Annotated in this window: 108 protein-coding genes and 2 pseudogenes (2 of these 110 only partly in view); 60 read left to right on the forward strand and 50 right to left on the reverse strand. The window is 66.8% G+C overall.

Annotated features, from left to right (window positions below; all coding sequences use genetic code 11):
* The 4 genes in view from H6844_00780 to H6844_00795 are tightly spaced (at most 51 nt apart) and all read right to left on the reverse strand, a layout consistent with a single transcriptional unit that may run on beyond the window.
* Positions 1–60 carry the 5' end (the start) of a hypothetical protein gene (locus H6844_00780; protein MCB9927940.1) on the reverse strand. Its footprint begins 387 nt before the window's first position, so only the first 60 of its 447 coding nucleotides appear in the window; it begins with the start codon at positions 58–60; the stop codon falls past the left edge of the window.
* Positions 61–103: 43 nt separating this feature from the next.
* Positions 104–733, reverse strand: coding sequence for a glutathione S-transferase family protein (locus tag H6844_00785; GenBank protein MCB9927941.1), 630 nt, complete (start codon positions 731–733; stop codon positions 104–106).
* Positions 734–784: 51 nt separating this feature from the next.
* The gene (locus H6844_00790; protein MCB9927942.1) at positions 785–1888 is read right to left on the reverse strand and encodes an MltA domain-containing protein; all 1104 of its coding nucleotides are present in this window, start codon (positions 1886–1888) and stop codon (positions 785–787) included.
* Between the two features lie 16 nt (positions 1889–1904).
* Positions 1905–2585, reverse strand: a complete 681-nt coding sequence (locus H6844_00795) for a Tim44 domain-containing protein (GenBank protein ID MCB9927943.1) — start codon at positions 2583–2585, stop codon at positions 1905–1907.
* Positions 2586–2736: 151 nt separating this feature from the next.
* On the opposite strand from H6844_00795, the gene H6844_00800 reads away from it, so the two are divergent.
* A complete protein-coding gene (locus tag H6844_00800) occupies positions 2737–3291 on the forward strand; it encodes an FxsA family protein (protein MCB9927944.1) in 555 nt (184 codons plus the stop codon).
* Positions 3292–3398: 107 nt separating this feature from the next.
* A complete protein-coding gene (gene secB, locus H6844_00805) occupies positions 3399–3911 on the forward strand; it encodes a protein-export chaperone SecB (protein ID MCB9927945.1) in 513 nt (170 codons plus the stop codon).
* A 218-nt stretch (positions 3912–4129) separates the two neighbouring features.
* Here secB and dnaQ read toward each other — a convergent pair whose 3' ends face one another.
* Genes dnaQ through H6844_00830 form a run of 5 tightly spaced genes read right to left on the reverse strand, consistent with a single transcriptional unit; the run spans position 4130 to position 7759 of the window.
* Complete coding sequence (gene dnaQ, locus H6844_00810; protein MCB9927946.1) at positions 4130–4861, reverse strand: DNA polymerase III subunit epsilon; 732 nt, start codon at positions 4859–4861, stop codon at positions 4130–4132.
* A gap of 24 nt (positions 4862–4885) precedes the next feature.
* The gene (gene coaE, locus H6844_00815) at positions 4886–5443 is read right to left on the reverse strand and encodes a dephospho-CoA kinase (protein MCB9927947.1); all 558 of its coding nucleotides are present in this window, start codon (positions 5441–5443) and stop codon (positions 4886–4888) included.
* Between the two features lie 41 nt (positions 5444–5484).
* Positions 5485–6330: a shikimate dehydrogenase gene (locus H6844_00820; protein MCB9927948.1), complete on the reverse strand. Its 846-nt coding sequence runs from the start codon at positions 6328–6330 to the stop codon at positions 5485–5487.
* Positions 6327–6920 carry a Maf family protein gene (locus H6844_00825; GenBank protein MCB9927949.1) on the reverse strand — a complete coding sequence of 198 codons (594 nt, stop codon included), beginning with the start codon at positions 6918–6920 and terminating at the stop codon, positions 6327–6329. The genes H6844_00820 and H6844_00825 overlap by 4 nt, the downstream gene beginning before the upstream one ends.
* The gene (locus tag H6844_00830) at positions 6917–7759 is read right to left on the reverse strand and encodes a kinase/pyrophosphorylase (protein ID MCB9927950.1); all 843 of its coding nucleotides are present in this window, start codon (positions 7757–7759) and stop codon (positions 6917–6919) included. Before H6844_00830 ends, H6844_00825 begins: the two co-directional genes overlap by 4 nt.
* Before the next feature lie 434 nt (positions 7760–8193).
* On the opposite strand from H6844_00830, the gene H6844_00835 reads away from it, so the two are divergent.
* The 4 genes from H6844_00835 to H6844_00850 all read left to right on the forward strand — a co-directional run bounded on the left by H6844_00835 (position 8194) and on the right by H6844_00850 (position 11781).
* Positions 8194–9276: a uroporphyrinogen decarboxylase gene (locus tag H6844_00835; GenBank protein ID MCB9927951.1), complete on the forward strand. Its 1083-nt coding sequence runs from the start codon at positions 8194–8196 to the stop codon at positions 9274–9276.
* Between the two features lies 1 nt (position 9277).
* Positions 9278–9727 (forward strand): protoporphyrinogen oxidase HemJ, encoded by a 450-nt coding sequence (gene hemJ / locus H6844_00840; GenBank protein ID MCB9927952.1) that lies wholly within the window; start codon positions 9278–9280, stop codon positions 9725–9727.
* Positions 9728–9966: 239 nt separating this feature from the next.
* Positions 9967–11223 (forward strand): transcription termination factor Rho, encoded by a 1257-nt coding sequence (gene rho / locus H6844_00845; GenBank protein ID MCB9927953.1) that lies wholly within the window; start codon positions 9967–9969, stop codon positions 11221–11223.
* Between the two features lie 174 nt (positions 11224–11397).
* Positions 11398–11781, forward strand: coding sequence for a DUF1232 domain-containing protein (locus tag H6844_00850; protein ID MCB9927954.1), 384 nt, complete (start codon positions 11398–11400; stop codon positions 11779–11781).
* Positions 11782–11872: 91 nt separating this feature from the next.
* Here H6844_00850 and H6844_00855 read toward each other — a convergent pair whose 3' ends face one another.
* Entirely contained in the window at positions 11873–12574 is a 702-nt protein-coding gene (locus H6844_00855) for a dienelactone hydrolase family protein (GenBank protein ID MCB9927955.1), read from the reverse strand.
* A 96-nt stretch (positions 12575–12670) separates the two neighbouring features.
* Here H6844_00855 and H6844_00860 point away from each other — a divergent pair, with 96 nt between their 5' ends.
* The 9 genes from H6844_00860 (at position 12671) to H6844_00900 (ending at position 21869) form a co-directional block, all read left to right on the forward strand.
* Complete coding sequence (locus tag H6844_00860; GenBank protein ID MCB9927956.1) at positions 12671–13399, forward strand: NIPSNAP family protein; 729 nt, start codon at positions 12671–12673, stop codon at positions 13397–13399.
* A gap of 379 nt (positions 13400–13778) precedes the next feature.
* Positions 13779–14498: a hypothetical protein gene (locus H6844_00865; GenBank protein MCB9927957.1), complete on the forward strand. Its 720-nt coding sequence runs from the start codon at positions 13779–13781 to the stop codon at positions 14496–14498.
* A gap of 78 nt (positions 14499–14576) precedes the next feature.
* Positions 14577–15923 carry a tRNA uridine-5-carboxymethylaminomethyl(34) synthesis GTPase MnmE gene (gene mnmE, locus H6844_00870; GenBank protein ID MCB9927958.1) on the forward strand — a complete coding sequence of 449 codons (1347 nt, stop codon included), beginning with the start codon at positions 14577–14579 and terminating at the stop codon, positions 15921–15923.
* A gap of 69 nt (positions 15924–15992) precedes the next feature.
* Complete coding sequence (gene mnmG, locus H6844_00875) at positions 15993–17855, forward strand: tRNA uridine-5-carboxymethylaminomethyl(34) synthesis enzyme MnmG (protein MCB9927959.1); 1863 nt, start codon at positions 15993–15995, stop codon at positions 17853–17855.
* A gap of 41 nt (positions 17856–17896) precedes the next feature.
* Positions 17897–18517: a 16S rRNA (guanine(527)-N(7))-methyltransferase RsmG gene (gene rsmG, locus H6844_00880; GenBank protein ID MCB9927960.1), complete on the forward strand. Its 621-nt coding sequence runs from the start codon at positions 17897–17899 to the stop codon at positions 18515–18517.
* Between the two features lies 1 nt (position 18518).
* On the forward strand, positions 18519–19319 hold the full coding sequence (locus H6844_00885) for a ParA family protein (GenBank protein ID MCB9927961.1): 801 nt from the start codon (positions 18519–18521) through the stop codon (positions 19317–19319).
* Complete coding sequence (locus H6844_00890; protein ID MCB9927962.1) at positions 19319–20236, forward strand: ParB/RepB/Spo0J family partition protein; 918 nt, start codon at positions 19319–19321, stop codon at positions 20234–20236. The genes H6844_00885 and H6844_00890 overlap by 1 nt, the downstream gene beginning before the upstream one ends.
* 47 nt (positions 20237–20283) lie before the next feature.
* Positions 20284–21294, forward strand: coding sequence for an NAD(P)/FAD-dependent oxidoreductase (locus H6844_00895; protein MCB9927963.1), 1011 nt, complete (start codon positions 20284–20286; stop codon positions 21292–21294).
* A 140-nt stretch (positions 21295–21434) separates the two neighbouring features.
* A complete protein-coding gene (locus H6844_00900; protein MCB9927964.1) occupies positions 21435–21869 on the forward strand; it encodes a CBS domain-containing protein in 435 nt (144 codons plus the stop codon).
* A gap of 102 nt (positions 21870–21971) precedes the next feature.
* Here H6844_00900 and H6844_00905 read toward each other — a convergent pair whose 3' ends face one another.
* From H6844_00905 to H6844_00925, 5 genes are all read right to left on the reverse strand, one after another.
* The gene (locus H6844_00905) at positions 21972–22328 is read right to left on the reverse strand and encodes a hypothetical protein (GenBank protein ID MCB9927965.1); all 357 of its coding nucleotides are present in this window, start codon (positions 22326–22328) and stop codon (positions 21972–21974) included.
* Between the two features lie 114 nt (positions 22329–22442).
* Positions 22443–23258 (reverse strand): phytanoyl-CoA dioxygenase family protein, encoded by an 816-nt coding sequence (locus tag H6844_00910; GenBank protein MCB9927966.1) that lies wholly within the window; start codon positions 23256–23258, stop codon positions 22443–22445.
* 22 nt (positions 23259–23280) lie between these two features.
* The gene (locus H6844_00915; GenBank protein MCB9927967.1) at positions 23281–24426 is read right to left on the reverse strand and encodes a CoA transferase; all 1146 of its coding nucleotides are present in this window, start codon (positions 24424–24426) and stop codon (positions 23281–23283) included.
* Between the two features lies 1 nt (position 24427).
* Positions 24428–25618 carry a CoA transferase gene (locus H6844_00920; GenBank protein ID MCB9927968.1) on the reverse strand — a complete coding sequence of 397 codons (1191 nt, stop codon included), beginning with the start codon at positions 25616–25618 and terminating at the stop codon, positions 24428–24430.
* Positions 25615–26835, reverse strand: a complete 1221-nt coding sequence (locus H6844_00925) for a CoA transferase (protein ID MCB9927969.1) — start codon at positions 26833–26835, stop codon at positions 25615–25617. The genes H6844_00920 and H6844_00925 overlap by 4 nt, the downstream gene beginning before the upstream one ends.
* 192 nt (positions 26836–27027) lie before the next feature.
* Here H6844_00925 and H6844_00930 point away from each other — a divergent pair, with 192 nt between their 5' ends.
* Positions 27028–28830, forward strand: coding sequence for a HAMP domain-containing protein (locus tag H6844_00930; GenBank protein MCB9927970.1), 1803 nt, complete (start codon positions 27028–27030; stop codon positions 28828–28830).
* Between the two features lie 121 nt (positions 28831–28951).
* The gene (locus tag H6844_00935; protein MCB9927971.1) at positions 28952–30109 is read left to right on the forward strand and encodes an acyl-CoA/acyl-ACP dehydrogenase; all 1158 of its coding nucleotides are present in this window, start codon (positions 28952–28954) and stop codon (positions 30107–30109) included.
* Between the two features lie 166 nt (positions 30110–30275).
* Here the strand turns inward: H6844_00935 and H6844_00940 are convergent, their stop codons facing one another.
* Positions 30276–31868 (reverse strand): GMC family oxidoreductase N-terminal domain-containing protein, encoded by a 1593-nt coding sequence (locus tag H6844_00940; protein ID MCB9927972.1) that lies wholly within the window; start codon positions 31866–31868, stop codon positions 30276–30278.
* Between the two features lie 188 nt (positions 31869–32056).
* Here H6844_00940 and H6844_00945 point away from each other — a divergent pair, with 188 nt between their 5' ends.
* Positions 32057–33037, forward strand: a complete 981-nt coding sequence (locus H6844_00945; GenBank protein MCB9927973.1) for a glutaminase — start codon at positions 32057–32059, stop codon at positions 33035–33037.
* 41 nt (positions 33038–33078) lie between these two features.
* Here H6844_00945 and H6844_00950 read toward each other — a convergent pair whose 3' ends face one another.
* Positions 33079–33861, reverse strand: coding sequence for a hypothetical protein (locus H6844_00950; GenBank protein MCB9927974.1), 783 nt, complete (start codon positions 33859–33861; stop codon positions 33079–33081).
* A gap of 160 nt (positions 33862–34021) precedes the next feature.
* Here H6844_00950 and H6844_00955 point away from each other — a divergent pair, with 160 nt between their 5' ends.
* From H6844_00955 to H6844_00965, 3 genes are all read left to right on the forward strand, one after another.
* Positions 34022–35245 carry an MFS transporter gene (locus tag H6844_00955; GenBank protein MCB9927975.1) on the forward strand — a complete coding sequence of 408 codons (1224 nt, stop codon included), beginning with the start codon at positions 34022–34024 and terminating at the stop codon, positions 35243–35245.
* Positions 35246–35326: 81 nt separating this feature from the next.
* Positions 35327–36874 carry a Pyoverdin chromophore biosynthetic protein pvcC gene (locus H6844_00960; protein ID MCB9927976.1) on the forward strand — a complete coding sequence of 516 codons (1548 nt, stop codon included), beginning with the start codon at positions 35327–35329 and terminating at the stop codon, positions 36872–36874.
* A 140-nt stretch (positions 36875–37014) separates the two neighbouring features.
* Positions 37015–37500 carry a bacterioferritin gene (locus tag H6844_00965; GenBank protein ID MCB9927977.1) on the forward strand — a complete coding sequence of 162 codons (486 nt, stop codon included), beginning with the start codon at positions 37015–37017 and terminating at the stop codon, positions 37498–37500.
* Between the two features lie 177 nt (positions 37501–37677).
* On the opposite strand, the gene H6844_00970 is transcribed toward H6844_00965, so the two are convergent.
* From H6844_00970 to H6844_00980, 3 genes are all read right to left on the reverse strand, one after another.
* Complete coding sequence (locus H6844_00970; GenBank protein MCB9927978.1) at positions 37678–38616, reverse strand: NAD(P)-dependent oxidoreductase; 939 nt, start codon at positions 38614–38616, stop codon at positions 37678–37680.
* 73 nt (positions 38617–38689) lie between these two features.
* Positions 38690–40069 (reverse strand): NAD(P)/FAD-dependent oxidoreductase, encoded by a 1380-nt coding sequence (locus H6844_00975; protein ID MCB9927979.1) that lies wholly within the window; start codon positions 40067–40069, stop codon positions 38690–38692.
* 22 nt (positions 40070–40091) lie between these two features.
* Positions 40092–40850, reverse strand: coding sequence for a TVP38/TMEM64 family protein (locus H6844_00980; GenBank protein MCB9927980.1), 759 nt, complete (start codon positions 40848–40850; stop codon positions 40092–40094).
* A gap of 228 nt (positions 40851–41078) precedes the next feature.
* On the opposite strand from H6844_00980, the gene sthA reads away from it, so the two are divergent.
* Entirely contained in the window at positions 41079–42482 is a 1404-nt protein-coding gene (gene sthA / locus H6844_00985) for a Si-specific NAD(P)(+) transhydrogenase (GenBank protein MCB9927981.1), read from the forward strand.
* Between the two features lie 79 nt (positions 42483–42561).
* Entirely contained in the window at positions 42562–43575 is a 1014-nt protein-coding gene (meaB, locus tag H6844_00990) for a methylmalonyl Co-A mutase-associated GTPase MeaB (protein ID MCB9927982.1), read from the forward strand.
* Between the two features lie 281 nt (positions 43576–43856).
* Here meaB and H6844_00995 read toward each other — a convergent pair whose 3' ends face one another.
* The 6 genes from H6844_00995 to H6844_01020 form a co-directional block, all read right to left on the reverse strand.
* On the reverse strand, positions 43857–45038 hold the full coding sequence (locus tag H6844_00995; protein ID MCB9927983.1) for a VWA domain-containing protein: 1182 nt from the start codon (positions 45036–45038) through the stop codon (positions 43857–43859).
* A gap of 170 nt (positions 45039–45208) precedes the next feature.
* Complete coding sequence (locus tag H6844_01000; GenBank protein MCB9927984.1) at positions 45209–46060, reverse strand: MoxR family ATPase; 852 nt, start codon at positions 46058–46060, stop codon at positions 45209–45211.
* A 106-nt stretch (positions 46061–46166) separates the two neighbouring features.
* Entirely contained in the window at positions 46167–46580 is a 414-nt protein-coding gene (locus H6844_01005) for a PaaI family thioesterase (protein MCB9927985.1), read from the reverse strand.
* Positions 46581–46585: 5 nt separating this feature from the next.
* Positions 46586–47542: a MoxR family ATPase gene (locus H6844_01010; protein MCB9927986.1), complete on the reverse strand. Its 957-nt coding sequence runs from the start codon at positions 47540–47542 to the stop codon at positions 46586–46588.
* 132 nt (positions 47543–47674) lie between these two features.
* Positions 47675–49075, reverse strand: a complete 1401-nt coding sequence (locus H6844_01015) for a CoA transferase (protein ID MCB9927987.1) — start codon at positions 49073–49075, stop codon at positions 47675–47677.
* A 103-nt stretch (positions 49076–49178) separates the two neighbouring features.
* Positions 49179–49577: a lipocalin-like domain-containing protein gene (locus H6844_01020; protein MCB9927988.1), complete on the reverse strand. Its 399-nt coding sequence runs from the start codon at positions 49575–49577 to the stop codon at positions 49179–49181.
* A gap of 110 nt (positions 49578–49687) precedes the next feature.
* On the opposite strand from H6844_01020, the gene H6844_01025 reads away from it, so the two are divergent.
* The gene (locus H6844_01025) at positions 49688–50488 is read left to right on the forward strand and encodes a hypothetical protein (protein MCB9927989.1); all 801 of its coding nucleotides are present in this window, start codon (positions 49688–49690) and stop codon (positions 50486–50488) included.
* Between the two features lie 144 nt (positions 50489–50632).
* On the forward strand, positions 50633–51715 hold the full coding sequence (gene rutA, locus H6844_01030) for a pyrimidine utilization protein A (GenBank protein MCB9927990.1): 1083 nt from the start codon (positions 50633–50635) through the stop codon (positions 51713–51715).
* Positions 51716–51924: 209 nt separating this feature from the next.
* On the opposite strand, the gene H6844_01035 is transcribed toward rutA, so the two are convergent.
* Positions 51925–52296, reverse strand: coding sequence for a nuclear transport factor 2 family protein (locus H6844_01035; GenBank protein ID MCB9927991.1), 372 nt, complete (start codon positions 52294–52296; stop codon positions 51925–51927).
* A 138-nt stretch (positions 52297–52434) separates the two neighbouring features.
* Between H6844_01035 and H6844_01040 the strand changes: the two genes are divergently transcribed.
* A complete protein-coding gene (locus H6844_01040) occupies positions 52435–53391 on the forward strand; it encodes a TIGR03619 family F420-dependent LLM class oxidoreductase (protein MCB9927992.1) in 957 nt (318 codons plus the stop codon).
* A gap of 220 nt (positions 53392–53611) precedes the next feature.
* Here H6844_01040 and H6844_01045 read toward each other — a convergent pair whose 3' ends face one another.
* Positions 53612–55255, reverse strand: coding sequence for an acyl--CoA ligase (locus H6844_01045; GenBank protein MCB9927993.1), 1644 nt, complete (start codon positions 55253–55255; stop codon positions 53612–53614).
* 216 nt (positions 55256–55471) lie between these two features.
* On the opposite strand from H6844_01045, the gene H6844_01050 reads away from it, so the two are divergent.
* The 7 genes from H6844_01050 to H6844_01080 all read left to right on the forward strand — a co-directional run bounded on the left by H6844_01050 (position 55472) and on the right by H6844_01080 (position 62481).
* On the forward strand, positions 55472–56287 hold the full coding sequence (locus H6844_01050) for an NAD(P)-dependent oxidoreductase (protein ID MCB9927994.1): 816 nt from the start codon (positions 55472–55474) through the stop codon (positions 56285–56287).
* Between the two features lie 90 nt (positions 56288–56377).
* Positions 56378–57127, forward strand: coding sequence for an alpha/beta hydrolase (locus H6844_01055; GenBank protein ID MCB9927995.1), 750 nt, complete (start codon positions 56378–56380; stop codon positions 57125–57127).
* Positions 57128–57291: 164 nt separating this feature from the next.
* Complete coding sequence (locus H6844_01060) at positions 57292–59007, forward strand: ubiquinone-dependent pyruvate dehydrogenase (protein MCB9927996.1); 1716 nt, start codon at positions 57292–57294, stop codon at positions 59005–59007.
* 114 nt (positions 59008–59121) lie between these two features.
* Complete coding sequence (locus tag H6844_01065) at positions 59122–60018, forward strand: LLM class F420-dependent oxidoreductase (protein ID MCB9927997.1); 897 nt, start codon at positions 59122–59124, stop codon at positions 60016–60018.
* A gap of 221 nt (positions 60019–60239) precedes the next feature.
* Positions 60240–61109, forward strand: a complete 870-nt coding sequence (locus H6844_01070; protein ID MCB9927998.1) for an LLM class F420-dependent oxidoreductase — start codon at positions 60240–60242, stop codon at positions 61107–61109.
* Between the two features lie 14 nt (positions 61110–61123).
* Complete coding sequence (locus H6844_01075) at positions 61124–62107, forward strand: 2-dehydropantoate 2-reductase (GenBank protein ID MCB9927999.1); 984 nt, start codon at positions 61124–61126, stop codon at positions 62105–62107.
* Positions 62108–62244: 137 nt separating this feature from the next.
* Positions 62245–62481: a hypothetical protein gene (locus H6844_01080; GenBank protein ID MCB9928000.1), complete on the forward strand. Its 237-nt coding sequence runs from the start codon at positions 62245–62247 to the stop codon at positions 62479–62481.
* Between the two features lie 52 nt (positions 62482–62533).
* Here the strand turns inward: H6844_01080 and gatB are convergent, their stop codons facing one another.
* From gatB to gatC, 4 genes are read right to left on the reverse strand one after another with little or no spacing between them, the layout of a single operon-like run.
* Positions 62534–64006 carry an Asp-tRNA(Asn)/Glu-tRNA(Gln) amidotransferase subunit GatB gene (gatB, locus tag H6844_01085; GenBank protein MCB9928001.1) on the reverse strand — a complete coding sequence of 491 codons (1473 nt, stop codon included), beginning with the start codon at positions 64004–64006 and terminating at the stop codon, positions 62534–62536.
* Positions 64007–64061: 55 nt separating this feature from the next.
* Positions 64062–64880 (reverse strand): hypothetical protein, encoded by an 819-nt coding sequence (locus tag H6844_01090; GenBank protein ID MCB9928002.1) that lies wholly within the window; start codon positions 64878–64880, stop codon positions 64062–64064.
* A 12-nt stretch (positions 64881–64892) separates the two neighbouring features.
* Positions 64893–66368 (reverse strand): Asp-tRNA(Asn)/Glu-tRNA(Gln) amidotransferase subunit GatA, encoded by a 1476-nt coding sequence (gene gatA, locus H6844_01095; protein MCB9928003.1) that lies wholly within the window; start codon positions 66366–66368, stop codon positions 64893–64895.
* Positions 66368–66655: an Asp-tRNA(Asn)/Glu-tRNA(Gln) amidotransferase subunit GatC gene (gatC, locus tag H6844_01100; GenBank protein ID MCB9928004.1), complete on the reverse strand. Its 288-nt coding sequence runs from the start codon at positions 66653–66655 to the stop codon at positions 66368–66370. The genes gatA and gatC overlap by 1 nt, the downstream gene beginning before the upstream one ends.
* Between gatC and ruvX the strand changes: the two genes are divergently transcribed.
* From ruvX to rpmG, 12 genes are all read left to right on the forward strand, one after another.
* Complete coding sequence (ruvX, locus tag H6844_01105) at positions 66654–67244, forward strand: Holliday junction resolvase RuvX (GenBank protein MCB9928005.1); 591 nt, start codon at positions 66654–66656, stop codon at positions 67242–67244. The genes gatC and ruvX overlap by 2 nt on opposite strands.
* A gap of 128 nt (positions 67245–67372) precedes the next feature.
* Positions 67373–67588 (forward strand): hypothetical protein, encoded by a 216-nt coding sequence (locus H6844_01110; GenBank protein ID MCB9928006.1) that lies wholly within the window; start codon positions 67373–67375, stop codon positions 67586–67588.
* 26 nt (positions 67589–67614) lie between these two features.
* Entirely contained in the window at positions 67615–68532 is a 918-nt protein-coding gene (locus H6844_01115) for an AEC family transporter (protein MCB9928007.1), read from the forward strand.
* A gap of 134 nt (positions 68533–68666) precedes the next feature.
* On the forward strand, positions 68667–68870 hold the full coding sequence (locus tag H6844_01120) for a hypothetical protein (protein ID MCB9928008.1): 204 nt from the start codon (positions 68667–68669) through the stop codon (positions 68868–68870).
* Positions 68871–69002: 132 nt separating this feature from the next.
* Positions 69003–69986 carry an aspartate carbamoyltransferase catalytic subunit gene (locus H6844_01125; protein ID MCB9928009.1) on the forward strand — a complete coding sequence of 328 codons (984 nt, stop codon included), beginning with the start codon at positions 69003–69005 and terminating at the stop codon, positions 69984–69986.
* Positions 69986–71278 carry a dihydroorotase gene (gene pyrC, locus H6844_01130; protein MCB9928010.1) on the forward strand — a complete coding sequence of 431 codons (1293 nt, stop codon included), beginning with the start codon at positions 69986–69988 and terminating at the stop codon, positions 71276–71278. Before H6844_01125 ends, pyrC begins: the two co-directional genes overlap by 1 nt.
* A 10-nt stretch (positions 71279–71288) precedes the next feature.
* Positions 71289–71903, forward strand: a complete 615-nt coding sequence (gene plsY, locus H6844_01135) for a glycerol-3-phosphate 1-O-acyltransferase PlsY (GenBank protein ID MCB9928011.1) — start codon at positions 71289–71291, stop codon at positions 71901–71903.
* Between the two features lie 109 nt (positions 71904–72012).
* Complete coding sequence (gene dprA, locus H6844_01140) at positions 72013–73125, forward strand: DNA-protecting protein DprA (GenBank protein ID MCB9928012.1); 1113 nt, start codon at positions 72013–72015, stop codon at positions 73123–73125.
* A gap of 29 nt (positions 73126–73154) precedes the next feature.
* Positions 73155–75890, forward strand: coding sequence for a type I DNA topoisomerase (gene topA, locus H6844_01145; protein ID MCB9928013.1), 2736 nt, complete (start codon positions 73155–73157; stop codon positions 75888–75890).
* Complete coding sequence (gene rnr / locus H6844_01150; protein MCB9928014.1) at positions 75887–78100, forward strand: ribonuclease R; 2214 nt, start codon at positions 75887–75889, stop codon at positions 78098–78100. The genes topA and rnr overlap by 4 nt, the downstream gene beginning before the upstream one ends.
* A gap of 361 nt (positions 78101–78461) precedes the next feature.
* Positions 78462–79856 (forward strand): PDZ domain-containing protein, encoded by a 1395-nt coding sequence (locus H6844_01155; GenBank protein MCB9928015.1) that lies wholly within the window; start codon positions 78462–78464, stop codon positions 79854–79856.
* A 97-nt stretch (positions 79857–79953) separates the two neighbouring features.
* Positions 79954–80121: a 50S ribosomal protein L33 gene (gene rpmG / locus H6844_01160; GenBank protein MCB9928016.1), complete on the forward strand. Its 168-nt coding sequence runs from the start codon at positions 79954–79956 to the stop codon at positions 80119–80121.
* Positions 80122–80302: 181 nt separating this feature from the next.
* Here the strand turns inward: rpmG and pdxH are convergent, their stop codons facing one another.
* Positions 80303–80884 (reverse strand): pyridoxamine 5'-phosphate oxidase, encoded by a 582-nt coding sequence (pdxH, locus tag H6844_01165; protein MCB9928017.1) that lies wholly within the window; start codon positions 80882–80884, stop codon positions 80303–80305.
* Between the two features lie 143 nt (positions 80885–81027).
* On the opposite strand from pdxH, the gene H6844_01170 reads away from it, so the two are divergent.
* Both H6844_01170 and H6844_01175 read left to right on the forward strand, forming a co-directional pair.
* Positions 81028–81492: a glycine zipper 2TM domain-containing protein gene (locus tag H6844_01170; GenBank protein ID MCB9928018.1), complete on the forward strand. Its 465-nt coding sequence runs from the start codon at positions 81028–81030 to the stop codon at positions 81490–81492.
* A 27-nt stretch (positions 81493–81519) separates the two neighbouring features.
* Positions 81520–82470, forward strand: a complete 951-nt coding sequence (locus tag H6844_01175) for a J domain-containing protein (protein ID MCB9928019.1) — start codon at positions 81520–81522, stop codon at positions 82468–82470.
* Here H6844_01175 and H6844_01180 read toward each other — a convergent pair.
* Positions 82449–83693: a YihY family inner membrane protein gene (locus tag H6844_01180; GenBank protein MCB9928020.1), complete on the reverse strand. Its 1245-nt coding sequence runs from the start codon at positions 83691–83693 to the stop codon at positions 82449–82451. The two genes, H6844_01175 and H6844_01180, sit on opposite strands and share 22 nt — an antisense overlap.
* A gap of 167 nt (positions 83694–83860) precedes the next feature.
* Between H6844_01180 and fabI the strand changes: the two are divergent.
* Both fabI and aroC read left to right on the forward strand, forming a co-directional pair.
* Positions 83861–84696: pseudogene (gene fabI / locus H6844_01185) on the forward strand (enoyl-ACP reductase FabI).
* Positions 84697–84722: 26 nt separating this feature from the next.
* Positions 84723–85820, forward strand: a pseudogene (gene aroC, locus H6844_01190) (chorismate synthase).
* Positions 85821–86119: 299 nt separating this feature from the next.
* On the opposite strand, the gene H6844_01195 reads toward aroC, so the two are convergent.
* The 3 genes from H6844_01195 to H6844_01205 all read right to left on the reverse strand — a co-directional run bounded on the left by H6844_01195 (position 86120) and on the right by H6844_01205 (position 89143).
* A complete protein-coding gene (locus H6844_01195; GenBank protein ID MCB9928021.1) occupies positions 86120–87034 on the reverse strand; it encodes a cyclase family protein in 915 nt (304 codons plus the stop codon).
* A gap of 121 nt (positions 87035–87155) precedes the next feature.
* Positions 87156–88370 (reverse strand): NADP-dependent isocitrate dehydrogenase, encoded by a 1215-nt coding sequence (locus tag H6844_01200; GenBank protein ID MCB9928022.1) that lies wholly within the window; start codon positions 88368–88370, stop codon positions 87156–87158.
* A gap of 227 nt (positions 88371–88597) precedes the next feature.
* Entirely contained in the window at positions 88598–89143 is a 546-nt protein-coding gene (locus H6844_01205) for a TIGR00730 family Rossman fold protein (protein MCB9928023.1), read from the reverse strand.
* A 131-nt stretch (positions 89144–89274) separates the two neighbouring features.
* On the opposite strand from H6844_01205, the gene H6844_01210 reads away from it, so the two are divergent.
* The 3 genes from H6844_01210 to H6844_01220 all read left to right on the forward strand — a co-directional run bounded on the left by H6844_01210 (position 89275) and on the right by H6844_01220 (position 92619).
* A complete protein-coding gene (locus H6844_01210; protein ID MCB9928024.1) occupies positions 89275–90264 on the forward strand; it encodes a LysM peptidoglycan-binding domain-containing protein in 990 nt (329 codons plus the stop codon).
* 81 nt (positions 90265–90345) lie between these two features.
* Positions 90346–91110 carry a DUF1223 domain-containing protein gene (locus H6844_01215; protein ID MCB9928025.1) on the forward strand — a complete coding sequence of 255 codons (765 nt, stop codon included), beginning with the start codon at positions 90346–90348 and terminating at the stop codon, positions 91108–91110.
* A gap of 78 nt (positions 91111–91188) precedes the next feature.
* The gene (locus H6844_01220; GenBank protein MCB9928026.1) at positions 91189–92619 is read left to right on the forward strand and encodes a glycosyltransferase family 39 protein; all 1431 of its coding nucleotides are present in this window, start codon (positions 91189–91191) and stop codon (positions 92617–92619) included.
* Position 92620: 1 nt separating this feature from the next.
* On the opposite strand, the gene H6844_01225 is transcribed toward H6844_01220, so the two are convergent.
* Positions 92621–95383 (reverse strand): caspase family protein, encoded by a 2763-nt coding sequence (locus tag H6844_01225; protein ID MCB9928027.1) that lies wholly within the window; start codon positions 95381–95383, stop codon positions 92621–92623.
* Positions 95384–95860: 477 nt separating this feature from the next.
* On the opposite strand from H6844_01225, the gene H6844_01230 reads away from it, so the two are divergent.
* On the forward strand, positions 95861–96907 hold the full coding sequence (locus H6844_01230) for a hypothetical protein (protein MCB9928028.1): 1047 nt from the start codon (positions 95861–95863) through the stop codon (positions 96905–96907).
* A gap of 18 nt (positions 96908–96925) precedes the next feature.
* Here H6844_01230 and H6844_01235 read toward each other — a convergent pair whose 3' ends face one another.
* Positions 96926–97348 (reverse strand): metallopeptidase family protein, encoded by a 423-nt coding sequence (locus H6844_01235; protein ID MCB9928029.1) that lies wholly within the window; start codon positions 97346–97348, stop codon positions 96926–96928.
* Positions 97349–97387: 39 nt separating this feature from the next.
* Between H6844_01235 and H6844_01240 the strand changes: the two genes are divergently transcribed.
* The 6 genes from H6844_01240 to H6844_01265 all read left to right on the forward strand — a co-directional run bounded on the left by H6844_01240 (position 97388) and on the right by H6844_01265 (position 102753).
* The gene (locus tag H6844_01240; GenBank protein ID MCB9928030.1) at positions 97388–97687 is read left to right on the forward strand and encodes a 4a-hydroxytetrahydrobiopterin dehydratase; all 300 of its coding nucleotides are present in this window, start codon (positions 97388–97390) and stop codon (positions 97685–97687) included.
* A gap of 338 nt (positions 97688–98025) precedes the next feature.
* A complete protein-coding gene (locus H6844_01245; protein ID MCB9928031.1) occupies positions 98026–99012 on the forward strand; it encodes an ABC transporter substrate-binding protein in 987 nt (328 codons plus the stop codon).
* A 131-nt stretch (positions 99013–99143) separates the two neighbouring features.
* A complete protein-coding gene (locus H6844_01250) occupies positions 99144–100037 on the forward strand; it encodes a proline/glycine betaine ABC transporter permease (protein MCB9928032.1) in 894 nt (297 codons plus the stop codon).
* Between the two features lie 16 nt (positions 100038–100053).
* Positions 100054–101265, forward strand: coding sequence for a glycine betaine/L-proline ABC transporter ATP-binding protein (locus tag H6844_01255; protein MCB9928033.1), 1212 nt, complete (start codon positions 100054–100056; stop codon positions 101263–101265).
* 81 nt (positions 101266–101346) lie between these two features.
* Positions 101347–101793, forward strand: a complete 447-nt coding sequence (locus H6844_01260) for an SRPBCC family protein (GenBank protein MCB9928034.1) — start codon at positions 101347–101349, stop codon at positions 101791–101793.
* A gap of 105 nt (positions 101794–101898) precedes the next feature.
* A complete protein-coding gene (locus H6844_01265) occupies positions 101899–102753 on the forward strand; it encodes a fumarylacetoacetate hydrolase family protein (protein ID MCB9928035.1) in 855 nt (284 codons plus the stop codon).
* Positions 102754–102836: 83 nt separating this feature from the next.
* Here the strand turns inward: H6844_01265 and ndk are convergent, their stop codons facing one another.
* From ndk to H6844_01280, 3 genes are all read right to left on the reverse strand, one after another.
* Entirely contained in the window at positions 102837–103259 is a 423-nt protein-coding gene (ndk, locus tag H6844_01270; GenBank protein ID MCB9928036.1) for a nucleoside-diphosphate kinase, read from the reverse strand.
* Between the two features lie 79 nt (positions 103260–103338).
* Positions 103339–103782, reverse strand: coding sequence for a DNA polymerase III subunit chi (locus tag H6844_01275; protein MCB9928037.1), 444 nt, complete (start codon positions 103780–103782; stop codon positions 103339–103341).
* Positions 103783–103802: 20 nt separating this feature from the next.
* Positions 103803–105299: a leucyl aminopeptidase gene (locus H6844_01280; protein ID MCB9928038.1), complete on the reverse strand. Its 1497-nt coding sequence runs from the start codon at positions 105297–105299 to the stop codon at positions 103803–103805.
* A gap of 161 nt (positions 105300–105460) precedes the next feature.
* On the opposite strand from H6844_01280, the gene H6844_01285 reads away from it, so the two are divergent.
* On the forward strand, positions 105461–106564 hold the full coding sequence (locus tag H6844_01285; protein MCB9928039.1) for an LptF/LptG family permease: 1104 nt from the start codon (positions 105461–105463) through the stop codon (positions 106562–106564).
* Positions 106565–106580: 16 nt separating this feature from the next.
* Here the strand turns inward: H6844_01285 and H6844_01290 are convergent, their stop codons facing one another.
* From H6844_01290 to H6844_01325, 8 genes are all read right to left on the reverse strand, one after another.
* Entirely contained in the window at positions 106581–107687 is a 1107-nt protein-coding gene (locus tag H6844_01290) for a 2Fe-2S iron-sulfur cluster binding domain-containing protein (protein MCB9928040.1), read from the reverse strand.
* Complete coding sequence (paaJ, locus tag H6844_01295) at positions 107678–108181, reverse strand: phenylacetate-CoA oxygenase subunit PaaJ (GenBank protein MCB9928041.1); 504 nt, start codon at positions 108179–108181, stop codon at positions 107678–107680. The genes H6844_01290 and paaJ overlap by 10 nt, the downstream gene beginning before the upstream one ends.
* On the reverse strand, positions 108175–108930 hold the full coding sequence (gene paaC, locus H6844_01300; protein MCB9928042.1) for a phenylacetate-CoA oxygenase subunit PaaC: 756 nt from the start codon (positions 108928–108930) through the stop codon (positions 108175–108177). Before paaC ends, paaJ begins: the two co-directional genes overlap by 7 nt.
* Positions 108923–109219, reverse strand: a complete 297-nt coding sequence (gene paaB, locus H6844_01305) for a 1,2-phenylacetyl-CoA epoxidase subunit B (GenBank protein MCB9928043.1) — start codon at positions 109217–109219, stop codon at positions 108923–108925. The genes paaC and paaB overlap by 8 nt, the downstream gene beginning before the upstream one ends.
* Positions 109216–110190 (reverse strand): 1,2-phenylacetyl-CoA epoxidase subunit A, encoded by a 975-nt coding sequence (gene paaA, locus H6844_01310; GenBank protein ID MCB9928044.1) that lies wholly within the window; start codon positions 110188–110190, stop codon positions 109216–109218. The genes paaB and paaA overlap by 4 nt, the downstream gene beginning before the upstream one ends.
* 111 nt (positions 110191–110301) lie before the next feature.
* A complete protein-coding gene (locus H6844_01315; GenBank protein ID MCB9928045.1) occupies positions 110302–111150 on the reverse strand; it encodes a TauD/TfdA family dioxygenase in 849 nt (282 codons plus the stop codon).
* Between the two features lie 7 nt (positions 111151–111157).
* Positions 111158–112003 carry an amidohydrolase family protein gene (locus H6844_01320; GenBank protein MCB9928046.1) on the reverse strand — a complete coding sequence of 282 codons (846 nt, stop codon included), beginning with the start codon at positions 112001–112003 and terminating at the stop codon, positions 111158–111160.
* 43 nt (positions 112004–112046) lie between these two features.
* Positions 112047–113324, reverse strand: the 3' portion of a protein-coding gene (locus H6844_01325) for a N,N-dimethylformamidase large subunit (protein ID MCB9928047.1). Its footprint extends 858 nt past the window's final position; 1278 of the gene's 2136 nt are visible here — the last part of the coding sequence; the start codon falls outside the window, past its right edge — the gene reads right to left on this strand; the stop codon is at positions 112047–112049.

Below are 113324 nucleotides of genomic sequence, written 5' to 3' on the forward strand. Positions count from 1 at the left end.
CAGCAGCCGGTCCCGCTCCGCGTACCAGATGCGCTCGAACAGGGACTGATCGTCGTCCACAACCGCACTCGCCTCGTTCACCGTTCGGCTCGCCCGTGACCGCTCAGGTGATGGGAATGTCGGAGATGTGGGCGCGGAAGGCCGGCCGGGTCAGGAGCCGGTCATACCAGGCGCGCAGATTGGCCATATCCTCCGGCCGGTTCTCGATCGGCATGCCGAACCAGCGATGCACCATGCTGCCAAAGGGAAATTCCGCCATGGTCAGGCGGTCGCCGCCCACGAAATCCCGCCCTTCGAGCCGGGCATCCAGCATGCGGAACGCCGCGGCGGAGGCCTTGATGCCCGCACGGATCGAGTCCCAGTTCTGCTTGTCCGGCGCGGTGCGGATCAGGCCCCAGAACACGTCGCGCATGGCCGGTGCCAGCGTCGTCTGCTGCCAGTCCATCCAGCGGTCGAGGTCGGCGCGGACGGCCAGATCCTCCGGATACAGGCCGCCGAAATCGTGCTTGGCGGTCAGGTAGCGGACGATGGCGTTCGATTCCCACAGCACCAGATCCCCGTCGATAATGGTGGGCACGCGGCCGTTCGGGTTCATGGCCAGATAGTCCGGCTGGTCGTTGCCGCCGAACTCGCCGCCGATATCCGCCCGCTCGAACGGCACGCCCATCTCCGCCGCGGCCCAGGTCACCTTCATGACATTGCTGGAATTGTTCCGGCCCAGAATCTTCAACATGCGTTCCATCCCTCGGTCGATCGTTGGCAGGCGGCAGCGCTAGGCCGCCACTCAGGGCGCCGCGCGACGCGGCAGCAGCACGTATAGCCGACCCCGCGACTGCATGCGACCGGCAAGATCGGCTGCCCGCTGCCCGGCGCCCCAGAACAGATCGGCCCGCCCGGCGCCGCGGATGGCGCTGCCGGTGTCCTGGGCGACGGTCAGCGTTTGCAGGCGGGAGTCGTCCGGCCCGCCCGGACCTTCCACGTCGAGCCAGACCGGCAAACCATAGGCGATGCGGGTCGGATCGACCGCCAGCGAGCGCTCCGGCGTCAACGCCATACCTCCGGCACCGACCGGGCCGTCGCCGTCGATCCAGCGGAAATAGATATAGCGCGGATTGCGCTGCATCATGGCCGGCGCCTCGACCGGATGGGCGCGCAGCCAAGCGGCGATGGACTGCATCGACACCGCCTCGCGAGAAATTTCGCCGTCCGCCACCAGATCACGACCGATGGCATGATAGGGCCGGCCATTGGCGCCGGCAAAGCCGACCCGCGCGGCGCTGCCGTCGGGAAACACGATGCGCCCGGACCCCTGAATATGCAGAAAGAAGGCGTCGACCGGATCGGCGAGCCAGGCCAGTTCCAGCCCTCGCCCCGCCAAGCTGCCGCGGTCGATGGCGGTGCGGTCGAGGCCCGCCAGCGCCGGATCCGCCGGCGGGCGGTAGAGCGGCACCGGAAAGGCGGGACTGCGCACGCGCGCGCCGGTCAGGCTGGGTTCGAAATAGCCCGTGACGAGGGCCGATTCCTCCATCCGACCGACGCGGAAATGCCGGGCGATCCAGGCGGAATCCACGTGCCGGCGCTTCTCCGCCGCCGTGCAAACCGCCTGCCAGGCCGCCGCATCGACGACACCCGGACGGCCTTGCCACGGCCGGCGCGCGCAGGAGCGCTTCCAGGCCTGTAACCATTGCGAAAGGTTCGTGTCCCGGCCCCAGCCGGGCAGCGAACTCAGCGCATGCGGGGAAGCCGGTGCCGGTTGCACCGCCGGCTGGCGCGGCAGCGGGCGGTCCGAGGGCGCACAGGCGGCCAGCAGCAACAGGGCCGCCCCCAGCAACGGCCGGGCGAACCGACAAGCCAGGCGGCCCGCGCCGTGCGTTTCCGGGTGTTTCATGACAGGCAACGGACCGTCAGGCGTCTGCGGGCACGTCCTGGATTTCGACCAGCGTCCAGTTCGGATCGCCCGACCGGACGTCGCGCCCGAAGGCCCAGACATCGGTCACCGACTCGATGGTTCCATGCTGACCCTGGATCGCATGGCCCTCGCCATTGCGGACCACCTTGATCTGCTCGGACTCGATCCGCAGCGTCACCTGGGCCATGGACCCGTCCAGCTGCGCCTCGACAATCTTGGCCTCGCGAATGCGGACCAGCGTGGCTTCCAGCGTCTCGCCCGCCCGCTCGCGCCGCGTCATCTCGCTGTCGAGCGTGGTGTAGACGCCACTGCTCGTCAGCGAACGCAGCGTGTCGCGGTCGCCATTGGCGAAGGCGCTGACGATCAGCTCGAACGCGGTCCTGGCGCCGGTCGCAAACGCGTCCGGATCGAACGAGCGGTCGGCGCGCCGGATTTCGGCGAGGCCCCGCTCCAGGGGATCGCTCGGCAGGTTGCGCGGTCCCGGCATGGCGATCACGTTGTCGTCGGCCGCGGCCTTGCCCTTGGCGCGTTCGGTCGGGCCCGACCGATCTCCCTTGGCCTGCGGATCGCGTTCATGGCCCATGCGACGGCCCAGCACGCTGCGCAGCCGGATGACGAGGAAGGCCGCCACCATGCCAAAGAACAGAATTTCGAGAAATGCCGATCCGGCGTCCATATTTACCGCTCCAAGACGACCGTCGCCGTACCACCAAATCCCGGAGCCGCCATCGTTGGCGGGTTTGACCCCGGAACCAAAACCGGAGAGGGTGCAAATAACCGCCCCGGTATTATATCATACATAGTCCGTCACCCCTGAAAGGGCAAGCATGCTCCCGTTTTTCCTGTTTATCGGACTGCCGATTCTCGAGATTGTCCTTCTGGTCATGGCCGGCGACGCCCTTGGCCTGTGGTGGGTGGTTGGCTGGATTTTTCTGAGCGCCATGATCGGTATCATACTGGTGCGCCAGCAAGGCCTCGCCGCCATCGCGCGGGCGCAGGAAGCCCAGGACGCGGGCGAGCTTCCGGTCGGTGCCATCCTCACCGGCATCCGCCTGGCGTTTGCCGGCGTGTGCATGATCGTGCCGGGCTTCATCACCGATGCCATCGGGCTGCTGCTGCTGTTGCCCTGGACCGGCGACGCGCTGGGGCGCGTCATGGCAGCCAAGGTGCGGATGCATTCCACCTGGACCGGCGGCGGGCGCACCTATAGCGGCAGCTATCGCTATCCCCCGGACGACGACACCATCGACGCGGACTATGAGGTGGTCAATCCGGGCTCGCCGCCGGCCACCACCTCCCCCGGCTCGCCGCCGGAGCAGCCGGAGCGGCCGGGCCGCAACCCCTGGCAAAAGGGACGGATCGAAGGCCCGGATCGCGGCTAAACGCCTAGTTGAGGCGCCGTCCGGCCCCATGCTAGCGCCACTGTGCCGATTCCCGGGCCCGCCCCGATCCCGAGGGCGAACGCCCCACCACCAGGACAGTCGATCCCATGAACACGCCGACCCCGCCCAATCCCGCCGCGTCTCCCGAGTCGCCGCTGGCCATTTCGGTTCAGTACGTCAAAGACTTCTCGTTCGAGAACCCGAACGCGCCGCAAAGCCTGACCGACATGGCGCAAAGCCCGAGCATCACCGTCGACATGAATGTCGACGCCAACCAGCTGGGCGAGCGCCAGTTCGAGGTGTTGCTGCGCCTGGGGGCCAAGGCGGAAAAAGACAGCCGCACCATTTTCGAGGTGGAACTGGTCTATGCCGGCATCTGTCAGGTCAACGCAATCGTGCCGCAGGAACAGATTTCGCCGCTGGTCATGATCGAAGCGCCGCGCATGCTGTTTCCCTTCGCCCGCGGGATCATCGCCAACGCCACCCGTGACGGCGGATTCCCGCCGCTGCTGCTGAACCCCGTCAACTTCGTCGCGCTCTATCAGCAGATGGCGGCCCAGCAGGCCGCCCAGCGCGAAGCCCAGGCCGGCCAGGCCGGCGGGGCTGACAACGCGATCTGATGCACCGAGCGGCTGAACCGAAGGGTTTGGCCGCCGGAGCTGAGAGCGCTTTCGGCACTGGTTGACCCACTTTCCTGCCCCATCTCCCGCTTCCGCGAGGACAGGGGGAGATGGGCTGGTGAGCCAGCGGGAAAAGACCTCGCTCTACCCCAGGCGCATCACGCCGAAACGCCGCCCGGTCGCTTGGATCGGGCGGTTTTTTTTCAGGCTGTCTCCCCTCAGGCCGTCTTTTCCGCCTCGCCGCGCAGCCAGAGGGCGTTTTTCAGCCCGTCGGCGACAAAGGCCCGGTGGGCCTCCGCTTCCGCCGCAGTCGGGGCGTGGGGGCGCGGCGGCCGTGCGGCGACGGTTTCCACCGGACCGGCCAGCCGCATGGCGTCGCCGTCGACCGACTCGCTCCGGGCCGCCGGGCGCGGTTCGGCAGCCAGGGCAAAGCCCGGTTGCCGCCCGCCGACCAATTCCAGATACACCTCCGCCAGCAACTGGCAGTCGACCAACGCGCCGTGCAGGGTGCGCACGGACAGGTCGACATTGAAGCGGCGGCAGAGCGCGTCCAGGCTGGCCGGCGCGCCGGGGAAGCGCTTGCGCGCCATCAGCAGCGTGTCGATCAGCCGGTCCTGCGACAGGCCGGGCCGTTTCAGGCGCGCCAGTTCCGCGTTCAGGAATTTCAGGTCGAACGCGCCGTTGTGGATCACCAGCGGCGCGTCGGCGATGAAGTCCAGAAACAGCTTCACTTCGGCCCGAAACAAGGGTTTGTCGGCCAGAAACTGCTCGGAAAGGCCGTGGACCGCAAACGCCTCCTGCGGCATGTCCCGTTCCGGGTTCAGATAACAATGGTAGAAGGCGCCGGTCGGCACGTGATTGCGCAGTTCGAGCGCTGCGATCTCCACCACCCGGTCGCCCTGCAACGGGTCCAGGCCGGTGGTTTCGGTGTCGAGCACGATTTCGCGCATGGCTGGGCCTCCTGAACCGAGGGTTTAACGGGCGCCGAGATCGCGCAGCACCGCGGCCAGCGCCTCGCGCGTCACGCGGCGGCCGAGGCCCGAGGGCACGACATAGTCCGCCAGCCGGCGCTTGCGCGCGTCCGGCATCTGTTTTGCCAGCACCTGTTGCAGCCGCTCCTCCGTCGCACCCGGCCGGGCGAGAACGCGGGCGCGCTGGATATGCGCCGGTGCGGAGACGACAATGGTGGCGTCGCAGCGCTTGTCGCCGCCGGTCTCGAACAACAACGGCACGTCCCGCACCGCAAAGCGCTGCCTGCGGCGCGCCACCCGGGCGAGGAACGCCCGCTCGGCGTCGCCGACCCGCGGGTGTAGAATCCGCTCCAGCCGGCGCAACGCGGCCGTGTCGCCGAACACCCGCTTGCCGAGTTCCGGCCGGCTGACCGCGCCATCGACGACAACGCCGGGAAAGGCCTCCTCGACCGCGGCAACGGCGGACCCGCCCCTGGCCATCAATTGATGGACCGTCGCATCCGCATCGAAAATCGGCAAGCCCATCTGACGCAACATGGCCGCCGCAGTGCTCTTGCCCATGCCGATGGAGCCGGTCAGGCCGATGACGAAAACCGAGCGTTTCACGACAACAAATCCCTCACAATCGTGGCATGCAGATCCGGCGTGACCTCCGGCCGGTGGCCGAACCAGCGTTCGAACCCGGGCCGGGCCTGGTGCAGCAGCATCCCCAGGCCATCCACCGTGCGCAAGCCGCGCGCGGCAGCGGCGGCAAGCAGTGGCGTTTCGAGCGGCACATAGACGATGTCGTTCACCACCGCATCCACCGGCAGCGCTTCCAGCCGCACCTCCAGCGGCGGCTGGCCGTGCATGCCGAGCGAGGTGGTGTTGACCACCAGACCGGCCCCGTCCATGGCCGCTTCCCGATCCTCCCACCGCACCGGCCGAACCGCGGGACCGTTGTCGGCGGCCAGCGCCTCTGCCCGCGCCAAGGTGCGGTTGCAGAGCCGCACCTCCGGCACACCCGCTTCCAGCAGGGCGAAGATCACGGCCCGTGCGGCACCGCCCGCGCCCAGCACCAGGGCCGGCCGCGCGCGCGGCCAGTCCGGCACCGACTGGTCGATATGGGCCAGGAACCCGAAGGCATCGGTATTGTCGCCGGACAGGCTGCCGTCGGCCTGCACCGTCACCGTGTTGACCGCGCCAATGCGCTCCGCCGCCGGTGTCACACTGTCGACCAGACGGCGGGCGGCCTCCTTGTGCGGCAGGGTGATGTTCCAGCCGCGAAATCCGACCTTGGGCAGGGCGGCAAACGCCTCGGCCAGATGCTCCGGGCGGATGGCCAGCGGCACATAGGCGCCATCGATGCGATAGCGTTCCAGCCAATAGCCGTGAATATGCGGCGAGCGGGAGTGGGCAATCGGCCAGCCCATGACTCCGGCAAGGCGCGCGGCTCCGGAAATGCTCATGCGGGGATGGCTCCCTCCTGGCGCAGGGTCGCAAGGACCGTCAGCAGCGGCAGGCCCAAAATGGTGAAAAAATCGCCCTCGACCCGGTCGAACAGCAAGGCACCCGGCCCTTCGAGCTGGTAGGCGCCGACCGACTGGCAGACCGCGTCGCCGGCAAGCCCCAAATAATGATCCACGAACGCCTCGCCGAACGGCCGCATGGTCAGGGTGGCGATGGCGGTGTGGCGACACAACACCCGCTCGCCCCGCCGCATGTCGACGGCGGTGATGAGCCGATGCGCCCGGCCGGCAAGGTCCAGCAACCGCGCACGGGCCTCGGCGAGGTCGGCCGGCTTGTCGAACCAGGCGCCATCGCACTCCATCATCTGATCGGCGGCAATGACGATGGCATCCGGCGCCTGGGCCGCGACCACCGCCGCCTTGGCCGCAGCGAGATCAGCCGCCACCGCTTCCACCGTCTTGCCGGCACGCTCGCCGGCCTGCTTGATGACCGTTTCGTCGACGTCCGGCCGGATGACGGCGAAATCGAGCCCGGCATTGCGCAGCAAGGTGGCCCGCACCGCGCTGCCGGAGGCCAGAACCAGTTTCACGCCTTGTCCTCCGCATCCTGGACGGAAGAGGAACCCGTCCGTTGCTCGTAGAGTTGAATGATCGCCGCCGCGGTTTCCTCGATCGAACGTCGGGTTACGTCGATCACCGGCCAGTTTTTCGACAGGAAAAAGCGGCGCGCCTCGCGCACTTCGCGCTCGACCCGTTCGGTGTCGATATACGAGGTCTCCGCATCCTCGTGCAGCATCAACAGGCGGTTGCGGCGAATCTGCACCAGCCGGTTCGGATGCACGGTCAGGCCGATCACCAGCGGCCGGGTCACCATCGACAGCGCCTTTGGCAAGGCGATGTCCGGCACGAACGGCACATTCGCCGCCTTCAACCCCCGATTGGCGAGATAGATGCAGGTTGGCGTTTTCGACGTGCGCGAGACGCCGACCAGCACAATGTCGGCGTCGTCCAGATCCTCGGTCGCCTGGCCGTCGTCATGGGCCATGGTGTAGTGCATGGCCTCGATGCGGCGGAAATAGGCCGCGTCCAGCTCGTGCTGACGGCCCGGCAAGCCGCGGGACTGGCCGCCGACATGACCGGCAATGGCGTTGATCACCGGGTCCAGCAGCGCCACGAACGGCAAACCCATCTGCCGGCAGGCCGCTTCGAGCGCACCGCGCAGGCTCTCATCGACCACGGTGCAGAGCACCAGCCCCGGATGGGCGGCAATGCCGTCGATCACCCGCTCCATCTGCGCCGGGCTGCGCACCAGAACCCAGAAATGCTCGGTCGCCTCCACACCCTCGAATTGCACGAGGCAGGCGCGCGCAACGCTGCGCACGGTGTCGCCGGTGGCGTCGGAAACAAGGTGAAGGTCGAGATGTTTCACGTGAAAACTCGGAAGGACACGGCTCAAATCGGACGGGCGACGGCAGGCGGGGATAGAGTTGGGGACAAAATCCGCGGAGGTGTTGACAGCATAGTGCGGTTTTCCCCAACCGCAATTTTCATCCCCGTGCTGCAGCTTCCATCCCGTGCTCATCCCCAGCGGGAAAACCTGGGGACAATCCGTTCGGATGGCGATTCGTCCCCGATTATCCCCATCGGCTCGACCGGAATCCGCCCTGCGACTCTGGCACGGAGAGGCGATTTGGCCGGTTTATACACACAATTCACCGAATTATACACAGGCCAGAACCCATCCCCGGCTTTGTTCGCACCGGCTCGCAATCACGGGGATTCACCGTTTCCACCGGCCAGCAACCACAACAACCAATTTATAACTCTAGTTGTAACTGGAAACCGGCGGCGGACCCCATCCGGTTGGGCGCCCCGACCGGTCGGAGGTTCGAGACCATCGTGCCAAAACTCCTGCTTGAGACCCTGTCCGGCGCCGCCCCGAACGGATCGACACCCAGCGGATCGGCCCCGCCGATCTGGCTCATGCGCCAGGCCGGCCGCTATCTGCCGGAATACCGGGCGCTGCGGGCCGAGGCGAAAGACTTCGTCCATTTCTGCCTGTCGCCCGAATTGGCGGCCGAGGCGACGCTGCAACCGATCCGCCGCTTTGGCATGGACGGCGCCATTCTCTTTGCCGACATCCTGTTGTTGCCGCATGCGCTGGGCCGCACGGTGCGGTTCGTGGAAGGGCGCGGGCCGGTGTTCGAACCGCTGGAACGGGTCGATGACCTCGCGGTTCGCGATGGCTGGCAGCAGATCACGGCGCCGGTGGCCGAGACGGTGCGCCGGGTGAAGGCGGAACTGCCGGCCCAAACCACGCTCATCGGCTTTGCCGGCGCGCCCTGGACCGTGCTGACCTATCTGATCGAGGGCGGTGGCAGCCGCGATCATATGCGCAGCCGACAATGGGCCTATGGCGACCCGGCCGGCTTCCAGCGCCTGATCGACGTGCTGGTCGAGACGACCATCGAGTATCTGGCCGCCCAGATCGAGGCCGGGGCCGAGGCTTACCAGCTATTCGACAGCTGGGCCGGCGCCCTGACCGCCGACGGCATGGAGCGCTGGAGCCTGGCTCCTTGCGTCGCCATTGCCAGTGCGCTGGCCGAGCGGTATCCGCACGTGCCCTGCCTGATGTTTCCGCGGGCGGCGGGGCCGTTGCTGGCGCGCTACGCCGCGAATGGCGCGTTTGCCGCGATTGGCATCGACAGTTCCGTGGCGCCGGCCTGGGCCGCCAGCGTGTTGCAGCCGCATGCGGTGGTGCAGGGCAATCTCGACCCTGCCGTGCTGATCGCCGGCGGCGAGGCGATGCGGGCTGCGGTGCGGGACATCGCCATGAATCTGGGCGGCAAGGGCCGGCATATCTTCAATCTCGGCCATGGCATCACGCCGGAAACGCCGCCGGACCATGTGGCGGAGCTTGTGGCCCTGGTGCGCGGGGCGGCCTGAGATGACGGATTTTCTGGCGAGCCTCTATCCCTGGACCAAGGCGCTGCACATCATCTCGGTCATTGCCTGGATGGCGGGCCTGCTCTATTTGCCGCGGCTGTTCGTCTATCATTGCGAGGCCGCGCCCGGCAGCGAGGCCAGCGAGCGGTTCAAGGTGATGGAGCGCCGGCTGTTGCGGGCGATCATGAATCCGGCCATGGTGGCGGCCTATCTGTTCGGTGTGTCGCTGCTGTTCACCCCGGGCCTGGTCGATTGGTCGGCGGGCTGGATTTACGTGAAATTCGGCGGCATTGCGGTGCTGACCGCGATGCATCACGCCTATGCGGTCTGGTACCAGCATTTCCGGGACGACCGGCCCAGGCGGCGGCCGCGGGTTTATCGCATCGCCAACGAGGTGCCGGCCCTGGCCATGATCGTGATCGTCATCATGGTGGTGGTGCGCCCGTTCTGACGGTTTCCGCCGGCCGATGTCGAAATATGTTTGACGTTGACGGCGACAGCACCTACATGCTTGGCACAGGTCTGTCTCGGGCAGAGCGCCTCATGAAGCGAAGGGCGCCAGCCCTGTCTCTGCCGGACCGTCTTTCCTCTTGATCACCGTTGGCAGCCCATCCTCCGCGCGCGCCGCCGGTGATACCCCATACGCAAAATCGAGAAGTTTCCGCCGTGCTGCAACCTTTGACGCAGACGATGAATCTCCAGGAATTGAAGCGCAAGACGCCGGCCGAGTTGCTGGAACTTGCCGAAGAGTTGGAGATCGAGAACGCCAGCACCCTGCGCAAGCAGGACATGATGTTCTCGGTTCTCAAGCAACTGGCCGACCGCGAAGTGACGATCACCGGCGACGGTGTGCTGGAAGTCCTGCCCGACGGGTTCGGCTTTTTGCGCTCGCCGGACTCGAACTATTTGCCCGGACCGGACGACATCTACCTTTCGCCGAGCCAGGTGCGCCGCTTCGGCCTGCGCACCGGCGACACGGTCGAAGGCGAAATTCGGGCGCCGAAGCCGGGCGAGCGCTATTTCGCGCTGGTCAAGGTCAACGCGATCAATTTCGAACAGCCGGAAAAGGTGCGTCATCGCATCAATTTCGACAATCTGACGCCGCTCTATCCGGAAGAAAAGCTGAAGCTGGAGTTCGACAAGCCCAGCGAGAACGGCGCCACCACTCGGGTGATCGACCTGATCTCGCCGCTGGGCAAGGGCCAGCGCGCCTTGATCGTCGCACCGCCCCGCAGCGGCAAGACGGTGATGTTGCAGAACATCGCCCACGCCATCGCCGAGAACAATCCGGACGTCTACCTCATCGTGCTGCTGATCGACGAGCGGCCGGAGGAAGTCACGGACATGCAGCGCTCGGTCAATGGCGAGGTGATCTCTTCCACCTTTGACGAGCCGGCGGCGCGTCACGTGCAAGTCACGGAAATGGTGCTGGAAAAGGCGAAGCGTCTGGTTGAGTACAAGCGCGATGTGGTGATCCTGCTGGACTCGATCACCCGTCTGGCCCGGGCCTACAACACCGTCGTGCCGTCCTCCGGCAAGGTGCTGACCGGCGGTGTCGACGCCAACGCCCTGCAGCGGCCGAAGCGCTTTTTCGGTGCCGCGCGCAATATCGAGGAAGGCGGCTCGCTCTCGATCATCGCCACCGCGCTGATCGACACCGGCAGCCGCATGGACGAGGTGATTTTCGAAGAGTTCAAGGGCACCGGCAACAGCGAAATCGTGCTGGACCGCAAGCTGGCGGACAAGCGGACCTGGCCGGCGATCGACATCGGCAAGTCCGGCACCCGCAAGGAAGAATTGCTGGTCAGCCGCCAGGATCTGCAGAAAATGTGGGTGCTGCGCCGCGTGCTGATGCCGATGGGGCCGCAGGACGCCATGGACTTCCTGCTGACCAAGCTGAAGGAAAGCAAGAGCAACACGGATTTCTTCCAGGCCATGAACCAGTAATTGCAGTCGGTATCGGCAAGCGCGGGCCATCGTCTGCGGATCGGTTTCCGGCTCTGAGCGGGAGTATGGGCGGGGGCGGTTCTGATCCCCTCCAACCTCGGTGCCGCTGTCTGCGACAGCGGGCTCAAATGGACATTGGGTCGGTGAGAAGCGGATCGCAGTGCGAGGAGCCGAATGTTGGCGCCATCCGTAAGGGCCTGGATGGACCGGATCAAACGGGATATCTGGGTGCTGTGTCTGGCGGCCCGCGATCCACGGGTGCCATGGCTTGCCAAGGCCCTGGTCGTGTTGGCCCTGGCCTATGCCTTGAGCCCGATCGACCTGATCCCGGATTTTATTCCGGTTTTGGGTCAGTTGGATGATCTTGTTCTGGTGCCGGCGGTCGTTTTGCTGGCCGTCCGGTTCATACCGGGGCCGGTCATGGCGGATTTGCGGGCTGAAGCGGCGAGGCGGGCGGGCGAACGGTTGCCGGTCAGCCGGGCGGGACTGGTGCCGGTTCTGCTTCTCTGGCTGGCATTGGCACTGGCGATTGGCCTGGCGATGTTTGCCGGCGTCTGATTTCGTGCGTTGCCGGTTTTGTCGGTAGGGGAACCGCCCCGACCGCCAGTTTGCGACTGCCGGGGGCGGTCCATAGAGGATTTATTTCCGGTTATTTCAAGGTTTTGGCGAACACCTCGGCCGTGCGGCCGTTGGCCAGATCGGCATTGTCCTTGTTGTAGGGTTTGCCGCCGATGCGGGCAAAGGCATGGTCCATGCCGGGATAGCTGTAGACGGTGGCATGTGCGTTGCCTGCCAGCCCGGCCTTGACCTTGGCCTGGGCCTCTTTCGGGACGAACCCGTCTTCTTCGGCGATGTGCAGCACGAGCGGCGCCTTGATATTGGCGGCCTCGTTCAGGGCTTCTTCGATGCCGACGCCGTAATAGCCGATATTGCAGTCGGCATCGGACCGGCAGGCCATCAGATAGGCGAGCTTGCCGCCCAGGCAGAAGCCGACCGTGCCGACCTTGCCATTGCTGCCGTCGAGCTTGCGGGCATAGGCAACGGTGGCTTTCAGGTCGGCAATGCCGTTCTCGACGTCGAAGCCCTGATAGAGTTCGAAGGCCTTTTTCCATTCCTCATCAGTGGCATCGGTGATGTCCACATGCGGTTCCTGGCGCCAGAACAGGTCGGGTGCGATGGCGATATAGCCCTTGCTGGCCCAATCCTGGGCGATGTCGCGCATGGCATGGTTGACGCCGAAAATCTCCTGAATGCAGACGACGACCCCGGCGGCAGTGCCGCCGGCGGGGCGCACCAGATGGGCGTCGAACGAGCCGCCGTCATGGGCGGGAATTTGGACCCAGTTGAGCATGGGGAACCTCCTGCAACGGATAGAATGAGGGTTGCCGCGCGACTATGCGGGTTCCGCGGTAGGGGTGCAATCTCCGGCTTCGGACATGCCGGACCGATGGACCTGCGGCAGAGGAAGTTTCTTGCGCGCCGCCAAGTGCGGGGCGAGACTGCGGCGTTCCGCTTTTCCGAGTCAGAGGATGATCGTCCCGTGCTGCACGAACTTCGCACCTACACGTTTCGCGCCGGCCAGGCCCCGCTCGCCGCCAAGAATTCCGGCACCGTCGCCCGCGATATTCGCGGCGACGAGTACGGCAAGCTGGAAGGCTATTGGGTGCCCGAAGTGGGTCCGCTGAACCAGGTCATGCATTTGTGGAGCTATGACAGCTTCGCCCACCGGGAAGAGCGGCGGAAGGCGCTGGCCCAGAACGAGCGCTGGGGAAAGGAATATTTGCCTTTGATCCGGCCGATTATCCTGCGCCAGGACATTCGTCTGCTGAACCCGATCATCGGGCCGGTGGCGCCGGTGGACGCCAGCAATCTGTACGAGTTCCGCTATTACCGATTGCAGGTCGGAGCAATGAAACGCTGGCTCGACCTGTTCACCAAGGCGCTGACCGTGCGCGAGAAATATTCCAAGATCGTCGGCCTCTGGACCACCGAGGCGGGCCAGCCGAACGAGGTCTGCCATATCTGGGCCTACAAGGATTTCGCCGCGCGCATGCAGGCCCGCACCGCAGCCACCGAGGACGCGGACTGGCGGGCGTTCCTGAAGGAAGGCGGGCCACTGATCGAGGAAATGAACAATGTTCTGATGCTGCCGTCGGCCCACTCGCCGTTGCAGTAAACGGCAAGGGGCCGGTGGTAGGCTGAGGGCCGAAAATCCGTTTGGGCCTTGCGCCTCGACCCGTGGCACAAGGGAGCGATGGAGCATCTGGGGAAGCTCTGTTTGAAGATTGATCAGGCGGCGGCGGCAAACGGCGTGGGGTACTGCACTCTGGCTCAAGTCATCGCCGCCGATCGCCGTCGGAGCCCGCGCGACACCTTGTTTTGCCGTCATCAAGCAGATAGAACGTATATCGAACATAAGGCGATTATGGTCGATGACGATGACGGCAGAGACACACAGGATAGGGCTTCGCCGCTTGGCGGAGCTGGGGCCTGCGATGCGAGGTCTCACCACGACCGCTGCGGGACTGGCGGATGCCGCGGCGGCAAGGACTCTCGTGACATTCGACAGTCCGTCTCTGGATTCCGCCCTGCCGGAGGGTGGGCTGCGGCGAGGCGCCGTGCACGAAATCCTGGGGCCGGGTCGGGATCGGCGGGGCGATGGGGCTGCCGCCGCGTTTGCCGCCGTGTTGCTCGGCCGGCTGATGCAAACGGACCCGGCACGGCGACCGGCCGTCTGGTGTTCAAACCGGAGGGTGGCGCTGCGACAGGCGGATTTGGCGGGCCGGCCCTACCCGCTCGGTCTGGCCGGATTTGGCGTGGCGGTGGACCGGCTGTTGTTCGTTGAGAGTGCTAGCGACGGTGAAGCCTTGTGGGCGACGGAAGAAACGGCCCGGAGTGCGGCTGCCGCCGTGCTGGTCGTCGAGCTTGGCCGGTTACCGGCCGTGGCCGCGCGCCGCCTGCAACTGGCTGCAGAAGCAAGCAATACGGCGGTTCTGGCGCTTCGTTCCGCCAGCGACGGCGTCGGCAATGGCTTCGTTCATAGCCGCTGGCAATTGCAGACCGTGCCAGCGACGGCGTCGGTCAGCGCCGGCGAATGCCGCTGGCGCCTGGATCTGCTCAGGTGCCGCGGGTCCTGGGGTATCCGGGGCGGCGGGGGCCGTGCGTCCTGGCTGTTGCGCTGGCGAAACGGCCGGTTGCGTTCGGAGCCCTGGCAGGACGAGCGCCCCGAAACGCCCGCCGAGCGCCATCCGCCGGCGCTGCGTATGGCCCGGTGATTTTCCTTGTCCGGTGACTTTCCCTGCCCGGCACGATAAGAGGGGCGCCGCAGCCGTGCTTTCTTGCCGACAATCCCGATGCCGAGCGAATTCCTGTCCGCTTCCTCTGACACCATCGTTGCCCTGGCGAGCGGCAATCCGCCGGCCGGGGTGGCCGTGCTGCGTTTGTCGGGCGGGGCCGCGTTCGCTGTCTTGCAGGTGCTGACCCGCCCACCTTTGCCGGAGCCGCGGCGTATGGCGATGCGGGCGCTCCACGATCCGGACACCGGCGAATTGCTGGATCGCGCCCTGGCGGTACGGTTTGTGGCGCCGAACAGCTTTACCGGTGAGGATACGGTCGAACTGCACCTCCACGGCGGCCCGGCCATTGTCGCCGACACGCTGGCGGCGATCCTGCGCCAACCCCATTGCCGCCAGGCACGGGAAGGCGAGTTCACGCGGCGGGCATTCGACCATGGCAAGCTGGATCTGACGGCGGTGGAAGGCCTGTCCGACCTCGTCCGCGCCCGCACGGCGGCGCAGCGGCGCCAGGCGCTTTCGGCGGCGGGTGGCGAGGCGCATCGCACATTGCTCGACTGGCGCGACCGGCTGTTGCGGGCCCGCGCGCTCACCGAAACCCTGATCGATTTCGTCGACGAGGATATTCCGGACGACCTGATTGGCGACGCCCGGTCGTCCGTCGCGGCGGTCGCGCAGGCGATGCGGGCGGCCCTGGCCGATGCCGATGCGGGCTTTGCGGTGCGCGACGGCCTGCGGGTCGCCATTGTCGGCGCGCCGAATGTCGGCAAGTCCACGCTGCTCAACGCGCTCGCCGGCCGCGAGGCGGCCATTGTCTCCTCGGTGGCGGGCACCACGCGCGACGTGGTCGAAATCACCCTGGATCTGGCCGGCCATCTCGTCATCATTGCCGACACCGCCGGCTTGCGGGAAACCGCCGACACCATCGAGGCCGAGGGGGTTCGGCGTGCGAAAGCGGCGATGCAGCGGGCCGACCTCTGTATCGAGGTGCGCGACCTCAGCGATCCGACCGCCATGGCCCGGATGGCCGATGACGGCCTGCCGGCGGACCGGACGGTCGTGTTCTGGAACAAGGCCGATCTCGCCGAACGGGATGCCCCCGCCGGAGCACTGGCCGGCGCGGCGGCGACCGGATGCGGGATCGATGCGCTGCGGCAGCTGATCCTCGACACGGCGCGCGCGCTGGCCAGCCGGGGCGAGCACGCGGTGATCCAGCGCACCCGACATCAGACCGCGCTCGCCGCGGCGGTGGACGCCCTGGCGCTGTGGGAGGAAGCGGGCGTTTCCGAAGAGATTTTGGCATCGGCGCTCGATCATGCTATTCGGGCGCTGGATCAGGTGGTGGGCGCTTCCCATGTGGAGCACATGCTGGACATCATTTTTCGCGAGTTCTGCATCGGCAAGTAACCGGGGTTTCACGTGAAACACGCGGAGTTCCTCGGTGGATCGGCACCGCCCAACGATAAGGACCAGGGTCTGTTGAAGTATGACGTGATCGTTGTTGGCGGCGGCCATGCCGGCACCGAAGCCGCAGCGGCGGCGGCGCGCCTGGGGGCCCGGGTCGCGCTGGTGACCCATCGCGCCGACACGATCGGTGAAATGTCGTGCAATCCGGCCATGGGTGGCGTCGGCAAGGGCCATTTGATCCGCGAGATCGATGCGCTGGACGGCGTCATGGGACGGACTACCGATGCCGCCGGCATCCAGTTTCGCCTGCTGAATCGCAGCAAGGGCCCGGCGGTGCACGGCCCCCGCGCCCAGGCCGACCGGGTGTTGTACAGGCAGGCGGTGCAGCGCCTTTTGCGGCAATGGTCGAACCTGGACGTGATCGCCGACCCTGCCGCTGCGTTGATCTGCACGGCGAATGCGGTCGGCGGGATCGTCTGCGAGTCCGGTCTCGAAATCCGCGCCGCCGCCGTGGTGATCACCACCGGCACGTTTCTGCGCGGCATCATCCATATCGGCGAGAGGCAAACCCCCGCCGGCCGGTTCGGGGAGCCCGCCAGTAACCGCTTGTCGGAGGCGTTCCTGTCCGCCGGGTTTCATCTGAACCGCCTGAAAACCGGTACGCCGGCGCGGCTCGATCGCAACAGCATTGCTTATGACGCCTGTCAGTTGCAGCCGGGAGACGACCCGCCGCAGCCGTTGTCGACCCTGACGGCGGCCATCCAGAACCCGCAAATCCCCTGCCACATCACGCACACCACCCCGGCCGGCCATGCGCTGGTGCGGGAGAATGTGCATCGCACGGCCATGTATGCCGGCAAGATCGCCGGGCCCGGCCCGCGCTATTGTCCCTCGATCGAGGACAAGGTGATGCGGTTTGCCGACCGCGAGCACCACCAGATTTTCCTGGAGCCGGAAGGACTGGAGAGCGATCTGGTCTATCCGAACGGCATCAGCACCTCGCTGCCGCAGGAGGTGCAACTGGCCTTTCTGCGGACGATTCCGGGGCTGGAACGGGTCGAGATGGTGCGGCCCGGCTATGCCATCGAGTACGATTTCATCGATCCGCGCGAGCTGGGGCCGACGCTGGAGACCAAGCGCCTCGCCAATCTGTTCCTGGCCGGCCAGATCAACGGCACCACCGGCTATGAGGAGGCGGCGGCGCAGGGCCTCATCGCCGGCCTGAACGCGGCACGCCGCGCCGGCGGCCAGGAAGGCGTGGTGTTCGACCGCGCCGACGGCTATCTGGGCGTGCTGATCGACGATCTGGTGACCCGCGGCGTCGACGAGCCCTACCGCATGTTCACCTCGCGCGCCGAATATCGCCTCTCGATGCGGGCGGACAATGCCGACCAGCGTTTGACGCCGCGCGGCCTGGCCCTGGGCCTGGTCGGGTCCGAGCGTGCGGCCGCGTTTCAGGCGAAAAGCGACGCGCTGGCGGAGGGTCGGGCCCGACTTCAGGCCGAGACCGTGACCGCGGCCGAGCTGGCCCTGCACGGCCTGGCCGAGAAAGCCGATGGCCGCACGCGCACCGCCTGGAACATTCTGGGCCGCCATCGCACCGAGCCCGAGCGCGTGCGGGCGGTCTGGCCCGCGCTGCGTGACATCTCGCCACCGATCCTCGATCAGTTGGCGATCGAGGCGCATTACGAGGGCTATCTGCAGCGCGAAACCCAGGATATCGCCCGCTATCGTCAGGATGAGGATCTGCTGTTGCCGCTCGACCTCGACTATGGCCGGGTCGCGGGGATCTCCACCGAAGAGCGCCAGAAGCTGGGACGGACCCGGCCGGCGACCCTGGGTGCGGCCGGGCGGATTCCGGGGATGACGCCGGCTGGTCTCATCGCCTTGCTGCGTCACGTGAAACGGCGGCCGGGGCGTTCGGCCGCGTGAAGGGGCGCGATCCTTCTCCCGACGCGGCGGCGCTGGCGGCCATGCGGGCGATCCGGCCGGTGTCGGACGCGGTGGCCGGCCGGCTGGCGGTGTATGCCGAGCAGTTGCGGCTTTGGCAGCGGAAAACGAATCTTGTGGCACCTTCGACGCTCGATTCGCTCTGGCACCGGCATTTTCTCGACAGCTGGCAGATTTTGCCGTTGTTGCCGGAACCGGACGGCCGGGCCGTGGTGGATCTTGGCAGCGGCGGCGGCTTTCCCGGCCTGGTCCTGGCCATGGCCGGTTGCAATCCGGTGCATCTGGTGGAGGCCAACGGGAAAAAGGCCGGCTTTCTGCGCTATGTGGCCGCCCAAACCGGAACCGACGTGACAATTCATGCCTGCCGTATCGAAGACCCGGCCCTGTCCGGTCTGGCGCCGGTGGCGGCGGTGACGGCCCGGGCTTGTGCCGCACTGCAGCAATTGCTGGCCTGGGCGGCACCGCTGGTTGACCCTGACAGCCGCTTGGTGTTCTTGAAAGGGCAGTCCTGGCGTGAGGAGATCGCCGCGGCGGAACGCGACTGGGCTTTTGCCTGGTCGGCGACGCCCAGCGTCACCGACCCCGAGGCTGCGATCGTCACTGTCACCGCATTGGAGCCGCGCCGTCCGCATGCCCTCGCCTGAAATGCCCCGCATCGTCGCCATCGCCAATCAGAAGGGCGGCGTCGGCAAGACGACCACGGCCGTGAACCTGGCCGCGGCGCTGGCACTGGCAGGCGAGCGGGTTCTGGTGATCGATCTCGACCCGCAAGGCAATGCGTCGACCGCGCTGGGCATGGGCTGGCAGCAACGCCAGCGCAATGTCTATCACGTGCTGTGCGACGAATGTGGGCTGGCGGAGGCCGTCATGCCGACCGGCGTGGACCGCCTCACCTGCGTGCCGGCCACAGTGGACCTGGCGGCGATCGAGGTGGAACTGTCCGAAAGCCGTGGCCGCGAACTGCTGTTGCGTGAGGTTTTGCAGCAGTTGAATGGGTTTCTGGCGACCCGCCGACCGGACGTGGTGCTGATCGACTGTCCGCCGGCGCTGGGCCTTCTGACCGTGAACGCGCTGGCCGCGGCCGACAGCCTGCTGGTGCCGTTGCAGGCGGAATTCCTGGCGCTGGAGGGCCTCAGCCATCTGCTGCGCACGGTCGAGACGGTGACCGACCGCATCAATCCCGGCCTGATGATCGACGGCGTGCTCATGACCATGGTCGACCGCCGCAACAATCTCTGTGCTGCGGTGGTGGACGACGCCCGCAGCTATCTGGGCGAACTGGTGTATGCGACGGAGATCCCGCGCAATGTGCGCCTGTCGGAGGCGCCGTCGCACGGCATGCCGGTGGCGCTGTACGATCCCCGCTGCGCCGGCACCCAGGCGTATGCGGCACTGGCCGATGAGTTTCTGGCGCGGCATCGCGCCTGGCAGCAAAGGACGGGATGATGGCCGACAATCCCTCCCCAAAACCCGCCGGCCGGACCGGCGGTGGCCGCGGCAAGCCGTTGGGTCGGGGTTTGGCCGCGCTTCTGGGCGACGTGTCTGCTGCAGCGGCTCCGAGCGGGGTCGTGTCCGTGCCGGTCGGACGGCTTGCACCGTCGGCGGTGCAGCCGCGGCGCCATTTCGATGAAGCGGCCTTGGCGGAATTGGCGGAATCGCTGAAAGCGCACGGCGTGATTCAGCCTTTGGTGGTTCGGGTCCGACCCGATCCGGCCGCGGCCTCGCGGGCGCCGCAATACGAAATCGTCGCCGGCGAGCGGCGCTGGCGGGCGGCGCAGCGGGCCGGGCTTGACGCCGTGCCGGTGTTGGTGCGCGAGATTTCTGACCGGGAGGCGTTGGGCCTCGCCCTGGTCGAAAACCTGCAACGGGCCGATCTCTCGCCGATCGAGGAAGCGGAGGCCTACCGACGGTTGACCGAGGAGTTCGGCCTGACCCAGGATGCGGTGGCGAACCTGGTCGGCCGCAGCCGGCCGCAGGTCAGCAACATGCTGCGCCTGCTGCGCCTGCCGCCGGAGGTGCGGGAGATGGTGGCGGATGGGCGGCTTTCGGCCGGCCATGCCCGCGCGCTCGTCGGCCTTGCCGACCCGGAGGCGCTGGCCGAACGGATCGTGCGCGAGGGCCTGACCGTGCGCGATGCCGAGCGGTTGGTACAGGCGGGAACCGCCGCCGATCCGCCGAAAGTGGTCAGCCGCACCCTGCGCGACCCGAATGTGGTCGCGGTCGAAAACGAACTCACGGCAGCGCTGGGCCTGAAAGCCTCGCTCAAGGTCAAGGACCGGAGTCAGGGCTCGCTGACGCTGCACTATCGCTCGCTCGAGCAGCTGGATGGCCTGCTGGCCCTGCTGCATGGGCGCATGAACTGAGACTGGACCGGAGATCGGCGGCCAGTCGCCACTAGAGGACCCGTGTCATGACCGTGCATCAGACCGATGTCGCCGTAATCGGCGCCGGCCCGGTGGGCCTGTTTGCGGTGTTCGAACTGGGCATGGTCGGCCTGCGCTGCCATGTGATCGACGCCTTGTCGGCCGTTGGAGGCCAATGTGTGGCGCTGTACCCGGAAAAGCCGATCTACGACATCCCCGGCTATCCCATGGTCGAGGCGCAGCAGCTGATCGACCGGCTGGCCGAACAGGCGGCGCCGTTCGAGCCAGTGTATCATCTGGGCGCGCCGGTCACGGGCCTGGAAGAATTGCCGACCGGCCGCTGGGCGCTGACCACGGCGGCCGGCGCGCGGGTCGAAGCCGGCGCGGTCATCATTGCCGCCGGCGTTGGCGCGTTCGGCCCCAACCGGCCGCCGCTCGCGGGGATTGCCGACTATGAGGGCCGCAGCGTCTTCTATCTGGTGGATCGGCGCGAGGCGTTTCGGGACAAGCGGGTGGTGATCGCCGGCGGCGGCGATTCCGCGGTCGACTGGGCCATTTCCCTGGCGGAAATCGCCGCGTCCGTGGCCGTGGTCCATCGCCGCGACAAGTTCCGCGCTGCCCCGGAAAGCGAGCGCCGCCTGCGGGCACTGGCCGCGGACGGGCAGATCGAGATGGTGGTGCCGTATCAACTGGCCGGCCTCGAAGGCGCCGGGGGTCAGCTGTCGGCCGTGGTCGTGCAGACCCTGAAAGGCGAGACCCGCAGCGTGCCGGCGGATGTGCTGCTGCCGTTTTTCGGCCTGTCCATGGATCTCGGGCCGATTGCCGAATGGGGTCTGGCGCTGGAGCACAAGCATATCGCCGTCGATGCGGCGACCTGCGCCACCAGCCGGCCGGGATTGTTCGCCGTCGGCGATATCGCGACCTATCCGGGCAAGCTCAAGCTGATCCTGACCGGCTTCAGCGAGGCGGCCATGGCGGCCCATGCCATTCACCCGCTGCTACGCCCGGACGAGATTCTGCACTTCGAATACTCCACCACCAAGGGTGTGCCGGGCTGAGACGAAGGGCCCTTTCGCTTCTGTCTTGCGGAAAGCGATGAAATGCCGCACACTATCGGTGTCGAGGGACCATCCCCCGAGCCGTCCTTCGGCGACAGCGCGAGGTTATCACCGCCACGCTGACGAAAGGAGTGTCTGGCATGATCGTTCGGCAAATCCTGAAAACCAAGGGCAGCACCGTGACGGCGGTTCCGGCGGCGGAGCCGGTGGTCAACGTGGCCACCCTGCTGACCGAGGCGCGAATCGGTGCGGTGTTGGTGCATGACTCTTTCGGCCAGCCGGCTGGCATCGTTTCGGAGCGGGATATCGTGCGCGGGATTGCAACCCGGGGCGTCAGCGTGCTGGACGAACCGGTGGAATCGTTGATGACCACGGATATCATCACCTGCTCGCCGGACGATCACATCGACGCGCTAATGCGGGTCATGACCGACCGGCGCGTGCGCCATCTGCCGGTGATCGAAAACGGGCATCTGGCCGGGATTATTTCCATCGGCGATGCGGTGAAGGCTCGTATCAGCGAGTTGGAAAGCGAAGGTGAGGCCATGCAGCGCTATATTTCCGCCAACGCCTGACGCAATTTCCGGCGAGCCGCCGGAACCTGACAGCCTTTATGCGGTCCGGTCCCCCAAATGGGTCGTGGCTCCATCGCCGATGGACGATGGAGCCAGCTTCGACTACCGGCCGCGGTCGCCCGGATGGCGAAAGCGCCCGTGACCGTCATGATGGCGACCGCGGCCGTGGCGTCCACGCCATTCGTCCCGCCGGTGGCGATGGTAGCGACGGCCGTCGCGCCAGTCTTCGCGCACCCGGTATTGGTGGGGGCGAGGCGCATAGTACCGGTAATGGTCCCGGATCGGCGCGCGATACCGATAATGGTCCGGCGCCAGCAGGACGCCGACCGGCCAATCGAAAATCACGTGCAGATCGACATCGGCCTTGGCAGGCGCACTGCCCATGACGGCGATTGTCGCGGCCGTGACGACACCCGCACTCCAACGCAACACTGTGTCTAGTCGCTTGTTCAGAGCCATGATGGCCTCCTCACGATCGAACTAGAACGCACCATGGCCACTATCGCCCGCCGGGCGGGTTGAAACCAATAACGTTTCCGTCAGCGGTTTGTGTTCGCTGGACGGGCGGCGGCGTCAGGCCGCGTGGCGCGCCAGTGCGCGCAGGTCGGTATCGTCACAGAGATTCAGAGGGTTATCCCAGTCTCTCCCCCGCACATACGCCGGCCGCGGATCCGGAATATCCTCCGGTCGGTTGGCGCAGGTGTTGTAGCAGAGAAAGATCTGCCACCGGTTGTCGGCGGAGAGATTGTGGCCGGAAGCGTGCAGCAGGTTGCAATCGAAAATCACGCCGTCTCCCGGCTTCGACGTGATCGCGACGGGCGGGCCGTATTTCCGGATCCGTTCGCGCGTGACCGCGTGCGGCACGGCATAGAGGTGATAGGCGGTCGACGTGTCATAGACTGCGTCGTGCCGGCCTTCCCGATGGCTGCCGGGCAGGAAATAGAGGCAGCCGTTGATCTCCTCGGCGGTGTCCAGGCTCACCATCAGCGTGGTCATGTCCGGCCGGCGAATGCCGTCCAGCTGCCAGGAGCCGAAATCCTGGTGCCAGGGCCAGGCCGAGCCCTCGATGGAGGTTTTCAGGTTGCATTTGGTGTGATGCAGATAGAGCGCCTCGTCCTTCAGCACCTGCCGGGCGACGCCCAGTGTGCGCGGCAGGCGCACCAATGCGGCCATGGCCTCGGAACTGACCGCCCGGTCCGGCTGGTGCAGGCCCAGCATGATCTTGGGCGGACCGTCGTCGGACTCGCGTTTCACCTCTTCGGCCTTGATCCGGGCGACCCGTTCGATTTCGGCGCGCAGCAGCGCCACCTCGCCCGCATCCAGCAGGTTCGGCAGCAGCAAAAAGCCGTCGCGGTCGTAGGCGGCGCTTTGTTCGGACGTGAGTTGCATGGGCAGGGCTCCTTTCCGGGGATCAGTCGAGGGCGAGGCCGAACTCCGTGGCAATCGCCGCCGTGTGCTCGCCCAGCAGCGGTGCGCCCTGGGGCGAACGCACCGGGGTTGCGGCAAAGCGGATCGGGTTCAGGACCACCGGGATTTCTCCCGCGGCCGTGTGCGGGGCCGTGCCGACCAGGCCGCGCTCGCGCACTTCCGGCGAATCCACCGCCTCGCCGATGGTGCGGATCGGCCCGCCGGGCACGCCGGCGCCGCGCATGGCCTCGACCCACTGGTCGCGGGGCTGGGTGGCGAAGGCCTGTTCGATCTCGGCGACCAACGCCGCCTTGTTCTGCACCCGGGCGGAGTTGGTGGCATAGCGCGGGTCATCCAGCCAGTCCGCCCGATGGACGATGGCGTCGACGAATTTGCGCCAGACCCGTTCGCCGCCGAGGGTCATCTGCAAGGGGCCGTCGCTCGCCTGAAACACGCCGATGGGCGCGGCGGCCGGGCTGCTGTTGCCGTGGCGCGTCGGCGGGTCGCCGGAAATGCGGTAGTTCATGCCATAGAAATAGGTCATGGCGAGCGCATTGCGGAACAGGCCGACGCTCACCGCCTGGCCCGTGCCGGACTCCTCGCGGGCGATCAGGGCCGCCAGGATGGCCTGAACCAGGCTGTTGGCCGCGGTCAGCTCCATCATCGGCAGGCCGGATTTGGCCGGCGGCCCTTCCGGCAGGCCGCTGATCGCGCCCCAGCCGCTGGCCGCCTGGTGCAGCGCGTCGCGGCCGACGGAACCGTCCGGAAGGGTCGGGTCGATGGCGGCATGGATCAGGCGCGGCGCTGCGGCGCGCAGGGCGTCGGCACCCAGGCCGAGGGCGGCCATGGCCTCGTCCGGGGAGTCAATGACCGCCACGTCGGCCCGCCCGGCCAGGGTCCGGGCGGCGCGCTGGCCGCTCTCGGTCGCAAGGTCCAGCACCAGCGAGCGCTTGTTGCGGTTCAGGGCGAGAAAGGCCGCGGAGTCGCCATTGGTGAGCCGTGGCCCCGGCCAGGCCCGCACCGGGTCGCCGCCGGGCGGTTCCACCTTGATGACGGTGGCGCCAAGGTCGCCCAGCATCTGGGTGGCGGCGGGGCCGGCAACGCCGGCGGTGAAGTCGGCAACGGTGATGCCGTCCAGGATCGAAGCCATGTTACGCCGCCTCCTCTGCCGCGCCCATGGCGCCGGTGGCGCGCAAGCGGGCCGCCCGTTCGGTGTCATAGCCGAGCCATTCCCGCAGAACGGCCGCCGCATCGCGCCCCAACAGCGGAGCCCCTTGCGGCGCGCGGGCCGGGCTGCCCTCCAGGCGCATCGGGCTCGGCATGTCGGGTGCCTCGCCCAGGTCCGGGTGCGGCACCGATACCAGCGCCTGCGAGGCGGCCGGGTCGGCGAAGGCTTCCGGGATTTCCCGGGCCTCGAAGCAGGGCACGCCCGCGGCCTGCAACGCCACCAGCACTTCCAACCGGGTGAGCGGCGCCAGCACGTCCGCCAGCGCCCGGTCCACCCTGGCACGGTCGGCGATGCGGCCGGCATTCGTCCCCCAGTCCGATGGCGCGGAAAGACCCAGCGCCTGGGCCAGCGCCCGGAACTGGGCGTCGGTCTCGACCGCCAGGACGATGTCGCCGTCGGCAGAGGCATAGCGGCCGACCGGATGCAGGAAATAATCGCCATTGCCGAGCCGCTCCGGCACCGTGCCGTCCAGCAGATAACCGGTGGCGTGCAGGCCGGTCTGGGCAAAGCCGGTGTCGAACAGCGGCACTTCCAGGAACTGGCCCTGGCCGGTGCGCTTGCGGTGGTAGAGCGCGGCCAGCACGCCGACGCCGCCGGTGAGCCCGGTGGAGACGTCCACCATCGGGATGGCGGTGCGCACGGGCTCCTGGTGCGGGTGTCCGGTCAGCGACATGAAGCCGCTTTCCGCCTGCACCACCGGGTCGTAGCCGAGCCGCTTCTGAAACGGCCCGGTGCGGCCATAGGCCGAGGTGGAGCAATAGATCAGGTCCGGGCGCTGCACGCTCTCATAGTCCAGCCCGAACTTGGCCATGACGCCGGTGGAGAAATTCTCGATCACCACATCCGCCGCGTCGATCAGCGCCCGCGCCGTCGCACGGCCTTCCGGCACCGAGAGGTCGAGCGCGATGGAGCGCTTGTTGCGGTTGTAGCAAAGGAACGCGCCGGAAAGCCCGTGATAGTCCGGCGGGGTGTAGCCGCGGGTATCGTCGCCGCCGACCGGATGCTCGATCTTGACCACGTCCGCGCCGAGATCGGCCAGGTGCATGGAAGCGAGCGGCCCGGCGATGACGCGCGAGAAATCGGCAACGCGGATGCCTGTGAGCGGCGGGCTCATGCGCTCTCTCCCGTGATGATGCCGGCGGCGGCGAGGGCAGCGATCTCGTCGGCGGCAAAGCCGTGGTCGGCCAGCACGGTGCGGGAATCCTGACCCAGCAGCGGGGCCGGGACGGGTTTTGCCACCGGTGTCTCGCTATAGCGGATCGGCGAGGTCACCATTTCCAGCCGCCCGGCGCGGGGATGATCCACCTCGGCCACCAGATGGCGCGCCCGCACCTCCGGCGCGTGCAGCGCCTCGCACAGGTCGCGCACCGATCCGGCGGGCACGCCGGCCTTGCGGAATTTGGCGATCCAATTCTCGCGCGTGTCCTGGGCGAGAATGGCGTTCAGCAAGGGCCGGAAGGTGTCGCGGTGTTCCATGCGGGCGGCGTTGGTGGCAAAGCGCGGATCGGTCAGCCATTCCGGCTTCTCCACCACGTCCTTGCAGAAGCGCTCCCACTGGCGCTCGTTGCCGATGACGACGCTGATCTGACCGTCCGCGGTCTCCGCCAGGCCGAACGGCTCCAGGAAGGGATGGCCGTTGCCATAGCGCTTTGGGCTGGCGCCGGTCATCAGTGCCACCTGGCCGTAATTGGCGGTGACGGCGATGGCGCTGTCCAGCAGGGCCAGGTCGATATGCTGCCCGACGCCGTCCCGGTTGCGGGCCAGCAGCGCCCCCAGGATGGCCTGGGTGGCGAACATGCCGGTGAAGATGTCGGCATAGCTGATGCCGGTGCGCAGCGGGTCGCCGTCACCCTCGCCGGTCATCCACATCATGCCGCTTTCCGCCTGGGCCACCGGGTCGTAGCCGGCCACCAGCTTCAGCGGCGAGGCGTGGCCGTAGCCGGAGATCGAGCAATAGACCAGGCGGGGATTGATGGCTTTCAGGGTGTCGTAGTCCAGGCCCTGGCGCTGCATCACGTCCGGGCGGAAATTCTCGATCAGGATGTCGGCCTTGGCCGCCAGCCGCTTCACCACCGCCTGGCCCTCCGGCTTGGCGATGTCGAGGGCGAGCGAGCGCTTGTTGCGGTTCGCGAACAGGAAATAGCCGGCCTCGCCGCCATGGTCGGGGCTGGGGGCATAATGGCGGGTGTCGTCGCCGGTCTTGGGATGCTCGATCTTGACGACCTCCGCGCCCAGGTCGGCCAAGTTGAGGGCGGCCCAGGGGCCGGCGAGCACGCGGGTAAAGTCGAGCACAAGCTTGCCCGCCAGCGGCGGGGCGGCGGTTCGGGTCATCGGCACCGGGTCCAGGTTCCAGAAAGGGGTTGATGCGAACGTGGCCTTATCCTTGTCGTCGCGTCCGCGGCGTGTCAATCGGGCGGCGCGCCGGCGCAGTGTCCGCGCAGGGGGAACCGGCTCTGCATTCGGCTGGCAATTCGGGGCGTTCGCGGCGTAGTTTGGCCGGAGGGAATCCGATGGAGACAATTTGTGCAACGGTTGCTGCAACATTGCCTGCACCTGCGCCTGCGCTATCTGTTTCTGGCGACGTTTGCCCTGGTCGCGGTCCTGCCGGCGGCGGCGCTGACCGGCTGGGTCGCCAACCAGGCGCTGTCTCAGGAGAAGGCCAGCGCGGGTGTGAAAGAGCGGCATCTGGCCGAAGTGGTGGCGTTCGGGCTGGATCGCTATGCCAATGACGTGCGCGCGGTGTTCGAGCATATGGCCAGCCTGGAAGACGCCGGGCACGAACAGCGGGCGGTGTTCCGTCTCGCCCGCAGCCTGGGGTTTCGCTACATCGCGCTGATCGGCGAAGACAAGAAAATCCGGGAATTCACCGACTACGCCCATGATGGCGGCGACCCGTTGCAACCGGACCTGGTGGATCGCATCGTGGCGCAGGCGACCCGCTCGCCGGCATTTCTGCCGCTGATGCGCGATGGCTTGGGCAAGCCCACCCTGTTCGTGGTCGAAGGCTATCAGGACGGCACGGTTCTGGCCGCGGCGCTCAGCACCCGGCACATCAAGGCGACACAGGAAGCCGTGTCGTTCGGTTCGGAGGGGCGGGCGGTGATCGTCGATCGCCTGGGCCAAGTCATCGCGCATCCCAAGGCGGAATGGGAGGCCGAGATCAAATCGCTGGCAAGCGTGGCTCCGGTCCAGGCGCTGCTGCGCAGCCCCGCGGGCCATATGGAATTCGACTCGCCGTCCGGTTCCGAGCCGATGATGGCCGGATACGCCCGTGCCGAAGGGTCGGGCTGGGGCGTCCTGACGGTACGCCCGATCTCGGAAATCGAAACGATCGCCTGGGACTATGCGAAGGGCTCGATCGCCTTTGTCGCCATCGGCCTGCTGGCCGCCCTCGTGTTGGCGGCGGTGATGGCCCGGGTGATCGTCCGCCCGGTGGAACGGGTGGCGGCGGTGGCCCAGCGGCTCAGCCATGGCGATATGACCGCCAAGGTCGACCCGGTGCCGCAGGTGCCGGCGGAGCTGGGAGAACTGGCGCGGACCATTAACAGCCTGTCCGCCAGTCTCAATCTCTGGCGGTTGAATCTGACCGAGAGCCTGCAGGAAGCGGAGGCGTCCAGCCGGGAGAAAAGCCATTTTCTCGCCAGCCTCAGCCACGAAATCCGCTCGCCCCTGAACGTGGTGGTCGGTTTCGCCGAGGCTTTGCGCGACGGCCAGCTGGGCAAGGGCAATCCGGCCAAGACTGCCGAATATGCGACCGACATCGCCGCGGCGGGCCGGCACCTGGTCCGATTGATCGATGGCATTCTGGCCCTGTCCCAGATCGACAACGGGCAATTGGCCATGGCAACCGGACCGGTGGCGCTGGAGGACGCCGTCTCGGCGGTGGTGCAGGTGATGGAGCCGCTGGCGGGTCGCGAGGATATCCGGTTGGACTGCGATTTGCCCCGCGACCTGCCCGACCTGTTGGTGAACGAGAGCAAGCTGAAACAGGTGCTGCTCAATCTGATCTCGAACGCGGTGAAGTTCACGCCGCAGGGCGGCTCGGTCACCGTTTCGGCGGAAGCGCTGGAGAACGGAATGGTGTCGCTGCGGATCGCGGATACGGGCATTGGCATGTCGAGCCGCGACCTGGAAACGGCGCTCAAACCCTTCGGCCGGGTCGAAAAGGCCTGGACGCGCGGGCGCACCGGCACCGGCCTCGGCCTGCCGCTTGCGCGTCAGCTGGTGGAGGAGATGGCGGGAAGCTTTGCTATCGATAGCCTGCCCGGGCGTGGTACAACCGTCACGTTGACCTTGCCGGCCACCGCTTTATCAAAGGCGGCCTGATGGCCGGTGGCCGCGGGCCGTCCCGGACGGCGCGGCGCACCGGCCGGCCTTGCCCCCTCTTCCGGAGAGCCTTATGCCCGACTCCGCCTCCTCCCAGGACCTGCACGCAGCGCTGCCGACCATGCCCGTCGGCGAGACCTTTCCGGAAATCCGCGAGGCGGTGCGCAAGCTCTGTGCGCAATATCCGGGCGCCTACTGGCAGGAAAAGGACCGGGAGCGGTCCTATCCGACCGAGTTCGTCCAGGCCCTGACCGAGGCCGGCTATCTGGCGGTGCTGATCCCGGAGGAATACGGCGGCTCCGGCCTGCCGATCTCCGCCGGCTCCGCCATCCTGGAGGAGATCAACGCCGCGGGCTGCAATGCCGGCGCCTGCCATGCGCAGATGTACATCATGGGCACGGTGCTGCGGCACGGCTCGGAAGAGCAGAAAAGGCAGTATCTGCCGAAGATCGCCACCGGCGAACTGCGCCTGCAGGCCTTCGGCGTGACCGAGCCGACCAGCGGCACGGACACGCTGTCGCTGCGCACCACCGCCGTGCGCGAGGGCGACGAATACGTGGTGAACGGCCAGAAGGTCTGGACCAGCCGGGCCGAGCATTCCGACCTCATGCTGCTGCTGGCGCGCACCACCCCGCGCGACCGGGTGGCGAAGCGGACCGACGGCCTGTCGGTGTTCCTGGTCGACATGCGCAAGGTGCTGGGCAAGGGCCTGACCATCCGGCCGATCCGGGCCATGATCAACCACAACACCACCGAACTGTTTTTCGACAATATGCGCATTCCGGCCGACAGCCTGATCGGCGAGGAAGGCCGGGGTTTCCGCTATATCCTGGACGGCATGAACGCCGAGCGCATCCTGGTGGCGTCCGACGCCCTGGGCGACGCGAAATGGTTCATCAAGACCGCGACCGACTATGCGAAGGAACGCGTGGTGTTCGGCCGGCCCATCGGCCAGAACCAGGGCATCCAGTTCCCGATTTCCGAGGTCTGGGCGCACACCCAGGCGGCCGAGTTGATGGTGCGCAAGGCCTGCGCCCTGTTCGAAGCCGGCCAGCCCTGTGGCGCCGAGGCGAACACGGCCAAATACCTGGCGGCGGAGGCGTCCTGGAAGGGCGCGGACGTCTGCATGCAGACCTTCGGCGGCTTCGGCTATGCCGAGGAGTACAATGTGGAACGCAAGTTCCGCGAGGCGCGTCTCTACCGTACCGCGCCGATCAGCTCGAACCTGATCCTGGGCTTTATCGGCGAGCACGTGCTCGGCATGCCGCGCTCGTACTGATCCCGACGCGCGTCGATACTGGGGCTGGTGTTTCCCGGCCGCCGCGGAGCGGTGGGCCGGGACCGGTCGCGCTCGCGATCACCATTGCCGGTGGTGTTCGAAGGAGGACACCGGCCCCGGATCGGCGCTCCGCACCGTCCGGGGAACAGGGCTTTGCACCTGGCTCCTAGGCCGCATCCTCCAAAATCATGGCGCTCGCCTTTTCGGCGATCATGATGGTGGGCGCGTTGGTGTTGCCGGTGGTCACCGTCGGCATGATGCTGGCATCGACCACGCGCAGCCCTTCCATCCCGTGCACCCGCAGGCGCGAGTCGACCACGGCCATCGGGTCCTCTCCCATCTTGCAGGTGCCGACGCAGTGATAGATCGTCCGCCCGGTCTCGCGGATGAAGCGTTCGAGGTCGGCGTCCGACTGCACGTCCGGGCCGGGCGAGGTTTCTTCGGTCAGGTTCTTGGCGAAGGCCGGCTGGGCGAAGATCTCGCGGGCCTGGCGGATGCCCTCTTTCGAGATGCGCATGTCGTCCGGGTCGGAGAGGAAGTTCGGCCGGATCGCCGGGCGGGTGAACGGGTCGGAGGAGATCGCCATGATCTGGCCGCGGCTGCTGGGCCGGGCGATGGAGATGGCGATGGTGGCACCCGGCTTTTGCTCCAGCACGCCGAACACGTTGTTGTCGTAGCTGGCCGGCGTGAACAGCAACTGGATGTCGGGGGAGGCCAGCCCCTCGCGGCTGTGGGTGTAGCACTGCGCCGACGACACGCCGAAGGTCAGGGCGCCGTTGCCGCGCACCACCCATTTGGCCACTTCCGGTACCACGCCGGGGAAGCGCGACAGCTCGTTGATACTGCGGGTGTTCACCGCCCGGCGCGAGACGCGCACGGTGTAGTGGTCCGAGAGATTCTTGCCGACGCCCGGCAGGTCGTGCACCACGTCGACGCCGATGTCGCGCAGATGGTCGGCCGGGCCGACGCCGGAGACGTGCAGCAGGTGCGGCGAGTTGATGGTGCCGCCCGAAACGATCACCTCCCGCACCGCCGAAATGTGCCGGTCCTGGCCGCGCTGGCGAATCCAGACGCCGGTGCAGCGCTTGCCGCCGAAGGTCAGCTTGGTGGCATAGGCCTCGGTCTCGACTGTCAGGTTCGGGCGTTTCTTTGCCGCCGCCAAAAAGGTCTGGGCGGTGGAGCCGCGGCGGCGGCCGATGCGGCTCATCTGGCTGTAGCCGACGCCTTCCGCCGGCTTGCGCCCGGACAGGTCGTCGACCTTGGGGTGGCCGGCCTGCTGGGCCGCGTCCACGAACATGTGGGTCAGTGGCAGGATGGTGCGGTAGTCGTCGATCTGCAACGGCCCGCTCTTGCCGCGATATTGCGAGTCGCCCATGGGATAGCTTTCCATGGACTTGAAATAGGGCAGGCAGTCGTCATAGCTCCAGCCGCGCGCGCCCATCTGCGCCCAGTTGTCGAAATCCGCCTTGTTGCCGCGCACGAATAGCATGCCGTTGATCGAACTGGAGCCTCCCAGCACCTTGCCCCGCGGCCAGTGCAGCGAGCGGTTGCCGGTCGCTTCCTCCGGCTCGGTCTGGTAGTTCCAGTTGATGACCGGGTGGGCCAGCAGTTTCAGCACGCCGGCCGGGATGTGGATCATCGGGTTGCGGTCCGCGGGTCCTGCCTCCAGCAGAACCACCCGGGCACCGCCGGCCGACAGGCGATCGGCCAGCACGCAGCCGGCCGAGCCGGCGCCGACAATGACGTAATCGGCTTCCATCTTGAACGTCTTTCCCTGAGATAAGCTCTGTTGGCCCAGCCTAAGACCCCGCGGGGGCCTTGCCCACCGGTTTTCCGTCCCAGCGCTCGCGCGGGAGGCGGGCGCTGTGGTAAACAGGCCGGCAAAGCCGCGCCGTCCGGCGCGCGCGAGGCCAGCCGGGGAGTGGGACTGTGAGCAAGACTGCGCCGATGCACGGAGACGCCCCGGAGCCGCTGCCGCACCTGCAAGCCATCGTCAACGAGATTGTCGACCGCATCGCCGACGAGACCGAGCGCGGCCAGGTCGCGACCTATATCCCGGAACTGGCGAAGGCCGATCTGAGCCGCTTCGGCCTGGCGGTGGTGCCGGTCGGCGCCGACCCGACGGTCTGTACCCTGCCCATTGTCGGCGGCGATGCGGACCTGCCCTTCTCGATCCAGAGCGTGTCCAAGGTGTTCACCCTGGCGATGGCATTGCAGAAATCCGGCACGAAAGTGTGGCGCCGGGTCGGTCGCGAGGCCTCCGGCAACGCCTTCAACTCCATCGTGCAATTGGAGTACGAGCACGGCATTCCGCGCAATCCTTTCATCAATGCCGGCGCCATCGTCGTCGCCGACCTTCTGCTGGACGGCCAGGCTCCGCCGGAGGCCATTGCCGGCATTCTGGATTTCGTCCGCCAGGCCGCCGGTGACGACAGCATTGCGGTGGATGCCGCGGTGGCGGCGTCGGAAAGGGCCACCGGCGACCGCAACCGGGCGCTGGCCAATTTCATGAAGGCCGAGGGCAATATCCGCCACGCCGTCGACGATGTGCTGGAAGTGTATTTCAACCAGTGCTCCATCGCCATGAGCTGTCGGCAACTGGCACTGGCCGGCCGGTTCCTGGCCAATCCGGAGGGCGCGGTCCGCCATGGCCTGCCGCTGGTGTCCGCCCGCCGTATCCGCCGCATCGCCGCGCTGATGCTGACCTGTGGCCATTACGATGCCTCCGGCGAATTCGCCTTCCAGGTCGGGATTCCGGGCAAGAGCGGTGTCGGCGGCGGCATTCTGGGCGTGGTGCCGGGGCGGGCCGCCATCGCCGCCTGGTGTCCGGGCTTGAGCGTGAAGGGCAATTCCCTGATGGGTGCGCTCGCCTTTCGCGAACTGGCACGGGCCACGGGCTGGTCGGTGTTCGGGCCCATGGGTGATTGATCCCAGCGCCTGATCCCGGCGATCGATCCGGGGCGCCCGGTTCAGGCGCGGGACCGGCCGATCCTGTAGACCGCGAACGAGGCCAGGGCGGCCACGCTCGCCCCCACCAGCACCGCGGCGATGCCGCCGATTTGGTCCGACAGCAGGCCGACGCAGAACACGAAGCTCGAATACGACGCCAGCGCCCAGCGCGAGCGGTAGATGGTCTCCACCGCAAACGCCTCGCCGAAGCGGCGGTGCAGGATCCAGAGCGAGGCGCTCATCATGATCGGGAAGGCCAGCGCCATGCCGGAGACCAGCGGCCCCAGCAGCTTGGAGTAGACCGCGACCGCGCCGATCACCGTGCCGCCCAGCACCGCCCGCGCGATGGTGGCGCGCCAGGTGCCGGCGCCCTTGCCCGGCGGCACCGGCGGCGCAGCCGGCCGGCGCATCAGCAGGGCTGCGGCCAGCACGCCCGCCGCGGCCAGGGCCACCGCCAGCGGCCAGGTCATGGGCAGGGCGACGGAGACCGCCGCCACCGCCAGCCAGGCGGCGATGCCAACGCACCAGGGCCTGAAAAACCCACCGAGCGGCGCGGCGCGCGCATAGCCGGTCATGAAGGCAAACACGCCGCCCGCCAGCGCGAACGCCGCCACGCCGGCCTCGGCCATGAACGCGTCCGAGCGCTCCCACATCATCAGGGCGAAGCCGACGCCGGAATTGAACGGATAGGTCATGGCGATGCTGGCCAGGACCGGCCCGGCGCGCTGGCCGGCCAGCACCACCAGCATCAGCACTCCGGACGCGATGCCGGCCTTCCAGACAAGCGCGATCAGGTCTGCCATTCGGGGTCTCGAACCAACGGAAACGGAAAAGTCGGGGCGGGGCTGCGCTTAGGGCTCGCGCAGGGGACTGCCTTCGTCCTAAGCTTTTGCCCGGTCTTTGACCAGCGAATCCCTCGCTTCCCTTCTCCCAAGACTGTCCCCTGCTTCCAAGATTGCGATTGTGACCGCTCCCGCCCGCCGCTCTCTCCTTGCGCCCTTTCAGGTGCGCAGTTTCCGGTTCCAGTGGCCGGCCGACCTGTTGACCTCATGGGCGCAGGAGATGGAGACGCTGATCCTGAACTGGTACATCCTGACGGCGACCGGCTCCGTCGTGATGCTGACCCTGTTCGCCTCGCTCCAGTTTCTGGGGACCCTGCTGGCTCCGGCCATCGGCAGTATCGCCGACCGCCAGGGCCGCCGCGCGGTGCTGTGCTGCCTGCGCGCCTGCTATGCCTGCCTGGCCTCCATCCTGATGGTAACCGGCCTGACCGGCACGCTGACGCCGGAGGTGGTGTTCGCCGTCGCGCTCTGCACCGGCCTGATCCGCCCTTCCGATCTGGTGATGCGCAATTCCATGATCGGCGACACGATGAGTTCCGACCTGCTGGGCTCGGCCATGGGGCTCAGCCGTATGACCATGGATTCCGCCCGCATCGCCGGTGCGTTGGCAGGCGCCGGGCTGTTCGCCACCCTGGGGCTGGGGGCCGCCTATGTCGGCGTCGTCTGCTTCTATGCGTTGAGCCTGCTGCTGACCCTGGGCACCAGCCGCGTCAGGCCCGAGCGCGACGGCCAGCCGTTCAAGATCGTGCGCGAGGTGAAGGACGGGCTGGTCTTCACCTGGAAGTCGCCGCGCATCAAGGCGCTGATGTTTTACGCCTTCCTGGTCAATCTCTGCGCCTTTCCGATCAATATGGGCGTGCTGCCGTTTGCGGCGAAAGAGGTGTTCGGCCTGGACGAAACCGGTCTCGGCCAGATGATGGCCATGTTCGGCATCGGCGCGCTGGTCGGCTCGCTGGCGATTGCGTTCACCGGCGGCCCGAAGCGGCGCGGCCGCTGGATCGTCGGCTTTATCCTGGTCTGGTATCTGTTGCTGGTGGGCTTCGGCTTTGCGACCGAGGCCTGGCAGGCCTATGTGCTGCTGGCCCTGATCGGCGTCTCGCAAGGCATTTCCATGCTGACCATGTCCATCGCCCTGCTGGATGCGGCCGGGCCGGTGATGCGGGGCCGCATCATGGGCGTGCGCATGCTGGCGGTCTATGGCCTGCCGCTCGGCCTTGCGGCGGGCGGTTGGCTGGTCGAGCATCTGGGGTATGTGAATATGGTTCTGCTCTATTGCGGCTTCGGCCTGGCCGCCACGCTGGCCATCGCCGCCGTGTGGCGACAGGCGCTGCTGCGGGAGGACTGAACCGCTCTGGCGGCGGGGGGAGCGCTCGGATAAGCTTCGGGTCCAGGCCTGTGCAAGGCCCACCAAAAAAGGAGGAACGTCATGGCCGCCCCATCCCCCCGCCCGGAAGACATCATCGCCGGCCAGAACCGCCCCTTTACGGGCGCCGAGTTCCTCGAAAGCCTGCGCGACGGGCGTGAGGTCTGGCTGTATGGCGAGCGCGTCGACGACGTCACCACCCACCCCGCCTTCGCCAACGCCGCCCGTTCGCTCGCCCGGCTGTACGATGCCCTGCACGACCCGGCCACCAAGGATGTGCTGACCCGCGAGACCGACACCGGCTCCGGCGGCTACACCCACAAATTCTTCCGCGCCGCCGCCTCGCGCCAGGATCTGGAGGGCCAGAAGGACGCGATCAAGAAATGGGCGCAGCTCTCCTATGGCTGGATGGGCCGCAGCCCCGACTACAAGGCCAGCTTCCTGTCGACCCTGGGTCCGAACGCCGACTTCTACGGCCCCTGGGCCGACAATGCGCGCGCCTGGTACAAGCGGGCGCAGGACAACGTGCTGTTCATGAACCATGCCATCGTCAACCCGCCGATCGACCGGCACAAGGCGGCGGACCATGTGAAGGACGTCTACGTCACCATCGACAAGGAAGACGATGCCGGCATCTATGTCTCCGGTGCCAAGGTGGTGGCGACCGGCTCCGCGCTCACCAACTACAATTTCCTGGGCCAGAACCTGTCGGCGGAGATCACCGACACCGACCTGGCGACCATGTTCATCGCGCCGATGAACACGCCGGGCATCAAGCTGATCTGCCGCCCTTCCTACGAGCTGGCGGCCAAGACCATGGGCACGCCCTACGACTATCCGCTGTCGAGCCGGTTCGACGAGAACGACGCCATCCTGATCTTCGATAACGCCTTCATCCCGTGGGAGAATGTGCTGGCGCACCGCGACCTGGACATGCTGATGAAGTTCTACCCGTTTTCGGGCTTCTTCAACGGCTTCACCTTCCAGGCCTGCATCCGCATGGCGGTGAAGCTGGATTTCCTCTCGGGCCTGATCTGGAAGGCGCTGCGCTGCACCGGCTCCAGCGAGTCGCCGGGCGCGAAGGTGCAGATGGGCGAAGTGGTGGCCTATCGCAACCTGATGTGGGGGCTGGCGGAAAGCATGGCGGCGACGCCGCAGCCCTGGAAGAACGGCCATGTGCTGCCGAACGCCCGCTCCGGTGCGGCCTACCGGGTGATGTCGCCGGAGATCTATCCGAAGGTGCTGAACATCGCCAACAAGATCCTGGCGAGCGGCCTGATCTACCTGCCCTCCTCCAGCAAGGATTTCGCGAACCCGACGGTCGACGCCTATCTGAAGCAATACGTGCGCGGCAGTTTCGGCATCGAGTACCGGGAGCGGATCAAGACGCTGAAGCTGCTCTGGGATGCGGTCGGCACCGAATTCGGCGGCCGGCACGAGCTCTATGAGATCAACTATGCCGGCAACTGGGAAATGGTGCGCGGCCAGACGCTCACGCAGTCGCAGAACAACGGCGTCATGGACGAATGCATCGCGCTCGCCGAACAATGCATGAGCGAATACGACGAAACCGGCTGGCAGATGGAGGGGTTCGCCAACGGCCTGGACTGAGCGCCGTCGGGCGACCGTCTGCGCCGAGGGGGGGGGGTGGACAAATATACCCCCTCTTTCGTCGCGGCCCCATTGCGGCAGCGGGATGGGGCGCTAATGTCTAGGCCATATTCCGCCCACGGAAACGGAGAACCACGAGTATGAGCAACCAGCCGCGCAGCCTGAAAAACCTGCAAAAGGCGCTGTCCATGGAATTGAGCGCCGCGCACCAGTATCTGTTGCACGCCCATGTGCTGGAGGATTGGGGCCTGGAGACGCTGGCCGCAAAAATGCGCGAGGAGATGCAGGAAGAACTGGGCCATGCCGGCCGCTATATCGACCGCATTCTGTTCCTGGACGGGGATCCGAAGGTGACGGAAGAAAAGCCGGCCGTGCGGGCGGACTCGTTGAAGGAGCTGTTCGAGGCCGATCTCGCCGACGAGAAGGAGGCGATTTCCTTCTATACCCAGGCCGCGAACGAGGCGCGCGACGACAATGACGTCGGCACCCGCACCATGTTCGAGAATATCGTCCTGGACGAAGAAGGCCATATGGACTGGCTGAAGCAGCAACTCGACCTGATCAAGCGCATCGGCGAGGCGGCCTATATCGCCCAGCACATGGCGCTGTCGCCGTCGGCGGCATAAGCGCCCGCGATTGGTTTCTGTTCCCCGGACGGTGCGGAGCACCGATCCGGGGCCACTTGCGACGAGCGAACACCGGCGATGACGGTGTTCGATGAATGACTCCGATCCCGGCCCACCGCTCCGCGGCGGCCGGGAAACACCGGGTCGGTCCCCGAGGGCCGCACTCCCGCGCCGGCCTCAGACCGTTGGCAGGCCTTCCTGCCGGCGCACGGTGTTGATGATCTGGCGCACCCGGTCGCGGAAGGCCGGGTATTGCAGGCTGAATTCCTCGACCGCACGGGAATTGTCGATCAGATAGTTGCCCGAGGCATCCTTGCCGCCGGTCTCGTGCTTGAACGTGATCTGCGCGTCGGGCAGAAATTCGCGCACGATCTTGGCCAGGTCGCCCATGCTGATCGTGTGGCCGCCGCTGTTGTAGGTGGTGTGCTTCGGCTTGTCGGTGGTGGCGACGCGGGCGAACACCTCGGCGATGTCATCCACATGGATCGGGCAGCGCATGGCGTCGGCATAGGGGAAGCTGACCGGCTTGCCCCTGGCCGGCATTACCATGCACTGCACATGGTCGATGGAGCCGTCCACCTTGTCCGGGCCGGTCACGTTGGCCGGGCGGACGCAGGTGATGGTCATGCCGTATTTCTCGCGATAGTCCTGCGCCTGGAACTCGTTGAAAATCTTGTTGAAGGCGTATTGCAGCGTGCCGTATTTGGCGTCGTCCTCATTCACCAGCCGCTCGCCGAAATTCTTCTGCTGGCCGCTGACCGCCAGCGAGCTGGCAAACACGGTGTGCTGAACGCCGCCGAGGCGTGCGGCCTCGAAGCAATTGTCCATGCCGACCACGTTCAGCTTTGTCGCCAAGTGCGGCGGCATGTCGGAGCCGATGAAATAGGAGAGATTCACCAGGGTTTTCGGTTTCACGTCGGCCACCAGGCGGACCATGTCGTCGAACTGGGTGACGTCGGCGCGGACCATGCGCACCGCCTCGCCCAGCGGTTCGAAGATCGGGGCTGCCGCGGCGGTGTTGATGTCGGCGCAGACGACCTGTTCGCCGCGGGCGACAAGCAGCGGGATCATGCGGCGGCCGATGAAACCGGCACCGCCGACAACGAGAATGGTCATGGCAAGGGCGTCCTCTGGCTGGGGTGTTTTTCTGGCGCCAGCATCCCGCAAACGCGCGGCGGAGGAAAGGCCCTTAGGGCAGCCGCTGCAGCCAGCCGACAATGCGGCGGGTGCGGGGCGAGAACAGGCTGTCCGAATAGAAACTGCCGGCGGCCCGTTTCCAGGCTTCCGAGAGCGTCGGATAGGGCGCGATCACCTGGGCCATCGCACCGATTTTGAGCCTGTTCTGGATCGCCAGGCACCAGGGCAGGATCAGTTCGCCCGCCTGCGGTCCGGCTATGGAGCAGCCCAGCACCCGCCCCCGGCGGGTCGCCACCACCTTGACCAGCCCATCGGTCCGGCCGGTGGCAATCGCCCTGTCGTTTTCGGCGAAGGGCCAGGCGAGGACGCGCACGGCAGCATCGCCGAACCGCTTGCGCGCCGTCGCTTCGGTCAGGCCGACCTGGGCCAGTTCCGGGTCGGTGTAGGTCACCCAGGGGATCAGGCCCGGGTCCGCCTTGGCCGGCAGGAAGAACAACGCCCGCTTCAGCACCACGCCGGCCTGGTAGCCGGCGGCGTGGGTGAATTGCGGGCCGCCGGCAACATCGCCCACGGCGAACACGCGGCGGTTGCCGGTGCGCATGCCGGCATCGGTGCGGATCGCGCCCCGCTCCAGCGGCACGCCCGCCGCCTCCAGGCCGAGGCCGTCGACGGTCGCGCGCCGGCCCACGGCCACCAGCAGGTGCGAGCCTTCGACAGTGTTGCCATCGGAGAGGGTCAGCCGGACGCCCGCGTCGGTGCGCTCTGCGGCGCTCGCGTCCACGCGCTCGCGGATATCGACGCCCTCCGCCGCCAGCCGCCGGCGCACCACGGCGACGCCGTCCGGGTCATCCCTGGGCAGGAGGGTGTGGCGCTGGATCAGGGTGACTCGGCTGCCGAGCCGGACATGGGCCAGCGCCATCTCGCAGCCGATCGGGCCGCCGCCCAGAATGAGGAGATGCGCCGGCGCCGCGCGCAGGTCCCAGAGAGTTTCGTTGGTGAGGAAGGGCACCTCCGCCAGCCCCGGCAGGTCGGGAATGCGCGGCTGCGAGCCGGTGGCGACGACGAAGCGGCGCGCCCGGATGCGGGTGCCGCTCTCCGTCTCCAGCGTGCGCTGGTCGCGAAAGCGCCCGGCCTCGCGCAGCACGGTGACGCCCAACCCTTCGAACCGCTCCTGCGAGTCGTTCGGGGCGATGGTGGCGATGGCCGCCTGCACCCGCGCCATGGCCTCGGCATAGGACGGGCGGGGATGGTGGGCGGCGGCCGCCAGCAGCGTCTTGGACGGCACGCAGCCATAGTTCAGGCAGTCGCCGCCCATCTTGTGCGGCTCCAGCAAAACGACGCGCGCGCCCATCTGCGCCGCGCCCGCAGCCACCACCAGGCCGCCGGAGCCGGCGCCCAGCACGCAAAGGTCGGGCTTCAACATCATGGTCATGGCCGTCGCCTCCGCTGCCCGGTCAAAGGGCGGCGGTTGGCAAGGTGGGGGGCGGGGTGGACCCGCCGCCGCGCAGCCGCTTGTACACCAGCGGCAAGGCAGCCAGCACCGCCAGCCCGACCAGCGGCAGGATCAGCGCCGGATCGCGCAGCTGGTCCAGTCCTGGCACCTCGCCGCGGGCGAACACCGTGTCCAACCCCGCGCCGACGCTGCAATAGACTACGGTGCCGGGCAGGATGCCGAAAAACGTGGCCAGCACATATTGGCGGAGTGTCAGGCCGACAAAGGCCGGCACGATGTTCAGGAGCCAGAACGGCATGACCGGCATCAGCCGCAGCACGAGCAGGTATTGGAAGGCATTGTCGCGAAAGCCGGAGTCAAGCCGGTTTAGCACCCGTTGCACCGGCGGTCGCCAGCGTTCGCCAAAGGCGGAGCGGGCCAGGAGAAACAGGCCGGTCGCCCCCAGCGTCGCTCCGACGACCACGACGGCGCTGGCCCAGACCGTCCCCAGCAGAAAGCCGATGGCCAGCGTCATCACGGTCCCCACCGGCAAGGACAGCAGGGTGACCACCGCGTAGAGCAGGGTCAGCCCGAGCGTCGCCAGCACCGGATCGGCCGCGACCAGGCCGTTCAGCCGCGCGCGCTCCGCCCCCAGCCGCTCGAAGGTGAGAACGTGCTGCAGCCCCAGGGCGAAGAACAAGGCAAGTGCGCCTGCGAGAGCGGCCAGCACCAGCCAGGGTTTGGCGCGCTGGACAAGAGATGGAGAGCGATCGGCGGCCAAGGGGGACGCCTCCGGTTGTGGTCGGATTGCGGTCATGCTTTTGACATAATGGCCAGGGGCAACACGGACGAGTCAGGTTTCCGTGAAAAGGCCGCAAAGGAACCGACGCACCCCGTTGCGGCCGGGTTGCACCCAAGGGCTCCCATCGGGCACAACGCACTGGTGTCGCTTACCCAAACGTAACCAAGCCTGTGTTGAGTGAGACCGCCGACTGGAGAGGGAGTCACGATGACGGCCTATGATTATGACCTGTTTGTGATCGGCTCGGGCCCCGGCGGGCAGCGGGCGGCCATCGCCGCCGCCAAGGCCGGGAAGCGCGTCGGGGTCGCCGAGCGGGTGTCGGTGGTGGGCGGCGTTTGCGTCAACACCGGCACGATCCCGTCGAAAAGCTTCCGCGAGGCCGCGCTCTACCTCTCCGGCTATCGCGAGCGCGGCGTTTACGGCGCGTCCTACACGGTGAAGCAGCGCATCACCATGGCCGATTTGCTCTATCGCACCGACTGGGTGATCAAGCGCGAGATCGACGTGATCCAGCATCACTTTCAGCGCAATGGCGTCGACCTGTTTGCCGCCGAGGCCGCGTTCACGGACCCGCATACACTGCGCCTCTCGTCGGTCGACGGCTCCGGCATGCGCGATGTGACGGCGGCCAAGATCATTCTGGCGGTGGGCACCACCACGGCCCGCGCGCCGCATATTCGCTTTGACGGCCAGCGCATCTTCACCAGCGACGACATCCTGACCTTGCGCGACGTGCCCACTTCGCTGGCCGTGATCGGTGCCGGCGTGATCGGGTGCGAGTATGCGACCACCTTTGCCGCGCTCGGCACCCGGGTGACGCTGATCGACCAGCGGCCGCAGCTTCTGGATTTCGTCGACCGCGAGATCACCGACCATCTGGTCTACCACATGCGCCAGAACCGCATGACGCTCAGGCTTGGCGAGACCGTGGAGGGCATCGAATCCTATGACGACGGCCGCGGCGAACATGTGCGCATCGCGCTGGCCAGCGGCAAGCAGATCGTCACGCAAAAGGCGCTCTATGCCATTGGCCGGTCCGGCGCGGTCGGCGGGCTGCGGCTGGAGGCGGCGGGGATCGAGGCGGATGCGCGCGGCCGACTGAATGTGGATGAGCAGTTCCGTACCAATGTCGATCACGTCTATGCGGTCGGCGACGTGATTGGCTTCCCGTCATTGGCCTCCACCTCCATGGAGCAGGGCCGGATCGCGGCCTGTCACGCCCTGGGCCTGGGCGGTGAGAAGATGGCGAGCCATTTCCCATTTGGCATCTACACCATCCCGGAAATCTCCATGGTCGGCGCGAGCGAGGAGGAATTGACGGATGCGGGCGTGCCCTATGAAGTGGGCAAGGCCAGCTATCGCGAGGTGAGCCGCGGTATGATCCTGGGCGACTCCTCCGGTTTCCTGAAAATCGCTTTCCACCTGGAAACCCGCGAGATCCTGGGCGTGACCATTATCGGCGAGGGCGCCAGCGAACTGGTGCATATCGGCCAGGCGGTAATGGCCCATGGCGGCACCATCGACTATTTCGTGAACAACGTTTTCAACTATCCGACGTTGGCGGAGTGCTACAAGAACGCGGCTTTCGACGGCATCAACCGTCTCGGCTGAGGGGCGGGGCCGTAAGGCGTCGCCGACGGGGTTGCGCCAGCGCGACGCTTCGGGGAGATTGGCGCGCCCGTTCCGCCCGATGCTCCGAGCCAAGCGTTTGCCCATGTCGCCACCTTCTCTCGACGAACTCACCGCCGGCGTGCTGGCCGGCAACCGGGCCATGCTGGGCCGGGCGATCACCCTGGTCGAAAGCCGCAGCGTTCGCCGTCAGGCCGATGCCCAGGACCTGTTGCACCGGCTGCTGCCGCATGCAGGCCAGGCGCACCGGGTGGGCATTACCGGCGTGCCCGGTGTCGGCAAGTCCACCTTCATCGAATCCTTGGGCGTGCAGCTGACAAAGGCCGGCCACAAGGTGGCGGTGCTGGCGGTGGACCCGACCTCGTCGCGCACCGGCGGCTCGATCCTGGGCGACAAGACCCGGATGGCGGCGTTGGCCAGCGACCCGCACGCCTTCATCCGCCCGAGCCCCTCTGCCGGCACGCTGGGCGGCGTCGCCCGCGCCACGCGCGAGACCATGATCGTGCTGGAGGCGGCCGGCTATGACGTGGTGCTGGTGGAGACCGTCGGCGTCGGCCAGTCCGAGACCACGGTCGCCGACATGGTCGATTTCTTCCTGGTCCTCATGCTGCCGGGCGCCGGCGACGAGTTGCAGGGCATCAAGAAGGGCATTCTGGAACTGGCCGACATGGTGGCGGTGAACAAGGCCGACGGCGACAACCGCAATCGCGCCGTGGCCGCGCAGCGGGAATACCGCACCGCCCTGCACATTTTGACTCCTGCCTCGCCCAACTGGTCGCCGCCGGTGGTCACCTGCGCCGGCCTGACCGGCGAAGGGCTGGCGGACCTTTGGCAAAAGATCGAGGAGCACCGGCGCATTCTCGGCGAAAGCGGCGAACTGGCGGCGAAGCGGCACGCGCAACTGGTGCGCTGGATGTGGGCGTTGCTGGAAGACCGGGTCATGGCCGGCATCCGCCACCATCCCGACGTGCGCGAGGCGCTGCCGGGAATCGAGCGCGCCGTGGCCGCGGAGACGCTGACGCCGACCAGCGCGGTTGACCGCATCCTGCATCTCTGGCGCGCGCCGGGGTATTGAGGCGGTCACCGAGCTTTCCCGGCCCCGAGCCGGGATCTCCGGCCGGAAAGGCGCCGTTTCCGGCCAGGGGCGGGACAAGAGCGACCGTGGTGTTCGTCGGATGACACCGGCCCCGGATCGTGGCCCCGCCGCCTCCAGGAAATATTTCCCGTCACATTCGAGCTTTCCCGGCCCCGAGCCGGGATCCCTGGCCGAGGCAGGCTCCATTGCTGGCCAGAGGCGCACACGGCGGGGGGTCCCGGATCGCCTGCGGCGTCCGGGAAAGCAGGGGGTGGGGGGCTTTAACCGCGCAGCGCCCGTAGGCCGCGGTCGAGGCCGTCGATCGACAGCGGATACATGCGGTTGACCATCAATTCCTTGATGACCTGCGTCGACGGCGTGTGATCCCAGCGGGTTTCGGGCCGCGGGTTCAGCCAGATCGCGTTCGGCCAGTGGTCCAGCATGCGCTGCAGCCAGACCGCGCCGGCTTCCTCGTTCCAGTGCTCGACGCTGCCGCCCTTGTAGGTGATCTCGTACGGGCTCATGAAGGCGTCGCCGACGAAGATGACCTTGTAGTCGGTCTGGTAGGTGTTGATCACGTCCCAGGTCGTATGCCGAACGTCATGGCGGCGGCGGTTGTCCTTCCACAGATACTCGTAGATGCAGTTGTGGAAGTAATAATATTCCAGGTGTTTGAACTCGGTCCGGGTGGCGGAGAACAGTTCCTCGCAGACACGGATATGGTCGTCCATCGAGCCGCCGACGTCGAAGAACATCAGCAGTTTCACCCGATTGGTGCGCTCCGGCCGCATGACGATGTCGAGCAGGCCGGCATTTTTGGCCGTGTTGTCGATGGTGGCGTCCAGGTCGAACTCGTCCTCGACGCCGGTGCGGGCGAATTCGCGCAGGCGGCGCAGCGCGATCTGGATGTTGCGAATGCCCAGTTGCAGCGAGTCGTCGTAATTCTTGTACTCGCGCTTGTCCCAGACCTTCAGCGCCTTGCCCTGGCGGCGCTTTTTCTGGCCGATGGCCACGCCTTCCGGATTGTAGCCGCCGGTGCCGAAGGGGGAGGTGCCGCCGGTGCCGATCCACTTGTTGCCGCCGTGGTGCTCGCCCTTTTGCTCTTCGAGGCGCTTTTTCAGCTCCTCCATCACCTTTTCCCAGCCGCCCATGGCCTCGATCTTGGCCTTGTCCTCGTCCGAGAGCAGCAGTTCGGCCTGCTTGGCCAGCCATTCGTCGGGAATGTCCTCGCCGAACAGGCCCTGGGTGACGTCTTCGATACCTTTGAAGAACTGGCCGAACACCCGGTCGTAGCGGTCGAAATACTTCTCGTCCTTCACCAGGCAGGCGCGAGAGAGGTAGTAGAAGTCGTCGATGTTGTACATGACGAGGTTCTTCTGCATCGCCTCGACCAACATCAGCCATTCGCGGATGGTCGCCGGGATCTTGGCGGCCTTCACCTGGAAGAAAAAGTCGATGAACATGGGCTAAGCCCTCCTATTGGCGCGCCGACGCACTATACCATGGCGTCATTGCGAGGCGAAACCGAAGCAATCCAGACCCACGCCATACCGCTCCGTGACGTTTCCTGGATTGCTTCGCCGCCTGCGGCTCCTCGCAATGACGAATGAGCGGGGATGGAGCGCCGTCGCCCCTAGCCGCGCTCGCGGCGGTTCAGGAAGATCAACCGTTCGAACAGGTGAACGTCCTGCTCGTTCTTCAGCAGCGCGCCGTAGAGCGGCGGGATCGCCTGGGCGCCGTCCTTGCCCTTCAGGTCTTCCGGGTTGATGTCCTCGGCCATCAGCAGCTTCAGCCAGTCCAGCAATTCGCTGGTGGAGGGCTTTTTCTTGATGCCCGGCACTTCGCGCAGGTTGAAGAACACCTCCATGGCGGCCTTCACCAATTCCTGCTTGATGCCCGGATAGTGGACATCGACGATTTCCTGCATCGTTTCCTTTTCGGGGAAGCGGATGTAGTGGAAGAAACAGCGGCGCAGGAAGGCGTCCGGCAGTTCTTTCTCGTTGTTCGACGTGATGATGACGATCGGCCGGACCTCGGCCTTGATGGTCTCGCCGGTCTCGTAGACGAAGAACTCCATCCGGTCGAGTTCCTGCAACAGGTCGTTCGGGAACTCGATGTCGGCCTTGTCGATTTCGTCGATCAGCAGCACCACCTTGCCGTCTTGGCTGAACGCCTCCCACAGCTTGCCCTTGTCGATATAGTTGCGGATGTCCTTCACCCGCTCGTCGCCCAGCTGGGAATCGCGCAGGCGGCTGACCGCGTCGTACTCGTACAGGCCGTGCTGGGCCTTGGTGGTCGACTTGATGTGCCAGGAGATCATCGGGATGTTGAGCGCGCGGCTGACTTCCTCGGCCAGCATGGTCTTGCCGGTGCCGGGCTCGCCCTTGATCAGCAGCGGGCGCTCCAGCGTGATCGAGGCGTTGACCGCCAGCATCAGGTCTTCGGTGGCAACGTAGGAGTCGGTGCCTTCAAAACGCATGGACAAGGGTTGTGCTCCTGGGAGTTTGACTTTCACGTGCGACGCACCGTAGCGGCGCGGCGAATGCACGGCAAGCGCGGGATTGCGGGGGGAATGGGCTTTCGATCGGTCGTTATTTCCGCGGCGCCAGCACCATTTGCGTCTGGGTCACCACGCCGGCGAGGCGGCCGCCGTCGACGGTGACGCGGGTTTGCCAGACCATGGTGCTCCGGCCCTTGTGCAGGGCGGTGGTCTCGCCGATGAGTTTCGCACCGGCCGGGGCGCCGGCCAGAAAGTTGGTCTTGCTCTCCAGTGTCGTCGTGCCGAAGCCTTCGTCCAGATTCACCATGGCGGCGGCCCCGCCCATGGTGTCGGCAAAGGCCATCAGCGCGCCGCCATGGCAGATGGCCGGCCGGGTGCAGAGCTCGTCGCGCACCAGCATTTCCGCCGTCAGCCGGTCGTGGCTGGCTTCGGTAAAGCGGATGCCCAGCAGGCGGGCGAACGGCAGCGGGTTGTCGTTCAGCCACGCTACCAGGTCGCCCGTCATCGCCATCACGCCACCGCCTTCTCGGCGCTGCGGATGAACTCGTAAAGGTGCTGGTCGACCGCCTGGATGTCTTCCTCGAACTTCAGGAAGACGTTCAGGGTCTCGCGCACCATGTCGGCGTCGAGCTCGTTGGCGTGCAGCAGCAGCAGCACCCGCGCCCAGTCGATGGTTTCGGAGACGCTCGGCTGCTTTTTCAGGTCCATTTCGCGCACGGACTGCACAAAATGCACCAGTTGCGTGCGCAGCGCCGGCGGGATGTCCGGCACGCGCGCCCGGATGATCTCGCGTTCCAGCTTGGCGTCCGGGAACGGCACGAACAGGTGCAGGCAGCGCCGCTTCAGCGCGTCCGACATGTCGCGGGTGTTGTTGGAAGTCAGGAACACATAGGGCCGTTTCTTCGCCTTGATCGTGCCCAGTTCCGGAATGGTGATCTGGAATTCGGAGAGGATTTCCAACAGGAACGCTTCGAACTCGTGGTCGGACTTGTCGACCTCGTCGATCAGCAACACACAGCCATCGTCCTCGCGCAGGGCCTGCAACAGCGGTCGCGGCGCCAGGAAGCGTTCGGAGAAGAACACGTCGGAGTGCCGGTGCAACTGGTCCATGGACTCGGCCAGTCCCTTCGCGCCCTGCAGCACCTCCTCCATCTTGTCCTTCAGGATCTGCGTGTAGAGGAGCTGCTTGGCATAGCGCCACTCGTACAACGCCTTGCCCTCGTCCAGGCCCTCATAGCATTGCAGGCGGATCAGCGGCGCCTCCAGATAGGCGGAGGTGGTGTTGGCGAGCTCGGTCTTGCCGACGCCCGCCGGGCCTTCGATCAGGATCGGCTTTTCCAAATGGCAGGCGACATACAGGGCCGTCGCGATGGTGCGCGAGCAGATATAGCCCAGTTCGGCATAGCCCTGTTGGATACGCTCGATCGATTGCAGCTTTTCTGCGCGCGTGGCGGCAAGGTCGGTCATGAGGCGGCAAGGGCTCCGAAAACGGCACGGGTGGATGGCCGTTCGCACGGCCTTAGACGTTGGTCGCATCATGCCCGTGCCGCGCGCCGCCCGCAAGCGGGGCGCGAAGTCACGGGGTTGCGTGCACCCGGCTTACTCCGCGGCGCGGCTTGCAGCCTGCCTGGCCGGCCATTCCGGGCTGTCGCCGCCCAACACCGGCGTCGGCCGGTCCCAGCGCGGCGGGGTCTCGGAGAGCCGGAGGATCGGCCCCAGATGGCGGAGCGGCCCGAATGCCGGCCGGGTTTCGATGCGCAGCGCATCCAGTTCATCGGCCGACAGGTCCATGCCCGGCTGCTGGTAGCCGACATCGCCCTGGCGGTGGATGAACATGCCGGACTGGCAGAGCGAGACGCGCACGTGATAGCTGCCGCCTTCCGTGGCACGACGGGCGAGCGCCAGCAGAATGCCATAGGCGGCCAGATAACCGGTGGTGTAGTCGCAGGCCGCAGCCGGCAGCAATTGCGGCCGTTCCGGCGTTCCCTCGTGGCAGATGCCGGTCATGGTCTGAGCCACCTGCTCCCAGCCGCCGCGGTGGCTGAACGGGCCGTCGGCGCCATAGCAACTGATCGAGGCGTAGATCAGGCCGGGCCGGATTGCCGCCAGTTCCTCCGGCCCGAAGCCGAGGCCGCCGATCATGCCGGGGCGGTAACCCTGGCTGAACACGTCGGCTTGCTGCACCAGCTCTTTGAGGCGGGCGTTGTCGACCGGGTCCTTCAGGTTCAGATAGCAGGAGCGCTTGCCGTGGCTGGTATCCATCACGTGCTCGGCGATCTGGGGCAGGCCCTCGGCGGTGACCATCAGCACCTCGGCGCCATGCTCGGCCAGTGTGCGACCGCAGATCGGCCCGGCCAGGATGCGCGTCAGGTCGAGCGCGCGAATGCCGGAGAGCGGCCGGTCGCCCGCCGGCAGCGGCTCCGGCGCGCTGTCGGCGATCTTGATCACCTCGACAATGGGCTTGGCGGCCAGCACCCGGCCGTGCTCGCTGGCCAACCATTCGGCGTTGGTGCGGACCATGCCGCCGCAAACCCGGTGCTCGTCGATGGCGGCTTCGAGGTCGAGCGCGTCCCATTGCCCGACGGCGTTGGCCACCGACTCGGGGTTCGGCTCACAACCCAGCAGTTTCAGCATGCGCGCCTGCAGGTTGGGCAGGCCGAAATGCGGCAGCACCCAGCGGCCGTCCCTGGTGGGCCAGGGTTGGGTGATGGCGATCATCGCCTCATGGTTCTTGTTCACCACCGGCCGGAACACTCCGCCTTCGTCCGGCCGCTGCATATAGAGCGACGAGCGCAGGCCGGCGGCGGCGTGGCGGACGTCGATGGCGACCTTCTGTCGGCGACCGCTCTTCAATTCCCACAGGTCGTTGACCGCGGTGCCGACCCCGGCCAGGACCGCGGCGCAGGTCTCGCCGATTTTGAACTTGGTCGAGAACACCGGGTCGGCGCCGGTGATGGTCACCTCGCCGGTCGCCGGCAGGCCCTTGTCGCGGGCGGCCATGACCTCTTCGAAGGCGGTGGGGTTGGACATGGGCGGTTCCTCCTGTCAGTCGGAATTCTGGTGCGGCCGGCGCGGTCGGTGTTCCGGTCGTGCGGCGACGTCGCTAGACGTCCGCCAGTTTCTCCCACCAGATCGTGCGTCGCTCGGCCGGCTTGCCGCCATAGGAGCGCAGCGGCGGACGCAGCACCATCAGGTCGCCCTCGAACGAGACCTCGCGCACCTGTTGCGTGCCCATGCGGGCCGGGTCGGAGGCGGCGTCGACCGTGGTGACGAGCGTCTGGCCGTCGAAGGTGTAGGCGCCGGCATAGCAGGAATACTCGCGCGTCTGGCCCTCCGGAATCGTCTTGCGGGCATCGACGATGGAGGCGGACAGGCGGCCGTCGGCGGTGAGCACGACGCGGCCGATGACGGCTTCGCCGCCGAAGGGCGGGGCGACCGGGTTGCCGTCGGCGTCCACCGCTTCGGCGCGCACCAGGCGCCAGGTTCCGACATGCTTGGGCATCAGTTTGGTTTTCCGGTTTGTCGCAGGATGGTTCGAAGGTACAATTATCATTCGCGAATGCGCACCGCTCGGCAAGACCGGATGCGCCCGGTCCGGCAGGAGGATCCATCATGCAAGCCGTCGCCAGCACCGACACTAGGCCCATTCCCGTCGTCGAGAAGGTCGGCGCCGGCTCCCGCACCGACTATATCGGCAGCCCCGGCATTATCGATGCCAACCCACAGGCCTTTCTGGTCGACCGGTTGTATCCGGGCGCCCACATCGCGCCGCACTTTCACGATGTCGACCAGTATCAGGTCGTGGTCGGCGGCTTTTGCACCATGGGCAAGAAGGCGGCACCGCCGGTGACCTTCCAATACGCCGACGCCTATACGCCCTATGGTCCGATCAAGGGCGAGGAAAAGGGGTTTGTCTTTTTCACCCTGCGGCCGGTGGCGAGCGGCGGGTTTTTCCCGATGCCCGGCAGCCGCGAACACATGCCCGGCCGGGCCGGCCGCAATATTGCCGGCCATTTCGACCGCTCCGGGCCGCGGCCGGCGGTGGGCGAGTGCGTGGCGGCGGCGTTGATGGACGGCCAGAACGACGGGGTCGATGCCCGCGGTTATCGCCTGGGCGCGGGTGCCTCCATGACCGGCCCGGTCTCGGACGGCGGCGGCCAGTACTATCTGGTCTGCGAGGGCGAGGTGGCGCAGCACGGCAAGACGCTGCCGCAATGGTCGCTGCTGTACGTCGCGGCGGGCGAGCCCGCTCCGGTGCTGACCGCCGGCGCGGAAGGTGCCGACGTGCTGATGCTGCAATTCTGCCGCCCCGGCGACCGGCCGGGCTCGAACCCGGCGGAACTGGCCAAGCGCGATCCCAACGCCTACCGCCACCGCCCCGGCGCTCCCGCCAGCGAGTCGGTGCGGCGCTAAAGCGGTCGGCCAGCTTGATCGGGAGGGATTACCGGGTGGTCGTGTTTGATTGCACCCCGGCCCTTGCCCTGACCTTGCCGATCCGATCGTTTGGCACGTTGCTTGCTCCGGAGAGAGAACACCATCTCTCGGGAGCCCGCGACCATGGACATCGGCGTCTTTCTTCCCATTGCCAATAACGGTTGGTTGATCACCAAAACCTCACCTCAATACTTGCCAAGCTTTCAACTCAATCAGACCATTACGCGGAAAGCGGAAGAATATGGCCTGGATTTCGTGCTCTCCATGGTCAAGCTGCGCGGGTTTGGCGGTGAGACCGAGTTTTGGGATTATGCCCACGAATCGTTCACGCTGATGGCCGGCCTCGCGGCGGTTACCGAGCGGATCAAGCTGTTCGCCTCCGTTGCCGTGTTGACGCTGCCGCCGGCCATGGTCGCGCGCATGGCGGTCACCATCGACTCGATCGCGCCCGGGCGCTTCGGCGTGAACATCGTCTCCGGATGGGCCAAGGACGAATACACGCAAATGGGCCTGTGGCCGGGAGACGCGTATTTCGGCTACCGCTACGCCTACAGTTCCGAATACGTGCAGGTGATGAAGGATTTATGGGAGACCGGCCGCTCCGACTTCAAGGGCGGGCATTTCACCATGGACGACTGCCGTCTGCTGCCGCAGCCCTCGGGCAGGATCGAACTGGTCGCCGCCGGCCAGAGCGACACCGGCATGGCATTCACCGCAGAATACTGTGACTATCAGTTCGTGCTGGGGACCGGCGTCAACACGCCGGCTGCCTTCGCACCCACCAATGAGCGCTTGACGCAGGCGGCGGCTGTCAGCGGCCGCGATGTCGGGTCCTATGTGCTGATGATGGTCATCGCCGACGAAACCGACGAAGCCGCCATGGCCAAATGGCAGGACTATCACGACAACGCCGACACGGACGCCCTGGCCTGGATGGCGGGCCAGGGCGCGGGCGACCCGAACGCGGATGCCCAGGGTACGGCCAGCTCCATCACCGCGCCGGAAGGGGCGGTCAATTTCAACATGGGAACCTTGGTTGGGTCTTACGAGAGCGTTGCCCGCATGCTGGACGAGGCGGCCAGCGTGCCGGGAACCAAGGGCATCATGCTGACCTTCGACGATTTCGTGGCGGGGATCGAGGCCTTCGGCACCCGAATCCAGCCATTGATGGCATCGCGCGCCGACCAGGCGACCGCTGCAGCCTAGTGTGGTTCCGGTCCTGGTTGCCCCACTCTCCTGCCCATCTCCCGCGCAAGCGGGAGCCCATGCCTGAGAGCGTCTCACAGGACACGGACTCTGTATTTGCCTCTCAGGCATGGGTCCCCGCTTCCGCGAGGACAGGGGAGATGGGGGTGTGCCAGCGGGAAAAGACTCCGCTCTAGGCGAGCGACCCGTCGCGCCGGCGCGCGTGGCGCTCAGTCCGTCTTGGTCGACTGCCAGGCCACCATCTGCCACTGGCCGCCGCGCTTGGCGTAGACGTCGGTGAAGCGCACGGCGAAGGAGATCGGCGAGCCGGCGCGGTCGATGCTGATCTCGGCACGGCCGGTGAGCACCACCGTTTCGCCCAGGTCCTGGGCCTTCACGTCCGACGGCGTGCAGGCCTTGTAGACCGTGGCGCCGGACTGCATCGCGCCGATCAGGGTCGCCTTGGTATCCATCCGGGCCGAGGAGTGGGTGTAGACCAGATCGTCGGCGATGATGGTGTCGAGCTTGGCATAGTCCTGGGCGGCCATGGCGTCCATGCGGGCCTTGTCGAGCGCGATCACGGTGGCGGCGTTGTCGGCCATTGTCGGGGTTTCCTCTGGGGTCTGTTCGGGTTTTTGGGTCCATCGGGTTGATGGGGGGCGACTATAGGCGGCCCTGTTCCGTGCGCCTATAGTGTCCGCCAATGGAGACCCGACGCTCCTGCCAGGAGGAACCCCCCCATGAAATTCGGCCTGCATTTCGGCTCGCGCGGCACGGCGGGCGAGCCCGATTCCCTGAAAGCCATCGCCCGGAAGGCGGAAGCCTGCGGCTTCACCCATTTCGGCATGAGCGACCATGTGGTGGTCGCGACCGAGGTGGACAGCGCCTACCCCTATTCCGAAACCGGCAAGTTCTTCGCCCAGGACAGCGGCGTCTCGCTGGAGACGATCACGGCGCTGAGTTTCGTTGCCAGCGCCACCAGCACCATCCGGCTGCTTTCCAGCGTGCTGGTCTTGCCGCACCGCCAGCCGGTGCTGGCGGCGAAAATGCTGGCGACGCTGGACGTGCTCTCCAAGGGCCGGATGACGGTCGGCGTCGGCATCGGCTGGATGGCGGAGGAGATCGCACTGCTGGGCGGGCCGGAGTTCCGGCATCGCGCCCGTGCCTCCGAAGAGACGGTGGAGGCGTTCCGCGAACTGTGGACGGCTGGGCAACCGCGCTATCAAGGCGAGCACGTGCGCTTCGATCATCTGTTGTTCGCACCGAAGCCGGTGCAGCGGGGCGGCCTGCCGGTCTGGGTCGGCGGCGAGGCGAAGGGGGCGCTCCGCCGCGCCGGCCGGCTGGCGGATGCCTGGTATCCGGTGGCCGCCCACCCGCGCTTTCCGCTGGATACGCCGACGCTTTATGGGGCGTCGCTGGACCAGGTGCGCACGGCGGCCGCGGATGCCGGCCGCGATCCGACGGCGGTGGAGGCGGCCCTGCTGGCCATCAAGTGCCGCGTCGGGCCGGAGCTGGCGGGCCGCGACGGCCGGCGCATGCCTTTCACCGGCAGCGCCCAGGCCATTGTCGATGACATCGGCGCCTACCGCGCGGTGGGCCTGCAACATTTCCTGATCGGCGGCGACGGCGACGACCTGCCCCGGACGCTGGAACGCATGGAGGAATTCCAGACCGAGGTGATGGCCAAGCTGGGATGAGCGGGTTCGGTCTGACCAAGGCCCGCCCGCAGCCACGCTGCGCACACCCCGCTTTCCCGGACGCGGCAAAGCCGCGATCCGGGATCTCCCGCCGTGTCGAGGACCACCGTTCGGAGCGCACCCGCCATAGGGATCCCGGCCCTTGGCCCGCGCTGCGGGCGGCGGCCGGGAAAGCGGTCGAATCTTGCTGCGGAAGTGGCGGCTCGGCGCAGGGACGGTCCTACCCCTCGCCGCGCAATTCCACCCGGCGGATTTTGCCGCTGATGGTCTTGGGCAACTCGTCGACGAAATAGATCCGGCGCGGATATTTGTAGGGCGCGGTCAGGTCCTTGCAGAAGTCCTGGATTTCCTGCGCCAGGTCCGGCGTGTCCGCATAGCCCTTGGCCAGGATGATATAGGCGGCCACCACCTGGCCGCGCAGCTCGTCCGGCTCGCCGATCACGGCGCTTTCGGCGACGGCCGGGTGTTCCAGCAACGCGCTTTCCACCTCGAACGGGCTGATGCGATAGCCGGCTGAGCCAATCAGGTCATCGGCGCGGCCGACGAACCAGAAATAGCCGTCTTCGTCACGAGTGGCGGTGTCGCCGGTGTAATAATAGCCGTGGCGGAACGCCTTGCGGTCCGGTGCGTCATCGCCGGTGTAATAGCCGCCGAACAGGCCGGGAGGCCAGGGATCGGTGATCTTACAGGCGATGTGACCGATTTCACCGGGCGGCATTTCCTTGCCGTCGTCATCCACCACCCGCATGTCGATGCCCGGCACCGGCTGGCCCATGGAGCCGGGCTTCACCGGCTGGTCCGGAAAGTTGGCGACGATGTTGATGGTTTCGGTCTGGCCATAGCCGTCGGCGATGGTGGTGCCGGTCTGCTCTTTCCAGTAGCGGATCACCTCCGGGTTCAGCGGCTCGCCGGCGCCGAGCGAGCGCCGCACCGACGACAGGTCGAACGGGGCCAGGTCCATCTGGGCGAACATGCGATAGGCGGTCGGCGGCGCGCAGAAGGTGGTGACGCCCAGCTTCTGGATGATCTCCAGATGCAGGACCGGATCGAAGCCGGCGCCATCGAACAACACCACCGCCGAGCCGATCAGGAATTGCGGGAACAGCATGCCCCAGGCGGCCTTGGCCCAGCCGGTGTCGGTGAGCGTCCAGTGCACGTCGTCGCGGCGCAAATCCATCCAGAACAGGCCGGTGGAGGCGTGGGCCAGGCCATAGGCGAAGTCGCGCGGCACCATTTTCGGCAGCGCCGTCGTGCCGCTGGTGAAATACGCCATCATCATGTCGGTGGCTTTCACCGGCACGCGCTCGGCGATGACGGGAGAGGCGGCGGCGCACATTTCGTGCGAGGCCACCCAGCCGGGACGGGCATCGCCGATCACCACGAAATGTTTCAGGGTGGGGCATTCGGCCCGGACCGCATCCACCTTGTCGCAATGCTCCGGCGTCACGATCACGCCGGTCGCCTTCGACTGGTTGACGCGGTAGGCGATGTCCTTGGCGGTCAGAAGCGTGGTGCCGGGCATGGAGATCGCGCCGATCTTCATCGCCCCGAACAGCGCGTCGTACCATTCGGGGATGCGGTTGCCGATCAGGCAGACGAAGTCGCCCTTCTGCATGCCGAGCCCGGCCAGCCCGTTCGCGAACCGGTTCGAGCGTTCCGCCATCTCGGAATAGCGGATTTCCTGCACCTGCTGGCCGTCGCCGGAAATGGCGATGACGGCGGTCTTGTCGTGCTCCCGTCCCTGGCGGTCGATCACGTCATAGGCGAAGTTGAAATCCGGCGGGATCACGGGCTTGTAGGCTTGCACCGCGCTCTTGTAGGCGCGGTCGACGGCCAGGAAATCATAGAGATAGGGTTCGGACATCAGGGCGGCTCCCGGTCGGTCAACGGCGATTTCACGCTTTCCTGGTAGCTTCGGCCAGCGGGGGCGGCTTGTAAAGCACCAGAACCGCACCGTCGGTGGCGGGCGAATATCGGCGGCGGGCAACAGGAGAATTGCCTCGCGGTCGCAGGGGCTGTCAGATAGGGACCGGACCGCCGGCCCCGGCCGGTGCCCTCGCGCGAACGGTGGAGACGGGTCATGGAACGGATCGGCTTTGTGGGTCTCGGCAATATGGGCAAGCCGATGGCCGAGAACCTGGCCCGCGCCGGCTTTCCCCTCACTGTCCTGGACCTCGACCCGAAGCCGGTGGCCGACCTGGTTGCCCTCGGCGCCACGGCGGCGGCCTCTCCGCGGGCGTTGGCGGAGGCAAGCGACATCATCTGCTCGGTGGTCATGAACGACCGGCAGACGCTGGACCTCTACCTGGACCCGGAGACCGGCATTCTGGCGGGCGCACGGCCCGGTTCGCTGATTATTATTCACAGCACGGTCAGCCTGGAGACCTGCCAGATCCTGGCGGAAGCGGCAAAGGCCAAAGGCGTGCACGTGATCGACGCGGCGGTGAGCGGGGCGGTCTCTGCCTCCAAGGCCGGCACGCTCACCATGATCGTCGGCGGGGACGAACGGGATGTGGACCGCGCCCGGCCGCTGTTCGAAGTGGTCGGCGACAAGATTTTTCACATGGGCGGCCTCGGCATGGGCCAGGCCGGCAAGATCTGCAACAACCTGATGTGTCTGGTGAACGTCCATGTCGCGCTGGAGGGCCTGCGCCTGGCCGAGGCCGCTGGCATCGACAAGGAAACCATGGTCCAGCTTGCCTCCGTCAGCTCCGGCCAAAGCTGGGCGTTGCAGAATCTGGGCCAGCTGGAAGACCTCGCCCGCAGCCATATGGGTCGCGAGCCGGATATGAGCATTTTCGGCCGCAAGGATATCTCGCTGGCCTCCAAGCTGGGCAAGGCGGTGGAGAGCGCGGTTCCGATCACCGATTTCGTGTTCGACCGGACGAAAAAGTGACGTGTCGGCCATTTGCGGGCCAAGACGAGCCGCTGGCTTGGCCGCGCACGCCGGGATAGGTTTTCGGCAACAGCCATTGGAGAAACGCCCATGCCCTTTTTCGAACACGGCCAAACGCGCATCCATTACCAGGAGGCAGGCTCCGGTTTTCCGTTGCTGGTGATCCCGGGCGGCGGCCTGAACGGCACGATGGCCGGGCTGGACGCCACGCACCCGTTCAATCCGTTGACGGAATTTGCGGACGAATACCGCGTCATCACGCTCGACACCCGCAACGCCAATGCCGGTCAGACCACCGGGCCGCTGGAGATCGAGCGGCCCTGGGATTCCCATACCGACGACCAACTCGCCCTGCTGGACCATCTGGGCGTCGACCGGTTCCTGCTGCTGGGCTTCTGCATCGGCGGGCCGATGAACTGGAACATGCTGAAGCGGGTCGGCGACCGGGTCGTGGCCGCGGTCATGGCCCAACCGAGCGGCCATCGCGCCTCCATGCCGGACCAGTTCTTCCAGCGCAACATCACCGGCTGGGCACCGGGTCTTTGCGAAGCCCGGGACGACGTCACCATGGCCGACTGCGAGGCCTTCCTGTCGGCCATGTACCGCCGCAACCCGGATTTCGTCTACACGGTCAGCCGCGATTTCGTTAGCGCCTGCCGGACGCCGGTGCTGGTGCTGCCGGACGATATCGACCCGCATCCTTACGAGGTGGCGATGGAAGTGGCCATGCTGGCGCCGAACAGCCAGGTCAGCCTCTACCCCTGGAAAGACCCGGTCGAGCGCATCCCTCTGGCGGTGCGCCACATCCGCACTTTTCTGAAGGCGAACCGGCCGGCCTGACGCGGGTCGCCTCTTCCGGGCCGGGATTTCGACTCAGGTGAGGGGGTTCAGTCCGCACTCCGAATTGGGTAATATGGTACGGTTATCGCCTTGGTCCCCACCGGTGCGAAGGCGGGGGCTTCCGCGAGTGTGCGTTGTCACCTCAAACGACGGGAAGGTATCGTATGGCGAAATCCGTTGCGGACGTGGTGGTCGAAACCCTGGTAGCCGCTGGCGCGGCCCGGTGCTGGGGTATTGTCGGCGACACCATCAACCATTTCACCGATGCAATCCGCCGGTCCGACCTGCGCTGGATGCATGTGCGTCACGAGGAAGTGGGGGCTTTCGCCGCCGGCGCCGAGGCCTATGCCACCGGCGAACTGGCGGTGTGCGCCGGTACGTGCGGCCCCGGCAGCCTGCATTTCGTCAACGGCATTTTCGAAAGCCATCGCAATGGCGCGCCGGTGGTGCTGATTGCATCGGATGTGGCGCGGACCGAAATGGGGCTGGATTTCCCGCAACATGTCGACCAGCGCAAAATCTACGAACAGTGCAGCGTGTTCTGCGAGGCGATCAGCCACCCGGATCAGGCGCGGCGGATCACGGCAATGGCGGCCCAGGCAGCGCTGACCAGCCGCGGTGTTGCCGTGGTGATCGTCAATGGCGATCTGTTCCCGCAGAAGACCGACGATGCCCACCCCTGGTCCGTGCACCGGCCGCAACCGGTGGTGCGCCCGTCCGACGCGGAACTGGACGCTCTGGCAGAGTGCCTGAATGCGGCCCCGGCCGTGACGATCTATGGCGGCATCGGCGCGCGGGCGGCCGGTCCGGAAGTGGTGCGCCTGGCGGAGGCGTTGCAGGCTCCGGTCGTTCACTCCAGCCGCGGCAAGGAATTCCTGGAGCCGAACAATCCCTGCAATATCGGCATGACCGGCATTCTCGGCAACAGGGCCGGGGCTGACGCCATGGACCAGGCGGACATTGTTCTGTGCCTGGGGACGAATTTTGCCTGGACGCAGTTCTACCCGGCCGCGGACCGCATCATCCAGATCGACACCGACCCGACCCATCTGGGTCGGCGGACGCCGGTGCGCATGGGGCTGGCCGGCGATGTCGGCGACACGATCCGGGCGCTGCTGCCCCGCCTGAAGCCTCGCAGCGACAGTGGCCATTTGGAGCGGGCGCTGGCGCAATGGGCCAAGGATCGGGAAGGATACGCCCGCGAGGGAGAGCAGCCGGACCCGACTCTGATTCACCCGCAGACCCTGACCCGCACTCTCGACCGGTTGGCGGCGGCCGATGCGATCTTCACCGCCGACGGTGGTTCGCCCATGGCGTGGTTGCTGCGGCACCTCACGGCCAATGGCCAGCGTCAGTTCCTGACCAGCCTGATGCACGGAACCATGGCCAACGCCTATCCCCAGGCCATGGGCATGGCGGCGGCGTTTCCCGACCGGCAGGTGATCGCCATGTGCGGCGATGGCGGCATGACCATGCTGATGGGCGACCTTCTGACGCTGGTGCAGGAAAACCTGCCGGTAAAGCTGGTGGTGTTCAACAACGGCACGTTGGGCTTTGTCGAAATGGAACAGCGGGTCGAAGGCTTGCTGGACGCGTTCACGGACCTGAAAAACCCCAACTTCGCCAAACTGGCGGAGGTCTGCGGCCTGAAGGGCTGGCGGGTGGAGAATGCCAACGATCTGGAAGGCGCCATGGGCGAGTGGCTCTCTGCGGAAGGCCCGGCACTGCTGGATGTGACGGTGAACCGGATGGAACTGGTCATGCCGCCGGAAGTCCAGATTGGCCAGGTGGCCTCCACGGCCCTGTTCGGGGTCAAGGCCATCCTGGATGGCCGCACGCGGGAGGTGGTGTCGCTGTTGCGTGACAACTTCCTGCGCTGATCCCGGGGCAGATCGGCCCGGCACGGCGGGCGGAAGGACGGGAGGCTCTGCCCCCGGCGACCCGATGCGTCTATGCTGGCCGCCCGGACCCTTTGCCTTGCGAGGTCGTGCCCCATGCAGATCGGCTACAGTATTCCTTCCAACCGCGGTGTCGCCGATCCGGTGGCGCTGCTGGCGCTCGCCAAGACGGCGGAGGCGCTCGGATGTCACAGCGTCTGGGTGAGCGAGCACCTGTTCCACTCCGCCTATGTGGCCGAACGGTTGGGCGACCGGCCCTATTGGGACCCGCTGACCATGCTGACGGCGGCGGCCTGCGCCACGTCGCGGGTGCGGCTCGGGACGTCGGTGCTGGTGCTGCCCTGGCATGATCCGCCGCGGCTGGGCAAGATGATCGCGACGCTCGATCATCTCTCCGGCGGGCGGGTGGATTTCGGCGTCGGCGTCGCCACCACCGAGGACGAGTTCAACAATCTGGGCGTGGATTTCAAAACCCGCGGCAAACGCACCAACGAGGTGCTGGGGGCGCTCCAGGCGCTCTGGACCCAGGACGTGCCGGAATTCCAGGGCGAGTTCTACACCTATAGCGGCCTGAAATTTGCGCCGAAGCCCCTCCAAAAGCCCTACCCGCCCATCCTGGTCGGTGGCTCCAGCCCGGCGGCGCTCAGGCGGATCGTGCGCTATGGCGATGGCTGGCACACGCTGCGGCAGTCGCCGGACGAGTTCGCGGCGGGCCTCGCGCGCCTGAAGGACATGATGGCGGAGGCGGGGCGCGATCCGGCGGTGCTCAAGACCTCGATCAGCCTGGAACTGCGCTTCGACGACACCGCACCTTCGCGGCCGGCGAACGAGCGCCGCGGCCTGAGCGGGACGGATAGCGACGTGGCGGAGACCCTGCGCGCCTTCCGCGATGCCGGCGTTGGCGAGGCGGTGATCTCCATTGCCAGCGCCGACACGGCCGAGCACGAGGCGATGCTGACGCGGCTGATGACCAGGGTCGCGCCGCAGATCTGAGATCCTGAACGGCATGGTGTCTCCCGGACGGTGCGAAGCGCCGATCCGGGACCGCTTGTGGCGTGCGAACACCGCCGCTGCCGGTGTTCGAAGTATGAGACCGGCCCCGGTTCGGCGCTTCGCATCGCCCGGGGAACAAGTCCTTCGCGGCTTTGGCGGCAGGCGCTATGCTGGCGGGCAAACGGCCCGGCAAGGCCGCACCGATCCGAGGAATCCCCATCATGGCCATGCAATACGGCGCCTTCTTTCCCACCCGCGACATGCCCGCCGACCGCGTTGCGATTCGCGACTGGGCCCAGGCGGCCGAGGCGCTGGGCTTCGCCTATATCGAGGTCTCCGATCACGTGCTGGGGGCCGACCGCGCGGCGATTCCCGGCTTCGAAGGCCCCTATGACGCGGACGACAGCTTCCACGAGACCTTCACCACCATCGCCTATATGGCGGCCATCACGGAAAAGGTGGGTTTCGCCAGTGGCGTGCTGATCCTGCCGCAGCGCCAGACCGCCCTGGTGGCAAAGCAGGCGGCGCAGGTGGATATTCTCTGCGGCGGCCGGCTCCGGCTTGGCATTGGCGTTGGCTGGAACCCGGTGGAATATGCGGCGCTGGGCGAGGACTGGGCGACCCGCGGCCGCAAGCAGGAAGAGCAGGTGCAGTTGCTGAACCGCTATTGGTGCGAGCGCACGGTGACGTTCGCGGGCGAGTTCGACCAAGTGGCGCACGCGGGAGTCAACCCGCTGCCGATCCAACGGCCGATCCCGGTCTGGTTCGGCGGCGGCGTCGATGCGGTGCTGAAGCGGGCGGCGAAATACGGCGCCGGCTGGATCCCGCTCGGCAATCCCGGCCGCACCAGCATGGGCATGCTGGAGAAATTGCACGGCTATCTGGCCGCCGAAGGCCGCGACCCGGCCAATTTCGGGGTCGAGGCCTGGATCCGCCACAATCTGGGCGGGCCGGAGGATTGGCGCCGGGCGGTCGACACCTGGCGCGACGCCGGCGCCAGCCACGCCACTTTCTACACATCCGGCCAGGGCGTTGGCGGCGTCGATGCGCAAATCGCCGAGATGCGCAAGTTCGTTGAGGCGATGGGCTGAAGGAGCGGGGTCAGATGAAGGTCTGCATTTACGGTGCCGGCGCCATCGGCGGTCATATCGGCGGCCACCTCGCCCGCGGCGGAGCGGAGGTCAGCCTGATCGCCCGCGGCCCGCATCTGGAAGCGATGCGGCGGAACGGCCTGCGGGTTTATGGCGACGGCTTGGATTTCACGGTTCCCGTGGCCGCCACCGCCAATCCGGCCGATCTGGGCCCACAGGACTATGTGTTCATCACGCTGAAAAGCCACCAGGTCGACGGCGTGCTGGAGGCGATGCAGCCGCTGCTGGGGCCGGAGACGGCGGTGATCCCCCCAACCACGGGCATTCCCTGGTGGTATTTCTATGGGCTGGAGGGGCCGCACCGCGACCGCCGGCTCGACCGGCTCGATCCGGACGGCCGGCAATGGCGGCTGATCGGCCCGGAACGCGCCCTTGGCTGCGCCTTCTGGACCGCGGCGGAGGTGGTGGAGCCGGGCGTGATCCACCAGGACGGCCTGCGCGCCGCCTATCCCATCGGCGAGCCGGACGGTAGCGAGTCGCCGCGCCTGCTGCGCCTGGTGGAGGCGATGACCGCGGGCGGCCTGCATGCGCCAATCCAAACGGATATTCGCGGCCAGATCTGGACCAAGATGATCAACAGCCTCTGCTGGAACCAGGCGGCGTTCCTGACCGAGGCGATCAACGGTGCGTTTCAGACCGCGCCGGACGCGGTCGCCGTGGTGCGGTGCATGATGGCGGAGATGGAGGCTGTGGCCGCCGCGCTCGGCGCCACCATTCCCGTGGCCATGGAAAAGCGCATCGCCATGACGGTCAACGCCACCGATCACACCATGAGCATGCTGCAGGATCTCCAGCGGGGCCGGCCGATCGAGATCGACGTGCTGGCGGACTCGGTGGCGGAGATGAGCGCCGCCGCCGGCGTGGCGACGCCGACCGTGGACGCGCTGTTGGCCCTGACCAAGCTCAAAGGGCGAATGCGCGGCGTCTATGGCGGGTGAGGCCGCTGTTCGCAAGGTGACACCGGCCCCGGATCGGCGCTCCGCACCGTCCGGGGAACAGCGGGCTTTGCCGTTAGACGGGTGTTAAGGCGGGCCGTCCTACGATGGACGACAGATTGCGCCAGGAGGAACCTGTCATGGCCCGTCAACGCAAAATCGACCCGGGAACCGGCCTTTCGCGCGAAGCGCTGGAGACTTTGCTGGACCTAGTGGAGATTCGCCTGGGGTGCGTCGAGGTCGTCGACCGCGACGATGTCCGGGAATTGCGTCAGCTCGAAAAGACGCGCGACCAACTCAACCGCATTCTGGGTCTGAAAGCCCAGGCGGCAGTCTCCGCCACGCCGGCGTTTGTGCGGCTGCGGGCCAGCGCCTGACCCCCAAAACTGCCGCCGGCAATCTTTACCCGGTACCGGGCGCGGCGGCCTGTCAGGCGTCGAGTTTCGGCTTCAGCAACTGGTTGACCAGAGCGGGATTGGCCTTGCCCTGCGTCGCCTTCATCACCTGGCCGACGAAAAAGCCGAACAGCTTGTCCTTGCCGCTGCGGTATTGCTCCACCTTGTCGCCGTTCTTGGCCATCACCTCGTCGATGATCGCCTCGATTGCGCCGGTGTCGGTGATCTGGCGCAGGCCCTTTGCTTCGACGATTTCGCCGGCGGACTGGCCGGTTTCAATCATGGCCTCGAACACGTCCTTGGCGATGCGGCCGCTGATCGTGTCGTCGGCGATGAGTTCGATCAAGCCGCCCAACTTGTCCGCGTCGATGGGGGCGTTGGTGACGTCATAGCCCTCGCGGTTCAGATACGCGAAATAGTCGCCGGTAATCCAGTTCACCGCCAGTTTCGCATCCCGTCCCTTGGCCACCGTCTCGAAGAAATCGGCGTTGGTCTGGTCGGCGGTCAGCACCCAGGCGTCATAGTCGGGAATGCCATAGTCCTTGACGAAGCGCGCGCGTTTGGCATCCGGCAGTTCCGGCATGTCGGCCTCGATCCGCGCGATGAACGCATCGTCGAGCTTGAGCGGCAGCAGGTCCGGATCCGGGAAATAGCGGTAGTCGTGCGCATCCTCCTTGGAGCGCATTGACCGGGTCTCGCCCTTGGCCGCGTCGTAGAGCCGGGTTTCCTGGTCCACCGTGCCGCCGTTCTCGATCAGGCGGATCTGGCGCTTGGCCTCATAGTCGATAGCCTGGCGCATGAAACGGATGGAGTTGACGTTCTTGACCTCGCAGCGGGTGCCGAAATCCTCGCCCGGCCGGCGCACCGACACGTTGATGTCGCAGCGCATCGAGCCCTGCTCCATATTGCCGTCGCAGGTGCCGAGATAGCGCAGGATCTGGCGCAGCTTGGTCATATAGGCCGTGGCCTGTTCCGGTGAGCGCATGTCCGGCTCGGAGACGATCTCCATCAGCGCGGTGCCCGAGCGATTCAGGTCGATATAGGACTGGGTCGGGTGCTGGTCGTGGATCGATTTGCCGGCGTCCTGCTCCACGTGCAGGCGGGTGACGCCGATGCGCTTCGGCACCTCGCCTTCCGGCTCGATATCGAGATGGCCGCCGGTGACGATGGGGAACTCGTACTGGCTGATCTGATAGCCCTGCGGCAGGTCGGCGTAGAAATAGTTCTTGCGGTCGAAGCGGCTGTAATGGTTGACGGTGCCGTTGATGCCGAGGCCGGTCTTCACGGCCTGTTCGATGCAATGTTCGTTGAGGACCGGCAGCATGCCGGGGAAGGCCGCGTCGACCAAGCTGACCTGGGTGTTCGGCTCGGCGCCGAAGGCGACGGCGGCGCCGGAAAACAGCTTGGAGTTGGAGATCACCTGGGCGTGCACTTCCAGCCCGATCACCAATTCCCACTCGCCGGTGGCGCCCTTCAGGCGTTTCGGTTCATTCAGCAATTCGGCCATGGTTCGCTATTTCCCTTACTGCATCTGCTCCGACGGAACCGCTAAGCCACCCGAATCAGAGCGGCCATAGGGTGCTGGCGCCTACAAGCGCCAGAGGAATCGCCCATTTCAGGACATAAGACAACCGCTCGATGGGGCATGCGATGGGATACCGCGACGCGGGACCACCCAGCGCAAAATGCGGAGGCTTCGGTGCCTCGGCCCCAAAGGGGGTGTCGTCCCCACGATTGCGGATGCCGCGATAGATGGCCCGGATCCGCTCTGGCTCTTGCAATAACGATTCTGGAGTAGCCTGTGCCAGCACGCCAAAATCCGGGTCTGCCAGCCACCATCGGCTGTCCGGGTCCTGGACCATGGGGATCACGTGGTTCCAGCCTGTCAGAAAGCCGGTCCGAAACCCCCGCTCGGCAAAGAATCCGGTGACGGCGATGGCCTGCTGCTCGCAATCGCCGATCCCGCGGCCGACGGCGCGGCGCCAGTTGCAGACCACATGGCCGTAATAGCCGGGCTGCTTGAGGAACCCCAGCAACCACAACACCCAGTTTTCCCAAGCCGACACCGTAAGCCCGAAGGCTCGCCGTTCCTTGGGTGTCAGGCGCGGCTTCTTCCGGTCTGGGCGAATGGTCTTGAGGCTGTCCGGGATCGGATGCGCGAAGGCGTGGGTGAACAGCGTGTGGGCGGACGCGACGAAATCCGGCGCACTGGGCGACAGGTCCGACAGCCTTTGGATGGCTTCCGCCCGAGGCAACAATGGGTGATGCCAGCCCGGCTCGCGATAGCCGGCCAGCAACGCACTGCGGTGCGGCCGGAGCGATCCAATGAGATTAACCGCCAGCAAGCTGATCCCCACTGTCGCCAACACACTCGTCAGCAATGACGGCAGTCCTCAATACCCCGCCGGCCGCGCGGTGAACGCCGCGGCGTCTTCCAGGGCGCGGCCGACCTGGATCAGCGTTGCCTCGTCGAAGGGCTTGGCGATCAGGTGCAGGCCCAAGGGCAGGCCCTGGTCGCTCAAGCCGCCCGGCACGCTCATCGCCGGCAGTCCGGCCATGCTGGCGGGCACCGTGAACACGTCGTTCAGGTACATCTGCACCGGGTCGTCCTGCTTTTCGCCCAGCACGAAGGCGGCGCTGGGCGCGGTCGGCGTCAGGATCGCGTCCACCTGCTCGAAGGCTTGCGTGAAGTCGCGCAGGATCAGCGAACGCACCTTCTGTGCCTTCAGGTAATAGGCGTCGTAATAGCCGGCACTCAGCACATAGGTGCCGATCATGATGCGCCGCTTCACCTCCGCGCCGAATCCCTCGGCGCGGGTGTTCTCGTACATCTCCTTCAGGTCCTTGCCGTCGACCCGGAGGCCGTAGCGCACGCCGTCATAACGGGCGAGGTTCGAGGACGCCTCCGCCGGCGCGATGATGTAGTAGGTGGGTAGCGCGTATTTGGTGTGCGGCAGGCTGATCTCCACCACTTCGGCGCCCTGGGCACGCAGCCAGTCGGCGCCCTGGGTCCAGACGCGGTCGATTTCCGCCGGCATGCCGTCGACGCGGTATTCCTTCGGCACGCCGATCCGCAGCCCCTTCACACCCGCATTCAACTTTTCCGCGAAATTCGGCAAGGCATAGGGGGCGCTGGTGGAATCCTTCGGGTCGTGGCCGGCCATCACCTGCAACATGATCGCCGCATCCTCGACCGTGCGGGTCATCGGTCCCGCCTGGTCCAGCGAGGAGGCGAAGGCGACAATGCCCCAGCGCGAGCAGCGCCCGTAGGTGGGCTTCAGGCCGACAATGCCGCAAAAGCTGGCCGGCTGGCGGATCGAGCCGCCGGTGTCGGTGCCGGTCGCCGCAATTGCCATGCGCGCCGCCACCGCCGCCGCCGATCCGCCGGACGAGCCACCCGGCACCCGCTGGCGGTTGTCGCCGTCCTTGGCGACCCAGGGGTTGGTTACCGGGCCGTAATAGCTGGTGATGTTGGCCGAGCCCATGGCGAACTCGTCCAGGTTCGCCTTGCCCAGTAGCACCGAGCCGCCAGCCTTCAGCTTGGCGGAGACGGTGCTTTCATAGGGCGGGACGAACGGCCCCAGAATGTGGCTGCCGGCGGTGCTGCGAATGTCGGCGGTGCAGAACAGATCCTTCATGGCGATGGGCACGCCGTCCATCGGGCCGGCGCTCTCGCCCCTGGCGCGCCGGGCGTCGGCGGCGTCGGCATCGGCCAGCGCCCGCTCCGGCGTTTCGGTGATGAAGGCGTTCAGCGTCTTGTGCTCTGCCATCGCCTGGATGTGCGCTTCCGCCAACTCGCGGGCGGAAAAATCGCCGGCGTCCAGGCCGGCGCGGGCAGAGGCGATGGTGAGATCGGTGAGCGTGGCCATTATTCCACCACCTTCGGCACGGTGTAGAACCCATGGGCGCCGTGCGGCGCGTTTGCGGTCACCACTTCGGCATAGCCGCCGTCGGTCACCACGTCCGGGCGCAGCGGCAACGAAAAGTCGCCGACCCCGGTCATGGGCTCGACCCCGTCCACATTCACCTCGTCCAATTGCTCGACGAATGTGATAATGGCAGAGAGATCGGTGGCCCAGGCTTGCAGTTCATCGTCACTGACCTTAATCCGGGCCAGATTGGCGATGCGTGCCACCGTCGCCTGATCCAACGCCATGCGCGCGTTCCTTTTGTTAACAGACAGTCTTCCTGGGAGGGCTCGGCTCATCTCTAGCCAGCACACAAGGATTTGCAAGCCCGCCGACCTGGCCGGGCTGCCACGTCACACCCGTTTGGTCGGCCTCGATGTCGGCGATCGGAAGATCGGCGTCGCCCTCTCCGACCCCGGCCGGCGCATAGCCTCGCCGGCCGGCGTGGTGCGGCGGGCGAAGCGATTCTACGAAACCGCGGAGAGCTTGGCCGCCTTCTGGAAGGGGGAGGCGGTGAGCGGCATTGTCGTCGGTCTGCCGCTGAACCAGGACGGCACGCAAGGGCCGCGCGCCCAGGCGAGCCGCCAGTTCGCCCACAACCTCGCCCGGCATTTCGACCTGCCGGTGGCGCTCTGGGACGAGCGATTTTCGTCGGTGGCGGCCGAGCGGCTGCTGTTGGACGAGGCGGACCTGTCGCGCACGCGCCGGCGCGAACTGGTGGACCAGACCGCGGCGGCCTTCATCCTGCAAGGCTGCCTCGACTTCTTGATCCGGCCACCGACGGACGATGATGATGAGAATAATGATGTTGATGAAGAAGATGGTGAGGGTAGGTAAATTGTCGCCGTTTTCTGAATTATTATCAATCCATAGAAAGAAAAGACTATGAAAATAAACTCCTATTGATGCAATATATGTCATGGTTATGATTTCAAAAGCCCAGATTGAAAAGAGAGATATTTTTAATGCTTGAGAAAACAACAATTAATGTATTCTTTCTCTCTTTATCAAATTATAATAAGGAATTTAATCATAATTGGCCAAATACTGAGGCGATTATAGAAATAGGAGATGGTCGGAAATTTAGCGGAGTCGGATATTCAGCTGCGGAAGCGCTTGTGAATTCTGCAAAATGGTGGTTGGCGAGCGAACATGGGAAAGACCCTGACGTTGATGATTGAAATTTTCTAAGTTGGGGCGTGTCTAAGTGCTGACCGTCGCGCTCGCGATCCTGCCGATCATCGTCGCCATCGCCATCGGCTACGGGCTGAAGGTGCGAGGCGTCGGCGCGTCGGTCTGGAGCGCGGCCGAGCGCAGCGTGTTCTATCTCTTCCTGCCGGCCCTGGTGCTGCATTACGTCTCGGTCCGCGATGTGACCGTGGCCGAGGTGCTGGCCATGGTCGTGCCGATTGGCGGCATGATCCTGGGCCTGGGCGCGGTCGCCTATTGGCTCGCCCGCTGGCTGACCCGCAGCCCGCCCGGCACGGCGGCCAGCGTGCACCAGGCCTCGATCCGGCTGAACGGCGTCGTCATGATTGCTCTGGTGCCGGCGCTGCTGGGCGAGCAGGTCTGGCCCTATGTGGTGGTCATGACCTCGGTCTGGCCGGTGCTTTCGAACACCACCTCGATCTTGGTGTTTGCGAACGCCGCCGGCCTGCACCGCTCGCCGCGGCAGATGGCGGTGGCGGTGGCGAAGAATCCGGTGGTGATCGCGGTGATGCTGGGAACCGCGTTCAACGTCGCCGGGCTCGGCCCGTTCATCGCCGCGCTCGGCGTGTTCAAGCTGTTGGGCAATGCGGCGCTGCCCGTCGGCCTCCTGGCGGCCGGCGCCGGCCTGGAATTCTCCAGCCTGCGCCGTTCCGGCCCGTCGACACTGCTGGCCACCGTGCTGAAAATGGCGGTGATGCCGGCGGCGATGTGGCTCGCCTGCGAGGCGCTCGACATGCCGCCCTGGATCGCCCAGGTGCTGGTGATCTCGTCGGCCCTGCCGTGCTCGCCCAGCGGCTATGTGCTGGCCAGCCAGATGGGCGGCGACGGCCGCACCATGGCCAGCACCATCACGTTGCAGCACGTGGTCGGCATGGTGAGTGTGGCGGCGGTGGCGAGTTGGATGCTGGCGGGGTAGCGTCGGGGCGTCTCGCACAGCGCCAGAACCGGCCTTGGCCAATCGCCATTTCAATGCGAATAATTCCCATTCGCATTGAAATGGCGATTCTTGACCTCTAAGATTGTTTCGGAGCGAACAACGGAGGTACCGCCATGACCGTCATCCGCAGCCTGGGGTTAACCGCGTTTTTGTCCGTGTTGCGAGCCCATGCGTCGGCCTCGCCGGAATTCATTGACGAGACCGTCGGCTCCGGTCGTGCCGAGACGCCGGGTTCAAGTTGCGAGAGATGGAAGGGTGCCGTCGCCCTGCCCGCGGGCGACGCCGAATCGGTGTCCGCGCTCGCCTATCGCCATTGAGCGGCGCTTCGGTCCCGCGACCGCTGCGGTCCGCCGGGGCCGCGCCTGGCGCTGACCATCCCCAGGCTTGATGCCATCCGGCGTGCCCCGCCCCTTGCGACTCACCGACGGTGCGCGTAAAGCCGGAAGACTATGGACGATATCGTATTCCCGCATCAGCACATCCTTGGCATCGAGGGCATGGGCCCCGAGGCCATCACCACCATTCTCGACCTGTCGGAGAGCTATGTGGCGCTGAACCGCCAGCGCGACAAGAAACGGGCCGACCTGCGCGGGCGCACGGTCATCAACGTGTTCTTCGAAAGTTCGACCCGCACCCGCACCTCGTTCGAACTGGCGGGCAAGCGGCTGGGTGCCGACGTGATCAACATCGCGGTCGAGGCCAGCGCCATCAACAAGGGCGAGACGCTGCTGGACACCGCCATGACACTGAACGCCATGCACCCGGACGTGCTGGTGGTGCGCCACCCCTATTCCGGCGCGGTGCAGCTCATCTCGGAAAAGGTGGAGTGCGCGGTGATCAACGCCGGCGACGGCTGGCACGAGCACCCGACCCAGGCGCTGCTGGATGCCCTGACCATCCGCCGTCGCCTCGGCAAGCTGGCGGGGTTGAATGTGGCGATTTGCGGTGACGTCGCCCACAGCCGCGTCGCCCGCTCGAATATTCTCCTGCTGCACACCATGGGCGCGTTCGTCCGCGTGGTCGCCCCGCCGACCCTGGTGCCGGCGGATGCGGACCGCCTCGGCGTCGACGTCTATCACGACATGGCCGAAGGGCTGAAGGACGTGGACATCGTCATGATGCTGCGCATCCAGACCGAGCGCATGAAGGGCGGCCTGATCCCCTCGCAGCGCGAGTATTTCCGGTTTTACGGCCTGGATGTGGAAAAGCTGAAAGCGGCGCGGTCCGATGCCCTCATCATGCATCCGGGGCCGATGAACCGGGGCATCGAGATCGATTCGGACGTGGCCGACGACATCAACCGCTCGGTGATCCCGGAGCAGGTGGAAATGGGCGTGGCGGTGCGCATGGCCTGCCTCGACCTCTTGACCCGCAATGTCATCGCCAATTTCGGCGAGGATGACGCCCCGGGCATCGGGGAGGGCGTTCGCTGATGCGCCGCGCCTTCGTCAACGCCCGCCTGCTCGACCCCGCCACCGGCCTCGACCGCAAGGGCGGCCTGCTGGTCCTGGGCGAGCACATTGCCGATCTCGGCCCGCATATCCGCCCGGACCAGCTGGCGCCCGACATCGAATGGGTCGACTGCGGCGGCCATTGCCTCGCCCCCGGCCTGGTCGACATGCGCACCCAGTTCCGCGAGCCCGGTCAGGAGCACAAGGAGACCATCGACAGCGTCTCGCGCGCGGCGGCCTCCGGCGGCATCACCGCCATGGTCGGCCTGCCGAACACGGACCCGGTGATCGACGACGTGGCCGTGGTCGAGTTCGTCGCCCGCCGCGCCCGCGAGGTGAAGCTGGTCAAGGTTTTCGTCTATGGCGCCGTCACCAAGGGGCTGGCCGGCAAGACCCTGACCGAAATGGGCCTGCTGCGCGAGGCCGGGGCGCTGGCCTTTACCGACGGGTGCAAGGCGGTGCGTGATGCCCAGGTGATGCGGAACGCGCTCTCCTACGCCCGCGGTTTCGACGCCCTGATCATCCAGCACCCGGAAGATCCGGATCTGGCCGACGGCGGCCACATGAACGAGGGCGAACTGGCAACCCGGCTGGGCCTTGCCGGCATCCCGACCGCGGCCGAGTCCATCCTGCTGGAACGCGACCGGCGGCTGGTGGCGCTGACCCGCGGGCGCTATCACGCCGCCCATGTCTCCAGCGCCGAAGGGTTGGAGATCGTGCGCCGGGCCAAGGCGGAAGGGCTGCGCTTCACCGCCGACACCGCGCCCCCCTATTTCGCCCTGAACGAGTTGGAGGTGGAGGACTACCGCACTTTCGCCAAGGTCTCGCCGCCGCTTCGGGCCGAGCCGGACCGGCTGGCGGTGGTGCAGGCGCTGAAAGACGGCACCATCGACGTCATCGCTTCCGACCACGCGCCGCACGACCAGGAATCGAAGCGCATCCCCTTCGCCCAGGCCGAGCCCGGCATGGTCGGGGTCGAGACGCTGCTGCCGCTGGCCCTCGAACTCTACCACGACGGCATGCTGTCGCTGCTGGACCTGCTGCACAAGATGACCGTGGCGCCGGCGCGTCTGCTGGGGCTCGATCTTGGCACTCTGGCTGTGGGCAAACCGGCGGATCTGGTGCTGTTCGACCTGGAAAAGCCCTGGCGTCTGAACGTGAAGGGCGGCGTCGGCAAGTCGAAAAACGCGCCCTATGACGGGCGCCCGGTGCAGGGGCAGGTGCGTATGACCGTGGTCGACGGCCGCATCGTCTATCAGGCGGCGGAAACATAAGGGGGCGGCCATGCCCGATCTGCTGGGCGGTGTTTCCTACCAATGGCCCTTTTATGCCGGGCTGCTGCTGGCCTATCTGGTCGGCTCGATCCCGTTCGGGCTGGTGCTGACGCGTCTGGCCGGCCTTGGCGATATTCGACACATCGGCTCCGGCAATATCGGTGCCACCAACGTGCTGCGCACCGGCAACAAGCCGCTGGCGCTCGCCGTGCTCTTGCTGGACGGGGGCAAGGGCGCAGCCGCGGTCATCGCCGCCTGGCGCTTCGGCCCGGACATGGCGGTGTTCGCCGCTGCCGGTGCGGTGCTGGGCCATTGCTTCCCCGTCTGGCTGCGCTTCAAGGGTGGCAAGGGCATGGCCACCACGCTGGGTTCGCTGCTGGCGCTGGACCTGGTGGTTGGGGCGATTGCCTGTGCCACCTGGCTCGTGGTCGCCGTGCTGTTCCGCATCTCGTCGCTGGCAACGCTGTTGGCCGTGGTGGCGGCGCCGGTCGCGGCCCATTTCCTCAGCGATCCGGGGATTCGCAACGTGGCCGCGTTCATTGCCCTGGTGGTGATCGCTCGCCACCACGCCAATATCCGCCGCCTTCTGAAGGGCGAGGAACCGCGGATCGGCAAGAGAAAATGAGGGTTCTCCCTTGGCATTAGGGCTTCGTTAACCCCTCCGAAGGGATCGTAACCGCCAGAGCCGGCCGGTAATCTTTGGCGGCCGGGGGAGGGTTCCGATTCTCGATCATATCACCGACCCGGACGAACGGCGGGCGCGCCTGCAACTGGCCCGCAGCCACGGCATCGGCCCGCGCCGCTTTCAGAGCCTGATCGAGCGCTTCGGCTCGGCCGTGGAAGCGCTGAAACGCACCGCCTATATCCGCAAGCGGCTGGGCGACGCCTGGGCGCCGGCGTCCCTGGATCGGGTGCTGGTCGAGGCCAAGGCGCTGAAGGCGATGGACGGGCGCTTCCTGCTGCTGGGCGACCCGGACTATCCGCCGCTGCTGGCCCACTCTGCCGCGCCGCCGCCGGTGCTCTCCATTCTGGGCGGGGCGGAGGCGTTGCACCGGCGCGCTGTCGCGATAGTTGGCGCTCGCAACGCCTCGGCGGCGGGTGTGCGGCTGGCGGAGGAACTGGCCGCGGGCCTGGGCCGGCATGGCATTGTGATCGTCTCCGGGCTGGCGCGCGGTATCGACGCGGGCGCCCATCGGGGCGCGCTGGCCAGCGGCACGGTGGCGGTGACCGCCGGCGGCCTCGACAAGCTCTACCCGGCCGAGCACGCGCAACTGGCCGCAGCGATCCGGGAGACCGGCGCCGTGGTCAGCGAAATGCCGCTTGGCACCGAAACGCGGGCGGAGCTCTTTCCCCGCCGCAACCGAATCGTCGCGGGCCTCTCCGTCGGCGTGGTCGTGGTGGAGGCCGCGCCGCGCTCCGGCTCTTTGATTACGGCCCGTTATGCGCTGGAAGAAGGGCGCGAACTGTGCGCCGTGCCCGGCTCGCCCCTCGATCCGCGCGCGGCCGGTCCGAACCAGTTGCTGCGCGCAGGCGCCACCTTCGTCGAGACGGCGGAGGACGTGCTCGCGGCCCTGCCGGCGATGGCGGCGGCCGCCGAACGGCCACCGCTCTATGGCTATGCGGACCGCCTGCCGAACCACCTGCGGGAAAGCGATGACGGCCCCCTTGACCGCGAGGACGATCACACCCAGCGGCTGCTGGAAGCGCTGGGCGCCACGCCCGTCACCGTTGACGAACTCTGCCGGCGGTGTCACTTGTCCAGCATTGAGGTGGCGCGTCTCCTCGCAGAACTGGAACTGGACGGTCGGTTGGAACGCCATCCCGGCCAATACGTTTCGCTGCGTTGAGCGGTCCGATCTGGCATTTAGGGTGCGCTTTGAAAGTCGTTGTCGTCGAATCGCCGGCCAAGGCCAAGACCATCAACAAATATCTGGGTAGCGAATATAAGGTGCTGGCCTCCTACGGCCATGTCCGCGATTTGCCACCGAAAGACGGGTCCGTCCGTCCGGATGAAGATTTCGCCATGGACTGGGACGTGGACCCGGACGGCGATAAACGCATCAAGGAAATCGCGCGGGCGCTGAAAAGCGCCGACAGTCTGATCCTGGCCACCGACCCCGACCGCGAGGGGGAGGCCATTTCCTGGCACGTGAAGGAAGAACTGGCCCGCCGCCGGGCGCTGGGCTCGCGCCATGTGGAGCGGGTGGTGTTCCACGAGATCACCAAATCCGCGGTGCTGGATGCCATCGACAATCCGCGCGACCTGAACCAGGAAATGGTGGAGGCCTATCTGGCCCGGCGGGCGTTGGATTATCTGGTGGGCTTTACCCTGTCCCCGATTCTGTGGCGCAAGCTGCCGGGCTCGCGCTCGGCGGGACGGGTGCAATCGGTGGCACTGCGGCTGGTCTGCGAGCGCGAGAACGAGATCGAGCGTTTCGTTCCCCAGGAATACTGGTCCATCGAAGCCGCCTGCCTGACGGCCGCCGGCAAGCCTTTTACGGCCCGGGTCAGTCAGTGGCAGGGCAAGCGGCTGGACCGGCTGGGCATCACGACCAAGGCCATGGCGGACGAGATCGTTGCCGCGGTCCAGGGCGCCAGTCTGAGTATCGCCAAGGTCGAAAAGCGCCAGGTCCGCCGCAATCCGCCGCCGCCATTTACCACCTCGACGCTGCAGCAGGAGGCGAGCCGCAAGCTGCGCTTTTCCGCCAGCCAGACCATGCGCATCGCGCAGCGGCTCTATGAGGGCGTGGAGATCGGCGGCGAGACCGCGGGCCTCATCACCTATATGCGGACCGACAGCGTCAATCTCTCGAACGAGGCGCTGGGTCAGGCGCGCGACCTGATCCGCGGCCGTTATCCCGCACCCTACCTGCCGGATGCGCCGCGGCGCTTCCAAAACAAAACCAAGAACGCGCAGGAAGCGCACGAGGCCATCCGCCCGACCGACATGGCCCGCGATCCGTCCAGCCTGCGCGGTGTGCTGGAGCCGCAACAACTGGCGCTTTACGAACTGGTATGGAAGCGCACGCTGGCCAGCCAGATGGCGAATGCGGTTCTGGACCAGGTCACCGTCGATATCGAGACCGCCGACCGGCAGGCCGGCCTGCGCGCCGTCGGCACCACGATCCGGTTCGACGGCTTCCTGACCCTCTATCAGGAAGACGTGGACGATCCCACCGACGACAAGGATAGCGAAGGTCGCCTGCTGCCGCCGATGGCCGAAGGCGAGGCGGTGAAGGCGGAGACGGTCACGCCGGAACAGCACTTTACCCAGCCGCCGCCTCGCTTCACCGAGGCGAGCCTGGTGAAGAAGCTGGAGGAACTCGGCATTGGCCGTCCCTCCACCTATGCCAGCATCCTTCAGGTGTTGCAGGATCGGCAATACGTCACCCTCGACCGCCGTCGCTTCAAGGCGGAGGACCGCGGCCGGCTGGTGACGGCGTTCCTGGAAAACTTCTTCCACCGCTATGTCGAATACGACTTCACCGCCGACCTGGAACAGTCGCTGGACGACGTCTCCAACGGCGATCGCGACTGGCGGCAATTGCTGCGCGAGTTCTGGGAAGCCTTTTTCCAGCGGGTGGAGGAGACCAAGGACCTGACCATCCGCCAGGTCATCGATGTGCTGGACGAGGAACTGGGCCGCCACTTCTTCCCCCCGAACGAGGACGGCACCGAGCCGCGCGCCTGCCCGGCCTGCGGCGACGGGCGGCTGGGGCTGCGGTTGTCGCGCACCGGCGCGTTCATCGGCTGCTCCAACTATCCGAACTGCGCCTATACCCGCCCCCTGGCGGTGCCGGGCGAGGACGACGGCATGGCGCTGCCGAAGGTGCTGGGCGTCGACCCCGACAGCAGCCTGGAGGTCAGCCTGCGCAAGGGCCCCTATGGCCTCTATGTCCAGCTGGGCGAGGCGAGCGAGGAAAATAAGAAGCCGAAGCGCGCCTCGCTGTTGCGCGGCACGCCGCCGGATTCGGTGGACCTCGCCATGGCGCTGGCGCTGCTTTCGCTGCCGCGCGAGGTGGGGCTGCATCCGGAAACCGGCCAGCCGATCACGGCCGCCATTGGCCGCTACGGCCCCTATATCGCTCACGACAAGAAATACGTCTCGCTGAAGGGCGACGACGACGTTCTGAGCATCGGCCTGAACCGGGCCGTCACGCTGCTGGCGGAAAGCAAGAGCGGTGGCAGCGGCGTGTTGCGCGAACTCGGCGAGCACCCGGATGATGGCAAGCCGGTGACCTTGAATCGCGGCCGCTTCGGCCCTTATGTGAAGCATGGCAGCGTCATGGCCTCGCTGCGCAAGGCCAACGACCCGGACACCATGACCCTGGAAGACGCCCTGGTTCTGGTCGCCGCCAAGGCGGAGCGGGCCGGCAAGGGCAGCAAGGCCAAGGGCAAGGCCGCCGCCAAGACCGAAGGCGCCGACGCCAAGCCGGCGGCAAAGAAAAAGGCCCCGGCGAAAAAGGCTACGGCGAAAAAGGCCTCAACCAAAAAGCCCGCGGCCAAGAAGACCACCAAGACCGCCGCGGCGGCCAAGCCGGCGGCCCGGAAAAAGGCGCCGGCCAAGTCGGCCGCACCGGAAGACACCATCCCGGAAGACAAGGACGCGTGACAGCACCCAACACCGCCCCGACCCGCGACGAACTGCTGGCCTATCTGCGCGAAAGCGGACGGGTGCTCGACAAGCGCGATCTGGCCCGCGCCTTCAAGCTGAAGGGCGCGGCGCGGATCGAACTGAAACAACTGCTGCGGGAGTTGGAAGCCGAAGGCCTGATCGAGCGGGAACACGGCAAGCGGGTCGGCGTGCCCGGCGCCCTGCCCGGCGTCGCCGTGGTCGAGGTGGTGCGTCTGTCCGGCGACGGCGACCTGGTGGCGGTACCGCACAACTGGCGCAGCAATGGCCCGCCGCCGGAAATCCTGTTCTACGCTTCCGACCGCGGCACCCGCGATCTGGCCGTCGGCTCACAGGTGCTGGCGCGGCTGGCAAAGCGGGGCGAGAACAGCTACCGCGCCGAGCCGATCCGACATCTGAAAGCCGGCCCACAGCGCTTCCTGGCGGTGGTGGCCGAGCACGGGGGCGCCCGTTTTCTGCGCGCCGCCGACAAGCGCGACCGCAACGAATACCGCATCGAGACCGCCACCGGTGAACTGCCGCCGGCCGGCACCATCGTCTGGGCCACGGCCAAGCCGGGCCGCCGCTCCGTGCCCGCCGCGCGGATTGCGGAAACCCTGGGTCATTGGGATGAGCCGAACGCCATCAGCGCGCTGGCCATCGCCGAGCATGACATTCCCTGCGATTTCCCGCCGGAAGCGGTGGCCGAGGCGAAGGCGGCGCGGCCGGTCGATCTGGCCGGCGGGCGCGAGGATCTGCGTCATATCCCGCTGGTCACCATCGACGGCGCCGACGCCCGCGATTTCGACGACGCCGTCCATGCCGAGCCGCTGCCGGACGGCGGCTGGCGCATCACCGTCGCCATTGCCGATGTCGCCTGGTATGTGCGTCCGGGTTCGGCCCTGGACCGGGAGGCGGAGAGCCGGGGCAACAGCGTCTACTTCCCCGACCGCGTCGTGCCGATGCTGCCGGAGGCGCTTTCCAACGACCTCTGCTCGCTGCGTCCCGGCGAGGACCGGGCCTGCATGGCGGCGGTCATGGACTTCGATGCCGACGGCATCAAACGCGGCCACCGTTTCGTGCGTGGTTTGATGCGCTCGGCCGCCCGCCTGATCTATGAGGAGGTGCAGGCGGCCGTTGATGGCGAACCGAACGACCGCTGCGGCCCGCTGCTGGAGCCGGTGCTGAAGCCGCTCTACGCCGCCTATGCGGTGCTGGCAAAGGCGCGCGCCCACCGCGGCCCGCTGGAGTTGGAACTGGCGGAATGGATTGTCGAGATGGACGAGCGCCGCCGGCGCATCCGCTCCGTGACCCAGCGCGAGCGGCTCGACAGCCACCGGCTGATCGAGGATTTCATGATCGCGGCCAACGTCGCCGCTGCCGAAACCCTGATCGACCGGCAAGCCCCCTGCCTGTTCCGTGTCCACGACAAGCCAGACCCGCTTCGGGTCGAATCGCTGACGGGCGTACTGTCGGAAATGGGTATCAAGGCCAGCGCGTCGGCCATCACTCGGCCGCGCCAGTTCACTGACCTGGTGCGCAAGGCGGAGGGAACGCCCTTTGCCGCACTCGTCTCCGAACTGGTGCTGCGGGCGCAGAGCCAGGCAATCTACCATCCGGAAAATATCGGCCATTTCGGCCTTGCGCTGGCGCGCTACGCCCATTTCACCTCGCCGATCCGCCGCTATTCCGACCTGATCGTGCACCGCTCGCTGATCGCCACGCTGGGCCTGGGCGACGGTGGGTTGCCGCAGGAGGAGCACGAGCGGCTCGACCGGGTGGCCGAGCACATCTCCATGACCGAGCGCCGCGCCGCCGCCGCCGAGCGCCAGGTGCAGGAGCGGTTTGCCGCGGCCTGGATGGCCGATCATATCGGCGAGACCTTCGAGGCTCGCATCACCGGCCTGCACAAGGCCGGCGTGTTCGTGCGCATCGATGCGGTCGGGGCCGAAGGCTTGGTGCCGCGCGCCCTGCTGCCGGACGATTATTGGGAGCACGATCCTGGCCGCCACCTGTTGATCGGGCGCAACACCGGATTGGAATTTCGCCTGGGCGATGCGCTGGAAGTCATCCTGCGGGAAGCCGAGCCGATCAGCGGCGGCCTGATCTTTGCGGCCGCGGTGGCGGCGCCGGTACGGCGCCCCGGTATGCGGGCACCGGGCAAGCGGCGCGGCAAAGCCGCGCGACGGGGGCGGCATAGCCCACGCTGAACCTCCCGGTCGCGCCGGCTTTGCGAACGGGTGGTTTCCGTTCACTTTAAGTTTATGATGTGCCGCAGAACAAAGGACTGCATTCCGCTGGTCGCCATCAGGCGCCGATGCTACAGTCGCCACCATGCTTCTTGACGCCGTTATTCGCGCACCCGTGCAGGCCATACGCAGGGGCGTTGCTTGGTGCGCGTTCGCCTTTGGGTTGTTTGCCGTCGTCGCCATCCTGTTGTCGGGTTGTGCGAGCCGGCCGAATATTCCCTCCGACGCCTATGGGGAGACGACGGCGCAGCGTTTGTTCGCTGATGCGTATGGGCATATCCAGGACCGCTATATCGAGCCGGTGGCGATCGGACCCTTGGCAATGGCCGGTTTGAAGCAACTTTTGGCGACGCAGAACGATCCAAGCCTGCGGCTGCAGGTCGTCGGCACGAAGGTCGTGTTGATGGCGCAGGGCGCCAAGCTGGCCGAATTCGCCCGCCCGGATCGGCACGATGCCAAGGGTTGGGCCCGGGTGACGGCGGATGCGATCGAACGGGCCGCCGCAGTGGAGCCGGGATTGCGCGCCGAGCCGGCCGAAGCGATCTATCAGGAGGTGTTCGACGGGGCCCTCGCTTTGCTCGACCCGTTTTCGCGCTATGCCAGCGCCGAGGCCGCGGCACAGCAACGGGCCGCCCGCGAGGGGTTTGACGGGCTCGGCATCTCCATCCAGACCGTCGACGGCGTGACCCGCGTGGTCGAAGTGATGGAGGGAACACCGGCCCAGGGCGGCGGCTTGGAGGTCGGCGACGTCATCACCCATGTGGACGGCCATCCGTTGGCCGGCCTTGATTCAACCGCAGTGATCGAGCGGTTGCGCGGTCCGGCCGGCAGCCTGGCGGTGCTGGACCTGCGGCGCCCGGTTCCGGGGCAACCGCGCCCACCGCCGCGAATCCTGCAAGTGAAAGTGCGACGGGCCCATGTGGTGCCGGTCACGGTCCACACCCGACTGGATGGCAATCTGGCGGTGATCCGCATCAGCAGTTTCAACCGCAATACCACGCGCGATCTGGAACGGCAGTACCGGCAGCTTCCGATCGGGAGGGTGCGCGGGTTGATCCTCGATCTTCGCGACAATCCCGGCGGATTGTTGGATCAGGCGGTGCTGACCGCCGACCTCTTTCTGGACAGCGGTGTGGTCATCAGCACGTTCGGCCGACACCCCGCCGCCAGCAGCGTCTTCATCGCCGACCGGCATCGGATCGCCGCCGGCCTGCCGATCGTGCTGTTGACGAATGGCGGTTCGGCGTCCTCGGCCGAAATGCTGGCGGCGTCGCTCCAGGACCGGGGCCGTGCCGTGGTGGTGGGGACCGTCACCCATGGCAAGGGCTCGGTGCAGAATCTGGCGCGCCTGCCGAACGGCGGCGAACTCGTCATCACCTGGTCGCGATTGCACGCCCCGTCGGGCTATATTCTGGACGGCCTGGGCGTGCTGCCGACGGTCTGCACCGCGGCGGCGAACAAAAACGGCAATGCGGAACCGATTGCGGCCCGGCTCGATGACTATGCCATGCAGGCACCTCGCTGGCAGCGCTACAACCATGTCGATCCGGCGCTGGCAGCGACGTTGCGAGCGGCCTGTCCGGCGGGGCCGGCGGACGAGGCCCGGGATATGGAACTGGCCAAGAACCTGTTGCGGCATCCCGCTCTTTATCGCCGCGCCTTGCGCCCGGCGCCGGGCACCACGGCCGCCGGAACGGCATCGCACGCTACCCTGTGAGACGTGGCGCAGGATGCCTCCGATTGGCAGGCTCTTGACCGCGGCGGGAAGAGCGGCTAACAAGCGTCCCTTGTTTTGCTGACGAGGAAGTCCCGTTATGGCCAAACCCGCCACCGTTCTGGTCAAGTTGGTGAGCACCGCCGACACCGGCTATTTCTATGTTGCGAAGAAGAACCCGCGCACCAAGCCGGAAAAGCTCGAATTCAAGAAGTTCGACCCCGTCGCGCGCAAGCACGTGGTGTTCAAAGAGCAGAAGATGAAATAAGCCGCCTGACGGCGGTTGCCGGATCCCGCAGGCAAGCGGTTCCCCGATTTCGGGGTCGAACCGCTCTGCGGCGGGTCCGGGTCTTCGAAGAGTCGGTCGCGCAAACGGGTCCGTTTGCGCGATTGCTGCGTTTGGAGCACGGGGTTGCCGCGCTCCAAACGCCGTCTTTTGGGCGAGGCCCTTACGGAAACAGCCGCTGCACTTGCCAGCCAGCGCCGGCCCGGGTGAACCGGAAACGGTCGTGCAGTCGGAAGGGCTGATCCATCCAGAACTCGATTTCCGCCGGCACCAGCCGGTAGCCGCCCCAATGCGCCGGCCGTGGCACGGCCTTTCCGTCATAGTGGGCTTCCACATCCGAGACCGCCTGCACCAGCGCCTCGCGCGAGGCCAGCGGCTGCGATTGTTGCGAGGCATGGGCGCCGATCTGGCTGCCCCGTTCGCGCGTCGCGAAATACGCGTCCGAGGCGTCCGGCGGCAGTTTCTCCACCGTGCCCACCACCCGTACCTGCCGGCGTAGCGTCTTCCAGTGGAAGCACAGGGCGGCCCGACCGGTTTCCAACTCACGGCCCTTGCGGCTCTGATAGTTGGTGAAGAACTGGAACGCCCCGTCCTCCACCCCTTTCAGCAGCAGGATGCGCACCGATGGCTGGCCGTCTGCGGTGACGGTTGCCACCGACATCGCATTGGCATCGTTCGGCTCGGTTTTTTCGGCGTCGGCGAGCCAGGTTTCGAACTGGCGGATGGGGTCGGTCGATGCGTCCATTGCAATATTGCCACATTTGCGGTTCGTTGATTGGCACCATAGCAAATAGGCCGAATGCTTCCTATTTGGAGGAAGGTTCTTTGACACAGGGCGCCTTGCGGGGCGCCTGCAACGGTAAGAGGGCGGACTAGAGGATGATGAAAATGCGGCGCTTTGCAGTGGTGATAGCCATTCCCCTGGCGCTCGCGGCATGCGAGAGCGGCAACGAGAAACAGACCGCCGGCACGGTGCTGGGCGGTGTTGCGGGCGGCCTCATCGGTTCGACCATCGGTTCGGGCTCGGGCAAGACCGCCGCGATCATCGCCGGCGCCGCCATCGGCGCGCTGGCGGGCAACCAGTTGGGCGCCGCGCTCGACGAGCAGGACCGGGACCGGGCCGCGCGCAACACGCAAACGGCGCTGGAAGATTACCCGACCGGCAACACGGCGACCTGGCGCAACCCGGACAATGGCAATTACGGCACCACCACGCCGACCAGCACCTATACCGACGAGAACGGTCAGCCGTGTCGGGAATACACGACCACCGTCACCGTGGCAGGGAAAAAGCAACAGGCGTATGGTAGGGCCTGTCGTGACGCGGAAGGCAATTGGCGCATTGTCAGCTGACCGCAGGGATGGAGTAACGACAGCTCGATGAAAGACCCGTATCAGGCTCTGGGCGTGGCGCGCACCGCTTCGGCGGACGAGATCAAGCGTGCCTACCGCAAGCTGGCGAAACAGTTGCACCCGGACCTCAACCCCGACCGGCCGGATGTGGCCCGCCGCTTTCAGGAGGTCACGGACGCCTACGACGTGCTGACCGACCCGGAGCGCCGGGCTGCCTATGATCGCGGCGAACGCGAGGGCGCGGCGGGTTTCGCCGGCGCCGGCGGCTTTGGCACGCACGGCCGGACCGGGTTCGGCGATGACGGGTTCCAGTTTCGCCGTGGCGGCGTGCCGCCAGACGGGGACGATCTGTTCGAGCAGATTTTCGGCATGTTCGGCCAGGGCGCCAGGCGCAGCGGCTGGCAGCGGCGCGGCCCGCAAGACGATGCGCGCCAGGAACGCGGAGGCCAGGAACGCGGCGGGCGGCCGGAGCCGGTCCGGGTGTCGCTGGACGTACCGTTTCTGGTGGCGGTCAAGGGCGGCACCCAGCGGGTGCAGTTGCCGTCCGGGCGCGAGATCGACCTGCGCATCCCCGCCGGAACGGAGACCGGCACCCAGCTTCGCCTGCCGCATCAGGGGCGCAGCGGGCGCGGCGGCGAAGCCGGCGACGTCATCGTGACGGTGGCGGTGGAGGATCACCCGGTGTTTCGCCGCGACGGCAACGACATTCTGGCCGAACTGGCGGTGGACCTGCACCAGGCGGTGCTGGGCGACCGGGTGACGGTGCCGACCATCGACGGCCCGGTGACCATGCGAGTCCCGCCGGGCTCGAACACCGGCGCGCGCCTGCGTTTGCGCGGCAAGGGTGTGCCGGCGCGGCGCAATGTCGAGGCGGGCGACCAGTATGTGACGCTGCGCATCGTGCTGGCCAATCCGAAAGACCCGGCGCTGAACCGCTTCCTGCGCGAGCGTCAGGCTCAGTCCGCCAAGGCCGACTGAGCGGCCAACCGGTCGGCGAGGAGGCTGGAGAGCGGCTGTTGCAGGGCTTCCGCTTCCGTCGCGCGCAGGTCTGCCAGAATCGCCGTGTCAGGGTCCAGATCGGGTGTGCCGAGGTCCAGCGTCCGCCACAGGGCCAGGACCGGCGTGCGCGCCAGATCCCGCCCCAGCAGCAAATGGCCGTCGGCGGTTTCGGCCACGAAACCGGCGGAGATCAGGGCGTCCAGGACGTTGCCGGCCCAGGCGGCCTCCAGCGCCTCCGCGGAATCGCGGGCGATGCTGCCGCCATTGCCCGCCAGGCCCCAAAGCCGTTCCAGCAGCACCAAAGCGGCTTCGAGCCGGCCGGCGGCCGACCGGGCGACGGCTTGGTCGCGTGAGAGATCGCGTCGCCATTGCGGCAGCGCCGCCGTGACCTCGGCGCCGATCAGGATCACGGTCCAGGAGGCGTAGAGCCACATCAGGAAGATCGGGATGGTGGCCAGCGCCCCATAGATCACCTGATAGTTGTCGGCATTGTCGACATATACGGCAAAACCCAGCTTCAGTATTTCGAACAGCACCGCCGCCAGCGCGCCGCCGATGGCGGCGTGGCGCAGCCGGACGCGGGTGTGGGGAATGACGACATAAAGCAGGCTGAAGGCAACCCATTGCAGGGCCAGCGGCAGCAGGCGGCTCAGTTCGCGCGCGACGCTCATGACCAGATCGTCGTCCGAGACCGCGAAAAAATAGCTGGTGAGCGACAGGCTCGCACCCAGCAGCAGCGGCCCGAGCGTCAGCACCGACCAGAAGCGCAGAATGCGGAGCGCTATGGACCGCGGGCTTGCCACCCGCCAGATGCGGTTAAACGTGCCTTCGATGGTGAACAGCAGCATGATCGCCGTCACGCCGATGCCGGCCAGGCCGGTGGCGGTGAGCTTGCCGGCATTGCCCAGGAACCGGTCGATCTGGGCCGCGACCTCCGCCTGCGAGGTCGGCAGCAACACGTCCAGCACCGCGTGTTTCACCGTCTCTCGCATGTCCTCGAACGTGCCGAAGGCGGACAGGATGGCCAGAAACACCACCAACAGGGGAATCAGGCTCAGCAGCGTGGTGTAGGTGAGCGCCGACGCGGTCTGCAAACCGCGGTCGGTCACGAAGCGGTGTACCACCAGCCGGACGAACGCCACCAGTTGCTGGCGGGTGGACGGCTGGCCGATCCAGCCGAGGGTGCGAGGCGATAGCGCCATTGCGTCTCTCTCCGTGCTGCCGCATAAACAAAGGGGAAGCACCGGGGTCGCCCCGGACGGCATGTGCTTCCGCCAGCCCTTGTGTATTGGGATATGTGCGGAAGGCCAACCCTTTGCATGGCGTTCGGTTCGGGCCTTGCCTATAGGCGCAAGTCGTAGGAGTCACGATGGAATTGCAGTCGAACCTCATGGCCGGCAAGCGCGGGCTGATCATGGGCGTCGCCAACGATCGCTCGCTGGCCTGGGGATCGCCCAGACGCTGGCCGCGCATGGGGCGAGCCTGGCGTTTACCTACCAGGGCGAGGCGTTGGAAAAGCGCGTGCGGCCGCTGGCGGAATCAGTGGGCAGCAATCTGGTGTTGCCGGCGGATGTGACGGACGACGCCAGCCTGGACGCGCTGTTCGCGACGCTGGGCGAGACCTGGGGCAGTCTGGATTTCGTCGTCCACGCCATTGCCTTCAGCGACAAGGACCAGTTGAAGGGCCGCTATGCGGACACCACGCGCGAGAATTTCCTGATGACCATGGATATTTCGTGCTTTTCCTTCACCGACGTGGCCCGCCGCGCCAGCGCGATGATGCCGAACGGCGGCTCGCTGGTGACGCTGACCTATTACGGCGCCGAACGGGTCATGCCCCATTACAACGTCATGGGCGTGGCCAAGGCGGCGCTGGAGGCGAGCGTGCGCTATCTGGCCATGGATCTGGGCCGCGACAACATTCGCGTCAACGCCATCTCCGCCGGTCCGGCGCGGACGCTGGCCGCCTCCGGCATCGGCGATTTCCGCTATATCCTGAAGTGGAACGAGTTCAACGCGCCGCTGCAACGCAACGTCACCTTGCAGGATGTGGGCGGCAGCGCGCTCTATCTGTTGAGCGACCTGGGCGCCGGTGTTTCCGGTGAGACCCACCATGTCGACTGCGGCTATCATGTCGTCGGCATGATGCACCCGCACCGCTCCCAGGACACCGCCGACCTGTTGTCGACGTTCAAAGAAAAGTAACGGCAAAGAGAAGTAAGCCCACCCGCATGAGCTTCAACAGCTTCGGTCACTGCTTCCGCTTCACCACCTGGGGCGAAAGCCACGGGCCCGCCATTGGCTGTGTCGTCGATGGCGTGCCGCCGCGCGTGCCGCTGACCGAGGCCCAGGTGCAGGCGCGGCTCGACCGGCGCCGGCCAGGCCAGAGCCGATTCACCACCCAGCGGCAGGAGCCGGATCGGGTGAAAATCCTCTCCGGCGTGTTCGAGGGCGTGACCACCGGCACCTCCATCGGCATGGTGATCGAGAACACCGACCAGCGCAGCCGCGACTATGGCGAGATTCTCGACCGCTACCGGCCGGGTCATGCGGATTACACCTACCAGGCCAAATACGGCATCCGCGACTATCGCGGCGGCGGCCGCTCGTCGGCGCGCGAGACGGCGATGCGGGTTGCTGCCGGCGCGGTGGCGGAGGCGGTGTTGCGGCACCTGCTCGGATGGCCTGCCGGGTGCGCGGTGCGTTGGTGGCCATGGGTGGCGACGCGATCGACCGCGCCGCCTGGGACTGGGCCGAGGTCGACCGCAACCCCTTCTTCTGCCCCGATGGCGCCGCCGCTGCCCGCTGGGCTCAGACCCTGGATGCGGTGCGCAAGGCCGGCTCGTCCCTGGGCGCGGTGATCGAGGTGGTGGCCGATGGCGTGCCGCCGGGCCTGGGCGAGCCGATCTATGGCAAGCTGGACAGCGACCTGGCTGCGGCCCTGATGAGCATCAACGCGGTCAAGGGGGTAGAGATCGGCGACGGTTTCGCGTCGGCCGCGCTCCGGGGCGAGGACGCGCACGACCGTCTCTATCCCGGCAACGGCTCCGGAGCCGCGCTTCGAGACCAATCACGCGGGCGGCGTGCTGGGCGGCATTCCTCCTGGCCAGCCGTTGGTGGCGCGCTTTGCGGTGAAGCCCACCAGCTCGCTGCTGATTCCGCAGCCGAGCGTCACGGTGACAGGTGAGCCGGTGGAGGTGCGCACCAAAGGCCGGCATGACCCCTGCGTCGGCATCCGCGCCGTGCCGGTGGGCGAGGCGATGACGGCCTTGGTCCTGGCCGACCACCTGTTGCGCCATCGCGGCCAGGTCGGCGAGACTTGGCGCTGACGGGGGCTGTTTCCCGGCCGAGCCGGAGGCGAGGGCCGGGACCGCTGTCTTCATCCGAAGACCGCCGCCGGCCGTGTTCGCATGCTGCGACCGGCCCCGGATAGCAGCTCCGCCACCTCCGGGGGTCATGAGTCACCCGGTGGTTTCTGCCTGAGGCGGCGCGCCTTGAAGGCCGCCACCCACTGCTTCGAGTCTCGCTCCCGCTCAGGCCTGGGCTCCTGCCTGCGCGGGAGAAGGAGGGATGGACGCTCGCACCGCGGCGGGAAGGGCCGAGACCCAAACCCAATTGCCGTCCGCAATCAGACGATCGCCACTGGCCGCACCGGCGAGCCGGTCGCGCCCTTGAACTTGATCGGCACCATGCTGAGGCAGAAGGTGGAAATTCCCGCTGCGGCCAGGCCGTCCAGGGCCAGGTTCTCCACCAGATAGACCCCGGCCTCGGCCAGACAGTGCTGATGCACCGGCATCAGGATTTCCGGGTGGTTTTCGGCCGGCAGCACCTCCACGGCCATGTTGTCGGCGCCGATGGCGACCACGTCCTGCTCGGTCAGCCAGTGTGCCGCCGCGGTGTTCAGCCCCGGTTCGCCGGAAAGATATTTGGCGTTGTCGGTCATGAAGAACCGGCCCCAGCCGGTGCGCACGAACGCCACGTCGCCGGGGCGGAGCGCCGTCTTGGCCTTGTCCAGCGCCCGCTTCAGGTCGTCCGGTCCTACCGCCCGGCCGGAGCCGAGAAAGGCCTCGCCGTCGGCGTCGGCCACGTTCAGCAGCACGGCGCGGGTGATGATCGGCGGGCAGTGCTCGATGCCCAGGTTGACCAGACCCCAGTCGTCGACCGTGTCATCGACGGAATAGCCGCCATAGAGATGTTCGCCGATGGAGAAATGGCCGAGCGCGTCCATGTGGGTGCCCACATGGGTGGTCATCTCGATCCGCTCCAGGTTGGAGCCGGCGTCGTTGGTCGCCCCCATGGCGCGGCGGCGCCGGGCCGAGTTGCGGGCGGTCGAAGACGCGCTCAGGATGAAGGGGGTTTGCGCCGGCGCCATGGCGGGCGCGCCCATCTGCGTTTCGAACGACAGGTCCCAGACCTCGCCCCGCTGCACCTCGCGCAGGGCCTGCAGCGTGTTGGCGGGCGTCAGCAGGGCACCGGCGCCCAACTGGTCGCCCTGGCCCCATGTGTCGGCCCAGTGGCGGTGGTCGTGCACGCAGTTGGTCATGGTCTGGCGGGTCCTCCGGTGGATCGTTCGGCGCGCCGTTTCGGCGGCAGGCCGCATCCTGGCACCGGCTGCGACGGTCCACAAGCAGGGCCGCCGTCGGTTTCGCCAAAGACCGGGTGGGTCAGGCCAGTTTTTTCTGGAGGTTTCGATCCAGCGTTGCCAGGAATTCCTGGGTGGTCATCCAGTCCTGTTCCGGCCCCACCAGGATGGCCAGATCCTTGGTCATGGCGCCGCCTTCGACGCTGGCGACGCAGACCTCTTCCAGCGCCGCCGCGAACTGCTCCACATCCGGCGTGTTGTCCATCTGGCCCCGGTATTTCAGCGCGCGGGTCCAGGCGAAGATCGAGGCGATCGGGTTGGTGGAGGTTTCCTTGCCCTGCTGGTGCATGCGGTAGTGGCGCGTGACCGTGCCGTGCGCAGCCTCGGCCTCGACCGTGTTGCCGTCGGGGGTCAAGAGCACGCTGGTCATCAGCCCCAGCGAGCCATAGCCCTGGGCCACGGTGTCGGACTGCACGTCGCCGTCATAGTTCTTGCAGGCCCAGACATAGCCACCCTCCCATTTCAGGCAGCAGGCCACCATGTCGTCGATCAACCGGTGCTGGTAGGTCAGGCGCCGGTCGTCGAACTGGCGTTTGAACTCGGCGTTGAACACTTCCTCGAACAGGTCCTTGAAGCGGCCGTCATAGCCTTTGAGGATCGTGTTCTTGGTGGACAGATAGACCGGGTAATTGCGTTGCAGGCCGTAATTGAAGCAGGCCCGCGCGAAGCCGCGGATGGATTCGTCCAGGTTGTACATGGCCATGGCGACGCCACCCGCCTGGAAGTCGAACACCTCGCGCTCGATGGCCGGGCCGCCATTGGCGGGCTGGAAGCGCATGGTGAGCTTGCCGGCGCCGGGCACGACGAAATCGGTGGCCCGATACTGGTCGCCGAAGGCGTGGCGGCCGATGACGATGGGCTGGGTCCAACCCGGCACCAGGCGGGGCACGTTCCGGCAGATGATCGGCTCGCGGAAGACGGTGCCGCCCAGAATGTTGCGGATGGTGCCGTTCGGCGAGCGCCACATTTGTTTCAGGTTGAATTCCGCCACCCGCGCCTCGTCCGGCGTGATGGTCGCGCATTTCACGCCGACGCCGTATTCCTTGATCGCGTTGGCCGCGTCCACCGTGATCTGGTCGCTGGTCTCGTCGCGCTTCTGGATCGACAGGTCGTAGTATTTCAGGTCGATGTCCAGATAGGGCAGGATCAGCTTCTGCTTGATGAAGTCCCAGATGATCCGGGTCATTTCGTCGCCGTCGAGTTCGACGACCGGGGATTTGACGGTGATCTTGGCCATGGTCGATGGGCTCCGGTGGAGGCGCTGGCGCGGCGCCCGATTTCGGGAATCGGATGGCGCTGCTGTCACTCTGTAATTCGCGAGCGGTCGTCGTCCGACCGGTGGACCGTTCGAACAGCCGATGCTCTTGCCTGTTGCGGCCGGACCGTATCAGCCGCTGCGGCCGACGCAAGAGGACGGAGCGTCATGCGTCTTTCGTTCAGTGCGACTGCGGCGAACCGGCCGGCCTAATCCAGGCCCAGCACCTGGAAGGCGTCGTCCAGGCGGTGTTCCAGCCGGTAGAGATTGCGGATGCCTTCGCTGGCAAAGCCGTGGGCGATGGCGTGCTCCAGCGCGGCCATGAACGGATCCCAGAAATTGCCTTCATCCAGCAATACCAACGGCTTGTCGACTTGTGCGAGGTGGCGCCAGGTCAGCACTTCCAGCACTTCGTCCAGGGTGCCGATGCCGCCGGGCAGAGCCAGAAACCCATCGGAGAGGTCGAACATGGCCTGTTTGCGCTGAAACATGTCGTCGGTCACGATCAGGCGCGACAGCCGGTCGTGCTGCCGTTCGGCATGGCGCAGGAAGTGGGGAATGATACCGGTCACATGGCCGCCGGCCGCCAGCACGCTGTCGCTGACGACGCCCATCAGCCCCAACGCTCCGCCGCCATAGACGAGCCCCGCCCCGCGTTCGGCGAGGCCACGGCCAACGCGGATGGCGAGATCGCGATAAGCGGGCAATGTGCCGTGACGTGAGCCACAGAACACACAGATGGCGGTGCGGGTCATTCCGGCGGGCTCTCCTTGCCATGGTATCGTAGCGGCAGAGGTCCGGATACGATAGCGCCGGTTAGGGTTGCGAACCGGCGCCTGCCTTCTGCTATACAAAGGTAAAAGCAAGGGAAAGGGTACGGAATGCCGTGCGAGTAGAAGTCGCGGCCTATGTCGTCGTGGCGATGGCGGTCGGTGCGGCGGCGACGATCGGATCATGGAATCCGGACTGGGAATTCAAAAATCCGGAGCTGGAGGCGCGCGTCGTTGTCGGTAGCGACCCGCCGCCGGGAGCCGAGGCGGCGCTTGCGCAAAGGGCAGTGCGGACACCGTCGGCCGGTGTTGCGGCCGCTCCCACATGGACCGTCGCCGTCGGAAAGACCACTCCGTCGTCCGGCCAGGGCGATGACACCGCTACGACGCTGGCCTCCGGCCCGTCCCGGCCCGATGCGGCGCCGGAACCGATTCCGAAGCCGGGCGGCGGCGATTTGGCGGCTGGTCAGGCCGACCGGAACGATGCCCGCTCTCACGGCCGGCTCGGGCCGGCGCCCGCCGATACGACGGTGGCGGCTGCGGTGCCTGCGAGTGCCCGGGGTCCGTCCGCCGCCGTGCCCGCCTCCATTCCCGAGGCGATTAGGGCGGCCGCGGCCGAACCGGACCCGAACCGTCCCCAATCCGGCAAGTTGTCGGTGGCGCGGGTGGAATACGATGACCGGGGCGAGGTGGTGCTGGAGGGCTCGGCCACGCCGGGCAATTCGGTGCGTGTCCGCCTGAACGGCGTGTCGATGGGCCGGGCCCGGGCGGATGCGGAGGGGCATTGGCGCCTCCAACCGGACCGGCCGGTCGCCGCCGGTCAGTATCAGCTTGAGGCCGAGGAAATCGACGGGAATGGCAAGGCGACGGCGATGGTGGCGTTGCCGTTCGCCAAGGCGGAAAACACGGAAGACCTGCCGAAACCGGATAGTCTGGTGGTCCAGCCCGGCAACAGCCTGTGGCGGCTGGCCGAGCGGATTTATGGCGACGGGTTCCAGTATGTCCGCATTTTCGAGGCGAACCATGGCCAGATCCGCGACCCGGACCTGATCTATCCGGGCCAGATTTTTCAGATCCCCTCTTCGCCGCATCAAGACGAGCGGTGAGCGGCCGCGGGTCGGAGACTTGACGAAAATGTGTGACGGCTGTCGCTTGTCTAAAGGATGAGCGCCCGTTACCTAGCCGGAATGCGAGTTGTCACCTCTCCGATCCTGGCCGTGTTGCTGGCGTTGTCCGGTATCGCTGCCGCCATGACCTTCGATGCGTCCGCCCGCAGCCCCGCGGTGCTGCCCGATGGGCCGGTGCTGGTCGAGTTGTTCACGTCGCAAGGCTGCTCGTCCTGTCCGCCGGCGGACCGGTTGCTGGGCCGCCTGGCCGGGGAAAAGGGCGTTGTCGCCCTTGGCTATCACGTGACCTACTGGGATCGACTGGGCTGGCCCGACCCGTTCGCCACCGCCTGGGGCACCCGCCGCCAGTACGGCTATGGCGAAACCGTCAGTGCCGGCCGGATTTATACCCCGCAAATTGTAATTGACGGTCGGACTCATGTGGTCGGGTCGAACGAGGGGCAGGTTCGGGCAGAGATTGCCGCGGCGTCCCGCGGCCTGCACCCGGCGACGCCGGTGCTGCGCTGGATGCCCGACAACCGGTTGCAGATCGTCCTGCCCGACGCGGCCGAAGCGGCCGGTGCCGAGATTTGGCTGGTCCGCTTCGACCGCCGGCGCGAAACCGCGGTTCAGCGCGGCGAGAATGGCGGCCGGCGGCTCGCCAATTTTCAGGTCGCGCGCGAGCGGGTCAGTCTGGGTCGGTTCGACGGACGCGCACGCACGCTGGAAGCCGCGGTTCCGTCGCAAGGCGATGCCGGTTGGGGCGTGGCCGTGATCGTGCAACAGCCGGGACCGGGCCGGGTCTGGGGTTCCGCCCTGCTGGACGCGCCGCGACCGGACGCGTAAGACGGCGGCGGTTCGGTGGGCCGGTTCGGCCTGCCGGCATTGCCCGCCCCGCTCAAGGTCTCCGGATCGGACGCCCGCATGCTCGCCCTTTGGCGCCGCCACCCCCTAGCCCTCGCCGCCGTCTTTGTGCTGACCCTTACCGTCTGGCGCATTGCGGCGCTGGGGTTGAGCGACCTCGACCTGTTTTTCGACGAGGCGCAATACTGGTTCTGGGCCAAGCATCCCGCGCTCGGCTATTATTCGAAACCGCCGGTGATCGCCTGGCTCGTCGCCGTATCGACGGCGCTGGCCGGCGATACGGAATTCGGCGTGCGCCTGTTTATGCCGCTCTGCTATGCGGTGACGGCCGGCCTGGGTGCCGCCGTGGCGGGGTTGGTCTATGACCGCCGCGCGGCCGCCTGGACGGCGATCACGCTCGCCACCCTGCCGGCGGTGAGCCTGTCGGCAGGGCTCGCCTCCACCGACGTGCCGCTGTTGTTGTGCTGGGCGGCGGCACTGCTGTGCTGGTTCCGCTACTGGCGCGAAGGCGGGCGCTGGTGGATCGGCTTCGGCCTGGCCTTCGGCGCCGGGCTGATGAGCAAGTATGCCATGGCCTACTGGCTGCTGTGCCTGCCGGTGGCGCTGGTGCTGGTGCCGGAAATGCGCGGGCTGCTGCGCCGGCCGGGCCTGTGGCTGGGGCTGGGGCTGGGGCTGTTGCTGTTCCTGCCGAATGTCTGGTGGAACGCGACGCACGAACTGGCGAGTTTCAGCCACACCGCCGACAATGCCCACTGGGCCGGGCCGACCCTGAAGCCCGGCAAGCTGGCGGAATTCGCGGGCGCCCAGTTCGGCGTGATGGGGCCGATCCTGCTGCTCGTCTTCTGTTGGGCGCTGGTCGGCTGGCGCCGGTTGCGCGCGGAGGAGCGGGTCCTGGCCGCGTTCTCATTCCCGGTGCTGGTGCTGATGCTGGCCCAGGCGCTGGTTTCGCGCGCCCATGCCAACTGGGCGGCGGTTGCCTATATCGCCGCCACGGTTCTGGTGGTGGGGTTCCTGTTGCGCCGAGGTCATGCCCGGTGGCTGGGCCTGTCCTTCGCGCTGCATTTGGTGGTGGCGGTGGCGATGATGCACGGCGCTGCCATCGCCCCCGCCCTGGGCTTCGATCCCTGGAGCCGGCTGCGCGGCTGGCGGGCGATGGGCGCGGCGGTGGCGGACCGGATCGCCGCGATGCCGGGCGCCATGCTGACCGCCGACGATCGCGCGGTGATCGCCGAGCTGCTGTTCTATGTGCGACCGCAGCCGGAATGGGTGAAACTGCGCAGCGGCGAGCGGGCCAGCGACCATTATGAACTGGTGAGCGACCCGGCCCGGATCGGCGACCGGCCCGTTCTCTATGTCACCCGCAACACCACGCCCGCGCGGCTGTCCGGGCGGTTCGCCACGGTGGAGCCGCAGCCACCGGTCCAGCGCAATCGCCCGACCCGAGGGCCTGAAACCTATCGCGTTTACCGGCTGGACGGCTTCGAGGGATAGCTTAGAAACTTGGCACGGCCTGGCCGATCGCTCGCCACAACACCCGCCCCAGCGCCGCGCCCGTCCCACCGCCGCGCTTGTTGCCGCCGGAAGCCCCGTTCTGGGCCAGCCCCGGGTCCCTGCCGCCGACCGGCGACACCTGCCAGAACGGCGCACGCATCAGGTCGGCGCGGCCGACGATCACCGGCTTTTGGCGGTCGCGCGACTGCCGCACCACTTGGGCCTCGACCCATTCGCGGATGTCGAGTGCGGTCAGGGCACCGGCATTGCGACGGTTGGCAAAGTGTTCAGGGGATTGCAGCGCCTCCAGCAACACGCTGGTAAAGACGCCATGACCCAGCCGGTCCGATTCCCGCGCAGTCTGGTCCTCCGAAGAGGCCGCAAACAGGATCAGGCCGGGATCGGCCTGCATCAGCCGCTCCGCATAGGCCCGCACATCTCGCAAGGGCAGGCGCCGGGGTCTGTTGTCGTCGCTGACGCCGCGGATCGGTGCGGTGGCCAGATTGCCGGCGAAACACGTGTCCATCACCAGCACCTTCTTGCCGGCAATCGCCCGCAAATGGGCCCCCAAATCGTACTCGGAGACCTGGGTCGCGTGTGGATAGGTGTGGTCGTAGTCCCAGGGCAGAAAATAATAGTTGTACATCCAGTCGGATTTGGCATGTCCGGCGAAGAAGATCATCACCCAGTCTTGAGGCTTTGCCTTGCGCCGCAGTTTTGCCAGTTCCACCAGGATCGCCTTGCGGTTGGCCTGACCATCGAGGATGACCACGGTCTCGACGTCGCGATAAAGCTGGGTCTGGGTTTTCCGCACCAGACCGGCGAAGGCGGCGGCATCGGCCGCCGCATAGTTCAGGTGCCAGCGCCGGTCGTAATAGTCGTCAATGCCGACTGCGAGGACGTAGAGATTAGGCCGGCTGAAATCGAGGATTTGATACTCCGTCCGCCCACCCTCCGGCACTAGGTCGAAGGCGCCGGTGACGGCAAAGGGCAGCCGGATTTTCATGCGAAAGCGCCGCATGCCGGGCTTGAGGGCGGCCGCGGTGCAGGACGGGTCGGCTGCGGACTCCAGCACCTCCGCGGTCACGCCGGGCGCATAAGTGGACCTGTCGGCGCTGGCATCGCCTGGACCGTTCGGGTGGCGCTCGGCCGGGCCCAGGCGGATGCGGGGGCCCTGCCGTTGGCTCAGGGCCAGCGGCGTGCTTGGGTCGCGGACATCGAAGCAGAGCGTAAAGGCGGCGGTGTCGGTCGCCGACGGCACAAAGCCTTGCAGGACTAGCGCAGGCTGGGCATCCGATGGGTCGACGGCTCGGACCTCGATGCGGTAGGGGGCGCCTGTCGTGCCATCGCCGCGGGTCACGACGCCCAGGGTCGAACCGCCTGAAAGGCCGAGTGCCACCACGTCACTGGCCGCGGGCGCAGGCTCGCCTGCCGGCGCCCACCGGTCGCCGTGCAACGTATAGCGGCGCAGATCGACCGTTTGGCTCGACCCTTCGCGGGCGACGGCTGCGAACAAGGTGTGGCCGTCTGCGCTGACCGTGTAGGCACGCAGGCGCTCGCCGGCGAAATCGCGCAATGGTCGGGTGGCCGGCGCCAGGGTCACGAGCCCGTCCGGCCCGTGCATCGGCGCCACTATGGCCGCGGCCTGGGCCGGCGGCGGACAGGGAGTCGGGTTTTCGCTGACGGGATGGAAGGCAACGGGCCCGGCGTCCCCGCCCGGCCAGAAGCAGGCGTTCCGGCCGTCGTCGGAAACCTGCAAGGCGCCTTGGGCATAGGGGCGGGGCGCTAGCACGAAGGCGGGATCGGCCATGCGTTTGCCGTCTGCGGTCTTGGTGTAGCCGCTGTGGCCGGCGACGAGCACCAGCCGGTGGGCGCTGTCGAGCACGGCCACATACCGATGCCGATCCGGGTCGCCGATCGCCTTCCAGGCGGCGGTCAGGGGCAATAGCGCCAGAGCCTGCCCCTGCAACGCCAGTAATTCATTGAAATTGCTCCCGTATAATCGGGCCGTTGCGGCCTTGAGCCGGTCGGGCATGCGCCAGCGTTCGATCCGGTGGGTGACCGCGCCTGCGATTGCGGAGTCGCCATCGCCGAAGGGGCCGATCGCAAGCAGGTACCGGGTTTCGCCGTCGTCAACCCAGGCCAGAGCCTGCGCTCCGGCCCGGCCAAAGCGCGAGCCCGTGGCGATGCGCCGGGGCCGGTGGCTTTGCGGCGTCGCGGGCCCGTCGGGATAGAGCGTGATCCGCCGCGCTTCGCCGACGGCCAGCGCGAACGCCGCTGTCTTTGGGGCAAAGGCGAAGGGCGCTCGCGCCGGCATTGCCTGCGCGGCCGCTTCCGCGCCTTTCTCGGCTGCGGCGTTGGATTCGGGCAGGACGAGAAGCTCGGTAGCTGTGGCGATGCGCAGGGCGCCGTCCGGCCCGTAGCCGATCCAATTGCAACCGCGACTTGTGGGGGCCGCGAGCCTGGTCTCTGCGGCCGATGCGGGGCGGATCAGGATGCCGCCGCTGCCGTCGGGTCGGAAGCGCCGGATCGCGCCGGTTGCGGTGCAGGCCGCGATCTCGGCCCCGCCGGGCGCCGCGGCCAGGCGGGTCAACCGACCATGCAGCACCTCGGCTGCGGCCAGCACCCGCCCACGGCGCCAGTCATAGAGGCGGAGATAGCTGAAGCCCGCGCCGCTGGCGCCGGCTACCAGTAAGCCGCAGCCGGGGTCGACCGGATTGTCGGGGCCGTTGCAGCGGGCATCGGCAAAGGCCAGGGCAGCCACCGGACCCGGCAAGGGCGAGGCCGGCGGTGTGCCGATGCCGGGGCCTTTCTGCCGCAAGGCGGCGCCGAGCGCGGTCTCAGCCTCGGCCAGGCGCCAGAGATAGACCGCGCCGGCCCGGTCGCCGGTGGCAATCAGGCTTTGGTCCGCATTGCTCGCGACCGCCTGGACCGGTGCGGTGTGGCGATGATAGGCGACAACGATGCCCGATCCGTCCGCCCCCGCCGACCGGTCTCCGGCCCGGGACGCCGATGCGGCATCCGTCTCGGGCGACCAGAGGAGCATGAGTGCCAGGGAGATACCCACGGCACCGGGCCGAATTCGCATGCGCTCCTCCCCCTTTGGATCAAGATGTTACCTATTTCTGAATCCACCGTGGCCCCGCTAAGTTAATGGCGCGTTAAGAAGATGATGGGTGCCGGCACCGCCTCGCCCGACCGGCCGTCCGGCACCCGACCCGAACACCGCAGGAAGCACCCCATGTCCAACGCCTTTCACACCACCGTCGTCGGCTCAATGCCGAAACGCCCCTGGCTCTACGAGAAGACCTTCGCGCTCGACGGCAAGCAGGATCATTTCGGCGAGGGCGGGCGCTGGAGCGTGCCGGACGCCCTGCTGCGCACGGCCCAGGATGATGCCACCCGCGCTGTGATCCAGCAGCAGGAACATTCCGGCGTCGACATCGTCTCTGACGGCGAGCAGCGGCGAAAGAACTACGTCACCGCCATCACCGCCGCGATGGGCGGGTTCGACTACGCCAATCTGGCGGAAAAGCAGATGCGTGGCGGTCGGCGCCGGGTGATGACCGGCCGCTGCGTCGGTCCGATCGAGCACAAGGGGCCGATCATCGCCGACGACCTGGCGTTTCTGCTGGCCCACACCGACCGGGCGGTCAAAGTGACATTGCCGGGGCCGATGACCGTGGTCGACAGCACGGTTGATGCCTATTACGGCGACGAGCGCGCCTTCGGCATGGGCTGGGCCGAGGCCGTGAACCGGGAAGCGCGGCTGCTGGACGCCATGGGCGCCGATATCATCCAGTTCGACGAGCCGGTGTTCAGCCGCTATCCGGATCGGTGCGAGGCCTGGGGCATCGAGGCGCTGAACCGTGCGGCCGAGGGGCTGCGCGCCAAGACCGCCGTGCATATCTGTTACGGTTATCCGCAACCGGGGCTGCAACGGCCGATCGTTGACAGCTACAGCCGAGTCATCGCCGCGCTGGAGACCTCCGCCATCGACATTCTGGCGCTGGAGTTCGAGGGCTCGAAGCTGGATGTGGCCGAGCTGAAGGCGTGCCGCTCCAAGACGGTGATGTTCGGCTGCGTGTTCAATTCCGACGACGTGCCGCTGGAAACGCCGGAGCATGTGGCGGACCGGCTGTGCGCAGCGGCGGAGATTTTGTCGCCGGAGCGCGTCATGGCCGCGCCCGACTGCGGCCTGGTCATGTGCTCGCCGGATGTCGCGGTCCGCAAACTGCAGACAATGTGCGCCGGCGCCCATCTCGCCCGGGTGCGCGCAGGCTTGTAGCCGGCGGGGGTTTGTCCCCTACGGCGCGCGGTCGTCCCGCACGTCGTCCCGCACCTGGGCCTCCAGCGCTTCCATGTCCGCGTCGGAGAGGCCGAAATGATGGCCGATTTCGTGGATCAGCACATGGCGCACCACATGGGCCAGGTCCTCGCCGGTCTCGCACCAATAGTCGAGGATCGGCCGGCGGTAGAGGAAGATCCGGTCCAGGTCCTGGGGCACGTCGCCAAGGCTTTTCTCGGCCAGCGAGACCCCGTGATACAGGCCCAGCAGGTCGAAGGGCGATTCCAGCCCCATGGCCTGCTCCACCGCCGCATCGGGGAAGTCCTCGATCAGCACGGCGACGCCCTGGACGTGCCGGGCGAGCGCCGGCGGGATTGCTGCGAAGGCCTGCTCGGCCAGGGCTTGCAGGTCGTCCAGGCTGGGTGGCAGGATTTCCCCCATCACCGAGGGGCCCCCACGCCAAAAGGAGGAACCGACGTCATGGCCACACCTCTGGACGCCGCCGCCCGGCGCGACGCTCTCGATAGCCTTCCTGGCTGGGTAGCGGTGGAGGGGCGGGACGCCATCCGGCGCTCGTTCCGCTTTGAGACTTTCCGCACGGCATTCGCCTTCATGACTGAGGTGGCGTTAATGGCGGAGAAGATGGATCACCATCCCGAATGGTTCAATGTCTATGGTCGGGTCGACATCACGCTGACCAGCCATGACGCCGGCGGCCTGACCCAGCGGGATATTCGCCTGGCGCGGGCCATCGACCGGGCCGCCGCCGGGCGGGATTGAGGCGAGGATCGGGCCGCTCCGCTAGGCCCTGGCTGGGTATCCGCCAAGATTCCGCTTGACATTCTCCGAAATTTTTTTGAGCCGAGGGGTCGACTCGGCTTGTTTGCGTGAGTATTGTTCCGGCATGGGGTCAGATATACGACCCCACCGGGTAATCCGAGTTGGTTCCGCCAACGCGTCGGATTGTAGTGAAGCGACTGGTCCTGGGATAAAGTGTTCCACAGGATAATAAGTCTCGGGACTACGCTTCCAACAGATGGGTATCGAATTTGTACCCCTGTCTCACAGACTAGAACCGAGAGCAGAGAATAGGGAGATTGACCCTTATGCGTTTTTCAATGACTGCCCTTGCGGGAGCCGCCCTGATGGCGCTGGTCGGCGTTCAGCCGGCCGCCGCCGAGTGCGGGCGCGTGACCATTGCCGACATGAACTGGGCCTCGGCGGAATTCGCCGCCTATGTCGACAAGATCATCCTGGAAGAAGGCTATGGCTGTAATGTCGAGCTCGTGCCCGGCGATACCATGCCGACTTCGACCTCGATGATGGAGAAGCAGGAACCCGACATTGCGCCGGAACTGTGGATCAACGCCGTGCGCACCGCGCTGGACCGGGCGGTGGATGAAGGCCGCCTGATTTATGCGGCTGAGATTCTGAAGGATGGCGGCGAAGAAGGCTGGTGGATCCCGCAATACTTTGCCGAGGCCCATCCCGACATCAAAACCGTCAACGACGCGCTGATGCACCCCGAGCTGTTCAAGGATCCGGAGAACCCGGACAAGGGCGCGGTCTATGGCTGCCCGGCCGGCTGGAACTGCCAGATCCTGATGGAAAACCTGTTCAAGGCCTATAAGGGCGCGGAGAAAGGCTTCAATCTGATCGATCCGGGTTCCGCGGCTGGCCTCGACGGCGCGATCGCCAAGGCCTATGAGCGCAAGGAGCCGTGGCTCGGCTACTATTGGGCGCCGACCTCCATTCTCGGCAAATACCCGATGGTCAAGCTCGGCATGGGCGTGAAGCATGACGAGGAAGAGTGGCGCACCTGCACCAGCCAGCCCAACTGCGCCGACCCGAAGCCGAACGCCTGGACCCGCTCGCCGGTGTGGACGGTTGTGACGCCCCGCTTCGCCAAGGCTTCGCCGACCGGCATGGCCTATCTGAAGAAGCGCGCCTGGTCGAACAAGGTCGCCAACGAGGTGTTGGCCTACATGTCCGACAACCAGTACACGGGCGAGGACGGCGCGCGCTACTTCTTGAAGAAGTATCCGGACCTGTGGAAGCAATGGGTTGCGGACGATATCGCGAAAAAGGTCGAAGGCGCGCTTTGAGCGGCGCCTAGGGCGGTAACCGGCGGTGCGGGGTGGCCTCGACAGGCAACTCCGCACCGTTGTCGTTTGTTGTTCGCCGAACGCGCGCCGGGCATCAAGAATCAACACAAAACTATTGAGAGGCGAGGTCCATGGCCGAGGGAAACTGGCTTTTTGACTTTCCATCCCTGTCCCGGGATGCCTTGCGGCTGCTCCAGCGCAGCATTGACGAAGGCTTCCGGGATTTCTCGCGCGCCTACGGCGAGGGGCTGGAAAATTTTTTTCATCCTTTGCTGCAATTCATGATCTGGTTCGAGCGCGTCCTGCTGGATGCGCCCTGGTGGCTGGTGATCGCGGTGATCGCCGGCTTGACCTATATGGCCAGCCGCAACTGGAAGCTGACGGCGGGCGTGGTGGTGTCGTTCCTGCTGATCGGCTTTTTCGGCATGTGGGAAGACACCATGCGCACGGTGTCGATCATCACCGTCTGCACCCTGCTGGCCATCGCCATCGGCATTCCCATCGGCATTCTCATGGCCCGGTTCGACCGGGCGCAGGCGACCATCACGCCGATCCTGGACGTGATGCAGACCATGCCCAGCTTCGTCTATCTGATCCCGGTGGTGATGCTGCTGGGCATTGGCCGCGTGCCGGGCGTCATCGCGGTCGTGATCTATGCCATTCCGCCGGTGATCCGCCTGACCAATCTGGGCATTCGCCTGGTCGACAAGGATGTGCTGGAAGCCGCGGACGCGTTCGGTGCAGACTTCAAGCAGCGCCTGTTCGGCGTGCAGATCCCGCTGGCCATGCCGAACATCATGGCCGGCGTGAACCAGACCATCATGATGTCGCTCGCCATGGTGGTGATCGCGTCCATGATCGGCGTGAAGGGGCTGGGGCAGCCGGTGCTGAAGGCCATCACCAACCAGTATTTCTCCATGGGCCTGTTCAACGGGCTCGCCATCGTCGCCATTGCCATCGTGTTCGACCGCGTCAGCCAGGCCTATGGCCTGCGCATTCAGAAACACCGCGGCGTCGGTCATTAAGAGAGGGGAACGCGTTATGGCGAAAATCGAAGTCGAACACGTCTACAAAATCTTCGGCAACAACCCGCAGGCGGTGCTGGAGCGGGCGCGGGCCGGTGAGGGCAAGGACCAGATCCTGGCCGACACCGGCCACACGGTGGGCCTGCACGACATCACGCTGTCGATGGAGGAAAGCAAGACCTTCGTGGTCATGGGCTTGTCGGGCTCCGGCAAGTCGACCCTGATCCGCCACCTCAACCGGCTGATCGAGCCGACGGCGGGGCGTATCCTGGTCGATGGGGTTGACGTGCTGACCATGAACGAGAAGGAGCTGCGCCAGTTCCGCCGCACCAAGATGGCGATGGTGTTCCAGCGTTTCGGCCTGTTGCCGCACCGCACCGTCATCCAGAATGTCGGCTATGGCCTGGAAATGCAGGGTGTCGGCAAGCGCCAGCGCGACGAGAAGGCGGCGGAATGGATCGAAACCGTCGGCCTGGCGGGCTATGAGCATTCCTATCCGGCCCAGTTGTCCGGCGGCATGCAGCAGCGCGTCGGTCTGGCCCGTGCGCTGTGCGGCGATCCGGAGGTGTTGCTGATGGACGAGGCGTTCAGCGCGCTCGACCCGTTGATCCGCTCCGGCATGCAGGATCAGTTGATCGAATTGCAGGAAAAGCTGAACAAGACCATCGTCTTCATCACCCACGACCTGGACGAGGCGCTGAAGCTGGGCGACAAGATCGCGATCCTCAAGGACGGCCGTCTCAGCCAGGTCGGCAATCCCGAGGACATCCTGCTGAACCCGGCCGACGACTATGTCGCCGCCTTTGTGCGCGACGTGAACCGCGCCCGGGTGTTGACGGTCGATGTGGTGATGCGGCCGCCGCGCCTGCGCCTGACGACCGAGAACATCGACGCGGCGCTGCGCGAGATGCGGGGCAAGAAAGCCGACTACGGCTATGTCTTCGAGGGTAGCGAGTTCCGTGGCGTCGTCACGGAACAGGAGCTGGTCACTGCGGCCAAGACCAATGGGGCGGGCTCACAGACGCTCTACGACCTGGCCGACAGCACCCAGACCGTCTCGGCCAATGCGGTGCTGGAAGAAGCGCTGCCGACCATCCTGCAATCGGAGGCCCCGGTCGCGGTGGTCGATGATGACGGCGGTTTCCAGGGCGTGATCTCGAAACGCCAGTTGATCCGCGTCCTCACCGAGCATCGGGAGAACGAGGACGAGGCGACCCCTGCGGCCTGACGGCGCGTGCAAGGCCGGTGGGCGGGTCGGCGGTGTCTGCTACAGTACCGTCCACCCCCAACCACCGGCCGGAGAACGCCCATGAGCGGCACCGTCGCTTTCGAACGTAGCCACAGCATCGTTGTCGACGCACCGCCGGGCGCGGTGCTGGACTATGTCTCCAACCCGAATTCCTGGCCGGAATGGATCCAGGCTTCGCACCAGATCACCAGCGCGGACCGGCCGTTGGTGAAAGGCGATACTTTCCGCGAGGAATGGCACACGCGGACCGGCGGCGTCGAGCTGAACTGGACCGTCACCGACAGCGCACCCGCCCGGCTGTGGATCGGCGAGGCCGACACGACCTTCATCGGCAAGATCGTGGTGCGGTACGATGTGGAGCCGGTCGAGGGCGGCGCCCGGTTCACCCGTACCGTCTGCAATCCGGTCCGGCCGAAACCGCCAACGGAGGATATGGTGCGCCGCATCGACGAGGAAGCCGCCGTCTGCCTCGCGAACATCAAACGGAACGTGGAGGCGCGGGGGTAAGGCCGGCGCTGGGCGATTGATGCCGCGTCCGTTGGCGCGTTACACTCGGAGCCAAACGGCAGCCCTGCCGTCACAATCGCCCCATGGCCCGAGGAAACCCCACCCATGCGCCTTGTCCGATACGGAGAGCCCGGTGCCGAAAAGCCGGGCATGCTGGATGACGCGGGACGGTTGCGCGACCTGTCCTATGTGATCACCGATGTCACCCCGGACCAGCTCGACCCGATCGCGCTCGACATCCTGCGCTCGATCGAGCCCAGGACGCTGCCCCTGGTGTCCGGCACCCCGCGTCTCGGCGTGCCGGTTCATGGCATTGGCAAGATGATCTGCATCGGCCTGAACTACAAAGACCATGCCGAGGAGGTGGGCAAGGCGCCGCCGGACGAGCCGCAGATTTTCAACAAGGCGATCAACTCGCTCTGCGGCCCGAATGACGCGATCATCCGGCCCAAGAACGCCCGCAAGCTGGACCACGAGATCGAATTGGCGGTCGTGTTCGGCTCCACCTGCCGCTATGTCTCGGAAGCCGAGGCGCTGCGCTATGTGGCCGGTTATGCCACCTTCAACGACGTGTCCGAGCGCGCCTTCCAGATGGAGCACGGCGGCGGTTCGACCAAGGGCAAGAGCGCGGACACGTTTGCGCCGCTGGGCCCGTGGCTGGTGACCGCCGATGCGGTGCCGAATCCGGACAATCTGAAAATCTGGTGCGAGGTCAACGGCGTGCGCCACCAGGACGGCACCACGGCGAACCTGGTGTTCGGCGTTGCCAAATGCATCGCCTATCTCTCGCAGTTCATGACCTTCCTGCCGGGCGATGTGCTCGCCACCGGAACGCCTGCCGGCGTCGGCCATGGCGCGAAGCCAAGTCCGCGCTATATGCAGCCGGGCGATGTGATGCGCTGCGGCATTGAAGGGCTGGGCGAGCAGGAGCACGCCATCGTGGACTATGCCCCGGCCTGAACTGCACCACGCCCTTTGAGGCCGACGAAAGCGCCCCGGTCAGCAGGGCCGAGGCGTTTCGCGTTGTGTCCGGACGATGCCGGTCAGCCGACCAGTTCGATCTGAGAGAAGAAATAGGCCACTTCGATCGCCGCATTCTCGGCGCTATCGGAGCCGTGGACCGAGTTGGCCTCGATCGACTCGCCGAAATCCTTGCGAATGGTGCCGGCGTCGGCGTTGGCGGGGTTGGTGGCGCCCATGATGCGGCGGTTTTCCGCCACGGCATTCTCGCCTTCCAGCACCTGCACCACGACCGGACCGGAGGTCATGAAGGCGCAGAGTTCGCCGAAAAACGGCCGCTCGCTGTGCACCGCATAAAAGCCTTCGGCTTGGGGCATGGTGAGTTGCAGCCGCTTTTGCGCGACGATGCGCAGGCCTGCTTCCTCGAACCGGGCGTTGATCTGGCCGGTCAGGTTGCGGCGGGTCGCGTCGGGCTTGAGGATCGAAAGCGTGCGTTCGATGGCCATTTGGGCTGGCTCCGTATGTATGTCTAGGCGGGCGGTCTATAGCCATCGACGGATCGGACGGCAACAGCGCATGGCGCGACTAACCCGCGCGCCGCCAACCCTGGGCGTCTGCCTCCCAGTAAATCGGTTCGATTCCCAACTCGCGCCATTCGCGCCAGCGGATGCGCGCCGCGTCGCGTCCGGCGGCATCGTTGCGGTCGAAAAAATAATCCAGGCGCTGAAATCCCTCGTCGGGCGTGGCGCTGCAATCGTCGACGGCCAGCACAATGGAGGCCCCGTTCGGCGCGGCCGATCCCATGGTGATCAGGATCGGCTGCTGCTCATCCTGGCCGTCCCCGGCCGCGCCATGCGGCAGGAAGGAGCCGGGGTCGTAGGTCCAGAGCGCCTGGTCCAGCGACCGCAGCCGCGGCTCCGAGCCGACCCGGACCACCAGGCGCAGGCCCTGACCGTACAGGTCTGCCGCCAGGGTCGGCAGCCAGCGCTCCAGCGGTTTGCTGGCCAGGTTGCGGAAATGCACTTCCACCGGCCGGGGCTCCGCGCGGGTCAGGCGTGCTCGTAGCGGTCGGCGACCAGCCGGTCCAGCAGGCGAACGCCATAGCCGGTACCGCCCTTGGGCACGGTCGGCTTCGCTTCCTTGCCCCAGGCCATGCCGGCAATGTCCAGATGCGCCCAGGCGGTGCCGTTCTCGACGAAGCGTTTCAGGAACTGGGCCGCGGTGATCGAGCCGCCGTCGCGGCCGCCGACATTTTTCATGTCGGCGATCGCCGACTTCAGCGCCTTGTCGTATTCCTCGCCCAGCGGCATGCGCCAGACCGGCTCGCCCACCGCCGTGCCGGCGGCGCTCAGGCCATCGGCCAGGGTGTCGTCGCTGGCGAACAGGCCGGCATGGTGGTGGCCCAGGCTGATGATGATGGCGCCGGTCAGTGTCGCCAGGTCGACGATGGCCTTGGGCTTATAGGTGCGCTGCACATAGGTGAGCAGGTCGCACAGCACCAGCCGGCCCTCGGCGTCGGTGTTGATGACCTCCACCGTCTGGCCCGACAGCGAGGTAACCACGTCGCCCGGGCGTTGTGCGTTGGCCGACGGCATGTTCTCGACCAGGCCGACAATGCCGATGACATTGGCCTTGGCGTTGCGCCCCGCCAGCGCGCGCATCGCGCCGATCACCGCGGCCGACCCGCCCATGTCCCACTTCATGTCCTCCATGCCACCCGCAGGCTTGATGGAGATGCCGCCGGTGTCGAAGGTCACGCCCTTGCCGACCAGCGCGATGGGGGCGGCGTCTTCGTCGTCGGCGCCGAGCCAGCGCATCACCACCACCCGGCTGTCGCGGGCGCTGCCCTGGCCGACGGCCAGCAGGGTGCGCATGCCGATGGATTCGAGCCGGGCCTCGTCCATGACCTCCACGTCGACGCCATGGGCCGCCAGGTCCTTGCACCGCTCGGCCAGGGTTTCGGGGTAGAGTACGTTCGCGGGCTCGCTGACCAAGTCACGGGCGAGGCGGACGCCGGCGGCCACCTCCGCCATCGGCTTGTGGGCCGCGGCGGCGGCGGCGGCGTTTTCGCTCATCACCGCCATTTCGGTGAGGCTGGGCTTCTGTTCCGGCTTTTCCGTGGTGCGATAGCGGTCGAAGCGGTAGCTGGCCAGTTCCAGGCCGAAGGCCGCATTGGCAGCCGCATCGCTGGCGGTGAGCGGCCCATCCATGGCATCCACCATCAGTGTTATCGAGGCCGCGCCGCTGTTCGCGACCTGTCCGTGGGCGGCGCCCGCCCAGTCCTGCCAGGTCCGGGCATTGGCGTCCGCCGGCTTGCCGAGGCCCGCCAGCACGATCCGCCCGGCATCGACGCCCGCCGGCGCGACGATATCCAGAAACTGCCGTGCCTTGCCGGTGAAGCGCGAGGCGGCCATGGCCTTGCGGATGGCACCGCCGGTCGCCCGGTCCAGCGTCTCGGCCGACGGGCTGAGAGTCCGGTCCTCGCCGACGGCCACCACGATGGCGTCGCTGGTTGCGGCGGCGGGCTCCAAAAATGCAATCTTCATCGGGCCTAGCCCTCCCATCATCCTCGTCTGAATCCATGTCTGAGCCATGCCTGACCCACATCGCTCGCGCGGCGGCAATGGAGGGGGCAGCGCCACTCGGACGCGCATGCCAGGCCACCGTTGGCTCGCCTTCGGCGCAAGCATCGCCTATACGCATGGTTATGCCTAGGCTTCTTGCACATACCACCGGCTATTTGGCGCGGCAGATCCTGCTTGCAACCGTTCTGATCACGGCGGTGTTCGCGGCGATCGCCATTTTGTGGAGCGCGCTGCCATTGCTGAAAAATCTCAGCGGTGGCATGGGGCTGACCACGTTCTTGTGGCTGGTGGTTCTCGCCATGCCCCGGCTGTTGCCGGTGCTGATCCCGCTGTCCCTTTGTCTCGCCCTGATTTTCGCCTACTACCGGGCGCAGCAGGACAGCGAGTTGGTGGTCATGCGCGCCACCGGCCTCAGCGACTGGGCGCTGGCGCGGCCGGCCTTGCTGGTCGGGCTGCTGTTCGCCATCGCCAACGCGGTGATGACCTTCTATCTCTCGCCCGAGGCGGTGCGCACGTTCAAGGAAGCCCAGTTCCTGCAGCGGCACGATCTGGCGGCGCTGGCAATCCAGCCGGGCCGCTTCAACACGCCCCGCTCCGGTACTATGTTTTATGTGGACCAGCGGATTGGCGCGAATGTGCTGCGTGGCATCCTGTTCTATGACGCGCGCGATCCGAAAAAGACCCAGACCTGGATGGCGGAATACGGTGCACTGACCCAGACATCCGAAGGTCCGCGACTGGTGCTGCGCAACGGCAATGTGCAGGAACACAACCGCGAGACCGGCCGCACCAACATTCTCTATTTCGAGCACTACACCCTGGATCTCTCGATTTTCGCCGCCAAGCTGTCCAATCGCGGTCGGGAACCGGAAGAGCGCAGCATGGACGAGCTGTTCGGTGTCACGGCAGACGATGTCGGGGCGAGCCAGATGCGGGAGTTGCGGGCCGAGGGCCATTATCGCATTGCGACGGCTCTGTTCGCCGGCGTCGTCACCATTGTCACCGTGGCGACCATGCTGGTGGGACCGTTCAACCGGCGCGGCCAGATCTGGCGGGTCGGTCTGGCGTTCGGCCTCTGTGCGGCGATCCTGCTGGGCGCCTTCCTCATGCGAAGTATCGTGACGCGGGTGCCGGCCACGACGCCCCTGCTATACGCGCTGGTGGTGGTGCCGAGCCTGATCGGCCTGGGGCTGATTGCGTTGAACAACCGACGGCGAATCGGCTGAGCGGGGCCGCAGCGGCTCAGCGGCGGTCGTAGTCGATGACGACCCGGGCGGTGGTGGGCCGAGCCTGGCAACTCAGAATGAACCCGCGCTCCAGTTCGTCCGGGTCGAGTGCGTGATTGCGGGCGATGTGCACCTCGCCTTCCACCAGCAGGCCGCGGCATGTGGCGCAGACGCCCGCCTTGCACGCATAGGGCACGTCGGCTCCCGCTGCCCGCGCCGCATCGAGAATGCTGGAATGGGCCGGATCGAAGGCGAAGCGGCGGCGGCGGCCGTCGATGATGATGGTGATCTCCGTGCCGTCCGGGACGGGTTCCGGCGGCCGAACCGCCGCGTCCGTGGGCGCGGGAGCGTCCGCGTTCAGGAACCGCTCGCGCCGAATGCGGGCCGCGTCGAGGCCATGGTGGCGCAGGCTGTCCGCGACCAGATCCATTAACGGCTCCGGGCCGCAGAGATAGGCCGCATCGAATCCGTCCGCCGGCGCAACGCCGTTCGGCCCGAAAAAGGCCTGGCACTTGGCCGCGTCGAACCGCCCGGCGAGCAGGTCGACCTCCGGCACCTCGCGGCTGAGCACGTGGAAGATGCCCAGCCGGCTGAGATACCGGTCTTTCAGATCCTCCACCCGTTCCCGGAACATGATGTGGGCGGCATCGCGGTTGGCATAGACCAGGGTGGCGCGGCTTTGCGGCTCGTCCGCCAGCAGGGTCTCCAGAATGGCCAGCACCGGCGTGATGCCGCTGCCGGCGGCGACGCACAGCAGTTCGCGGGGCGGGCCGTTCGGGTCGGGGGTGAAGGTGAAACGGCCGTCGGGCGTCAGCACCGGAACCGTGTCGCCGACCTGCGCCTCCCCGTTGAGCCAGCCGGAGAAACGGCCGCCCGGTTCCTCGCGCACGCCGATCCAGAGGCCCGGGTCGCCCGGCCGGCGGCAGAGGGAATAACAGCGCCGCAGCTCTGCGCCGTCGAAATCGCGGCACAACGTCAGATACTGGCCGGCGGTGTAGGCATAGTCGGCGGCCAGGGCGTCCGGCACGGCGAACCGGACCGCCACCGCGTCCGGCGCCTCGCAGCGGATTTCGGCGATGGCGAGGGGATGGATGCGGGGCTGGCTTCGGGGGGTTACAGACACTTGAACGCCTCGAATGGTTCGCGGCAGGCACGGCAGCGGTACAGGGCCTTGCAGGCGGTGGCGCCGAACGCGCTGACCCGCTCGGTGTCGAGACTGCCGCAACGGGGGCAGGCGATGGCGGGCGGTTCGGCGAACAGGGCGCGCTTGTCGGCGACGGCCTGCGGCGGCGGCGCGATGCCGTGGGCACGCAGTTTCTCCCGGCCCGCCACCGTGATCCAGTCCGTGGTCCAGGCCGGCGCGAGCCGGATTTCGACCCGAAGGTCCAGGTTGTTTTCCGCCAGCGTGGTAGCGATGGCGAGGCCGATTACCTCGGTCGCCGGGCAGCCCGAATAGGTGGGTGTGATGACAACCACGCCGTTCGCCAATGAGACCTCGCGGACGATGCCCAGGTCGATCACCGAGAGGAAGGGCAGTTCCGGATCGCTGACCGTGGCGAGTGCCCGCCAGACACGGGCCTCGTCGAGCGAGGCGATGGCGGCGTCCGGTGTCACCATTCCATCCCCGGATAGGCGCGTTGCAGGAATTGCATCTCGGTCAGCAGATGGCCCAGATACTCGGAATGCACGCCCTGCTTGCCGTTGGAGCGAATGCGCCCTTGGGGGCGGGTGAGCGTCGCCTCGGCCAGCACGGCATCCACTCGGGCGTCCCAGGCGGGCCGAAGCGCGACCGGATCGGCTCCGATGCCGGCTTGCAGCATGGCCGTATCCACGGCGTCGCTCGCAAACAGTTCCGGCGTGTAGCCCCAAACCGCTTCCAGCCCCGTCTGCATGCGTCGGTGGCTTTCGTCGGTGCCATCGCCGAGGCGGATGGTCCATTCGGCGGCGTGGCGCCAGTGATAGGCCATTTCCTTCACGCCCTTTGCGGCAATGGCGGCCAGACGCTCGTCGCGCGAACCGGTCAGGCTCTCCAGCACCAGTTCGTGCCAGCCCGCGAACAGCAGGTGGCGGGCCATGGTGCGGGCGAAGTCGCCGTTCGGCAGTTCGGCCAGCGTGACATTGCGGAACTCCCACGCGTCACGCCGGAAGGCCAGGTCGTCCTCGCTGCGGCCGTGGCCCTCGATCTCGCCGGCATAGGCAAGGAAAGCGCGGGCCTGGCCCAGCAGGTCCAGTCCCAGATTGCCGAGCGCCAGGTCCTCTTCCAGCACCGGCGCGTGGCCGGTCCACTCGCCCAGGCGCTGCGCCAGGATCAACGCCGAGTCGCCGAGGCGCAGTGTGTATTCGAAGAGGGGCTTCGGGTCAGATATGATCCACCTCCGCCGGCAACTGGTAGAAGGTGGGGTGGCGGTAGACCTTGTCGTCGGCCGGGTCGTAGAAACTGGCCTTGTCGTCCGGGTTCGAGGCGTGGATGTCGGCGGCCTGCACCACCCAGATCGAATGCCCCTCGCCGCGGCGGGTATAGGCGTCGCGGGCGTTCATCAGCGCCATTTTCGCGTCCGGCGCCCGCAGCGAGCCCACATGCCGGTGGTCCAGACCGCCACGGGCGCGGATGAACACCTCCCAAAGCGGCCATTCCTGTTCTGTCGTCGCTGTCATTCCGCTGCCACCTTCCCGGCGGCCTGGCGGGCCGCCCGCTTGCGGGCATGGGCGAGCGCGGCCTCGCGCACCCAGGCGCCCTCGTCATGGGCCTTTTGCCGGGCCGCGAGCCGATCCGCGTTGCATTGGCCCTCGCCCTTTACCACGGCCCAGAAATCGTCCCAGTCGATGGGGCCGTGCTCGTAATGGCCGGTGTCCGTGTTCAGGCGCAGGTCCGGGTCCGGAATGCGCAGGCCCAGGAAATCCGCCTGCGGCACGGTCATGTCGATGAAACGCTGGCGCAGTTCGTCGTTCGAGTGGCGCTTGATCTTCCAGGCCATGTTCTGGGCCGAATGCTGCGAGTCGCTGTCCGGCGGGCCGAACATGGCGATGCTGGGCCACCACCAGCGGTTCAGCGCATCCTGCGCCATGGCCTTCTGCGCCTCGGTGCCGTGGGCGAGCGAGAGCATGATCTGATAGCCCTGGCGCTGGTGGAAGCTTTCCTCCTTGCACACCCGCACCATGGCGCGGGCATAGGGGCCGAAGGAGCAGCGGCAGAGCGGCACCTGGTTGGTGATCGCTGCGCCGTCCACCAGCCAGCCTATGGCGCCGATATCGGCCCAGGTGAGCGTCGGGTAGTTGAAAATGCTGGAATACTTCGCCTTGCCGGAGAGCAGGTCGCGGTACATGTCGTCCCGGCTGGCGCCCAGCGTCTCGGCGGCGGAATAGAGGTAGAGGGCATGGCCGGCCTCGTCCTGGATCTTGGCCATCAGCGCCGCCTTGCGCCGCAGCGTCGGCGCGCGGGTCAGCCAGTTGCCCTCTGGCAGCATGCCGACATATTCGGAATGGGCGTGCTGGCTGATCTGGCGGACGAGGGTTTTGCGATAACCCTCCGGCATCCAGTCCTTGGGCTCGATCTTGTCTTCGGCGTCGATGCGCGCCTGAAAGCGGGCTTCGGCGTCGGCTGCACTTGAGGCAGAAGCGGATGGCATGGGATACCTCCGGCGCGTGGTTCAAAACACGTTCTGCCTATAAAATAAGCCACGGACGATCACTCGGCCAGCGCTATCCATTGGATCGGGCGCGGCAAAATCGGCGACGGCTCAGGCGGCTTGGGCATAGGCTTCGGTCGGGCCGCCGACCACGGTGATGCGGTGCATGCGCCGGCGTTGGCCCTGATAGTCGTTCATGGCGTTGTGCAGCACGCTGCGATTGTCCCAGATCGCCAGTGTGCCCGGCTGCCAGCGCAGGCGGCAGGTGTTTTCCGGCCGGGTCAGATGGTCCATCCAGAACTGGATCAGCGGCCGCGCCTCCGCTTCGGAAAGGCCGGCGAGGCCGACCGTGTGCAGGCCGATATAGAGCGTCGGCTCGCCGGTCTCCGGATGGCGGCGGACCACCGGGTGCTCGGCCAGCTTTTCGTCCGCCGGCGCATCCTTGGCGCGCATGCTGCCGAAGGTGGCCGCCGCCGAGGCGTTCCGGCCGGCCATCTGCGCGGCCACCGACCGGTTGAGCGAGCGTAATCCCCCAGCCAACCGCTGCATGGCCGGCGACAGGGTGCGATAGCCGTTGCGCAGGCAGGCAAACAGGGTGTCGCCGCCGGCCGGCGGGATTTCCAGGCCATAGAGACAGGTGAAGGCGGCCGGTGCCTCCAGGAACATCTGGTCGGTGTGCCAGCCGGAGCCGAAATTGTCCCGGTCGGTCTCGGTTTTGAGGATTTCCATCACCTCCGGTTGCTCCGGCAGGCCGTGCACGTGCGGATGGAAGTGGATGTCGCCGAAGCGGCGCACGAACGCCAGTTGCGCGGCCGGCGTTAGCGACTGGTCGCGGATTGCCAGCACGCCATGGCGGAGCAGCGCCGCGCGCAGGTCCGCGAACGCCGCCGCGTCGAGCGCAGCGACGTCGAGGCCGGTGACGTCGGCGCCCAAAGTGCCGGTCAGAGGGGTGACGCGCATGGCCGCCTCAACTGGGCTGCCAGTTGTAGGCCTTGGCGCAAGCGCCGCCCATGAGCATGGCCTTCTCGTCGGCGGTGAGCCGGTCGGTCTCGACGAAGGGCCGCACGCCCTGTTCGTAGGAGAGCACGGCGTGGGCGCGAGTCCAGTCAGTGCCCCAGAGGCAGCGGTCGAGACCCCAGGCGTCGAACAGACGGGCGAGCGGGTCCCAGATGTCGCCGTAAGGGTCGCCGACCTTGGAGAGCGTGCAGGCGCCCGAGACCTTGATCACCACGTTCGGGCGCTTGGCCAGTTCCAGCACCTTCGGCAGGTCGGCCCAGGGCTCCCAGGCCGTTCCGGCCGGGACCGGTTCGCGCGGCTGCACCAGGCCCAGATGGTCGAGCACGAAGCGGGTGTTCGGGTGGGCATCGATCAGCGTCTGGCCGTCTTCCAGCTTGCCCCAGCACAGCAGGTTGATGGGGAAGTCATGGCGTGCGGCTTCGCGGGCGATCACCGCCAAGCCCGGATGGTCCGGCGAGCGCTCCGGCCCGTGGGTCATCATGATGCGGACGCCGACGGTGCCGGGCGTGGCCTTCCAGTCGGCGATGACGTCGGCCACCGCTGGGTCGTCCGCGTTCATCGGCTTCACCAGGCCGAACTTGCCCGGATAGGCCTTGTGCACCTCCAGCGCATAGCTGGCATCGTACTGGTACATGCTGAAGGACGAGACGAAGATGGCGCCGTCGACGCCGACCGCATCCATGGCGGCCACCATTTCCGCGCCGGTCACATGCGGCGGCCAGTTCGGCACCGTGGCCCAGGGTCGGGCCGGCGTGTTGGCGTCGTAGACATGCACCTGGGAATCGATGATCGGCATCGGCGGCGGTTTCCTCTGTAGCGGTCGTTGGCGGCAGTCTAGCTCAGGCCAGGAAGCGTCGCATCACGTTCTCGACAATGCGGCTGATATTGTTGTCGCCGCCGTTCCAGGGCAGCGAGCCGCAGAAGGTGATCGAGCCGACCGAGAACACCGCGCCGCCGCCCGGCACGTCGAAATAGACCATGTCGGCGCGGATCAGCTTGTCGATCGGCTCCATCGCCCAGGTGGTGAGATGGGTCAGCAATTCCTCGGGCACCAGCACGAAATGGTCGGGATGGTCTTCGGAGACTGCCAGCACCCGGACGTTCGGCGGCGAGCCGAGGCGCACGTCGGCACGGTCCAACTCGTAGCCGGCCGCACCGCCGCCGGAAAAGCCGAAATCGCCCAGCACCTCGTCCTCGACGCCGGCGAAGATCCAGGCGAGGTCGGGGGCATGGCTCTCGGGCGTGCGGCGGTAGTAGGTGCCCTCGAACTGGCCCTGAGACGTGAAGCCGACGCCCGCCAGGTGCTGCGGCGGCCGGCCGTTGCGGCGCCAGAGGCCGCCATAGGCGCCGTCGAAGGCGTTGTAATACTCGCCCGGCTCGGCGGCCCAGGCGCGGATGCCGCCCTCGGCCCGTCGGATTTCGACAATGCCCTTTTCCTCCGGATGGATGGCGACGCGCCAATAGAAGCCGTTGCCGCCCAGATAGAGGAATTTGCCGCCGGAATTGCGGTAGGCGAGCAGCGCGTCCAGCGTCTGCGGCGTGTGGTATTCCGGATGGCTGCCGGTGGTCACCGCCTTATAGCCCTTGAGCACGTCCACGCCTTCTTCGTGCAGTTCGCGGTCGGTGATGATGTCGTAAGGTATGCCCTTTTCGTGCAGCCACCAGATCAGGTGGCTGTCGGCCTGGAAGTGGCGCAGGCCCGAGCCTTCGCCATAGCCCATGGTGATGTAGCCGGGCCGGGTGTTCAGCAGCGGCCGCAGGTGCGAGCAATGGCAGATGCCGGAACCGTCGCGGTGGAAGTTGTAGGTGGAGCAGCCCAACTCCTCATACTGCGCCGGGTTCCAGGGATAGCCGCCGCGGGCCAGATGGCGGTCCATCCAGTCCGGCTTGAAGTCGGGCCGGGAGTGGTTGCCGTAGATGACATGGGTGAAGGTGGAGGCGATCACCGCCAGATCCGCCGTGCGTTCACCCTTGGGCGGGCAGACATAAAAGGGGATGGCGTCCTCGTGCTCGCCCTGGGCGATGCGCATGACATAGACGCCGGAGGGAAAGCCGTCTGGCACCGTCCATTCGAAATCGGTCTGCCAGCCGAAATCGTAAATGTCATCGCGGTGGAA

This window comes from Alphaproteobacteria bacterium, assembly GCA_020638555.1.
Taxonomy (GTDB): Bacteria; Pseudomonadota; Alphaproteobacteria; order Bin95; family Bin95; genus JACKII01.

Excerpts from the sequence above, each read along its gene's own strand:
- H6844_01040 (MCB9927992.1), top strand. The coding sequence starts at position 52,435 with ATGAAATTCGGCCTGCATTTCGGCTCGCGCGGCACGGCGGGCGAGCCC.
- H6844_01260 (MCB9928034.1), top strand. The coding sequence starts at position 101,347 with ATGAGCGGCACCGTCGCTTTCGAACGTAGCCACAGCATCGTTGTCGAC.
- H6844_00800 (MCB9927944.1), top strand. The coding sequence starts at position 2,737 with ATGCTCCCGTTTTTCCTGTTTATCGGACTGCCGATTCTCGAGATTGTC.
- ndk (MCB9928036.1), bottom strand. The coding sequence starts at position 103,259 with ATGGCCATCGAACGCACGCTTTCGATCCTCAAGCCCGACGCGACCCGC.
- H6844_01080 (MCB9928000.1), top strand. The coding sequence starts at position 62,245 with ATGGCCCGTCAACGCAAAATCGACCCGGGAACCGGCCTTTCGCGCGAA.
- H6844_01215 (MCB9928025.1), top strand. The coding sequence starts at position 90,346 with ATGCGAGTTGTCACCTCTCCGATCCTGGCCGTGTTGCTGGCGTTGTCC.
- H6844_01235 (MCB9928029.1), bottom strand. The coding sequence starts at position 97,348 with ATGGGGGAAATCCTGCCACCCAGCCTGGACGACCTGCAAGCCCTGGCC.
- meaB (MCB9927982.1), top strand. The coding sequence starts at position 42,562 with ATGCTCCGAGCCAAGCGTTTGCCCATGTCGCCACCTTCTCTCGACGAA.
- H6844_00890 (MCB9927962.1), top strand. The coding sequence starts at position 19,319 with ATGGCCGACAATCCCTCCCCAAAACCCGCCGGCCGGACCGGCGGTGGC.
- ruvX (MCB9928005.1), top strand. The coding sequence starts at position 66,654 with ATGCGCGCGTTCCTTTTGTTAACAGACAGTCTTCCTGGGAGGGCTCGG.
- H6844_00945 (MCB9927973.1), top strand. The coding sequence starts at position 32,057 with ATGCACGGAGACGCCCCGGAGCCGCTGCCGCACCTGCAAGCCATCGTC.
- plsY (MCB9928011.1), top strand. The coding sequence starts at position 71,289 with ATGCCCGATCTGCTGGGCGGTGTTTCCTACCAATGGCCCTTTTATGCC.
- H6844_01155 (MCB9928015.1), top strand. The coding sequence starts at position 78,462 with ATGGCCGGTTTGAAGCAACTTTTGGCGACGCAGAACGATCCAAGCCTG.
- H6844_00790 (MCB9927942.1), bottom strand. The coding sequence starts at position 1,888 with ATGAAACACCCGGAAACGCACGGCGCGGGCCGCCTGGCTTGTCGGTTC.
- H6844_01240 (MCB9928030.1), top strand. The coding sequence starts at position 97,388 with ATGGCCACACCTCTGGACGCCGCCGCCCGGCGCGACGCTCTCGATAGC.
- H6844_01055 (MCB9927995.1), top strand. The coding sequence starts at position 56,378 with ATGCCCTTTTTCGAACACGGCCAAACGCGCATCCATTACCAGGAGGCA.
- H6844_01075 (MCB9927999.1), top strand. The coding sequence starts at position 61,124 with ATGAAGGTCTGCATTTACGGTGCCGGCGCCATCGGCGGTCATATCGGC.
- H6844_00900 (MCB9927964.1), top strand. The coding sequence starts at position 21,435 with ATGATCGTTCGGCAAATCCTGAAAACCAAGGGCAGCACCGTGACGGCG.
- gatA (MCB9928003.1), bottom strand. The coding sequence starts at position 66,368 with ATGGCCACGCTCACCGATCTCACCATCGCCTCTGCCCGCGCCGGCCTG.
- H6844_00855 (MCB9927955.1), bottom strand. The coding sequence starts at position 12,574 with ATGCTCAACTGGGTCCAAATTCCCGCCCATGACGGCGGCTCGTTCGAC.
- H6844_01285 (MCB9928039.1), top strand. The coding sequence starts at position 105,461 with ATGCCTAGGCTTCTTGCACATACCACCGGCTATTTGGCGCGGCAGATC.
- H6844_00910 (MCB9927966.1), bottom strand. The coding sequence starts at position 23,258 with ATGCAACTCACGTCCGAACAAAGCGCCGCCTACGACCGCGACGGCTTT.
- H6844_01050 (MCB9927994.1), top strand. The coding sequence starts at position 55,472 with ATGGAACGGATCGGCTTTGTGGGTCTCGGCAATATGGGCAAGCCGATG.
- H6844_00885 (MCB9927961.1), top strand. The coding sequence starts at position 18,519 with ATGCCCCGCATCGTCGCCATCGCCAATCAGAAGGGCGGCGTCGGCAAG.
- H6844_01245 (MCB9928031.1), top strand. The coding sequence starts at position 98,026 with ATGACTGCCCTTGCGGGAGCCGCCCTGATGGCGCTGGTCGGCGTTCAG.
- H6844_01315 (MCB9928045.1), bottom strand. The coding sequence starts at position 111,150 with ATGCGCGTCACCCCTCTGACCGGCACTTTGGGCGCCGACGTCACCGGC.
- H6844_00895 (MCB9927963.1), top strand. The coding sequence starts at position 20,284 with ATGACCGTGCATCAGACCGATGTCGCCGTAATCGGCGCCGGCCCGGTG.
- H6844_00950 (MCB9927974.1), bottom strand. The coding sequence starts at position 33,861 with ATGGCAGACCTGATCGCGCTTGTCTGGAAGGCCGGCATCGCGTCCGGA.
- H6844_00860 (MCB9927956.1), top strand. The coding sequence starts at position 12,671 with ATGGACCTGCGGCAGAGGAAGTTTCTTGCGCGCCGCCAAGTGCGGGGC.
- H6844_01065 (MCB9927997.1), top strand. The coding sequence starts at position 59,122 with ATGCAGATCGGCTACAGTATTCCTTCCAACCGCGGTGTCGCCGATCCG.
- H6844_01265 (MCB9928035.1), top strand. The coding sequence starts at position 101,899 with ATGCGCCTTGTCCGATACGGAGAGCCCGGTGCCGAAAAGCCGGGCATG.
- H6844_01070 (MCB9927998.1), top strand. The coding sequence starts at position 60,240 with ATGGCCATGCAATACGGCGCCTTCTTTCCCACCCGCGACATGCCCGCC.
- H6844_01015 (MCB9927987.1), bottom strand. The coding sequence starts at position 49,075 with ATGGCCGCCCGCGACAAGGGCCTGCCGGCGACCGGCGAGGTGACCATC.
- H6844_01060 (MCB9927996.1), top strand. The coding sequence starts at position 57,292 with ATGGCGAAATCCGTTGCGGACGTGGTGGTCGAAACCCTGGTAGCCGCT.
- H6844_00935 (MCB9927971.1), top strand. The coding sequence starts at position 28,952 with ATGCCCGTCGGCGAGACCTTTCCGGAAATCCGCGAGGCGGTGCGCAAG.
- pdxH (MCB9928017.1), bottom strand. The coding sequence starts at position 80,884 with ATGGACGCATCGACCGACCCCATCCGCCAGTTCGAAACCTGGCTCGCC.
- paaA (MCB9928044.1), bottom strand. The coding sequence starts at position 110,190 with ATGCCATCCGCTTCTGCCTCAAGTGCAGCCGACGCCGAAGCCCGCTTT.
- H6844_01175 (MCB9928019.1), top strand. The coding sequence starts at position 81,520 with ATGAAAGACCCGTATCAGGCTCTGGGCGTGGCGCGCACCGCTTCGGCG.
- rsmG (MCB9927960.1), top strand. The coding sequence starts at position 17,897 with ATGCGGGCGATCCGGCCGGTGTCGGACGCGGTGGCCGGCCGGCTGGCG.
- H6844_00960 (MCB9927976.1), top strand. The coding sequence starts at position 35,327 with ATGGCCGCCCCATCCCCCCGCCCGGAAGACATCATCGCCGGCCAGAAC.
- H6844_00975 (MCB9927979.1), bottom strand. The coding sequence starts at position 40,069 with ATGACCATGATGTTGAAGCCCGACCTTTGCGTGCTGGGCGCCGGCTCC.
- pyrC (MCB9928010.1), top strand. The coding sequence starts at position 69,986 with ATGCGCCGCGCCTTCGTCAACGCCCGCCTGCTCGACCCCGCCACCGGC.
- H6844_00970 (MCB9927978.1), bottom strand. The coding sequence starts at position 38,616 with ATGACCATTCTCGTTGTCGGCGGTGCCGGTTTCATCGGCCGCCGCATG.
- sthA (MCB9927981.1), top strand. The coding sequence starts at position 41,079 with ATGACGGCCTATGATTATGACCTGTTTGTGATCGGCTCGGGCCCCGGC.
- dnaQ (MCB9927946.1), bottom strand. The coding sequence starts at position 4,861 with ATGCGCGAAATCGTGCTCGACACCGAAACCACCGGCCTGGACCCGTTG.
- H6844_00965 (MCB9927977.1), top strand. The coding sequence starts at position 37,015 with ATGAGCAACCAGCCGCGCAGCCTGAAAAACCTGCAAAAGGCGCTGTCC.
- H6844_01205 (MCB9928023.1), bottom strand. The coding sequence starts at position 89,143 with ATGACCCGCACCGCCATCTGTGTGTTCTGTGGCTCACGTCACGGCACA.
- H6844_01170 (MCB9928018.1), top strand. The coding sequence starts at position 81,028 with ATGCGGCGCTTTGCAGTGGTGATAGCCATTCCCCTGGCGCTCGCGGCA.
- H6844_00795 (MCB9927943.1), bottom strand. The coding sequence starts at position 2,585 with ATGGACGCCGGATCGGCATTTCTCGAAATTCTGTTCTTTGGCATGGTG.
- H6844_00940 (MCB9927972.1), bottom strand. The coding sequence starts at position 31,868 with ATGGAAGCCGATTACGTCATTGTCGGCGCCGGCTCGGCCGGCTGCGTG.
- hemJ (MCB9927952.1), top strand. The coding sequence starts at position 9,278 with ATGACGGATTTTCTGGCGAGCCTCTATCCCTGGACCAAGGCGCTGCAC.
- secB (MCB9927945.1), top strand. The coding sequence starts at position 3,399 with ATGAACACGCCGACCCCGCCCAATCCCGCCGCGTCTCCCGAGTCGCCG.
- H6844_00995 (MCB9927983.1), bottom strand. The coding sequence starts at position 45,038 with ATGTTCATCGACTTTTTCTTCCAGGTGAAGGCCGCCAAGATCCCGGCG.
- coaE (MCB9927947.1), bottom strand. The coding sequence starts at position 5,443 with ATGGGCAAGAGCACTGCGGCGGCCATGTTGCGTCAGATGGGCTTGCCG.
- rutA (MCB9927990.1), top strand. The coding sequence starts at position 50,633 with ATGGACATCGGCGTCTTTCTTCCCATTGCCAATAACGGTTGGTTGATC.
- H6844_01255 (MCB9928033.1), top strand. The coding sequence starts at position 100,054 with ATGGCGAAAATCGAAGTCGAACACGTCTACAAAATCTTCGGCAACAAC.
- H6844_00905 (MCB9927965.1), bottom strand. The coding sequence starts at position 22,328 with ATGGCTCTGAACAAGCGACTAGACACAGTGTTGCGTTGGAGTGCGGGT.
- H6844_00920 (MCB9927968.1), bottom strand. The coding sequence starts at position 25,618 with ATGAGCCCGCCGCTCACAGGCATCCGCGTTGCCGATTTCTCGCGCGTC.
- H6844_00850 (MCB9927954.1), top strand. The coding sequence starts at position 11,398 with ATGTTGGCGCCATCCGTAAGGGCCTGGATGGACCGGATCAAACGGGAT.
- H6844_01005 (MCB9927985.1), bottom strand. The coding sequence starts at position 46,580 with ATGACGGGCGACCTGGTAGCGTGGCTGAACGACAACCCGCTGCCGTTC.
- H6844_00925 (MCB9927969.1), bottom strand. The coding sequence starts at position 26,835 with ATGACCCGAACCGCCGCCCCGCCGCTGGCGGGCAAGCTTGTGCTCGAC.
- H6844_01020 (MCB9927988.1), bottom strand. The coding sequence starts at position 49,577 with ATGCCCAAGCATGTCGGAACCTGGCGCCTGGTGCGCGCCGAAGCGGTG.
- H6844_01180 (MCB9928020.1), bottom strand. The coding sequence starts at position 83,693 with ATGGCGCTATCGCCTCGCACCCTCGGCTGGATCGGCCAGCCGTCCACC.
- mnmE (MCB9927958.1), top strand. The coding sequence starts at position 14,577 with ATGCCGAGCGAATTCCTGTCCGCTTCCTCTGACACCATCGTTGCCCTG.
- H6844_01200 (MCB9928022.1), bottom strand. The coding sequence starts at position 88,370 with ATGGCCAAGATCACCGTCAAATCCCCGGTCGTCGAACTCGACGGCGAC.
- H6844_00915 (MCB9927967.1), bottom strand. The coding sequence starts at position 24,426 with ATGGCTTCGATCCTGGACGGCATCACCGTTGCCGACTTCACCGCCGGC.
- H6844_00820 (MCB9927948.1), bottom strand. The coding sequence starts at position 6,330 with ATGAGCATTTCCGGAGCCGCGCGCCTTGCCGGAGTCATGGGCTGGCCG.
- H6844_01010 (MCB9927986.1), bottom strand. The coding sequence starts at position 47,542 with ATGACCGACCTTGCCGCCACGCGCGCAGAAAAGCTGCAATCGATCGAG.
- H6844_01025 (MCB9927989.1), top strand. The coding sequence starts at position 49,688 with ATGCAAGCCGTCGCCAGCACCGACACTAGGCCCATTCCCGTCGTCGAG.
- paaJ (MCB9928041.1), bottom strand. The coding sequence starts at position 108,181 with ATGGTGACACCGGACGCCGCCATCGCCTCGCTCGACGAGGCCCGTGTC.
- H6844_01195 (MCB9928021.1), bottom strand. The coding sequence starts at position 87,034 with ATGACCAACTGCGTGCACGACCACCGCCACTGGGCCGACACATGGGGC.
- rpmG (MCB9928016.1), top strand. The coding sequence starts at position 79,954 with ATGGCCAAACCCGCCACCGTTCTGGTCAAGTTGGTGAGCACCGCCGAC.
- H6844_01230 (MCB9928028.1), top strand. The coding sequence starts at position 95,861 with ATGTCCAACGCCTTTCACACCACCGTCGTCGGCTCAATGCCGAAACGC.
- gatB (MCB9928001.1), bottom strand. The coding sequence starts at position 64,006 with ATGGCCGAATTGCTGAATGAACCGAAACGCCTGAAGGGCGCCACCGGC.
- H6844_01220 (MCB9928026.1), top strand. The coding sequence starts at position 91,189 with ATGCTCGCCCTTTGGCGCCGCCACCCCCTAGCCCTCGCCGCCGTCTTT.
- H6844_00785 (MCB9927941.1), bottom strand. The coding sequence starts at position 733 with ATGTTGAAGATTCTGGGCCGGAACAATTCCAGCAATGTCATGAAGGTG.
- H6844_01035 (MCB9927991.1), bottom strand. The coding sequence starts at position 52,296 with ATGGCCGACAACGCCGCCACCGTGATCGCGCTCGACAAGGCCCGCATG.
- H6844_01110 (MCB9928006.1), top strand. The coding sequence starts at position 67,373 with ATGCTTGAGAAAACAACAATTAATGTATTCTTTCTCTCTTTATCAAAT.
- H6844_01320 (MCB9928046.1), bottom strand. The coding sequence starts at position 112,003 with ATGCCGATCATCGATTCCCAGGTGCATGTCTACGACGCCAACACGCCG.
- H6844_01250 (MCB9928032.1), top strand. The coding sequence starts at position 99,144 with ATGGCCGAGGGAAACTGGCTTTTTGACTTTCCATCCCTGTCCCGGGAT.
- rho (MCB9927953.1), top strand. The coding sequence starts at position 9,967 with ATGAATCTCCAGGAATTGAAGCGCAAGACGCCGGCCGAGTTGCTGGAA.
- H6844_01045 (MCB9927993.1), bottom strand. The coding sequence starts at position 55,255 with ATGTCCGAACCCTATCTCTATGATTTCCTGGCCGTCGACCGCGCCTAC.
- H6844_01125 (MCB9928009.1), top strand. The coding sequence starts at position 69,003 with ATGGACGATATCGTATTCCCGCATCAGCACATCCTTGGCATCGAGGGC.
- H6844_01120 (MCB9928008.1), top strand. The coding sequence starts at position 68,667 with ATGACCGTCATCCGCAGCCTGGGGTTAACCGCGTTTTTGTCCGTGTTG.
- gatC (MCB9928004.1), bottom strand. The coding sequence starts at position 66,655 with ATGGCGTTGGATCAGGCGACGGTGGCACGCATCGCCAATCTGGCCCGG.
- H6844_01280 (MCB9928038.1), bottom strand. The coding sequence starts at position 105,299 with ATGAAGATTGCATTTTTGGAGCCCGCCGCCGCAACCAGCGACGCCATC.
- paaB (MCB9928043.1), bottom strand. The coding sequence starts at position 109,219 with ATGACAGCGACGACAGAACAGGAATGGCCGCTTTGGGAGGTGTTCATC.